Consider the following 115343-nt stretch of genomic DNA (forward strand, 5'->3'; position numbering starts at 1 on the left):
CACCACAATAATGGGATACCGCCAGCAAAAGCCGAAGATCGGCCTAACCAAGTGTCCGGATTTAGTTGACCACTACAGTTACAAGGTCGACAAAATAAGTGCGCATGGAATAGAAAGGCGCATAAAAGAGAGGGGGCACCTGCTGGTGCCCCCTCTCTATTTATTCCTCGTCATGCTTGAACCGCCTCTTTCCCCCTTACGCTCATCACACGCGCTCAACCCGGCTCTGCGCCACTGGCCGCCACACCGGATGAACTGGCGGGATCCTGATACTGCTGATAGATGGCATAAAACTCGGCCTTGTTGTGCAGGGCCGCAGCGACACAGGCGGGATCAAACTGGCTGCCGGCATGCTCCTCCAGATAGGCAAACGCCGTCTCGAACGGCCAGGCCTGCTTGTAGGGGCGCTCGCTGGTCAGGGCATCAAAAACATCAGCCACCGTCACGATACGCGCCGCCAGCGGGATCGCCTCCCCCGCCAGGCCCAGCGGATAACCGGTGCCATCAAAACGCTCATGATGGCCTGCGATGATGTTGGTCAGCATATCGGTGTGGTGAATGCCATCGAGGCCAAACTCATTGATCATCAGGCTGATCATCTCTCGCCCCTTGCTGGTGTGAACCTTCATGATCTCGAACTCTTCCGGGGTCAGCTTGCCCGGCTTGAGTAAAATGGCATCCGGCACCGCGATCTTGCCGATGTCGTGCAGCTCGGAGAAGAGGTAGACAAACTCCACCTCCTCGTCGCTCAGCCCGCAAGTCGGGGCCAGCGTCTTGGCGATCAGTCGGGAGTAGGCCGACATCCGATGCAGATGGTTGGCGGTCTCCTCATCCCGATAGCGACTGAACTCACGTGCCGTGGTCAGCGCGCCGCCGAGGGTCTGAATAGAGAAGAACTCCACCGCAATGATGGCGGACAACATCTGGGCATAGGCCGACAGCTCGCTTTGGATCGACTCATCGAAATAGCCCGGCTCCATGGCATCGCAAAACAGAAAACCAAACAGCTTGCTGTTGAACAACAGCGGCTCGGTATAGCTGGAGGCATAGCCCGCCTCCAGCAGCTTGCGGCTGTGTTCCGACGCGGAACCACGCAGGGCATCGAGATTGCCAAGCACCCGGGGGTGCTTGTGCTCCGCCAGATAGCGCAAGGATGGAACATCGCTCAGCTTCACCTCATACTGCACCAGCGGCGAGGGCCCCTCGGTGCTGTGGGCGAAGGTCTTGAGCTGATCGGTATGGGGATCGTAAATCGCAATGGCCACCCGACTCAGCTTGTCAAAACGCTCGCGCAGCGTAGCGTGCAGATTCTGCATTCTTTCGCCAAATGAACTTTCCATTGCCTTCTCCACCGGATCACCATGATGGGAGTATAGGGGTACCCGTGACAGGGTTCCCAGCCACAGACCGCGAAATTGACTAATAAGTCAGCAATGCATATTACCAGTCACAAACCTGTGCAGCAGGGACTGCGCGCCAGTCAGGGCTCCACCATCAGCCGCTATTCGCACGGCCCAATCCTGCCCACTCGGAGATATTGTTCAGTTCTGCCATGCTGGCTGTATAGTTTTTGGTTAACCATTCCGGTAAAATCCGCGCCCTTAAAGAAGAGCCACCTAAGAGTGATTGAGCGATGTCCAACACAAAACAGGCCCCCAAAGTAGGATTCGTCTCCTTGGGTTGCCCCAAAAACCTGGTCGATTCAGAACGCATCCTGACCCAGCTGCGTACCGAAGGGTACGATGTGGTGCCCAGCTATGACGATGCCGAGCTGGTCGTCGTCAACACCTGCGGCTTTATCGACAGCGCGGTGCAAGAGTCGCTGGAAGCGATCGGCGAAGCGCTGGCCGAGAACGGCAAGGTGATCGTCACCGGCTGCCTCGGCGCCAAAGAGAATCAGATCCGCGAGATCCACCCCAAGGTGCTCGAGATCACCGGCCCCCACGCCTATGAAGAGGTGCTGGGCCACGTCCACAAATATGTGGAGAAGCCGCAGCACAACCCCTTCACAAGTCTGGTACCGGCCCACGGCGTCAAGCTGACCCCGCGCCACTACGCCTATCTGAAGATTTCCGAGGGCTGCAACCACCGCTGCACCTTCTGCATCATCCCCTCCATGCGTGGTGATCTGGTGAGCCGCCCCATCGGCGACGTGCTGGCCGAAGCCAAGCGCCTGAAAGAGGCGGGCGTGAAGGAGCTGCTGGTGATCTCCCAGGACACCTCCGCCTACGGCGTCGATGTGAAGCACCGCACCGGTTTCTACGACGGCATGCCGGTCAAGACCAGCATGGTCGCCCTGTGCGAAGAGCTGGCCAAGCTCGACATCTGGGTGCGTCTGCACTACGTCTACCCCTACCCGCACGTGGATGACGTCATCCCGCTGATGCGCGATGGCAAGGTACTGCCCTACCTCGATATTCCGTTGCAGCACGCCAGCCCGCGCATCCTCAAACTGATGAAGCGCCCGGGTACGGTCGAGCGCACCCTGGAGCGGATCCAGAAGTGGCGCGAGATCTGCCCGCAGATCACCCTGCGCTCCACCTTTATCGTCGGCTTCCCGGGCGAGACCGAAGAAGATTTCCAGATGCTGCTGGACTTTATCAACAAGGCAGAGCTGGATCGGGTCGGCTGCTTCAAATACAGCCCGGTCGAAGGGGCGCTGGCCAACGAGCTGCCGGATCCGGTACCGGAAGCGATTCAGGAAGAGCGCTTCCAGCGCTTTATGGAGCTGCAACAGCAGGTCTCCATCCGCAAGCTGGCCCGCAAAGTGGGTCAGGAGATGACCGTCATCATCGACGAAGTGGATGAAGAGGGTGCCACTGGCCGCTCCTTCGCCGATGCACCGGAGATCGACGGTCTGGTCTACCTCAACGGCGAAACCGGCCTCAAGCCGGGGGACATGGTCAAGGTACGGATCGACGAATCCGACGAATATGACCTGTGGGCCAGCCTGATTAGCTAACCCTTGCTGACCACCGCTCAATGAAAAAGCGCCTTCGGGCGCTTTTTTATGCTTCCAGATTGCACTTCTACACCAGTAAGCCCCACTTTGCGGTACAAAACTGGCATATCCGTATGCAAGGGTGTGTAATAGTCGTTTCTGTTTGGCGACGACTCGAAATCCCATGCAACTCAAACCCCTTCTCAAGGGACGCTTTCAGCCCCACTGGCAGGCCAGTCATGATCTTATCGTGCAGGTAGTGCAATCCTGCATCACGGAGCAGCATCTGATCCCCGAGGGGGAGCCCCTGATGCGTCAGGGGGAGCTATTGCGGGATCTGGTGCTGGTACCGGGCGGCCGCATCGCCATGGGCCACACCGCCATGAATGGCCGCCGCTTTCAGCTCGGCACCCTTGAGTGCGACAACCAGCTGTTTGGCGAGATGGAGTTCTTCACCGGCTACCGCTGCCAGCTCGACATCATCGCCGAGGAGCCGCTGGAAGTGGCCCGCATCGATGGCGAGCAGCTGGAGCAGGCGCTGGTCGCCCACCCCAAGGTGGCGCTCTTCTTCGCTACCGCCATCGCCATCGACTATCAGGACACGGTGGATATCTTCACCTGCCGCATGCTCTACCCCATCAGCTACAACATCGCCCTCGACCTCTATCACAGCCACTGTCACCACAACCCGGTGAGCGGCTTTCGCAAGGGGTATCAGGAGGCAGAGCGCTTCGGTACCACCGACCGGGTTTACCGGCGGGCGGTGAAAGAGCTGATGGACAAGGGACTGGTGGAGCGCGGCGAAGAGGGGTTGCAGATCCGCGATCTAGCGGGGCTCAAGGCCTTTCTGGAACAGCCATAACTCGCGGGCATCAGTTGCCGACTGAACAGCAACAAGTGGAACAGCAACAAAAAAGAGGGGCGGTTTATACCGCCCCTCTTGCTGTTTACTCTCCCGCTCAGGCCAGACAAGGCTGGGGCCGGGCCATGCGCAGTGAAGCGACCAGCATGGCGAGGATCACGGCGTAGATAAGCGGGATGGCGTACATCACCGCCTGCAGGCCGATCACCTGCTCGAACATGGCGCTGATGGCCGGGCTGAACATGGCCCCCGCGCTGCCGCTGATGAGGATATAGGAGACGTTCTTGCTCGATGCCTGGCGCACAAACGACACCCCGTAGGCGATAAAGGCATTGTAGAGCGCGGCGCAGACAAAGCCGTAGCCATAGGTGAGGTAAGGCAGATGGCTCAGGCTGTCGGTGGTGACGATGAGCGCCGTCATCCCCATCGCCAAGGTGATGATCACCAGCAGGAAGGTGCGGATCGCAACGCGGGTCACAATGGCGGTGGAGACCAGCGCGCCGAGCAGGGCCGCCGTCCAGTACTGGGTGATGATGTTGCCCGCCTCCTCGAAGGGGATGCCGAACTTATTCTTCACGAACATGGGCGCCCAGGTGAGGAAGGTGTAGAGCGCCAGCATGCCGAGAAAGAGCCCCAGCCCGCCGCTGATGATGCCGAGGTTCCACTCCGAGTGCTCGTTGCCGGCGCTCTCGCCGCCCGCCTCGCAGCTGCGAAAGTTGGTCAACACCGCCACCAGCATGGTTGCCAGCGCCACCACACCCACCGCCAGATAGCTCCAGCTCCACGCCATGGCGTGAGTCAGGGTGTAGGTAGTGATAAGCGGGAAGACCACCCCGGCCACGTTGAAGGTGGCATCCTGCACCACCAGCATGGTGCTCTGCATCCGCGCCTGCCACACGCTCACCACCAGCGTCCCTGCAATGCAGAGCCCCACCCCGCCACACAGGCCAATCACCGTCATGGCCGCCATCACCACATAGAGCGAGCCGGTCAGATGGAGCGAAGCCGCCGCCAGCGCGATCAGGCCGTAGCAGAGCAGGGTCATCCGCTTGAGGCCCACCTTCTCGATGAGGAAGAAGGCGGCAATGGTGCCCGCCAGCGCCCCGCCGTTGAGCAGGGAGAAGATGGAGGCCACCTGATTGACGTCGGCGCCAAACTTGGCGGCGATGGGGTCGATCAGCATGCCGAACTGGGTCGCAAAACCGGCCATCACGAAGTTGGCCAGGAAGCTGATGGCAGTGAGGGAGAGCTTATTGTTCATATTGGATCTCTCATAAGGGTCAGGGTACGGGCAGGGTTGGGCGGGCCGCGGCGCTTACAGCGCGGTGTGCAGCGCCAGCTCGATCATCTGGTTGAAGGAGAGTTGCCGCTCCTCGGCTGTGGTCTCTTCACCGGTCAGGCAGTGGTCGGAGACGGTCAGGATGGCGAGCGCCTCGATCCCCTGCTGATGGGCCAGCCCGTAGAGACCGGCCACCTCCATGTCGATGCCGAGCACGCCGAACTTCTCCAGCGCCGGGATCAGGTTGTCGTCCGGATCGTAATAGAGGTCGCCGGTGAAGATATTGCCCACCTTGACCGGAATCGCCTTCTCCTGCGCCTTGGTAAAGGCCTTGTGCAGCAGGGCGAAGTCGGCCGAGGTGGCCATCTGGTAGCCGGCGCTGCGCTTGGCGTTGGTCGGGGAGTCGGTGCCCGCCGCCTGCGCCAGAATGACGTCACGCATCTGCACGTGGCGCTGGGTCGCCCCCAGACTGCCGATGCGGATGATGCGCTTGACGCCGAAGTCATTCACCAGCTCGTGGGCGTAGAGCACCATGGAGGGGATCCCCATGCCGTGGCCCATCACCGAGATGCGCTGGCCGTTGTAGTAGCCGGTGTAGCCCAGCATGTTGCGCACATTGGTCACCTCGCGCGCGTCGGTCAGAAAGGTCTCGGCGATATAGCGGGCCCGCAGCGGGTCTCCCGGCATGATGACGGTCTCGGCGAAATCGCCCGGGTTGGCATTGATATGAGCGGTCATTGTTGTTGTGCTCCAGTTTGACTCGTGTGGATGAGGGCATCCTAGCCCCCGCCCCCTCGCCCCTTGCAGGACAAAAGTCCTGTTGCCCCGATCGAGATCCCAGTTCCGGCAACTTGTTGTCGCTACATCGCATACCGCATGCTTTTCGACGTTGCTTGCCAAGGCTTGCCCATCACAGCCACCCGCCATTCCCGACCTACCGGCATAAAAAAGCGGGAGGGTAACGGCCCTCCCGCTCGATAGACCCTGCAACTGACGCTGCGGGCCGATGGCATTGTTCACTCTGCCGGTTGACACGCAATGCCAGCCATGGGCTGGCTAGCTCAAATCATGCAGTGCCTTGCCAAGGGGCGGCGTGAGGCGCAGATCCGAAAAACGCACCACCAACCCCTGCCGCTCGGGGGTGCAGCACATCACCCCGATAAAGCAGCGCTCGCCTGGCGGGAACGGAGCGAGCCGCAGCAGTGGCCACACCTCACCATCGGTGGAGTATTGCAGACGCAGACAATCGGCCAGCCGGGTCAGGCGCAGCCAGAAACGGCGCGGATTGCCGCTGAAAATACCGGTGGCCCAGTCAGATCGCTGATTGGTGAGCACGCTGCCGATCATCGGTTGGGCATCGTTGTACTCTATCCCCGCTTTGAGCCAGTGCGCCTCGTCTTGCAGCAACATCAGCCCCGCCTGATCGTAGAGGGTCGTGTACTCCCCTTCGACACAGACCTGAAAGGTAAATTCCCCCTCGACCTCACAGCCATAGAGATGCCCACTGTGGCGCTCGAAACCATACCAGGTGCTGCGCCAAAAATCGGTCTGCTTGTCCGTTACCACCAGCAAGCCGTCGCTTGTTTTGTGCCATTCGGCCGGTTCATTGAGCCAGAACCATTCAAGCCCTTCCCTCATCCTCTTTTGCTCCTGTTCTCGCCATGTTTCCCGTTGTCACCGGCCCATAACACTCGGGCGCGCTCATACTATCGCTGGCCATTCGGCCACGAGCCCCAGCTGCGAGCGGCCAACCAAAGGGACTCCATTGTGTCGCCATCATGACTGGCGAGCAAGCCGTTGGGGCCAACCTTGCAACCGATAGGCGATCGGGCAAGTAAAAGGGGGCCCCTATTGCACGACGATAAGACATCTCGATATGGGCTCGAGTCGACTAACAGGTGGTCGATAGAGGGGACGCTTCAAGCCCGCCAACATCAGATGGCATATCAGGCATCACACGAAACGAAAAAGCCCAAGCAATTTAATTGCTTGGGCTTGGTATGTGGCGGAGAGACAGGGATTCGAACCCTGGGTGGCATTGCTGCCACAATTGATTTCGAGTCAATCCCGTTCGGCCACTCCGGCATCTCTCCGTGGGATGAGATTTTTACCCGAGCTGGACCGAGGATGCAATAAAAATTTCTTAGATATCAAATGGCTGAATCAGCTATCTGGGAGCAGGTTCACAATGCTTCACGCACGGCCTGCGTTGCGAGGCCACTCTTGTATGGCCCTGTATCCACCCGCTCGCACACCTGGCCATTATCCACGTCGTGATATTCCCCCATTGCCATGAGGCGCCTCTTTTTTTTGCTTGGCACTCAAATTTATGGGTGATGCCGATTTTGGCTGGTTTCCTATGTATCCCCAAATCATTGCGGGTGCGCGGCAAGCTGGTAATCATGGGCTGATTGAGGAACAATCGCGCCATCCTGGCGGCTGTGTTGATGATGTTCCGCCCCGATTGAACTGATGGATCTCCTTATGCGATTGCCGAAACTCATGCCCCTCTCCATAACGCCCGCCCTTTCCCTGCTGCTGGCAGCGATCCTGCTCTGCGCCACGCCGGCAGAGGCCAAACGCTACCCGCTGCCACCTGCCGGGAGTCGCCTAATCGGTGAGCTGGAGGATTACATCATCCAGCAGAATGAACATCTGGAGCTGGTTGGCAAAAATACACAAATTGGATTTTTGGCGCTGCTTGAAGCAAATCCGGGTGTAGACCCCTATTTACCCAAGCCGGGCACCCGCTTGACGCTGCCCACCCAGATGCTGCTGCCTGATGTGCCTCGCGAGGGGATCGTCATCAATCTGCCCGAACTGCGCCTCTACTACTTCCCCAAAGGGAAGAACGAGGTCATCGTGCTGCCCATCGGGATTGGCGATATCGGCCGCGAAACACCCGAGATGACCACCACCGTCATCGAGAAGAATCCCAACCCGACCTGGGTTCCCGGCCCCATGGTGCGCAAATCCTGGCTGGAGCAAAAAGGGATCACCCTGCCCGCCGTGGTGCCCCCCGGCCCGGAGAATCCCCTCGGCAAGTTCGCCATGCGCCTTGGCTATGGCAAGCGCGACTACCTGATCCACGGCACCAACAAGGATTTTGGCGTTGGCCTGCGGGTAAGTGCAGGCTGCATCCGGCTGCGACCTGACGATATTGAGGCCCTGTTCAAGATTGTGCCGATCGGCACGCCGGTACGGGTCATCAATCAACCGGTCAAGGTCGCCATCGAACCGGATGGTCGGCGCTGGCTGGAGGTGCACTCCCCGCTCTCCCGCACCGAAGAGGAGCTTGAAAATGGCGCCCCGCTGGTGCTATCTCCGGCCATAGAGAGCTTTATCAGTGCACCTGACGTGATGCAGGATGAGGTGACGGCGGCGCTGGAGAGCAAAAATGGCCTGCCCCGCCCCATCAGCAGCCAACTTGTCAGTGGTTAAGTCACCAGCGCCCGAGTCGCACCGGAGTCACCTTACCTCATGAAATTCCTGCCCCTCCTGCTCCTGTTGGTCTGTCACTCCTTGTGGGCCAAGGACATTCTCTGGATGAACAATGGCGATCGTCTGACCGGCAACATCGAGGAGGTGACCAAACAGTCGGTGCGCATCGCCCTGCCCTACAGCGGCGCAGTCACCGTCCAGCGAGAGGCCATCAAACGCTGGCGTATCGATAAAGAGGACAAACCCAAGGCGACGGCAAAGGGTGGGCTCAAGCTGTTCGAGGATGACCAGGATGAACGCAACGCCTGGCTCTGGACCGGCAGCGGCGATCTCAATGTCAAACTCAAACAGAATGACAAGCAGACCAACAACGTCAACCTCAAGTGGAAAAGCGAGCTGGCCAATCTGGACTGGCGTTACAGCTTCTCCGGTGAATATACCTATGAGACCGCTGACAACGTCACCGACAGCCATGATTATCAGCTCAACCCTACGCTGGACTACTTCTTCAACCAGCAGTGGTTCTTGCGCACCTCACTCGATGCCGAATATGACATGCTGGATAAAGATCGCTATCTCTACATGGACTATGGCTCGGGGCCTGGCTATCGCTTTTGGAACGACAAGCGCCGCCGACTGGAGCTGATGGCCCAAGGGGGGCTAAGTCGGCTCTACTTCCGTGAAGATAGCAAGATCACCGGCGTTTTTCTGGGCGAACGGGTCATAGACTACCCCTTCGCTGGCCTGAACTGGGATTATCGCCAACCTTTCTCCCTCTGGCAGGAGAAAATGGAACTGTTCAGCCAGGGGCGCTATCTGAAATATCTGGCACAACCCTCCCCCTATGTCACCCGTAATCAGGACCTGAAAGGCAGCATAGGGTTGCGCTACTACTTCAATGACCATCTGCGCCTCTCCTGGTCGAGTGAGCTGAATTGGGAAGATGCTGACATCCTTGTCGACACAGGCAGCCCGGAACCCCGCGAGAGCGAATTAAGACACCTGCTCAGCCTTGGCGTCAGTTTCTAGCCCCGGCTCCCCAACACGCAAAGAGGAGCCAATTCGGCTCCTCTTTGCTTTAGGCAGACAGGCTCGCTAGATCAGCCCCCAGGCGGCAATCTGGTAGATCCATACCATCGCCAGCAGGGTGCCGACCAACCCCATGATGACGCCGATGCGCACCATCTGGTGACTCTCCACCAGACCGGTGGCGTGGGCCAGCGCATTGGGCGGGGTACTGATGGGCAGCGACATCCCGAGCGAAACCGAAATGGTGACCGCCAGGATCAGGGTGTGACTACCGCCCCACTCTGCCAGCTCCGGCATACTGACCGCCAGTGCCGCCACCAGTGGCAGCAACAGATTGGCGGTTGCGGTGTTGGACATGAAGTTGGCCATCACCACTGCCAGCAGACAGGCACCAATCAGCACCGCCAGCGTGGAGTATTCGTGGAACGGAATGTGGGTGATGAGCCGCTCGGCCAACCCGGAGTCCTCCAGCGCCAGCCCCAGCGCGATACCACCCGAGACCAGCCAGAGCACATCGAGGGAGATCTTGTGCAGATCGTCCTTGGTGATGATGCCGGTGGTCAGGAACACCGCTACCGGGATCATGGCGACCACGTAGGAGCTCATGCCATGCAGATCCCCCAGCAGCCAGAGCACTATGGTGGTGATAAAGGTGAGGTAGACCACCCAGGCGCGAGGGGTCTGCATAAAGCGCCCCTCAATCTTGAGATCCATCCGCTTGAGGGAACTCGGGAAGAAGCGCCCCAGCAGGAACCAGCCAAGCAGCAACAGCAACACCACAAAGGGCACCGCAAATCCCATCCACTGACCGAACGAGATGGCATGCTCGCCGGTCAGGTATTTGAGGGCCACTGCGTTGGGCGGAGTACCGATGGGAGTGCCGATCCCGCCGAGGTTGGCCGCCAGCGGAATGGCCAGCACAAAGCCGATTTTGGCCGGGTCCTTGTCGGGAAATGCCGCCAGCACAGGGGTAAGGATGGCCAGCATCATGGCGGTGGTGGCGGTATTGCTCATAAACATGGAGAAGGTGGCGGTGATCAACATCAGCCCCAGCATGACGATCCGGGGATCCTGACCAAACGGGCGCAGCAACACCCGCGCCAGATTGACGTCCAGATGGTATTTGGTCGCCGCAATGGCGAGGAAAAAACCGCCGAGAAACAGCATGATGACCGGCGAGGCAAAGGTCGCCATCACCTCGGTGGACTTGAGCAGCTCACCAAACCCCGGTTCGGCCTTGTCGGCAGTCATGAACCAGAGCCCCTTGTCGGAGAGCAGCAGCAGCTCCAGCACGATGATCAGCACCGAGGTGGCGAAGATAGGGATGGGCTCCAGGATCCAGCAGAGGGCGGCCAGCACGAAAATAGCCACGACCCGCTGCTCGATGACGGTGATCCCCTCCAGCGGGATCCAGTGGGTCGGGATCAGCAGGATGGTGAGGCTTAGCAGCAGTGGCAGAATAATCTTGTTATTGATGGGCACTATTGTCTCCAGGATCGGGAGTAAGAAGCCAATAGTGGCATAACATGCTATCGCCTCACGCGGCCAACTCGCCAAAATGAGAGCTGGCTAACTGCACGGCGCACCGTTTTGTGAGTCATATCAAGCTGGGGTCGGCGCGCAATGGCTGACGCCTCAGACCTTGCAACAAACAGGCAAAAAAACGGGCCCGCTGTTCGTTGCACACGACAGCGGGCCCGTTTCACCATTCATACCGATGAGGGGCTCAGAAGTAGATGCGGGTCACCGACTCGATGACGCAACCCGGGCGACGGATCCCTTCGATCTCCACCTTGATCTCTTTGAGCAGCTCCAGCCCACCCTTGATGGGGGTGACCCGGGCCAGCTTGGTGCGGGCGCGGATGTTGCTGTCCACCTTGATGGGGTACGGGAAACGTACCTGATCCAGCCCGAAGTTCACCACCATGCGGGCGGTCGGGAACTCGGGGGTGGCCTCATCGACCGAGCCGGTCAACTGCGGCAGCAGCGCCAGGGTCAGGAAGCCGTGGGCGATGGTGGTCTTGAAAGGCGACTCGGCGGCCGCGCGCTCCGGATCGGTGTGGATCCACTGATGATCCCCGGTCACGGCAGCAAACTGATCGATCATCTGCTGGCTGACGTGCAGCCACTCGCCCACATGGGTCTCTTCACCAATGCGAGCCTGCAGGGCGGCATAGAGCTCGGCAGCCTCGGCTCCCAGCTCCACAGCGGGTTCCTGAGCCACGGCAGGCTGACCGTTGGCCACCCGTGCCACGGTTGCTGCATCCTGTTGCTGCTCGCTCTGGGTCTCGGTTTGCAAGTCCAGTACACGACCCAGCAAAGGGTGAAGATGTGCCTTTTGCTGAAACTCACGCCAGTAGTCGCGGATCGCCGGTGAGAGCCAATCCTTGAGCTCAAAGGGGTGCTGCGCCAAAATTTCGCGCTTGCGCTTCAGAAAATCGACAACTTTCATGTTCCGATCCCTATGTGATTCATTGCCTGTAAAGAGGTCTAACCAGTCCTATTTTATTAAAGTTTCAGCTGTAAGTGCAAAAAAATCTCGGCGTACACCTGTACCAAGGCGGAAGTAACTACTTACACCATGTAAACCAGCACGATCTGCCAATGAGGAAATCGATTGCCAAAGATGCCGCCAGCAGGGGAAATTCGCGGGGCTCATCATGAAAAAGGCCCTCATCGGGCCTTGTGGTGGGGGTCAGCGCGCGCTCGACCAGCCGCTACGCAATCCCTCTTCATCCAGAAAGGACCAGGCGAGGATCCGGCTCACCTTGTTGCCCTGCGCCATGTCGATCACCCGTACCTGACGCGCCCCCACCCGGTTCAACGCCTTTTTCGCCCCCGGCAGATTCTCTTTTTTCGACACCAGCGAGCTGAACCAGAGGCACTGAGTGGCAAACTCCTTGCTCTGGGCGATCATGTTGGCCAGAAACGCCGCCTCGCCCCCTTCACACCAGAGCTCGGCCTTCTGGCCGCCGAAGTTGAGCACAGGGGCGCCTGTCACCTCCTTGCCCAGATTGCGCAGCTTGCGCTCCGTCCCCTTGTTCGCCTCTTCCAGCGACGCATGGAACGGCGGATTGCACAGCGTCAGGGCAAAGCGCTCCTTTGGCCCTATGATGCCGCGAAACACATGGTTGGGGTTTCCCTGCAGGCGACACTCAATCTGATTGCCGAGCCCGTTGCTCTTGGCCAGCAGGGTGGCCGCCTTGACCGAGACCGGATCGATATCCGATCCGACAAAACGCCAGCCATATTCGCGGCAGCCTAGCAGCGGATAGATGCAGTTTGCCCCCACCCCGATATCCAGCACTCTCACCCCCTTGCCGGTAGGGAGCTGGCCTGCGCTCTCGGCCAACAGATCGGCCGCCCAGTGCAGGTAGTCCACCCGTCCCGGGATAGGCGGGCAGAGGTAACCGGTAGGCAAGTCCCAGTGGGCAATCCCGTAGTGATGGGCCAGCAGGGCGCGATTGAGGGACTTCACTGCATCGGGATTGGCAAAATCGATGGTGCGGGTACCGTAGTCATTGATAAATACGTGGACGGCCAACTCGGGAGTTCGCAGGCAGAGCGCCTCAAAGTCGTAACCCGCCTGATGGCGATTACGGGAGTGAAGTCCGGATTTACGGTCGCCCGACTTGGGGCCACCAGCTGATGGGATGCGGGGTTTCATGCTGAGCCTGCCGAAGAAAACGGGCCCACACTATAGTGATTTGACTCGGGAAAGTCTAAACGAGGGCAATAAAAAACCGGGCTATCGAGCCCGGTTCAAGTGAGGTTGGAAAAACAGTCCGTACTGCGAGCCGTTTGTCCAGCCTGACTCAGATATCGATCCGGCGAGCTTGCCAGAACTTGCTGCGCCAGTATTGGCTGTCCAGCTTGGAGCGGGTCACACCGGCTCGAGTCGAGGCGTGAATGAATTCGCCATTCCCGACATAGATACCAACGTGGTTGAGACGACGATTGATTTTGAAGAAGACCAGATCACCTTCGACCAGATCCTGCTTGGAAACGCGCGTCCCTTCGTGAACTTGAGAGCGGGTATCGCGGGGAAGTTCAATACCGACCGCATTGCGAAACACTTCACGGGCGAAGGCGGAACAATCGATACCACGTTCGGTTGTACCACCGTAGCGGTAAGGGGTACCGCGCCACTCTTTGTATACTGTCAGGATTTCATTCACATCGGGTGTCTGGGAAGCTTCCGGTTCAATAACGGGTTCCATCATGGAAACTTCGATCTTGCTCGCGACCTCGGGTTGGGGTGCCGAAGCACAACCCGCCATTCCGAGCGCGACCAGCAGTAGCATCAGGTAGCGCAATCCTTTATCCCCGCAAAATAGTAAATCTTGTTAAAATACGGCCCCAAAGGGCAATTTATAAGGCAACAGCACCCGACTATATCCAAGAATTCTACCGAGGCAAGTGAAAATCCCTATCAAGCTCACATTTTTGCAAGGAAATGCACGATTTTTCATAATTAATGTGATCATGCCCAAACAATATACAATCGCAAAAAGGACCTTTGGCCTCATAGATAACTGGCTTTTATCCCTGCTTCAGCACCTTTTTAAAGTGAAAAATCATGATCGAAACCGATCTTTTTTTGTTAAAACCAGCCAGGGTATGCCAGGCACTGCTTGCTCAATTGCCTGAATGGCTGTCAACCGATGAGCTGCATATCTGGCAAACCATGACCCATCCTGAACGGCGTCAGGAATATCTGGTGAGCCGCGCCCTGCTGCGCCAGCTGTTGTCCGAGAGGCTGCAACGCCCTGCCGCCAGCCTGCAATTTTGCAACGGCCCCCACGGCAAGCCCCAACTGCATGATGATGCTTGGCAGTTCAATCTGAGCCACAGTGGCAGCTGGCTGGTGTTGGCGCTCTGCCCGCAGGGGCAGCTTGGGGTGGATATCGAACTGGGCAAACGGCGGCATCACCCCCTCCCCCTGGCCCGCCGGTTTTATGCACAGAGTGAATATGAGTGGCTCTGCGCGCTGCCTGCTCCAGAGCAGGAGAGTGCCTTCTACCGGCTCTGGTCACGCAAGGAGGCGGTACTGAAAGCCCACGGTGGCGGCATAGCAGCGGGACTGGAGAAGGTGCGGTTTCTCCCGGAGGAAGGGTGGCGACTCGACAACCGGCTCGATGACACCCCTTATCAGGTACAGGATTGGCCCTTTGCCAGCGGCTGGCTCAGTCTCGCGGCGGCAACCCCCGTGACCTTTTACCGGCTTGATGAGCGCTTGAATTGCCAGTCACTCAACCCCATGTTACTCAACACCCTTTCTGAAGAGTCCAACTCATGATCGTCGACATTACTCCCCAGAATTTTCACGCTGAACTGATCGATGCCTCCATGAAGAAGCCGGTCGTCATCTATTTCCATGCTCCGCAGATGCCGGAGTGTCATGGGATGACACCGCTGATCGAATCACTGGTTGGGCCCGCTAATGATCAGGTCACCCTGGCCAAGGTGGATATGAACGATCCCCAGTTGCAACCGCTCGCCAGCCAGCTCGGCCTGCGCGCCCTACCCGCATTGGTGCTGTTCCATCAGGGTCGCCCTGACGAACAGGGGATCATCGAAGGGCCGCAGGATGAAGCCACCCTGCGCCAGTATTTCGCCGCCTTCACCCCCAAAGAAGAGGAAGAGTTGCTGGCCAAGGGGCAACAGGCACTGGCTGACGAGCAGCCCAGCATCGCCTATGCCCATCTGACCAAGGCACACCAGCTGGCCCCTGAACGTCACGACATCAGCCTGTGGCTCATTCAGGCCGCGCTCGACCTCAACCTGCTGGATGAAGCGCAGGAGCGCCTCGGCACCATCCCGATGGTGGCACAGGAAAGTCACTTCCATACCCTGAGCTCACGACTGGCGCTGGCCCTGCAAGCGGCAGACAGCCCGGAACTGCGCGCGCTGGAAGCCCGTCATGCAGAACAGCCTGATGATTTTGGTCTGGCACAAGAACTTGCTGTGCAATACAACCAGGCCGGCCGTCAGGAAGAGGCATTGGAACTGCTGCTGGCGATCCTCAAACGGGACTTGGCATTCGGCGAAGCCAGAAAGACCTATCTCGATATTCTCGCCACTATGGGTAACACACCACAGGCGCAGAGCTACCGTCGCAAACTCTATAGTCTGCTCTACTGATCGGAATCGAACTGGCTGGTAATGATGGGGGAGTGCCGGGAGACCGGCATGACCTCATGGGTCAAGTACGAAGAAGGTACTGTGGGAATAAGGTGCTGTGGGAATAGTGGAGATACTGTGAATTTCAGGCAAAAAAAAATGGCGCAAAACTGCGCCATTTTTTTCGCATGGATTACTTCTTGTAGGAAGTAGCCATGTTGTCGATGCGCTGGTTAGCACGCATAGCTTCTTGCTTGGCTTCGGCAACATCAGCAGCGATTTTGGACTGATCAGCACGAACTGCGCTAACATCTTGAGCCAGTTGGTCAACTTTGTTAGACAGATTCTGAACGGAAGTTTCCAGTTCGCTGGTGTTTGCACAACCGCCCAGCAGAGCGGACAGACCAACAACACCTACCAACAACAATTTTTTCATTTTTAAAGCTCCCTTGAACTCGCCAGACGTTTAGCAAGCGGCGTGATTATGGCACAAAAAAATCCTACTTTGCATAGTCCCCACCACAGATAAATGCATTAAAACCCTCATTTTTTTTTGAATGAACAGTTTTTGTCCAGATTCGTCTAAAAAATGAGTGTCGTGTGGTGGGGGCACGGACAAAGGTTAACCAAATTTTTGCCTTATTACAATTTCGTATGAGGCTCAGGCTGTACGTTCTGACAACAATTGACGATATTGCACCAGATCCTCGATGGTCAGCACCGGCATTTGGTGCTTGCGACCGAACGCAACCAGGTCTGGCAGACGCGCCATCGAGCCATCTTCTTTGGTCAATTCACACAACACACCAAACGGTTTGAGGCCAGCCAGCTGCATCAGATCGACCGTCGCTTCGGTATGACCACGGCGGGTAAGCACCCCACCGGTTCGCGCCCGCAGCGGGAAAACATGACCCGGGCGATGCAGATCACCCGGTTTGGCGCCGTCAGCGATAGCCGCGCGGATGGTGGTGATGCGATCAGCCGCCGAGACACCGGTCGTGACCCCCTGCGCCGCTTCGATGGTCACGGTAAAGGCGGTCTGGTAGTGGCTGGAGTTGGCCTCCACCATCATCGGCAGTTCGAGCTGGCGAACCCGCTCGTCGGGCAGGCAGAGGCAGACGATGCCGGAGCACTCGCGGATCATCATCGCCATCTGTTCATTGGTCATGGATTCGGCGGCGAAAATGAGGTCGCCCTCGTTCTCCCGATCTTCATCGTCGGCCACCAGCACGCCGCCTCCGGCACGCAAGGCAGACAGAGCCGCTTCGACACGGGCAACGGGATCACCGAATTCACTGAGTAGAGACTGATTCATGGTAAAACTCCTAAACAAGACAAGGACCAGAATCAGGGCATGGAAAGGCAGACAGAGACGGGCATGCAGCGGCCAGCCCACAAGGGCCAACACGGCAAGGTCTGTCTTATCCTCTTTCATCCGGACTATGACCGTCGGCTCCGGCATCTCACCGGATCTGCTGACCCCGACCCGGCAATCAGCCAAGTCGGGCGCTCGCGGGCTCCCCGAGTCAATCGGGATACCGCCGGTGGGGAATTGCACCCCGCCCTGAGAATAAGCGCAGACAGCCTAAAGAAAAACGGTTGCAGATACCAGCCAAAATCCCCCGCAGGCTGAAAAGCGTTTCAACATTGCGCCCGGGATCCCGCTCTGCGGCCCGCTCGCCAGCACGAAAGACCATGACTGGCGAATTTCTTTATGGCGCGGATCGGTTTATGGCATAGTTCCCGAAACAAAAAAACAGGGCCCGAAAAGAGAGCCTGAACAACGCTGCCGGCGCAGACAGCAGCGCCAACACCACAAACGGAAAATGACAGAGATGGAAAAGAAAATACTGCTCACGGATTGCCCGGATGCCAAAGGGCTCATCGCCAAGATCACCAACATCTGCTACAAGCACCAGCTCAACATCATCAAGAACGATGAGTTTGTGGATCACGAGAATGGCCGCTTCTTTATGCGTACCGAGCTGGAGGGACGCTTCAACGACGAGACCCTGCTGGCCGACCTCGATGATGCCCTGCCCACCGGTGCCCAGCGCCGTCTGGTCAAGGCGGGCAAGAAGCGCATCGTCATCCTGGTGACCAAAGAGACCCACTGCCTCGGCGATATTCTGATGAAGAACTACGCGGGCGCGCTGGATATGGATATCGTCGCGGTGATCGGCAACTACGACACCCTGGCCGAGCTCACCGGCAAGTTCGATATCCCGTTCCACACCGTCAGTCACGAGGGTCTGAGCCGGACAGAGCATGAGGAGCAGGTTCGCGCCATCATCGACAGCTATGAGCCTGACTATGTGATCCTGGCCAAGTACATGCGGGTGCTGACCCCGAGCTTCGTCGAGGCCTACCCGCGCAAGATCCTCAACATCCACCACTCCTTCCTACCCGCCTTCATCGGTGCCCGCCCCTACCGGCAGGCGTTTGATCGCGGCGTCAAGCTGATCGGCGCCACCGCCCACTTCGTGACCGACGATCTGGATGAAGGCCCCATCGTCGAACAGGACGTGATCCACGTCGGTCATGCCTTCAGTGCGGACGACATGGCCAAGGCGGGTCGGGATGTGGAGAAATCGGTGCTGAGCCGCGCGCTGGAGCTGGTACTGAACGAGCGGGTGTTCGTCTACGGCAACAAGACGGTGGTCTTCAAGTAATTCGCCCACACGGCCCATATGCAAACGCCAGAAACAACAACGGCTCCCGCGGGAGCCGTTGTTGTTTCTGCGCCGAGTGTCAGAGCGGCAGATCGTTTACCGTCACCGCGCCCTTCTCCAGCTTCAGCTCGGAGGTCAGCGCTTGCTTGTCGGCCTTCAGATAACCCATCAGGGTCAGCTGATCGAGCATGGGGGCCAGTTGCGGCACCGCCTTGCCCAGCTTGTCGCTGAGGCTGGCATGCAGCACGCCGGAGAGGGCCTGCATTCCCGCGTCGCTGTTGAACAGCTGCTCCAGCGAAGTGGAGGCCAGCTTCACGTCCCCCTTCATGGTCACCGCCTCACCGTTGAGCTTGGCGCTGAGATCGGCCAGTTCAAGGGTCGCGCCACGTTTGAGCATCTTGTCCAGCGCCTGCTGGATAGCGGCATCTTCAACTCCCTTGCCACCGGCGGCCTGCAGCCCCTGATACCCTTCCAGATCCAGACCGTTGAGGTTGAGCGCCAACTTGCTGTCGGTCACCGCCAGGGTGTCAGTCTCGTTCTCCAGATCCAGCTTGGCAATTTTCATCTGATAGCTGCTGGAGAGGGTCTGGGCATCATCACCGGTCAGCTGAGTCTCGGTAATCATCCCCTGCAGGGCAACCTTGACGCTGTCAGGCAGTTGTACCGTGAGGGCCGAGAGGGTCATCTCGCTCTGGGGCGAGAGGAGCACACCGCTGATCTCGGCAATGTCGGCACTCCCTTTCAGATCGGCAAGCACCAAGTCCATCTTGCTCTGCTCTTCATGGACCGTCATCCCCTGCCAGGTCATGGTGAGGTGACCATTCCCCTCCAGATTGCCGTGGAACTCGCCGCTCAGGGGCAGGAAGCTGAACTCGTCCAGCCCCTGTTTTACCTTGAATTCATTGGCCCAGAAACGGCTGCTGTTACCCTGGGTCCAGAGACTGGTGACCGACTCCAGACCGAGTTCCCACTGCTCCATGCCCAGTGCGGTGAAAACCGGCGCTAGCGTGCCATTATGGGTATCGAGCAGGAGGTAGCTCTTGATGTAGAGCGGCAGGATCTGGCTCTTGACCACCAGTTGCAACTCGATGGACTGACTGCCCTCCAGCTCGCTGTCAATGGCAACCAGCTCCTCCGGCGTCACCACGACCTTCAGGACCCCGTCACGGGTGAAGAGGCTGCTGCTACTCGGCTGCCACTGCATATCGATACCGGTCTCTTGCTCTACCTTGGCGATCTGCTCCGCCATGATGTTGTCGAAGCTGTTGCCCGTGTACCAACACGCAGCCAGACCACCACCTACCAGTGCCGCACCCACGGCGAGGGCCACTATCTTTTTCATATATCCATGTGTCTCCAGGGAGTTGTCACTGCACTCTACGGGGCGGACTCGGGGCTAGGCAAGTCCAATCAGATGGCGAGTCCACTTTCTTGCGGCTCGCCACAACATCACAGCAAGGGGCTGAAGAGATAGAAGATGTTCTCCATCGCCTTCTTGTACCAGGGGCGGGCCTGCCATTGGGCCAGGGTCATCGGGGTGGCTTCCGCCATATAGCCCTGTACCAGCCGGGTCATCTGGGCCACGAACGAGGGGTTATCCACCAGCAGGGTCACCTCGAAGTTGAGCCAGAGGCTGCGCCGATCCAGATTGACCGTCCCCACCAGCGCGAAGTCATCATCCACCAGCACGCTCTTGGTATGGAGCAGACCGGCATCGTAGCGGTAGATCTCCACCCCGGCCGCCAGCAGCTCCTCCATAAAGGCGTTGCAGGCGTAATTGGCCATGATGGAGTCGTTGCGTGCCGGCAACACCAGCTGCACCTGCACCCCGCGCGCCGCCGCCGAACTGAGTGCGGCCGCCAGCGGATCGTCGGGCACAAAGTAAGGGGTCGTCAGCACCAGATGGCTGCGCGCCTGATAGATGGCCAGCAGCAGGCTCTGCTGGATGCAGTCGCCGCCGACGAAGGGGCCGGACGGGATCAGCTGGGCGCGGTAGTTGGTCTGGGGCCAGGCTTCCGGCTCATGCTGCAGACTGTCGAGCAGCCGCTCGCCGGTCTCCATCTCCCAGTCCCAGACAAAGATCGACCACATCAGCGGCACCATGGGCCCCTGCACCCGGATCATGATGTCGACCCACTGGCCGACCCCGGCATCCTGCTTGAAAAAACGGGGATCCACCATGTTCATGGAGCCGGTATAGCCGACCTTGTCATCGATCACCACCAACTTGCGGTGCATTCGCAAATCCTGCCGCTGGAACGGAATGCGCCAGGCGCCGACCGGCAGCACCTCCACCAGCTTGACCCCCGCCTTGCGCAGCTTTTTCGGCCACCCGGAGCGGAAGAAGTGCTTGCTGCCCACCGAATCGAGCAACAAACGACAATCCACGCCGCACAGCGCGACTTCCATCAGTGCTTCACACACCTCGTCGGCATCACCGCCGGGGTGCCAGATATAGAACTCCAGATAGCATGAGAGCGTCGAGCGGCGAATATCCTGAGCAATCTCATGCAGGATCTGGTCGGGTTGGCTGAGCAGAGTCATCCGGTTACCGGAGAGCATGGGCATGGCCAACCGCCCCTGGATCAGATCGTGCAATGGTTGGGCCTTTTCCCCCACCTCGCAGCAATGCTGGGGGAAAAGGCGGGCCAACTGACGAATCCAGATAGCGTAAGGGCGATACATGGCCTGTGCCCGCTCGGCGCGGCGGCGCCCCAACTTGATTTCACCAAACAGCAAGTAAAAGCCGACGCCGGCAAACGGAATGGCGTAGATCAGCGCCAGCCAGGCCAGCGACACCCCGATGGGGCGGCGTTTCATCACTACCCGAAACGACACACCCGCGACGATAACGGTATGAAAAAGCAGTAGCAGCCAGCCCAGAAAGCGGGAGAACAGCAGGTGGAGATCATGTTCCAGACCGTTTAGCAACGGTAACTCCTTTTCATCAACAAACAGTGGTCGGCAGATCCTGCCAGTCAGGAATGGTATGCTGTAAGGCAAATCCATTCTATCAGGTTGCCCCCATGATTCTGCAATCCATGCTGCTCAGCCTGGCCATGCTAGGTCAAGGCTCATATGACATCAATGAGCAGCAGATCAATCAGTACCTGCAATCCCAGGTGCAAGTCGACAAACAGCTGGAGCTGCCCGGCATCATAAAGGCCCATGTGAAGCTGGAGCAGAGCGATGTCCAGATTGGCCGTCAACAGCCAGACACCGCCCGAGTCTATGGCAAGGGCAAGCTCAAGATCGCCCTGCCCGACAATACCGAATATGACGCCCGCCTGCAGATGACCTATGAGGCAAGACCCCGCTATGACAAGAGCCAGAGCGCGCTGTTTCTCGACAACATGAAACTGGTGGAGTACAAGCTGGAACCGGAGGCGGCAGAGAGAAAGTTCGGCATGATGCTCGGTATGCTGCTGCAGAGCATGGAGAAGCGTCTTGAGAGCAAACCGGTTTACCGACTGGATGACAAGGATCCGCAACAAGCCTGGCTGAAAGAAAACCTGCTGGGGCTGGAGCTGTCACCGGGCAAAATCCACCTGCTGACCAGACCCCGCTAGCCCGCTCAATTCAGGAGGGGCTGGCTGGTATCCCGTACCAGCAGCTCCACCTGATAACCCTGCTGCTGCTGTTGCTCATAAAGGGAGAAGAGTGACCCGCTCAATTGGTTGAGGGAGATATCGGCAAAACCGGCCTTGAGATAGAAGGGTTTCTCGAAAGGCAGTACCTGACAGACTACCGGTTTGTCCTCCAGACCGTGACAGGCGTGCTGCAACAGCCGTGAACCCAATCCCAGCGACTGGTAGTGAGGCAACAGACGAAAGCCGCACAGATGATAAAACTCCTCCTCGTCCCGCAACCGAACCGCCCCCACCAGCCAGTGAGCATCACGTACGACAAAGACCCGCTCTGCCAGATCCGGCACATAGTGGGAAAAAGTCGTCTCGTAATAATCCTTGATGAGAGAGAGATCGGCGTCACAGTACTCCTCGAAGATGAGTTCCATCGCCAGCATTCCTGACACAAAAAATTCCTTTATAATCAGTAGATAAGATAGATTGAAACTAACTAGCCAGACCAGCTTACACCAGCAAGATAGCATGCCTTTTATTAACAAAAAAGCGAGCATGCTGGAGCACTTCCCTAAGACGCTTATGACCATTAGCTACCGGAAAATTCCACCTTTTGGCGCCTCTCCTGGCCATACTCCGGCATCCCCCCGTCCCTCGGTCAAATCCCCCCTCCACTTCACAACTCCCTGTTTGTACGCTTGTTCTGCACTCGCCATGGTGCTTTACTCAACATGATGATCCAGGGAAGGAGTGTGACGGTTGAAAGCATGGATGCTGGCAGGCCAGATGGTGTTGATCCCCTTGAGTGGATGGAGCCAGACGCCCCCTCCCGCGGAGGTGGTCTTCCTGACCGCAGCCCCCTCTCCCTTGCGCCCGGTCAATCATGCTGCGCCCGCCCCACAACCCGAAACCACTCAAACAGCGGCAACCGCCGCTGGCGGCAAGAAGCAGATCCAGGTCTATAAATCGGTGCAGCAAAACGGGGTAGTACGTTACTCCGATATGGCGCCCGAACAGGGCCATTACGAACTGCTGCTGTTCAACGACTGCTTCGCCTGCGACCCCATATCCAGCGTCAACTGGCAGACCACAGGACTGTTTCTCTATGACTATGCCAGCACCATCAAGGCAGCAGCAAAGACCTATCAGGTTGAGCCTGCGCTGATCCGAGCGCTCATTCACGCCGAATCGGCTTTCAATCCACTGGCGGTCTCCCGCAAGGGGGCGATGGGGCTGACCCAGCTAATGCCTGCTACGGCGCGGGAGCTGGGGGTCGGCAATGCCCTGCTGGCGGAGCAGAATATCTTCGGCGGGGTGAAATACCTAGCGGGACTGCTCAAGCAGTATGACGGCAACATTGCGCTGGCGACCGCGGCCTACAACGCCGGGGCGGGCGCAGTACAAAAACATGGCGGCATCCCACCCTATGCGGAAACGCGCGCTTATGTGGAGCGCGTCCAGTTGCTCCATCAGCGCTACAAAGAGATGCTGCAGGCCAAGGGACTCTGACGTTTGGCTTGGTGAGTTCTCTTATCTCACTCCTCCAGAAACAAAAAACACGCCCTCAGGCGTGTCGATACCACACTTTGTTTCGCAAATGATTACTTCTGCTCCGTCGCCACCAGGCGATAAGCCAGCGCACCCAGAATGGCACCGACAATCGGGGCAACCCAGAACAACCACAGCTGGCTGACCGCCCAGTCACCGACAAACAGCGCAACGCCGGTACTGCGGGCCGGGTTGACCGAGGTATTGGTCACCGGAATGCTCACCAGATGGATCAGGGTCAGGCACAGGCCGATGGCAACCGGAGCAAGCACAGCTGGCGCACGGCTGTCGGTAGCGCCCATGATGACGAACAGGAAGAAGCCGGTCATCACAGCTTCGCACACCAGTGCCGCCATCATGCTGTAGCCGCCCGGAGAGTGCTCACCGTAGCCGTTGGAGGCAAAGCCGGCGGAGAGATCAAAACCGGCCTGACCGCTGGCAATCACGTAAAGCACGGCAGCGGCGGCAATGCCACCCAGCACTTGCGCCACGATATAAGGCAGTACACCGGATGCCGGAAAACGACCACCCGCCCACAGACCGATGGTGACGGCCGGGTTGAGATGGCAACCGGAGATATGGCCGATGGCATAGGCCATGGTCAGCACGGTCAGGCCGAATGCCAGCGATACGCCCAAGAGGCCGATCCCCACATGGGGGAAGGCTGCAGCCAGCACGGCACTGCCACAACCTCCCAATACCAGCCAGAAGGTTCCCAAAAACTCTGCTGCAACAGGTTTCACTGTATGTCTCCCGATAAGATGAGATAAAAAGGCCCGCAAAGGGGCCATGCGTTAACACGCGCAGCATTATGGGAGCAGCAATAGCCGATGCGAACCCGGTTACCAGTCGCCAGAAAACGTGACTCAAGTCACAATTGGTTGATTAATAGAGATATTTATCAGTAGCAAGCCACACAGAGGCTGTTGCCAACAAGGAGCCTCATGCGACAACTTATGACTCCAAAGGCCTGTTCTGTCTATTTGTTGATCAACAATTCAGGGCCACACCAGCGGATCACTTGATCGGCGAAAAACGGCTGACCACCTGACCCTGATGCTCAATCCACTCCATGAACATGGCGACTGGACGGGCATAGACGGCGCCATCCTGTTCCGACTGATAGATCACCAGCTGCTCGCCTGTCTCGGTATGGCTGGCCAGGGTCAGCACCTGATAGTAGCCCCCCTTGAAGTGACGATAGCGACCGGGTGTGGGTGCATGCATGGGATACCTCTGCAGATAGAACAGGACGGGAAAGGGGAAATATGCGCTGGCCAGTGCCAGTTGTATCAGCTTTTTCTCGTCGGAAATGACGATGAAGAGGCTTTTTTACACAAGCCAATCGTGCCAGAGAGCGTGAAGATTTCAACACAGTAGAGTAGCTTTGTTAATCACTCCCCCATCTTTCACTGGTGAACCTTGCCAAGCACAAACGATCGTGCTGAATTTAACCTTTTAATAACTCTGTTTTGGGGCTAAAAATCAGGAATATCTACTAAAAAGAAGATTGTTCTAGCATTCAATTCTGTGAAGAATAGGGGAAAAGATATTTGATACTAAAAACCGCCTTTTTCGCCAACGCGTCCCTGTGGGGAAGGAATCACTGTCACCATGTTCACAATCGACAAGTCGCACAAGCTCGACGATGTCTGCTATGACATCCGCGGCCCGGTGCATAAAGAAGCTCGCCGCCTCGAAGACGAAGGCCACCGCATTCTCAAGCTCAACATCGGCAACCCGGCCCCGTTCGGCTTTGATGCGCCGGAAGAGATCATCAAAGATGTGATCCTCAACATGCCCCAGAGCCAGGGCTACTGCGACTCCAAGGGGCTCTTCTCCGCCCGCAAGGCGGTGATGCAGTACTACCAGCAAAAAGGGATGCGCAAGGTCGACATCGACGACATCTACATCGGCAACGGCGCCAGCGAGCTGATCGTGATGGCGATGCAGGCGCTGCTCAACAACGGCGACGAGATGCTGGTGCCCTCCCCTGACTATCCGCTCTGGACCGCCGCCGTCACCCTCTCCGGTGGCCATGCGGTGCACTATCGCTGCGACGAAGGGGCTGACTGGTACCCGGATCTCGACGACATCCGTGCCCGCATTACCCCTCGCACCCGCGGCCTGGTGCTGATCAACCCCAACAACCCGACCGGTGCCGTTTACGGCAGCGAGTTCCTGCTGGAGGTGATCGAGATCGCCCGCCAGCACAACCTCATCATCTTCGCCGACGAGATCTACGACAAGATCCTCTACGACGATATCTCCCACACCAGCGTCTGCACTCTATGCGACGACGTGATGGTGGTGACCTTCAACGGCCTCTCCAAGGCCTACCGTGCCTGCGGCTTCCGTCAGGGCTGGATGGTCATCACAGGTCCCAAAGGCCGTGCCCGCGGTTACATTGAAGGGCTGGAAATGCTGGCCTCCATGCGGCTGTGTGCCAACGTGCCGATGCAGCACGCCATCCAGACTGCGCTTGGCGGCTACCAGAGCATCAACGAGCTGATCCTGCCGGGCGGCCGCCTGCGCAAGCAGCGGGACAAGGCGTGGGAGCTCTTGAACGAGATCCCCGGGGTCTCCTGCGTCAAACCCAAGGGGGCGCTCTACATGTTCCCGCGCCTCGACCCCAAGGTGTATGACATCCGCGATGACCAGAAGATGGTGTTCGACCTGCTGCAGCAAGAGAAGCTGCTGCTGGTGCAGGGCACAGGTTTCAACTGGCCGGCACCGGATCACTTCCGGCTGGTGTTCCTGCCCCGCGAAGAGGAGCTGGAAGATGCCATCGGCCGCCTCGCCCGCTTCCTCAAGGGCTACAAGCAGTAAGCAAAGCTCATGAAAAAGGCTCCCGCGGGAGCCTTTTTGTTATCTGTGGTTTTATCCGTGCCATCAGCCGTGCAGCAGAGCTCCGGCCACCAGCACCGCCATTGTGATGAGGGCTACGCCGATGATAAAGGGCAGCACCCAACGCACGAAGCGATCGTAGGGGATCTTGGCGAGCGCCAGACCGGCCACCAGATGAGCGGCGGTGGGGGCAAACAGGTTGATCCAGCCGGAGGCGGACTGATAGGCCGTGATCACCAGATCCCGGGAGATACCGGAGAAGTCAGCCAGCGGCCCCATCAGCGGCATGGAGACGGTCGCCAGCCCCGAGGTGGAGGGGATGAAAAAACTCAGGATGATGTGCACCAGATAGGCCATCAGGATGAAGACCGATGAGGAGAGTCCGGTCACCAGCCCCTCGGCCCAGTGCAAAATGGTGTCGATGATGACGCCCTGCTCCATCACCACATAGATGCCGCGCGCCACCGCCACCACCAGCGCTACCCCGATGAGATCCCGAGCGCCGCTCAGGAAAGTCGCCACATAGTTGGACTCCGGCATCCGGTTGATCAGCGCAATCAGGATGGAGGCACTGAAGAACAGGGTCGAGAGCTCGTCAAACCACCAGCCAAAGGTGGGCAGCACGTCGATCCCCAAATCCGACCAGGGCACCACCGCGTAAATCATCAGCAGGAAGGTGCCGAAGAAGACCAGCATGGTGAGTTTCTGCTTGCCGGTGAAGGCGAGGTTGCCGCTCTTCATCTGGGAAAACTCGTCGTCATAGGCGATGTCGGCCAGCACGGAGCGGGACTTGTCCTGCTGCACCTGCTTGGCGTAGCGCATCACGAACCAGGAGGCGAAGATCACCAGCAGCAGCCACTGCACAACCCTAAGGCCAATCCCCTCACCGATGGGGATACCGGCAAAGCCCGAGGCGATACCGGTGGCAAACGGGTTGACGGTGGAGGCGAGCACCCCGACCCCGGAGCCGAGCAGGATAATCCCCGCCGCCACCATGCGATCGAAGCCCGCCGCCATCATCACCGGCACGATCAGCGCCCAGAAGGCTACCGTCTCCTCTGCCATGCCGAAGGTGGAGCCGCCGAGGGCAAACAGGGCGATCAACACAGGAATTAGCAACCGCTCACGCCCGGCAAAGCCACGCACAATGGCCCCAACCCCGGCATCCAGCGCACCGCTCTGCATGGTCACCGCGAGAAAACCGCCGATGATGAGCACGAACAGCGCCACATCGGCCGCCTTGTGAAAACCCTGGATGGGCGCCTTGAGCACCTCGAATACCCCTTGCGGGTGGGCGGGTAACTCGGTGTAGCTGCCGGGTACAGGCAACAGCCGCTCGTCGCCGCTGTAATCGGCCACGGCCGCTGCCGCAACCGGCTGCTGGGTCTTGGCGGTGACATAGTCATATTTGCCCGCTGGCAGCACCCAGGTCAGGGCGGCCATCAGCGCGATGATGATAAAAAGCAGGGTATAGACAGTGGGGAGTTGGCGCTTCTTGGGCGCCTCGTTTGGAGTGGTCATAGCTTCCGTTCCTCGGCAATGCCGTCTGTGATCCGATCAGCGCAAGACTAGCGGGTTTGATATGGGAAAAAGGTGATCGCTGATAATAAAATTCCGCAAATTAGCGGAATGTTTGCCAAAAAAACAGGGCCCCGCGGGGCCCTGTTTTCACTTGAGTCAGACTCAGAGCTCGACCACGTCGAATTTCACATCCGGATTTACATCCGCATCGTAATCGACCTCGTCCAGACCGAAACCGAACAGGCGCAGGAACTCCTGCTTGTAGCCGGTGTAATCAGTCAGCTCGGAAAGATTCTCGCTGGTGATGGATGGCCACAGGTCGCGGCAGGTCTGCTGCACATCTTCGCGCAGTTCCCAGTCATCCATACGGATGCGAGCCTGATCGTCCAGCGCCATGTCGGAGGCGTAGAGACGGGTGCGCATCATGCGATCCACCTGCTCCATGCACCCCTCGTGAATGCCCTTCTCCTTCATGATCTTGAAGGCCATTGAGATATAGAGCGGCATCACCGGAATGGCGGAAGAGGCCTGAGTCACCACGGATTTGAGCACGGCCACGTGAGCGGTGCCGCCCTTGGCAGCCAGATCGCCACGGATGGCGGCAGCGGCGCGGTCCAGATCTTCCTTGGCGCGGCCCAGAGTACCGTGCCAGTAGATTGGCCAGGTCAGATCGGTACCAATGTAGGAGTAGGCCACGGACTTGGCGCCGTCAGCCAGCACGCCGGCATCACGCAGGGCAGCCATCCACAGCTCCCAATCCTGACCGCCCATGACGGTGATGGTGTTCTGGATCTCTTCCTCGTTCGCCGGCTCGACGGTGGCGGTGATGATCTGATCCTTGTTGGTATCGATGGCGGTGGTGGTGTAGACCTCACCGATCGGTTTCAGGGCAGAGCGCACCACTTCGCCGGTTTCCGGCATCTTGCGCACCGGAGAGGCCAGGGAGTAGACCACCAGATCAATCTGACCCAGATCCTGCTTGATAAGCTCGATCACCTTGGCGCGGCACTCGTTGGAGAAGGCATCGCCGTTGACGCTCTTGGCGTAGAGGCCCGCCTCTTTGGCTGCCTTGTCGAAGGCGGCAGAGTTGTACCAGCCAGCGGTACCGGTCTTGGACTCGGTGCCCGCTTTTTCAAAGAAGACGCCGAGGGTGGCGGCGCCGCTACCGAAGGCAGCCGCAATCCGGGAGGCCAGGCCATAACCGGTGGAAGCGCCGATCACCAGCACCTTCTTGGGGCCATTCTCGATGGTGCCCTTAGCCTTGGTGTAAGCAATCTGGCGACGAACATTGGCTTCACAACCGACCGGATGAGTGGTGGTGCAGATAAAGCCGCGAACCTTGGGTTTGATGATCATATGGGGTCTCGGATCCGTTTAATGGATGAAATCGGGGCATAAGATACCTCATCTTGCCGCGATAAGGTGCTCTGATGTGTTGAACTGCGGCAAAAATGGGCATCCGAAGGTGGCCATCATGGTCCATGCCATGGTGCCACCTCACGGCAACTAGCAGGCAATGCGGGTAATGTGGCCATCCTGCAGCTTATAGAAGGCATCTTGCGGCAACTCCTGTGACCAGGTCGCCTCATAGCCGAGATCGGCATAGACGCCGCGCAACATGGCACCGAGCAGACCGTGGGAGATAACGATGGCACGCTCGGCGATCGCGGGATCCTGCAACCACAGGTGCGCCCGGCGCTGAATACTCTCGAAGCTCTCGGCCCCCGGTGCCTGCAGATACCAGTCCCCCTTGCCGATATCGAGCTCGGGATGAGCGAGCCGCAGCACCGGGATCTGGCAGCTCTCCCACTCTCCCATCCCCAGCTCCATCAACCGATCGTCCCAGATGATGCGATCAGCTGACAGTCCCAACTGCTCGCACACCAGCTGCGCAGTCTGACGAGCACGGCCGAGCGGGCTAGCATAGACGGTCCAGCGGGCAGGATCCGCCAGTTCGCCAGCAAGGCGCCGCCCCATGGCGATGGCTTGCGCCTCACCCTTGTCGGTCAGATCGGAGTTGCAACGCCCCTGCAGACGCTGCTCAGCATTGAAGCGGGTCTGGCCATGGCGCAGCAGATAGATGAGTCGAGACATGATTTCTCCAGCACGTTCAGAGAGATAGAAAAATAAAGGGGGAAAATGATAGCAGATGAGCCCGAAGGATGGCCCGAACAGAGAGGCTAAAGCGGGCGTAAAAAACGGGTCAAGACTGACCCGTTTGCTGCCAATTTGGCCAGAGTGTGTCGGCTCAGCCCTTCTTGATCTCCCGCAGATAGCGGTAGATGGAGTGGACCGAAATGCCGAGCTGGCGCGCCGCAATCTGGGCGCTGTCTTTTAACTCGAAGATCCCCATGTCGTGCAGCTGGTTGACGATAACCCGGGTCTTCTGGGACGGGGGCACCGCCTCGTTGCCTCGCACCTCGGCACTGACGGTGTCGATGGTGCTGTTGAGCGCTTCGTCGATGTTGCGGGCGAACACCTCCGGGGTGGCATGGCTCTCGTGGGGGTGCATGCACTCCGGCATCATGGTGCGCAGCACGGATTGCAGCGGGGCATCCATGTCGCTGTTGATACAGAGCAACCCGATGGCCCTGTGCTCCCCGTTGCGGATCACGGTAGTAATGGAGCGCAGCGTCTTGCCGGTGGCACACTTGGTCATGTAGGGGCTGGAGATATCCTGCCCGCTCTTGAGCTTCATCATCGCCAGGTTGGTGATGGGGGCGCCGACACTGCGGCCGGTGATATGGCCGTTGGCAATCTTGACGATCGAGGGATTGCGCGCATCCAGACTGTGGAGCAGCACTTCGGTGTGCTGACCATACATGGCGGCGATGCCGTCCACAATGTTCTCCATCGACTTGAGGATCTCAAAATCGCTCGGACTCAACTCTTGCAGCTTCACAATGGGACCTTCTTGCAAGGGTTGCTGCCGGACAATAGACGCCGGGCAGCAACCGACAGGGACATCAGGCGGACATGATATCAATAATGGTGCTGTCTGTGGCAGACATGCCCTCCTTCACCATCTGACCCACGTTACGGATGGTCTGATCCACGTCACCGGCGACGATCCCCTGCCCCGACACCGAGTGGCTGTTGAGGGCCATCAGGAAGCCGCGCACCGCCGCACCGGAGGAGGTACTCACCTTCATGGCGCAGGAGGCTTTCGCCCCGTCACATACCATACCGGCACTGTCGCTCAGCACGTTCTGGATGGCGAAGCAGGATTGCTCGAAGCTGCCGCCCGCCAAATAAACCATTGCCATGGAGGCGGCCGCGCTGGTCACGGTATTGCCACAGAAGGCCGACAGCGGCGGATAGTGGGACTTGATATAGATGGCGCCCAGATGGCTCATGATGAGGGCGCGAGCCAGCTGCTCTTCGCTGGCCGCAAAGCGCTCGGCAATCACCATCACCGGAATGGTGGCGGCAATGCCCTGGTTGCCGCTGCCAAAGTTGCTCATGGCTGGCAGGGTCGCCCCCCCCATGCGGGCATCAGAGGCAGCCGCCGTCATCATCACGATGCGGTTCATCACATCCTCACCGATAAGACCGGCATTGATGTTCTGCTGCATGGTGCGGCCGATCTCGAGGCCATAGGGGTTGTTCATCCCCTCGGCAGAAAGCTTGCCGTTAAGCTCGGAGGCTTTGAGGATGAACCTGATCTGCTCGAACTCCACCTGGGTGGCGAACTCGTAGATGGCGGCGATGCTGATATCGACGCCATCGCAGATGGAACCGGTGGCGCCGCCCTGGCTCTGATCGGCGGTGAAGGTCACCTCGCCATCGCGGCGCTGCTCGACGATGCGGGTATGACCGCCGCAGAGGGTCACTTCGGCGCTGTGTTCTTCACCCTTGTCATCAGAGCCATAAACGGTCACGCGGCAGAAGATAAACTCGGGGGCGGCGGTGCGGCTCACCTGCACCTTGCCGGCATCGATCAGCTGCTGGGCACGCTCCACCTGTGCTGGCTGGATCGCGGCCAGCACTTCCAGCCCGGCGTCGGCGTTACCGCCGATGGCACCGGCCGCGGCCGCAATGGCCAGACCGATCTTGCCGGTGCCCGGCACATAGACACCCATCGAGTTTTTATAGAGATTGTCCGACACCGCAACCTCAAGGCGACCGGGCTCACACCCCAGTTGCCGAGCGGCGACAGCCGCGGCATAAGCGGCGGCGATTGGCTCGGTACAACCCAGCGCTGGTTTGACAACCTGTTGAATAATCTGCAGATACTGCTGCCACGCTTGTTTCATCACTTGAACCTTTTTATCAGCATTAACGAGCGATATGGGCGATCGCTTCCACTTCAACCTTGACGCCCATCGGCAGATCCTTCACTGCGAAGCAGCTGCGCGCCGGACAATCTTTCTGGAAATAGGCTTTATAGACCTCGTTGAACGCGGCAAAATCGCTGATCTCGGCGAGGTAGCAGGTGGTTTTGAGCACGGTATCCAGCGAGCCGCCTGCGGCTTCCAGCACGGACTTCAGGTTTTCCAGTGACTGGCGGGTCTGGGCGGCAATCCCCCCTTCCACCACACCACCCTGCTGCTTGCAGACCGGCAACTGACCGGAGGTAAAGATAAGGTCGCCATAGGCAGTGCCGTGGCTGTAGGGACCGATAGCGTCAGGTGCCGCTGCTGCTGTGATGATGCGTTTCATATAGCCACTCCTGTTTGTGCAATTTTTTTTGCAATCGTGAATCTCATTCCGTTCAACATTATTTGCTTTTTATTTTATCCATTCAACAAAAAGATACAAAAATGGCGTTTAAAGGCACCTTTCGGCCTCAATATAAACCGTGATCATCATCCTGATTTGAACAAAAGTACTCTTATGGGCATTGTTTATGACGGTTTCATTCAACTATATTTGCGCCGCTTTCCCACATCCCTACAAAAAAGAAGGTTTTAATGGACGCGCATAGCACTACACTAGCCAGCCCCGCGATGGGCACGCTGGAATGGAAAGAAGCGGTTCGCTTCGACAGCACCGACTGGGGCTGGATCATCATGAGCATCGGCATGGCCATCGGCGCGGGGATCGTCTTCCTGCCGGTACAGGTGGGGCTGATGGGCTTGTGGGTCTTTCTGCTCTCGGCAGTGATCGGTTACCCCGCCATGTACATGTTCCAACGCCTCTTTATCAACACCCTGGCCACCTCGCCGGAGTGCAAGGATTACCCCAGCGTCATCACCGGCTACCTTGGCAAGAACTGGGGTGTGCTGCTCGGCGCCCTCTACTTCGTGATGCTGGTGATCTGGGTCTTCGTCTACTCCACCGCCATCACCAATGACAGCGCCTCCTTCCTGCAGAGCTTCGGCGTTACCGACGGTCTGCTCTCCGAAAACCCGCTCTACGGTCTGGTGCTGATCTGCGGTCTGGTGGCACTGGCCTCGCGCGGCGAAAACCTGCTGTTCAAGATCTCCACCTTTATGGTGCTGACCAAGATCAGCGTGGTGGCCGTGCTCGGCCTGATGATGGTGGACAAGTGGGATGCATCCAACATCACCGCCATGCCCGCTGCCGGTGACTGGATGAAGGATGCCATCATCATGCTGCCCTTTACCCTCACCTCCATCCTCTTTATCCAGAGCCTGAGCCCCATGGTGATCTCCTACCGCTCGCGGGAAAAGTCGCTGGAAGTGGCCCGCTTCAAGGCGATGCGCGCCATGAATATCGCCTTCGGCATCCTGTTCGTAGTTGTGTTCTTCTACGCGGTCTCCTTTACCCTTGCCATGGGACACGATCAGGCGGTCAAAGCCTCTGAAGAGAACATCTCCGCACTGGCCATGGTGGCCCAGGGGATGCCCGGCCAGACTCTCAAGCTGCTCAGCCTCACCCTCAACATCTTCGCGGTGATGACCGCCTACTTCGGCGTTTACCTCGGTTTCCGTGAAGCCTGTCAGGGTCTGGCGATGAACCTGCTGCGCCGGGTGCTGCCGGAAAACCGCATCAACAAAGGATTGGTCGGCAAAGGGATCATGGTGTTTACCGTCATGCTCTCCTGGGGTGCCATCGTGCTCAACGCCCCGGTACTGAGCTTCACCTCTATCTGCAGCCCCATCTTCGGCATGGTGGGTTGTCTCATCCCGGCCTATCTGGTCTATCAGGTACCGGCGCTGCACAAGTACAAGGGCACCTCCCTCTACATAATCATCGTCACCGGCCTGCTCCTTTGTGTCTCGCCCTTCCTGGCGTTCAACTGATCGATTGCAAACGCCCTCCTTATCGACTTCGGGCCACCTTCGGGTGGCCCGTTTTTTATTGGCGCAACCCGCCTCTCTGTCGCTGCGGCTGCCAAGTCACCCCGCGGGGCAAAAAGCCAAGGGGATCACAACTTGCAAGCTGACCTCCCCCAAGGGGTCTGGTGCGGAGTAATATTCAGGCATCACCGCATGCACCCGTCTTATCGGTTATCGAGGCCTCATATGAAATGGATTTTCAACCCGGCCATCAAGCTGGGCAATCAGCTCTCCTTCAAATACAAATTCCTGCTCTGGTCCTGCCTGATGCTGCTGCCACTGGCCTACAGCATGACCAATCTGCTGGGGCGGCTGCAGGATGACAACGCGCAGGCCAACCGCGAGCTGGCGGGAGTGGTCAATCTCGCCCCCGTACCCGCTATCGAGCAAGCCCTGCTAACCCATCGCAATCTGGTGACCCGTCACGCCTATGAGGTGGATCCGGTCGGTGACGATCAGGTCAAGGCGGCCGCACAAACAGTTGATCAGAGCCTGCAAGCCTTTGCCGACACCCGCCAGAACAACCCCTCCTTTGAGGTGATCCAGCAGGGCTGGGCCGCCCTGCAGGGCGAAGCGGGCAAGCTGGAAGTGGAGCAGAGCAACCTGCGCCACGACAAGCTGCTGACCGAGGTGCGCCATCTCTACAAGCACATTACTGCCAGTAGCAGCCTGATCCAGGATCCGTCGCTCGGTACCTACTACATGGTGATCCTCGCCAGCGAACGGTTGCCGCAGCTGCGCGACTTGCTGGCCCAGGTGCGGGATCGCGCTGCCACCATCGCCGATTTCGGCCTGTTTCAGGCAGAGGGCTACAGCGGCCTGCGTTTTCGTCTCGACCTTATCAGCGCCACCCTGCAGGAGCTGGAGGCCGATCTGACCCTGCTCTACCAGATCGAACCGGCATACCGCGCCGAGCTGGGTCAGCAAACTGATGCTCTGATACAGCTGGTGCGTCAGGGGGTCGAGACCATGGAAAACAAGATGATGAAGGATCAGCTGGTGCAGCTCTCCACCAAGGAGGTACAGGCACTGGGGGATAAGATGGACGAGGCTATCAGCGCGTTGGCAGGCCAGGTACGCCAGCGGCTGGAGGCCGACCTGCATCAGCGGCTGGCCGCCAACCAGCGCCACTTCTGGTGGGTCACAGCGCCGCTGACCGTCAGCTTGCTGCTCTACCTCTACCTGATGATCGGCGCCTATCTCTCCCTGCGCGAAACCGTAGGGCGGGTGCGTGATATTGCCGCCCGGGTCAACGCCCAAGATCTCAGCCAGCATATCGAGATCGTCGGTCAGGACGAACTGGCCGCCATCAGCCACGATTACAACGTGACGCTGGAGACCCTGCGCACCCTGATGCTGCGAGTGCGGGAAAATGGCGTCACAGTAGTGGAGAGCGCTACCGAGATCGAAGCGCGCACCTGCCGCTCACAGGAGGTGATTGCTGATCAGCAAGGAGAGACCCATCAGGTCGCCACCGCCATCAAGGAGCTGGCCGCCACCTCACAGGACATGGCGGGCAACGCCCTGCAAGCCGCCCGCATGACCCAGGAGGCGCAGAACGTGGTCGGTCAGGGCGAGGATGTGGTGGAGCGCACCATCAAGGCCATCGACCATATCAACCGCGAGGTGCTGCGCACCGCCGATACCATAGGCCAGCTGGAGCAGCAGTGCAGCCAGATTGGCGGCGTCATCAGCGTGATCCGCGGCATCGCCGAACAGACCAACCTGCTGGCCCTCAACGCGGCCATCGAAGCGGCCCGAGCCGGTGAGCAGGGTCGCGGCTTTGCGGTGGTGGCCGACGAGGTGCGGTCTCTTGCCAACCGCACCCAGGGGGCTACCGTCGAGATCCAGCAGATGATTGAACAGCTGCAATCCGGCGCACGCGCCTCGGTCACCGCCATGTCGGCGGCCAGCCATGAAGCGCAGGAGGGGGTCGGGCTGGCGCAGGAGGCAAAACAGGCCTTCGGTGCCATCACCGAGAAGGTGGATCGGATGGTCGATACCAACGCCATCATCGCCAGCGCCATCGAGCAGCAGGGTGCGGTGGTAAACGAGATCGAACGCAACGTGGTGCGCATCTCGGATGGCAGCGACGAGGCGCTGCAAGTAGCCAACGCTGCCCGCGATGCAGCCCGCCAGATCCACCAGCTCACCGAACAGCTGCGCGCCATGGTACAGAGCTTCGTGCTCTGAGCCAGCGCCCGCCCCCACTCCATCGCCAGCCCCTACCGGGGCTGGTTTTTTGCAAATTCAGACGATCAGGCAGCATTGTTTTTCTTGGCGAAAAAAGTATCGACTAACCATTGTGCGATGAGGATAAAGCGGAGTAATCTTCAGCCACAACAAGATTCGAACGTTACCTTTTTGCCAGCCACAGGCCCGGGGATCAGTTCGACGCCCGATAGGCAGTTCGACAAGAGTTCGGCGAGAGGAAGCTCGCATCACGACACAACCGTTCAGGCGAGGTATCGCACATGGCGAAGTACCAGTTTTTCTCTATCCCGGCCTCCAACCGGCAGCAGTACACTTTTATCGACATGGCCTCCCCCACCTTCCTGCCCGAGAAAGCGGCGCTGCTGACGCAGGGGTTCGAGGTGGAAGAGGATTTTATCGACGCAGCTAACCCGCGCGAGGCGGTGGAGAAGTATCGCTCCAACTTCCTCTATGTGGCCGATGAGATAGGCAAGTCCGATAGCACCTATGCCGCAGCCGTCGCCATGCTGGAGATTGGCAAGGGGCTATTAGGCAATAAAACCCGTCGAGATTAGGTACAACGGTAAAGAGTCGTGGCCATCGTGGCAACGCACCCGATGGCCATATGGCAAGACATCAATTCGGTAAGTCAGAAGCGCCCCAGCTGCTGGAGCATCTCGATCAGCTCCTCTTCGCTGCTCGGCTCATAGGCCAGCTGAAGGCTCGGCGCGGCGCCTCCCATCAGCATATAGACGTTGGTGCTGCAGTGGTCGTAGTGATACCACTTACCGTCGATACAGACGTCGGTATAGCATCTCGGGTCCCTTTTCAGTTCCATATGCACATCCTTTTGTTACATTCCATCAGCATCACTTCTGACCGTAAAATAACCACCGAGGTTCACGCTTGATGCAGATCAAGGGAAGCGGCTGAAAGGGACAGATATCAGCCAGATCTGTGGCCTGCGGATGCCCCGAGCCACCATAGGTTATCCGAATGAAGACGGGCCGAGTGCCCTGTCATATCGCCGGATGGCCCCCGGTAACAAAAACGGCGCCCGCAGGCGCCGTTTTTTCATTTTCCCTCAAAAGCGAGGGGCAAACAGAAGGCTTATTCGTCTTCCAGATAGGCGTAGCCTTGCAGGCCCAGCTCCAGCTCGTCGAGCAGGGCTTTGCGAGTGGCATCGTCCAGCGCCGGGTGAGCGGCGATCCGCTGGTAGTTTTCGCGGATCACGGACGGGTCGATGTTGACATAACGCAGCAGCTGGTCGACGGTGTCGCCGCGCACCACGTTGCGAATGTCCATCTTGCCCTCTTCGTCCAGCCACACTTCCGCGCAGTGGGTGTCACCAAACAGGTTGTGCAGATCGCCCAGGATCTCCTGATAGGCACCGACCAGGAAGAAGCCGACGTGGCACTCTTCGTTCTCGCCGTAGACCGGCATCGGCAGGGTGCTCTCGACCCCCAGACCGTCGACATAGTGCTCGACCTGACCGTCGGAGTCACAGGTGATATCCATCAGGATACCGCGACGGCTAAGCGGACGATCGAGACCGGCCAGCGGCATCACCGGGAATACCTGACCGATACCCCAGGCATCCGGCAGGGACTGGAACAGGGAGAAGTTGGCAAAGCACTTGTCCGCCAGCTTTTCACTCAGCTCGTCAGCCAGCGCACGGTGGTTGCGGTTGACCGGGTTGAGCATCTCTTTGAGTGCCAGACAGGTGTTCTGGTGCAGCATCTCGGCCCAGGCACGCTGTTCGAGGTTCAAGAGGCCCATGGTGTACTGGGTATTCACGTCACCCAGATCGGCTACCGAGTCATGGAAGATCTCCAGCAGGGAGGGATCTTCGCTGCGCAGATCCAGCCAGCCTTTCCACATGTTCTGCAGAATGGTCGGTGCATCTTCGTCCGGCGCGCTGATGTCGTTCATCTCCACCCCTTCGGCACCAATGATGTTGGTGACCAGCACGGCGTGGTGGGCGGTCAGAGCACGGCCGGACTCGCTGATGATGGTCGGGTGCGGCAGGTCGAACTCGCGGCAGACATCGCCGATGCCCCATACCACGTTGTTGGCGTACTCGGAGAGGCTGTAGTTGGCGGAGCAGTGGCTCTGGGAACGGGTTCCCTCGTAGTCCACCCCCAGGCCGCCGCCGACGTCCACGACTTCGATGTTGGCACCGAGGCGACGCAGTTCAGCGTAGAAACGGCCGCACTCGCGGATGCCGCCCTGAATGTCGCGGATATTGGCGATCTGGGAGCCCAGATGGAAGTGCAGCAGTTGCAGGCAATCCAGCTTGCCCAGCCCGCGCAGACGTTCGATCAGCGCCAGGATCTGGGAGGCAGAGAGACCGAATTTGGACATGGAGCCGCCGCTCGATTCCCACATGCCGGAGCCGGTGGAAGCGAGCTTGGCACGCACCCCGATGTTGGGCTTGATGTTGAGACGAGCTGACTCGTCCAGCACCATCTCCAGTTCGGAGGGCTTCTCCACCACGATGTAGACCTTGTGGCCCATCAGGTTGCCCAAGAGGGCGTGGCGGATATATTCGCGGTCTTTGTAACCGTTGCAGACGATCACCGAGCCTTGCTCATGGTGATGGGACAGCACGGCCAGCAGTTCCGGTTTGGAACCAGCTTCCAGGCCAAGCCGGGGCTTGTCGCTGTAGGACTGGCTGATGGTCTCGATGACACGACGCTGCTGGTTTACCTTGATCGGGTAAACGCAGAGGTAGTCCCCTTCATAGCCAGACTTTTCGATGGCCTGACCAAAGGCGTTGAACAGCGCATCGACCCGACTCTTGAGGATGTCAGGGAAGCGCAGCAACACGGGGGTGGTCAGCCCGGACTGACGCAACTGTTCGATGGCGTCAGAGAGCACAATATGCGCGTCAGGGCGTGATTTGTCGGGGGCGACGGTCACATGACCGGCGTCATTGATATTGAAAAAACCCGCACCCCAGTAGGGAACGTTGTAGACCTTCAAGGAGTCCTTGCTGGACCAGTTAGTCATGGGCTATGCCTCGCAAATGAGCGACCCAAAGTCGCCTTCGTTACCCTCAATCACATCCAGACCATCTAGTGCAGAGTACGGCGAGCGCTGCCATCACGAGACGCAGCCACCCAAACCAGCGCTTTGCACATCGCGGCAAGCCAGAGGCTGCCTGGTGGATCTTGGGGAAGTAACGAGTCTTGATGTGGGGCTGGTGGCTTTACATCAAGCTCAACGGTATGCGGTGCCACTATGCCGTGGCGCCGCGGTACTTTGATGACAGACGACATCAGCCACGCCGTCAGTTCATCATTCGGCAGCGATCCCGACAGAAGGAGAGGGTTCCAAGGAAGAGAAGCGAAGGCGCCAGCACGCATGCGTGTTGATAGACGACAACAACCACAGCCCACCTCATCGTCAGTGACCGCCCATGACAAGGGAAGATGATGAGCCGGTGGCCCACTCGGTCAAATGAAGGATGAGAGTCTGTTGTTCTCCCTGATACCGGAGCCTAACCGGTATTAAAGAAACCATTCCCCAGCAGTGTCTGTCGTTTCTGCGTGCCTCGCCCTATAGGCGTATGATCGGTCGGGTTTCTGGCGGCTCTGCCTGCTTCAGGGTTGCCCTTGGATCGGCGCGGAGTGTACACACTTACCGCGGGCAGTGACAATAAAAAATAGTGTTCAAAATCCCCTTTTAATAAGTCGATCAAATCTTGCTGGCGGGCAGGCGGGCTCTGGGATGGCGCAGGTTATGCGACAGCCCGGTTTCCCCTTGAAAAGTGTGTGAAAACGCCATGATTGGGCTGACGCCTTGCTGTGCGGTCGCTGAGGGGAATTTGGCCGCCACCGCCAGCGCCTAAATATCGCAATAAATGCCACATTTATGCGATCTCCCTCCCGGACGTTGCCCCGCGCGCCGCACATTCGCCGCTCTTCCCTTGCGTCAAAAAATGGGAAAAACCTGCGCTGACGCAATGAGTGCCCCGCACGGATTGGCCACAATGACCGCTCACAATCGGTTAGAGGCTGACTAATGGATACCCTGCTTGAGCGTTTTCTGCGTTACGTAACTTTTCATACCCGCTCCGATGAGACCAATCCAGCCTGCCCCAGCAGCGAAGGCCAGCTGATCTTTGCCCGTGCCCTGCAAGAAGAGATGAAGGCGCTGGGGCTGACCCAGGTCACTCTGGATGAGCACGGCTACCTCACCGGTTGCCTGCCAGGCAACCAGCCGGACGCCCCCGCCATCGGCCTGATTGCCCACATGGACACCGCCGACTACGAGGCGGAGCACGTAGTACCGCAAATCATCGAAAACTATCAGGGCGGCGACATCTGCCTTGGCAAGGGTGACGAGGTGCTCGCCATCCGTGACTACCGCTTCCTGAAAAACTATCTGGGTCAGGATCTCATCACCACCGACGGCACCACCCTGCTGGGCGCCGACGACAAGGCAGGCATTGCCGAAATCCTTACCGCCATCGACCACCTGCAGGCCCACCCCGAGATCCCACGTGGCGATATCTGGGTCGGCTTTACTCCGGATGAGGAGATCGGCCGCGGCGCCAACCTGTTCCCGCTGGAGAGATTCCCGGCCAAGTGGGCCTATACCGTGGATGGCGGCGAACTGGGCGAGCTGGAGTATGAAAACTTCAACGCTGCCAGCGCCACGGTGCGTTTTATCGGCAACAACGTCCACCCCGGCACCGCAAAGGGAAACATGATCAATAGCCAGACCCTGGCCGCCCGCTTCCACGCAGCCATGCCTGCCGAGCAGACCCCGGAGTGCACCGACGGGTATGAGGGCTTCTTCCATCTGGCCCAGATGAGCGGTACCGTGGAAGAGAGCACCCTGCACTACATCATCCGTGACTTCGACGACGAACATTTCGCCGCGCGCAAGGCCGAGATGCAGAGCCGGGTGGCCGCCCTGCAGGCCGAATATCCCAAGGCCCGCATCGAGCTGACCTTGACCGACAGCTATCACAACATGCGCAGCCAGATTGAGCCGCACATGCATATCGTCAAGCTGGCCAAGGCCGCCATGGAGGCCGCCGACGTGGTGCCGAAGATCAAGCCCATTCGCGGCGGTACCGATGGCGCCCGCCTCTCCTTTATGGGTCTGCCCTGCCCCAACCTCTTCACCGGTGGCCACAACTTCCACGGCAAGCACGAGTTCATCCCGCTGCAATCCATGGAGAAATCGGTCGCCACCCTGGTGGAGCTGGTGCGCCTCACCGCAGCCTGGCGCGGCTAATCAATTACCATGACAACCAAGGGGGGAGCCGGTTAACCGGCGCCCCCCTTGCTATCTGGCCATCACCCATCAAGAAAGGGAAACCGGGGAGGGTCGCTCAGGAGCAACTGGCCGCCGCTGCCATCAAACTGTCATCCCGCTGACATGTCGCGGGAACAGTGTCACATCATGCTGGGAGCAACGGATCGCCGGAGCCCCCCAGATGTTCACTATCGATACCCTGCTGACCCAGCACTTCCCCCGCCTGCTTGGCTATCCCCTGCTTACCCCGTTGTTCAAGCGGCTGCTGGGCTGGCTGCTCAACGAGCAGGCCTTTGCCGCCTTTGCCTCCCGCTACCCGCACCTGCGCGGCCTCGACTTTGTCGAGCAGGCGCTGACCCAGCTCGATTTCGACTATCGGGTCAGCGAGGCGCAACTGGAGCATATTCCCGCCAGCGGCCGGGTCATTCTTGTCGCCAACCACCCCATCGGCTCGCTGGACGGACTGGCGCTGCTACAACTGCTCGGTCGCATTCGCCCCGATGTGAAGATCGTCGCCAACCAGCTGCTGGCCCAACTCGCGCCGCTGCGCCCTCTGCTATTGCCGGTAGACAATATGGAGGGCAAGACCGATCGACAGGCCATCCTCGCCATGAACGAACACCTCGCCCATGAAGGGGCACTGGTGATCTTCCCCGCAGGCGAAGTCTCGCGGCTTGGCCTCAAGGGGGTGAAAGATGGCCCCTGGCAGGCAGGCTTTATCAAGCTGGCCCAGCGCACCCGCACCCCGCTGGTGCCCATCCATCTGGGAGGGCGCAACAGCCTCTGGTTCTATCTCGCCTCCTGGCTCAACAAGCCCGCCTCCGCCCTATTGCTGGTGCGCCAGCTGTTTCGCCAGCAGGGGCAGACCCTGCCGGTGACCATAGGAGCGCGCATTCCGCTCGGCAGTTTTCAGGAGCTGCCCGCCAAGACGGCGGCGCGGCTGGTGCGCAACCACCTCTACCGGATTGGCCGTGGCAAGGCGGGACGGCTGCAGACCGAGGCCCCCATCGCCCTGCCGGGGGATCGCCGCCAGCTCAAACAGGCCATCGAAAGCTGCGAACAGCTCGGCACCACCCCGGATGGTCAGGGGATCTACCTCTACCGCCGCCACGAACTGAGCCACTCGGTGATCCTGCGCGAGCTGGGGCGACTGCGGGAGATCGCCTTTCGCGCAGTGGGGGAAGGGTCTGGCAAGCGGCGGGATCTCGATGGTTTTGACAACGACTATCACCACCTGATCCTCTGGGATCCGGCCCGACTCGACATTATCGGCGCCTACCGCTTTGCCCCGGTGGCGGAGCTGCTGGCCAGCAAGGGGAAGGATGGCCTCTACAGCCACACCCTGTTCGGCTTTGAGGATAAGTTGCTGCCCCGGCTGGAGCAGGCTATCGAGCTTGGCCGCAGCTTTATCCAGCCCGCCTACTGGGGCAAGCGGGGGCTCGATTATCTCTGGTTCGGCATCGGTGCCTATCTGGCCCGCTATCCCCGCTACCGCTACCTGTTTGGCCCGGTGTCGCTCTCCGGCAGCCTGCCGCCGGCGGCCAAGGATCTGCTGGTGAGCTTCTACCGCCAGCACTTTGCCCCCGAGCTGGCGCTGGCCCCCTCCCGCCGTCCCTACCCCGAGACGCAGCCTCTGTTCGAAGGGGTGGATTACGGCGCCGATCTCAAAGCACTCAAGGCCCGTCTCGACAATCTGGGCTGCGCCATCCCCACCCTCTACAAGCAGTACTCCGAGCTGTGCGAGCCGGGCGGGGTGCAATTTATGGACTTTGGTATCGACCCCGACTTCAACCACTGCATCGATGGCCTGGTGTGGGTCGATGTGAGCCGCATCAAGCCCCACAAGCGGGCCCGCTATATCGGCAGTCATCTGGCCGAGCCGCGCTCATAGCCCTGTAGGCGCCAGGCAAACAGCCAAAGGCAAAAAAGGAGAGAGAGGCCATCGCCTCCCTCTCCTTTAGCTCTCATGCTCAGCACCTTTTCGAGGCGCTCGGCCCATCTGGCGTTACTCGGCAGCCTTGCGATCCGAGTGGCCGAGATCCCGCTCAGGGGCGATAACATCGCGCACCCGCTGCTTGATCTCCTTGGCCTCGGGGAAGCCGTCATCGACCACCCGATCCCACACCTGCACCCCGTTCACCAGAATGCGGAACTCCCCCTTGCTGGCCGGCACCAGCGCCACCTCCCCCAGATCGCTGTCAAAGGTGGAAAGCAGCTCCTGCGCCAGCCAGGCGGCGCGCAGCATCCAGCGACAGAGGGTGCAGTAGCGGATTTCGATGCGGGGTTTGCTGATCAGGGTTTCAGACTCGGTCATGAGTGACTCCATAAAAAAGCGGCCAATGGCGGGAAATGGCGTACCGCCACCCAATGGCCAATCCCGGTTCGGTCAAATCAGCGCTGATCAACCCCATGAAAATCGGCCAGCCAATGGCGGGCAATGGTACGCATCGCCGATTCTGGCAGCTCGAACAGGCCGGGAGCAAGAGGGCCTGCCGCCAGCATCCGGATCCCTTCCATGATCTCCGCCAGCACCAGATAGACATATTCGCCAATCACGGCGCCATGGACGAAGTTGACCGCCTCGCCCCGGTTGAGCAGGTAGATCTGGGTACCATCCGGCCGGTTGAGGGCCAGCACATGGGGGCACACCTCTTCGCTCGGCCACGGCAACTGGGCCAGCGAGAAGGCAAACTCGTCATCGGCCGAGGTGACCGAGGCGACCATGGTGCCGGGGCGCAGCGCCTGCAGATCCGCCAAATCCAGTGAGCCGTTGCCGGTAGAGCAGATCACCAGCTCGGCGCGGCTCAAGGCTTCAGCCTTGGTGATCAAGCGAAAACCGTGAGAGAGCGCTTCGACCTGTCGCAGCACATCGGTCTCCACCAGCCCGAGATGGAGGTTGCGACAGCGCAGGTCGCGGGCGATGCTGCGCCCCACCTTGCCATAGCCAAACAGCACGGCTTCGCAGACGTTGAAAGTACGGTTGAGGTTACGAGCCAGCGACTCCGCGGAGTAGACCACGCTCAAACCAATCTGGATATCCTCGGCCTGCTTGAGGGGGCTGCGCGCCACCGACACCACCGGAGTCGCCAGCACCTCCTGTTCATAGCGTTGATGGCCGTTCTCGGTCATCTCCACCACCCCGAGGAAACGGGGGCCGAAGTATTCACTCAAGATCACCTGGGTTTTGGCAAAGTAACCGCCTATATCGAGGATCAGCAACCGCTCGTGGGGGGCCACCAGCGGCGCAATCTGCTGGATGAGACTGTCGGGTTCATTGGTCCAGCGCCGGTTGAGGGGCAGCACCGGATAGTGCTGGGATACCCACTCCAGGGTCGGACGGTGTACCGATTTCGGTTTGGGCAAAATGGCGCCAATCCGTCCAATCTGACCGAGAGCGTCGATAAAACGGGGGCGATCGGGAAGCAGGTGAGTGACCAGCAGAATGCAGAGACCATCGATACGTCCCTGTCCGGTGAAATGGCGAAAAAACAGATGCTCAGATCCTTGACTGCGCAACTGTGGCCTCCTTATGTGCCGCAAAGCAGGCAAACAGAACCCGGCGCGGCCGGGTTCTGTGTGTGTCCAAATAAAATGAAAATCCTTTTTATCTGAAACACATAGGGGGCTCAATCATTATCTACCAAGAGTATGAGCGAGTATGCAAAAATGGCGCCATTTGACCATTTTCCACACAAGTATCAGTACAAAGAAGCAGCAGGCCAGACCCACCATAGGCTGAGCCCGGTTCCCGCGGCAGCGAGCAGGATCAGCCCACTCCAACGCACTGGCCAGGGTTTGTCACGTAACGCCCACTCCAGCAGCGGCAGCAACCAGACCGGCAGCAACACCACCAGCGGCACCTCCACATATTGCCAGGCCAGCATCTGGACGAAGGCGAGGGCCAGCGCCAGACCGGCTGGGGCTACCTTGATGCCAACAAAGGTGGCAAGCAGGGCGCGAAAACCGGCGAAAGCGGCCAGCGCACCGGCCAACTGGGCAATCAGCAGGCTACCATCGATGCCGATCACCAGCGCCAGCCAGATAAAGCCGAGGGCAAACCCGAGCCCCTCGCGGCTATCACAGCGCAAGGTGCTCCAGCCAAACCAGAGGATGGCGGGCAGTAGCGCCAGCCAGATCCCGGGTTCGCTCGCCAGTACCGAGGCCAATCCCTGCCACCACACCAGCGCACTGAACACCGCAAAGAGCAGCAGTGAACCGCGCAGATCGTTCACCTGAGCCGCAATGGCGGGCACCAGCAGGGTCAGCGGCAGCCACTGCCACGCCTTGGCCGGAATACCATAGAGACCGCCGAGCAATGAGCCCACCAGCCAGAGCGCCAGCGCGCCCCACAGATAACCCAGTCGCGGCCAGCGCCACGATAGCAAAGCGGCTCCCAGAGGAGCCGCCAGGGTTTGCAGCAGAAGTTCCGCGCCCATTACTTGCGCACGCCTTCGACAAACAGGTTGATGTTCATCTCGTCCGGAATGCCGGGCAGCATGTAGCTCACGCCAAAGTCACTGCGCTTGATGGTGGTGGAGGCGTTGAAGCCGCTGCGGTAGCCGCCCCAGGGATCCTTGCCCTCACCGATCTTGACCAGATCGAAGGCCACTTCCTTGGAGACACCGTGCAGAGTCAGGGTCCCTTTCAGCACGCCTTTATCCTTGGTGCCCTCGTAAGCGGAGCTGACGAAGGTCATCTTGGGATACTGCTTCACGTCGAGGAAGTCCGGACTGCGCAGGTGCTTGTCGCGGGCCTCGTGATTGGAGTCGACGCTGGCGGCATCCACTTCAAAGCTCGCCTTGGCGGCCGCCGGGTTGGCGTCATCCATGCTGAAGGTGCCGCTGAAGGTGTTGAAGCGACCCACCAGCTCGGAGAAGCCCAGGTGACCCACCTTGAACTGCACCGTGGTGTGCGCCGCATCCACATCGTAATCCGCCGCCATCAGAGGGGTAACCATAAACAGGCAGGAGGCCAGCAGAGCCTTGGTCATTTTCATCCGTTCGTTCCTTCATCTTGGGGTTCACATCAGTGGTTAAAATGCTAACCTCGTTCTGAAGATGAATAATCAGTGATTTATTAAATTCATTATTTACTGAGGATGGAAAATGGACCAGATCGCCGCCATGCGTACCTTTATCAAGGTGGTGGAGTGCCAGAGCTTTACCAAGGCCGCCAACCAGCTCGGCATCTCGGTCGCCATGGCCTCCAAGCTAATGCAGCAGCTGGAGGAGTCCCTCGCCACCCGGCTGCTGTCGCGCACCACCCGTCAGGTCAATCCCACCGAAGCGGGCCAGTTCTACTACCAGCGCTCCCTCGCCCTGCTGGCGGAGTTGGAAGAGACCCACAGCCAGCTGACCCACCACAACCAGCAGCCGAACGGTACCCTCAAGCTCTCGGTGCCGATGGATTTTGGCTATCTGCACCTCTCCCCCGCCCTGCCGCTGTTTCGCCAGCGCTTTCCCGATCTCAAGCTCGATATCGAGTACAGCGACCGGCGGGTCGCGCTGGTGGAAGAGGGGTTCGATCTGGCGCTGCGGATCGGCCACCTCAGCGACTCCTCGCTGGTGGCGCGCCAGCTTGCCACCATTCGGGTCGAGCTTTGCGCCAGCCCCGCCTATCTAGCGCGCAAGGGCAGACCGGAAAAACCCGAGGATCTCAAGCAGCACGACTGTCTGATCTACACCCTGACCCAGCCGGAGTGGCACTTCAAACGGGGAAACGAGCAGCAGAGCATCCGGCCACAGGGGCCGCTGCGGGCCAACAACGGGGTGGCGCTGACCCGCGCCGCTTGTGATGATCAGGGCATCATATTGCAGCCCACCTTTATCGTGGGGGAGGCCCTGCGGTCAGGACAGCTGGTCAGCCTGCTGCCGGAGTGGGACAAGGGAGAGGTGGGACTTTATGCGGTCTATCCGCACCGCCGCTTCGTCTCGGCCAAGGTGCGCTGCTTTATCGAGTTCGTGCAGGAGCGCTATCTCGCCCCGCAACAGTGGGATGCGACGACCTGATGGTCAACGCTGACGGTTTGCTCTGACTTTCCGGCCTGCTGGCCCGGCAGACAACCTAACGTTGGCTGGGGGCCGCTGCGGGGGCGAGCGTTGCCAGCAGACGCGCCTGCTCGAGGCTTAACTGCCAGCGTGGCAAACGGGTGCGTATCACCGACAACTGCTGTTCACTGAAGGCATAGGGGAGCGCCACTTCAATCTCGGGGCAGTCAAACATGGCGGCCAGCTGCAGGATCAAAATAAGGTTTGCCTCGTCGGTCTTGTGCTTGTTGACCCGTTTGCGGATCTCGTGGCGCAGCTGGGTTTCGGGGTCCTGGGTCATCGCCTGCCAGCCGAAACCAAACAACGGCACCAGCGCGCTGACAATCCCCAGCGCCGTCATCGGCTGCCTGGGGGGATGATAGAGTGCGTTGAGATCCAGCCGAACAGGATTCTGACGAACCTCACCCTCACCAAATAAAATCGTTTTCGTCATTGGATTACCCGTTATATTCCACTAGACTGCGCCGCATATTTTACCCAGATATGCCAACGAGGTGCTGATGCTAAGCGATATCGAGATCTCCCGCCAGTCCCCCCGTCTCTCAATCCACGCGCTGGCCGAACGCCTCGCCATCCCCCAGCACCTGCTCAGCCCTCATGGCCACTACAAAGGCAAGCTCAGCCTCGACCTGCTCACGTCTCAACCCACACAGCGCGGCAAGCTGGTACTGGTGAGCGCTATCACCCCGACCCCGCTCGGTGAAGGGAAAACGGTGACCACCCTTGGCCTCTCCATGGGGCTCAACCATATCGGCCAGCCCAGCATCGCAACCATCCGCCAACCGAGCCTCGGGCCGGTATTCGGGGTCAAGGGAGGGGCCGCTGGTGGCGGCCACGCCCAGGTGGTGCCGATGGAGGAGATGAACCTCCACCTCACCGGCGATTTTCACGCCCTGACGGCGGCCCACAATCTGGCGGCGGCAGCCCTCGATGCCCGCCTGTTCCATGAGCGTAAACTCGGCGACCAGTTCAGCGCCAAAACCGGCCTGCCGCGGCTCGATATCGATGCTGACAACATTCTCTGGCCACGCACCCTCGACATGAATGACCGCGCACTGCGCCACCTCACGATTGGACAGGGGGGCGCTGCCGATGGTGTGGAGCGCAGCGATCGCTTCGTCATCACCGCCGCCTCCGAACTGATGGCCATTCTGGCGCTGGCAAGCGATCTCAAGGAGCTGCGCGCTCGTATTGGCCGCATCCAGCTGGCCCGCGATATCCACGGCAAGCCCATCACCGCCGAACAGTTGGAAGTGGCGGGCGCCATGACGGTGCTGCTCAAAGATGCGCTGCAACCGACCCTGATGCAGACCACCGAGCAGACGCCGGTGCTGGTGCACGCCGGCCCCTTTGCCAACATCGCCCACGGCAACTCCTCGGTGATCGCCGATCGCATCGCCCTTGGCCTGACCGACTATGTGGTGACCGAAGCAGGTTTTGGCTCCGACATGGGGCTGGAGAAGTTCTTCAACATCAAGAGCCGCCAATCCGGTATTACCCCCGCCTGCGTGGTGCTGGTGGCCACGGTGCGCGGCCTCAAGGCCAACAGCGGCCTGCTCGATATCCGCCCGGGCCAGCCGCTGCCAGCCAGCCTGCAAGGGGAAGATCTGCCGACCCTCAAGCAGGGCTGCGCCAACCTCGCCTGGCATATCCGGAACGCCCGCCGCTACGGGGTGCCGGTGGTGGTCGCCATCAACCGCTTCCCCACCGACAGCGAGGCCGAACTGGCGCTGCTGGCCCATGAAGCGCAGCAAGCCGGTGCCTGTGGCGCGGCCATCTCCAACGCCTTCACTCAGGGTGGTGCCGGTGCCAGCGAGCTGGCCCGCGCCGTGGTGGCCGCCTGCGAGCAACCCGGCAAGGTGAAACTGCTCTACCCCGATGAGATGAGCCTCGACGGCAAGCTGGCGACCCTGGTGGAGTGCGGCTACGGCGGCCGCGGAGTGCAGCTCTCCGACAGAGCGCGCCAGCAGCTGGCGCAACTCTCCGCCGAAGGGTGGGATCACTTGCCCATCTGCGTAGCCAAGACGCCGCTCTCCATCAGCCACGACCCAGCCCTCAAAGGGGTACCGACCGATTTCGAGGTGCCCATCGACGAGGTGAAGCTCTGCGCCGGTGCCGGGTTCGTCTATGCGCTGGCGGGCCCCATCATGACCATGCCGGGGCTGGGCAGTCTGCCTGCCTATCGCCATATCGATATCGATGAGAACGGCGAGATAGTCGGCCTGAGCTGAGCCCTTCCACAACGCCAGAAACAACAAGGCCCCGCCAATTGGCGGGGCCTTCTGTTATCCATGCATCAACCCTTAGAGGGTGAAGCGCTGGGTCATATGGTGCAGGGTGTTGGCCAGCTTGCTCAGCTCGACGCAAGCCTGGGCGATCTGATGAGCGCCCTGGGCATTCTCGTCAGCGGCATTGTGAATGTTGACGATGCTGCGGTTGAGCTCTTCGGTCACCGCGTTCTGCTCTTCGGTGGCGGTGGCGATCAGGGTGTTCATGTCGGTGATGCGCACCACGGCACCGTTGATGGTCTCGATACTGGTACCAGCATCCCGTGCCAGACCGACACTCTCCTGCATCTGGTGACGACTCAGCTGCATGGCGTTGCCCGCCTCGGCGGCGCGGCTCTGCAACAGCTCGATCATCTTGCTGATCTCGGCGGTGGAGTCCTGGGTACGCTGGGCCAATGAACGCACTTCATCCGCAACGACCGCAAAACCACGACCCTGCTCACCGGCACGGGCCGCTTCGATGGCGGCGTTAAGGGCCAGCAGATTGGTCTGACCGGCGATATCGCGGATCACATCCAGCACCACGCTGATGTTGGCGCTGTCGGCCTCCAGCTGCTGCACCACTATGCCCGCCTGTTCAATCTTGACCGACACCTCTTCGATGCTGGTAATCGAGCTGCGCACCACTTCGCTGCCAGCAGCGGAGGTGCGGGAGGCATCCTTGGCGGCGCTCATGGCATCCGTGGTGTTGCGGGCTACTTCGTTGACGGTGGACTGCATCTCATTCATGGCAGTCGCCACCTGGGAGACTTCGTTCTGCTGGATGGCCATGCCGCTGGCAGACTGGCTGGAGATGGCGCTCACCTCCTCCACCGCACTGCTGAGTTGGCTCACGGAGCCAGCGATCTCGCTCACCAGATCGGAGAGGGAGCCCTGCATCCGGTTGATGGCGGAACCCAGCTGGCCCAGTTCGTCGCGGTTGAAGCGGCTGTCGCGGATCCACTGCTGCAGTTCGCCCTGACCCAGATCGCCATTGGCAATACGCTGGGCCTGACGGGCCAGCATGATCAGCGGGTCGCGGATCTGGCGAGTCAGTACCACTGAGAGCACCACCACAAGGATCAGACCAATCACCAGCGCGATGGTAACGCTCAGCTTGGCGGAGTCGTAGGAGGCAACCACAACCTTGCGCGACTCGGTCGCATAACCGTGGTTAATGCGAATAAGATCCGCCACCGACTTGTGCAGGTTGTTGTAGAGGGGGATCCCCTGCTCCATGAAGACGCTCTGGGGCTCGCTCATCAGGCCGCTATCCTGCAACTGCTTAACCTGCTGGTGCAGGGCCAGGTAGCTTGCCCAGTCGGACTTTACGATATCGAAAGTGCGACGCTCTTCAACATCCTGCGCCCAGATGGTCTTGTCATGGTCGATCATCTGCTGTTTGAGTCGTTCCACCAACTGCGCGGCCATGGTGCGGTACTCGGCACGCTTCTGGGGATCAGCGGCGACCAGAAACAGACCAAGCTCATAACGACGCAACTCGCTGATGCTGTCGCCAATGTCATTGGTGCGGTTGACGGCAGGCAGGATGCTGTCGGTAAAACCGATAGCCGCCCGGTTCATGTTGCTGAACTCCAGCAACGAGAAGCCGCCGATAAAGGCGACCATCAAACCGAGCACTGCAAAGCCGGCGGTGAGCTTTTTACCTATGGTCATGGAACTGGTATTCATGGGATATCCTGGTGGTCGTTAAATTCGTAGCACTCGTCCGGTTCACGCCCTCCTGGCATGAACTATCTGGCCACTTGTTCAGTGGCGCACCATCCAACCTTGATGAATATCTCTGAATTCCATGAGCGGCAGCGAGAGCCGTGAGGGGGCGCTAGAGTAACCGGATCGTGGCGGTTCGGAAAGAGTCTGTCCGGTTACTTTTTGTAAGGTGAAAGCGAAGTTTTTTTCGTGTTCGATTAAATATATCGCTCAGATGAATAAATCGAAAAAATGCATAACGTTTGCATAGGGCAAGCCACGCGGGCCAAGCAGTGGCAGACCGCCACTCTCATTCGGGACCAATGAAAAACGCCAGCAATGGCAGCTGGCGTCTCGTTTATTCAGCATGGCGGTTACAAAACAACCGCCATCTTATCCGCGCAGGCCACCGAGAAATTCGGCCCGGGTATCGGGCTGGGTCTTGAAGACACCGCCGAGGGAGGTGGTGGTGGTGTAGGAGGTGGAGTCCATCACCCCCCGCGCCTTGACGCAGTAGTGGGTCGCCTTGATGCTGATAGCCACGTCCTTGGTACCTAGCAGGGTCTGAAGCGCCAGCAGGATCTGCTGGGTCAGCCGCTCCTGCACCTGGGGACGACGGGCGAAGAACTGCACGATGCGGTTGATTTTCGACAAGCCAATCACCTTGCCGCGAGGGATATAGGCCACATGGGCCATGCCATCGATGGTGACGAAGTGGTGTTCGCAGGTGCTGGTGAGGCTGATGTCCCGCACCATGATCATCTCGTCCACCTGCATCTTGTTCTCGATCACCGTCACCTTGGGGAAGGTGGAATAATCGAGGCCGGAGAAGATCTCGTTGACGTACATCTTGGCGATGCGGTGCGGTGTCTCGGCCAGACTGTCATCGGCCAAATCCAGCCCCAGTGTCTCCATGATGGAGCGCATATGGCCTTCGATCTTCTCCCGCTTCTGCTGACTGTTCAGCTCGTTGGCAACCAGGGGGGTTTCCAGTCCCTGGGCTTCGAGGGCAGCCCTGACCAGCAAGGCTTCCGGACTTAAGGTTGTCATTGTCTTTTCTCCCACGCTCAGGGACTGTGAGGGCTGCTCAAGGAGCAACACCCTATGTTATGGCGGCGCACAGGGCCGACGGTATCGCTGTAATGGTCACCACACGGGATGTAACGGCCATCTGTTATGGCGGCATAGTAAACGGCCATTGCCGCCAAGATTCAAGTCAACTTGTGCGTCACCTCATACTTTATGGCCATCTACCCCCGTTTTTGCGCCGATTACCCCGAGATTCCCTTGAGATAACCTGCCCATCCCCGGGGATTTTTGTGATAATCCCGCCTTCAATCATAGAAAGAGGTCATGACGATGGGATTTGATACCAGCGGACTACTCCCCTTAAGCGATGCCCTGCAAGGGATGCTGGAACAACTCGCCTGCTGCTGCGACAGCGAGCAGCTGCCCCTGCCACAGGCCCTTGGCCGGGTACTGGCCTGTGATATCGCCTCTCCCCTCGCCGTGCCCCCATTCGACAACTCCGCCATGGATGGTTACGCCGTGCGCCTTGCGGATCTCGCCAGCGGAACCCCGCTCATCATGGCGGGCAAAGCCTTCGCCGGTCAGCCCTATCAGGGCGAATGGCCCGCTGGCCACTGCGTGCGGATCATGACCGGCGCCCCAATCCCCGCAGGCACAGATGCGGTGGTGATGCAGGAAGAAACGCAGGCCGACGGCGATCGGATCACTTTTCTGGCACAACCCGAACCGGGCCAGAATATCCGCCGCGCCGGCAGCGATATAGGCAAGGGCACCTGTGTGCTGCCAGCCGGTACTCGCCTCACCCCAAGAGAGATGCCGCTGCTGGCCTCCCTTGGCGTGGCCACCGTCGCGGTGCGCCGCCCACTGAAAGTGGCTATTTTCAGCACCGGCGATGAGCTCAAACCGGTCGGTACCCCGCTTGCCCACGGCGATATCTATGACTCCAACCGCTACGGCGTGCGGGCCATGCTGGCGCGCATGGGCTGCGACTGCCTCGACCTTGGCATCATCCCGGACGATCCCGCCCAGCTGCGCGCCGCCTTTATCCGCGCAGACGAAGAGGCCGATGTACTCATCACCACCGGCGGCGTCTCGGTGGGGGAAGCGGACTTCACCAAACAACTGCTGGACGAGCTCGGCGAGATTGGCTTCTGGAAGCTGGCCATCAAGCCGGGCAAGCCATTTGCCTTCGGCCGCCTGCCCCGCGCCTGGTTCTTCGGCCTGCCGGGCAACCCGGTCTCCGCCATGGTCACCTTCGATCAGCTGGTGCAACCGGCGCTGGCCAAGCTGGCGGGCCAACGCTTCGAGCGCCCGCTTCAGCTGCAAGCCATTGCGGCCGAACCACTCAAAAAGAGCCCCGGCCGACTCGACTTCCAGCGCGGCATCCTGAGCCAGGGGCCAAATGGCCTCGAGGTGCGCAGTACCGGCTCGCAGGACTCCGCCGTGTTCAGCTCCCTGTCGCGGGCCAACTGCTACATCGTCCTTGAGCGCGAGCGGGGCCGCGTCGCCGCGGGCGAGACGGTGACCGTCGAGCCATTCGGGGGATTGCTGCTGTGAGCGAGATCCTCAGCGACGCCGAGCTGCTGCGCTACAACCGCCAGATCATCCTCAAATCCTTCGACTTCGAGGGACAGGAGGCGCTCAAGCAGGCCAGGGTGCTGGTGATCGGCGCCGGTGGCCTTGGCTGCGCCGCCAGCCAGTATCTGGCGGTTGCCGGGGTCGGCCAGCTCACCCTGGTCGATTTCGACAAGGTGGAGCTCTCCAACCTGCAGCGTCAGGTGCTGCACAACGATGAGCGCATCGGTCACTACAAAGTAGACTCTGCCGCCCAGTCGCTGCGCGCGCTCAATCCCTGGCTCAAGGTGGAGACCCACGCTGCCGTGGCCGATGAAGCGCTGCTCGATACCCTGCTGCCACGGCATCAGCTGGTCTTGGATTGCACCGACAATCTGGCCATTCGCAACCTGCTGAATCAAAAGGCACGCCAGCACAGGGTGCCGCTGGTCAGCGGCGCCGCCATCCGGCTGGAGGGACAGCTGTGCAGCTTCACCTGGCAGGAAGATGAGCCCTGCTACGCCTGCCTCAGCGCCCTGTTTGGCGAGCAGGCCCTCACCTGCGTCGAGGCAGGTGTGCTCGCCCCCGTGGTGGGATTGGTGGGTAGCCTGCAAGCGCTGGAAGCTATCAAGCTCTTGGCAGGCATGGGCAAAAGCTACAGCGGCCGCCTGCTGATGATCGACGGCCTGAGCAGCACCTTCCGCGAGATGAAGCTGCCCAAGCGCCCCGACTGCCCGGTCTGCTCCCATCCATAAAGCAAACGGGATCAAAAAAGCCGAACCCTGTGGTTCGGCTTTTTGGTACCTGCACCTAACAACCCCTTCCTCAATGGGTCGTGAGGATCCGTTGCAACAGGTGATTAAAGCCCGAGGGGTCTTCCGCAGGCCAGGCGTGGTGGCCGTTGGGGGTGTGGATGGTGGCGTTGGGCAAGGCGGCAAACTGCTCTACCCGTTTGGCCAGCGGCAGGTAGTCGTGACTGGTGGAGATGATGGCCACCGGCTGCCAGATGGCGCCGAGCCGGGCGCGTACCGACCAGCCGGGTAACGCCTCCAGCAGCGCCTTGTAGGTTTTCTTTTTATTGCGCACGAAACGCAGCCGGAAGGTGTGGCGCACCTGTGCCAGATCCGGACCCGGGAAGAGCTCGCGTCCCAGCCACCAGGCGAGGGGGCGCATACCGAACCAGCGCAGCCACTTGAGGCGCTGGGCGTAACGCTCCTGCTCTTTGGGGCTCTCCAGCAGAAACTCGCTAAAACCGTTGACCAGCACCAGCCCCTGCACCTTGTGGGGCAGTTGCAGCGCCAGCTCCAGCGCTACCATGGCCCCCAGCGACAATCCCACGACCCAGGCGGGTTCTGGCTGTGCATCGAGCCAGTTCACCACATCGGCTGCCAGGGTCGCCACATCGAACGGCCCCTCCTGCATGCTCTGGCCGTGGCCGCGCAAGTCCAGCGCCACCACCCGGTAGTGTTCGGAAAACCGTTCGATCTGCGCCTGCCAGTCGAGGCTGGAGGAGCCCAGCCCATGCAGCAGCAACAGCAAGGGGCCCTCCCCCGCGCTGCGCAGGGAAAGACCGTTGAATTTCATCACCTGATTGCGGCGCATCAGTGTATTGCCTCTCGACTTATCACCTGAACCATCTCTTGTTGTTATGTCACCCGTGGTTATCCTGCCACGTTATCAGCACGGCGCCCAATCAGCCTTCGCTGACCAGACTCACCGCCTTGATATAAGCGTAGATCTGCTGCTCCGGCGCCAGCGCCAGCCGCCTGGCGGAGCGGCTGGTGATCCGGGCCAGCAGTATCTGCTCACCCAGCGCCAACTGCAACAGGGTCTGGCCGGGGCGCACCTCGCGCACCGCCAGCAGACGGGTGACGAGACAGTTGGAGAGACTGGAGTGCTCGATAGGTGCTGTAGCAATCACCACATCGCGCCCCGCCACCTTGATCTGCAATGGGCCGCTCTCATCCGGCACATGGGTCATGGTAACCCGCAGCTGCTGCTCGCCGAGTTGCAGGGTCGCCATCTGCTCGTCATCATCGTAGTGAGAGAGGGTCGCATCCAGCATCACCCCGGCATCGTCGCGAGTGGCGAGCGAGAGATCGGTGCGGGCGAAGATTTCGCTCGGCCTGCCTTGTGCCTCGACCCTGCCACTTTCCAGCAGCACCAGCTGATCGCAGAGCAGGCTCACCTCCTCCATGGCGTGACTGACGAAGATCATCTGGATGCCGCTCTCCTGCTGCAACCCCTTGAGCACATGGGCCTGATGGATGCGGCTGCGCCGATCCAGCGCCGAGAAAGGCTCATCGAGCAGCAGCAGATCAGGCTCGGCCAGCAGCGCCCGCCCCAATGCCACCCGCTGGCGTTGACCGCCAGAGAGGGCATGGGCAGGCTGCCCCAGCAGATCGGCAAAACCGAGCCGAGCCGCCAGCGCTTCGGGCTGCCAGCGCCCTCGCCCCTTGCGGGCCGCCAGTTGCAGATTGCCAAGCACCGTCAGATGGGGGAAGAGCCGCGAGTCCTGAAACACCAGTCCGATCCGGCGCGCTTCGGGCAGCAGTTGAGCATATTCCCGATCGCGCCACCGCAAGCGATCCCCGCTTCGGCGATCGAGTCCGGCGATGATGCGCAGCAGTGTGCTCTTGCCGCAGCCGGAGGGGCCAAACAGACCGAGGATCCCCCCCAGTTCGAGGGTCAGTGCGCAGTCGAGGGTAAAAGGGCCAAACTCGCGCCAGGCATGGAGGTTCAGGACATGGCGGTGCGGCACGTTCACTGACGGCATAGTGGCGGGCTGGTTCAACCAAACACTCTCCGCTGTCTACGCTGCAACACCCCGTAGACCAGCACCAGCATTACCAGCGAGAAGGCCATCAGGCCGCCCGCCAGAATATGGGCGTTCTGGTAGTCCATCGCCTCCACATGATCAAACAGGGCGATGGAGAGCACCTGGGTTTCGCCGGGGATATTGCCGCCAATCATCAACACCACGCCAAACTCCCCCAGGGTATGGGCAAAGCCCAGCGCCGCCGCCATCACAAAGCTCGGCAGGGTCATCGGCAAGATGATGTGGAAGAAGCGTTCCAGCGGGCCGAGCCCCAAAGTAGCGGCGGCCTCCAATTCCTTGTTGCCCATGTTGACGAAGGCGGAGGTGAGCGGCTGCACTACGAACGGCAGCGAATAGAGGATGGAGGCAAACAGCAGGCCGAGAAAGCTGAAGGCGAGCGGGGCACCAAAGGTGTCGCGCCACCAGGCGCCGAAGCCATATTCGGGGGAGAAGGCGAGCAGCAGATAAAAACCCAGCACTGTGGGGGGCAGCACCAGCGGCAGCGCCACCAGCGCCTCCACCAGCGGCCGCAGCCGATTCTGACTGCGCGACAACCACCAGGCCAGCGGCGGAGCCAGCAACAGCAAAATCGCTGTGGTACTGGCCGCAAGCTTCAGGGTGAGCCAGACCGCCAGCAGATCCCCTTCACTCATTGCCGACCTCCCGGTTGATAAATGCCTCCAACGGCATGGTCTCCATCCTCATTGCAAAGAGTGGCCGACCCGAAGGCCGACCACTCAAGGTATCGCATCAGGCCCATCCCCTTATTGGGGCAAGGCATAACCAGCTGCCTTGATCTGTGCCTGACCCGGCCCCTTGAGCCAGGCCACCAGAGCCTCGACCGCGGCGCCTTTTTTCAATACCAGCCCCTGCTGCTCGATGGGGGGATAGAAGCTCGCAGGCACCGCCCAGGCTTCGCCAGTCTTGCCCGCTTCCACCAGATTGGCCCAGGCGACAAAGCCCAGCTCGGCATTGCCGGTGTCGACAAATTGCCAAGTCTGGCCGATGTTGGCGCCGGTCAGCAACCGGTACTGCTTGGGATCGATTTTGAGATGGGTGAGGGTCGCCATGGCGGCAGCACCATAGGGGGCGGTACGGGCATTGGCGATGGCGAGGTTGCCTTTCCATCTGCGCAGGGTCGCCTCGTCAGGGGCCGGCCCCCCCTTCTTCCACAGCCCCAGCTGGCCGATGGCGTAGGTGAAGCGATCGCTCCCCTTGCCCTCTTTTTCCAGCTTCTCGGGGGTCGCCGCATCGGCGGAGAGGAAGAGATCGAATGGTGCGCCGTGACTGATCTGGGTGTAGAGCACCCCGGTGGCGGCAGACGAGATGGCCAGGGTGTGGCCGGTCTTGGCGGTGAACTCCTTACCGATACGCTCGATGGTTCCCTTGAAGTTGGCGGCCACGGCCACTTTCACTTCATCAGCCTGCACGGCACCGGTATGCAAGGTGGCGGCGCAGACACCGGCGATGACAACAGATAACAACGGTTTCATTCCCTTTCTCCTGATGGGGCCCGCACATCCGCGCCCCTTGGCGGGGCCGTGGTTCCCGTTGAACCTGCGCCCCTCGTGATGAACAGGTCAGGCTTGCCAGCGGGCAGCGGCGGCGTTGTCGCTCTCCTTGGCCTCGACCCAGCGTTGCACACCCTCGGCAGTCAGCTCTTTTTTCCAAAACGGCGCCCGGGTTTTCAAGAAATCCATGATGAAGTGACAGGCGTCAAAGGCGGCGTCGCGGTGGGCACTGCTCACCGCCACCAGCACGATCTGATCGCCAAGCCACAACTCGCCGATACGATGAATGAGGGTACACTCCTGCAACGGCCAGCGGCGACGGGCCTCCTGCACGATATCGGCCAGCGCCTTCTCGGTCATACCGGGGTAGTGCTCGAGGGCCAGCCCCTTCACCTCCTCCCCCTGATTGAAGTCGCGAACCTTGCCAACAAAAGTGACGATGGCGCCACTGTCGGCGCGGGTGGCGAGGCGGGCATATTCGTCCCCCAGCGAGAAATCCTCCCGCTGCACCACAATGCGATCGGTCATGATTGCCTCGCTCATCCTTAACCTCCGGTCACCGGCGGGAAAAAGGCCACCTCATCGCCATCGTTGATGGGGGTATCGAGGGGCACCAGGGTCTGGTTGACCGCCACCAGCAGCTTGCCTGCTTCCAGCGCCAGCGCCCATTTGTCGCCGCGCTCACAGAGCGCTGCGCGCAGTTGTTCGGCGGTGGCGTAGTCGCAGGGCAGGCTCAGCTCATCGCAGGCCACCAGCTCTCTTACTTGCGCAAAAAACAGTACCTTGATCATGCTTGCTCCCCGCTATTTGACCCCAGCTGAAAATGGCCGGACTTGCCGCCCTTTTTCTCTACCAGCCGCACCTGCTCGATCACCATGTCCTTTTGCACCGCCTTGCACATGTCGTAGATGGTCAGCGCCGCTACCGACGCGGCGGTCAGCGCCTCCATCTCCACCCCGGTCTTGCCGGAGAGCTTGCAGAGAGTGCGGATATGCACCCGATTCTGCTCGGCCAGCGGCACTATCTCCACCTCGACTTTGGTCAAGGCCAGCGGATGGCAGAGTGGGATGAGATCGGAGGTCTTCTTGGCGGCCATGATGCCGGCGATGCGGGCGGTGGCGAACACGTCACCCTTGTGGTGCTGGCCGCTCAGGATCAGCGCCAGCGTCTCGGGGGCCATGGCAACAAACGCCTCGGCGCGGGCTTCGCGCTCGGTCACCTGCTTGTCGGTCACATCCACCATATGGGCTTCGCCGCTCTGGTTCAGATGCGTCAGGTTGGGCTGGGTCTGCTTGGGATCGGTCTGGTTCATCGCTTGCTCTCAGAGGTGGGAGACAAAGTTGCATGGCTTGGTGCGGGCATCGAGCTGATCGCGGATCAGTTGCTCCCAACCCAGCTGGCAAGCGCCGGTGGAGCCGGGCAGACAGCAGATCAGGGTGCGATTGGCGAGTCCCGCCAGCGCACGGCTCTGCATGGCGGAGCCTTTAATCTCGGCAAAAGATAGCTGACGGAACATCTCGCCAAAACCCTGTACGGTGCGCTCGAACAGCACACCAACCGCTTCCGGCACCCGGTTCTGTTCGTTGAAGCCGGTACCGCCGTTAATCAGTACCACCTGCACCCCCTCATCGGCGATCCACTCGCTCACCCGCGCGCGGATGCGAAACAGGTTGTCCGGACAGAGCGCCCGATCGGCCAGCTGATGGCCCGCGTCGGTAAGGGCCGAGACCAGATAGTCGCCCGAGCTGTCATCGGCGGCAGTGCGGCTGTCGGAAACCGTCAGCACGGCGATCTTGAGGGGAATAAATGCGTTGTGTTTCTGTCCCATCGGGCAGCTCCTTGTGGCTATGGGCCGTCAACGAGGCAGGAAGAGAAGGGGTATGAGAGGCCAGCTGTCAGGGCGCAAAAACGGACGCAGACAGAGGTGACCAACTTGCTCAAGCGTGTGACGGCGGGCTGATTCTATCAAAGGTTTCACGAGATATGGGATTTAAAAGACACACAAATCTGATGCTTGTCCCATATATGAACAAAACGCAGGCCGGGTAAACCCGGCCTGTCGTCGCAGGATCAGAACCCTTTCACCCCGGTCATGTCGGGCAGCTGGTGAGCGATCCCCTTGTGACAGTCGATGCAGGTACTTTCACCACTGGCCAGATTGGTAGAGTGCATCTTGGCGGCACGCTGCCCCTGCAGGGAGAAGTCCATGTACTCGAAGTTGTGGCAGTTGCGGCACTCGCGCGAATCAGTCTCTTTCATCCGCTGCCACTCCCGCTCCGCCATCTCGCGCCGGTGCGACTCGAACTTCTCGCGGGTATCCACCTTGCCGGTGATCATGCCCCACAGCTCCTTGGAAGCCTGCACTTTGCGGATGATCTTGTAGGTCCACTCATGGGGTACGTGACAATCCGGGCAGCTGGCCCGCACACCAGAGCGGTTGGCGTAGTGGATGGTATCGCGGTACTCCTCGAACACGTTGTCCTTCATCTCGTGACAGCTGGTACAGAAGGCCTCGGTGTTGGATGCTTCCATGGCGGTGTTGAAACCACCCCAGAAAATCACGCCACCGAAGAAGCCCATCAGCAGGATGACCCAGAGAGCCGCCTTCGATGGTGACTTGAAGGTGGTCCACAGACGCTGGATAAAGCCGGGTAATTTCATCTATGGATTCCTCAGTTCAGCGCTTCAACCGGTTTAAAGGTATTTTCCACCAGCGGCTTGGCATCCGCTTGCGGTACATGGCACTGCAGGCAGAAGTAGCGACGCGGCGACACTTCACCCAGGGTCAGGCCGTCGCGGGTCTCGAAGTGAGTCGGGCTGATCTTGGGGGCCTTCATAGCGCTGGCATTCTTGAAGCTGTGGCAAGCCAGGCACTTGTTGACCTTGGTATCCACCTCATAGTTGCGAATGTCGTGGGGGATCAGCGGCGGCTGATGCATGTACTGGCGATCGTAGGGCGCGCCATCCTTGCGGAAGTTTTTCAGGGGAGCGGCAGTGGCATCGGTCACCAGATCGGTGGCGCCACGCTCGGACTTGAGGCCACCGGTACTGTTGGTGATCTCGGGGGCCGCTGCCATCAAGGATCCCGCCATCAGGCAGGCCAGCATTGCTCCAATCAGCTTTTTCATTATTTGTTCTCCGACGTTTTTTCTGCCTTGACGGCAAAACCTACAGTGATTTCAAAAACTTGTTCCGCGCAGACATCAATGCAGCGGCCACAGTTGGTACACTCCTGAGCCGCAATCAAGGGCCCGTGACCGCGCTTGGCACCGTGGACAGGCCCGCGCAGGATGGGACGCTCCGGGCAAACCGCATAACAATCCATGCAGTTGTTGCACCGCTCGCGCCCCTTGGCAGAAATCTTGATAAACCCGACCCGGTTGACCAGGGCATAGAAGGCCCCCACCGGACAGAGATGACCGCACCAACCCCGCTCAACCACGAAAAGATCGAACAGGAACATCGCCACCAGCAGGGCCCAGCCCGCCCCCATGCCAAACAGCAGACCGCGCATGGCGAGCGACACCGGATTGACCAACTCCCACGCCATCACCCCGACCACCGCTGGCACCACCAGCACCATGGCCAGCAGCCAGTAGCGGGTCGCACGGCTGAACTGGCCATTGCCCTTGAGGCCAAGTCGCCCCCTGAGCCAAGCTGCGGCATCCGTGATGAGGTTGACCGGACAGACCCAGGAGCAGAACACCCTCCCCCCGACCAGCCAGTAACCGGCCAGCACAATGGCAGCCCCCAGCCAGAGAGTGGTGATGGGCCAGTGACCCGCCGCCAGCGACTGCAACAGCGTGAGGGGATCGGTCAGCGGCACCGTCTCCAGCAACAGGGAGCTGGAGAGGTTGCCCTTGAGGATCCAGATGCCCGCCAGCGGCCCCAGCAAAAACAGCCCGAGCACGCTGAACTGACTGAGCCTGCGCAGCAGCAGGAAGCGGTGGGAACGCCACCACCCCAGCTTGATGCGAGCCTCTTCCCCCGGATAACGACTCATAACCCCTCCGGTTTGCGGGTGGGCAGGGTGAGCCTGTCGCCGATGAGCGACTTGTTCCCCGCCTTGGCCTTCTCTTCCCAGCCGAGCCGGTAGTGATGGCCCAGCTCACCTTTGGCGAGCTGGCGTGGCACCACCTTGATGGCGGCCTCCTCCAGCACGCAGGCATGCTCGCACTTGCCACAGCCGGTACAGACATCGCTGTGTACCGTGGGCAGGAACATGGCGTGTTTGCCGGTACGCTGGTTATGCTGCAGCTCCAGAGTGATCGCCTTGTCAATCAAGGGGCAAACCCGATAACAGACATCGCAGCGCAGCCCCAGATAGTTGAGGCAGGTCTCGTGATCGATGAGCACTGCCACCCCCATCCGGGCCTGATCGATGTCGGTCATCTGCTGATCCAGCGCCCCGCTCGGGCAGGCCACCACGCAAGGGATGTCATCACACATCTCGCAGGGCACGGCACGCGCCTTGAAATAGGGGGTGCCAGTGGTCACAGGGTCAAACAGCCGGGCGAGCTTGAGGGTGTCGTAGGGGCACGCCTCGACGCAGAGCCCGCAACGCACGCAAGCGCTGAGGAAGTCTGCTTCATCGAGGGCGGCGGGCGGACGCAGCGCCTGGGCAGGCACAGCTTGTGCCTGCTGGCGTGCCATGCCGCCGAGCCCCACGCCAAGCAGGCCCACACCGCAGGCCCCCTTGGCCATGTCGGCCAGAAACTGGCGACGACTACGACTCATCTCGCACTCCCCCGCCTTAAGCCTTCATCACCTTGACGGCGCACTTCTTGTAATCGGTCTCTTTCGAGAGCGGATCGGTGGCATCCAGGGTCAGCTTGTTGACCAGCTGGCTCGCATCAAAGAAGGGCATGAAGACCAGTCCTTTCGGCGGACGGTTGCGACCACGGGTCTCGACACGGGTCTTCACCTCGCCACGGCGGGAGGAGACAATCACCTCTTCACCACGGCGCACGCCGCGAGCCTTGGCATCGTCCGGGTGCATGAAGAGCACCGCATCCGGGAAGGCGCGATAGAGTTCGGGCACCCGACGGGTCATGGTGCCGGTGTGCCAATGCTCCAGCACGCGACCGGTGGAGAGCCACAGATCGTACTCTTTATCGGGCGACTCGGCGGCGGGCTCGAACGGCAGGGCGAAGATGACCGCCTTGCCATCGGGCTTGCCATAGAAGCGCACTCCCTCGCCCGCTTTCACATAGGGGTCGAACCCTTCGCGATAGCGCCACAGGGTCTCTTTGCCATCTACCACAGGCCAGCGCAGACCGCGCGCTTCGTGGTACTGATCGAACGGTGCCAGATCGTGACCGTGGCCACGACCGAAGGTGGCGTACTCCTCGAACAAGCCCTTCTGGACGTAGAACCCGAAGTGCTCGGCTTCGTCGTTCAGCATCCCCTTGCTCTGCTCTTTCGGGAACTGGTTGACCTGACCGTTGGCATAGAGCACATCAAACAGGGTTTTACCCTTCACTTCCGGCATCTTGGCAATCAGTTCAGCCGGCCACACTTCCTCGACTTTGAAGCGCTTGGAGAACTCCATCAGCTGCCACAAGTCGGACTTGGCCCCTTCCGGCGCTTTCACCTGCTGGTGCCAGAACTGGGTGCGGCGCTCGGCGTTGCCGTAGGCCCCCTCTTTCTCCACCCACATGGCTGTCGGCAGAATGAGGTCAGCAGCCTGGGCAGTGACGGTCGGGTACGGGTCGGAGACCACGATGAAGTTGCGCGGATCGCGATAGCCAGGCAGGCGATCGGTATTCATGTTGGGGCCGGCCTGCATGTTGTTGTTGCACATCACCCAGTAGGCGTTGAGCTTGCCATCTTTGAGCATGCGATCCTGCAGCACGGCGTGGAAACCCACCTTGTCGGGAATGGTCCCTTCCGGCAGTTTCCAGATCTTCTCGGCAATGGCGCGGTGCTTGGACTCGGTCACCACCATGTCGGCAGGCAGACGGTGGGCAAAGGTACCCACTTCACGCGCGGTGCCACAGGCAGAGGGCTGGCCGGTCAGTGAGAAAGGACCATTACCCGGCTCGGAGATCTTGCCGGTGAGCAGGTGGATGTTGTAGCAGAGGTTGTTGGCCCAGACACCGCGGGTATGCTGGTTGAACCCCATGGTCCAGTAAGAGACCACCTTCTTGCTCGGATCGGCATAGAGCTTGGCCAGCTTTTCCAGCTTCTCTTTGGAGACGCCGGAGAGCTTGGAGACAGACTCCACATCGTAGTCGGCCACAAACTTGGCAAACTCCTCGAAGGTCATCGGTGTGGCATCGCCGCTGTCCGGGTTCTTCGCTTTCTGCTGCAGCGGATCGGTCGGGCGCAGGCCGTAACCGATGTCGGTGACCCCCTTCTTGAACACGGTGTGCTTGTTGACGAAGTCCCAGTTCACCTTGTCGTTCTGGATGATGTAGTTGGCGACATAGTTGAGGATCGCCAGATCGGTCTGCGGGGTGAACACCATGCCGTTGTCCGCCAGCTCGAAGCTGCGGTGCTCGAAGGTCGAGAGCACGTGCACCTGCACATCCGGGTTGGAGAGACGGCGATCGGACATCCGCGACCAGAGGATGGGGTGCATCTCGGCCATGTTAGAGCCCCACAGCACGAACGCATCGGCCTGCTCGATATCGTCGTAACAGCCCATCGGCTCATCCATACCGAAGGTACGCATGAAGCCAACGACCGCAGAGGCCATGCAGTGACGGGCATTGGGGTCAATGTTGTTGGAGCGGAAACCGGCCTTCATCAGCTTGGCGGCAGCATAGCCTTCCCAGACGGTCCACTGGCCGGAGCCGAACATGCCGACGGCGGTCGGCCCCTTCTCTTTCAGGGTCGCCTTGAACTTCTCGGCCATGATGTCGAACGCCTGATCCCAGCTGATGGGGGCGAAGTCGCCATCCTTGTCGAACTGGCCGTTCTTCATCCGCAGCATCGGCTGGGTCAGGCGATCCTGGCCGTACATGATCTTGGAGAGGAAGTAGCCCTTGATGCAGTTGAGGCCACGGTTGACCGGCGCATCGGGGTCGCCCTGAGTCGCCACGACCCGACCATCCTGAGAGCCCACCAGCACGGAGCAGCCGGTACCGCAGAAGCGGCAGGGAGCCTTATCCCAATGGATGGCTGTCTTGTCGGTACTGGTGATGAGATTGGCTGCCAGCGTGGGGGCACTGACACCGGCCACGGCTGCGGCAGCTGCCACCGCGTTGGCCTTCATAAAGTCGCGTCGACTCAGCTTCATGGCATATCCTCACATTGCTTATCGCGTAATAGTTGTCGAATCTGTCGAACGGGAGCCAGCCATCAGCGGCAGAGGGCACGCCCGGCATCCCATCACTCTTTTCAGTGACCGCCCAGTTCATCGAACTGGTGGTAAATCAGGGCGGCTGAGAGCACACCCGGCATCGCCTGTATCGCATCAATGGCCGCCATGATCGGCCGCTGGCTCGGACCTTCCAGGGTCACGACCAGCTTGCCCTCGTCACTGACGGCGTGGATCTCGGCCCCTTCAAGGGCGCCAATCTGCTCGGCGAGCTGATGGCGCAAGGGGGGCTGGGTCAGCACCACCAGACTCGATACATGGAACTCCTGATCCATTGTGGCTTCTGTGTCACACGGCTTCTGACTCATTCTGACTCCTGCTTGAGGGTGGGTTGGCTCGCACCACCGGATGGGGCGGCTCGCCCGTCGACCTGGATGCTGCCAACCGGACAATCCTGCACACAGGCGCCGCAGCCATTACAGCGATCCGGCTCCACCGTCGGGGTGGGCACACGCCCCAGCACCGGAATAAAACGAATGGCATTGGGCTCACAGCTGTCCTGACAGCGCTGGCAGAACACCTGACCATTGGCCAGACAGTTGGCCTCGATATGGGCCTTGTAGTGCCAGGGGGACTCGCTGGTCGGGCGAAACACAGGCGCCTTGCAGACGGTGGCGCACTCGGTGCAGAAGGTGCATTCGCCACGCTGGAAATCGACCACCGGAAAACCGCCCTCGCCATTCACCAGGATCTGCTCCGGACAGGCGGCCAGACAATCCCCGCAGCGGGTGCAGTCGGCGACAAATGCCGACCAGTTGACTGACCAGGGCAACTGCACCGGCGGTTCGGCAGTTCTCAACCGCCCCCGGAACAGGCCGCGGCGGGCAAGATCGATCTCATCCGGCATGTTGACTCCTGTTCTGGTGAAAAAGGGGACAGTGCGAGTCCATGATTGGCATTCTTGATACCAATTATAAGAGTGGGTGTATATTGCGGCCCTGACAAGGTAAGGGATATACCACCAGGGAGATAAACAGGGGGGATTCTTGCGCCAGATCAAAGCCTTGCAGCGCAATAAAAATGGAGGTATCGGTTAAAATACCTCCATGTGAGGATTGCTATTTAATCGTTGGCGATTTTTTGCGGTTATCCGCCGATCGAGGCGAGATGAGGGGTGATGCCGGCATTGCCCTCATGGAGACGATGGGTGGCACTCTTGCCCGCCAGTGCCGCGCGAATGCGCTGTTGCAGCTCATCGGATTGTGCATCTGCGCCGAGCAGATCCCGCAGGTCGATGCCGTTGTCACCAAACAGGCACAGATGCAGCTTCCCCAGCGAGGAGACCCGCAGCCGGTTGCAACCGGCACAGAAATCCTTGCTGTAGGGCATGATGAGCCCCACCCCACCTTGCGAATCGGGGTGCATAAAGACCTGCGCCGGACCGTCATCCGTGCCCCGCAACTGCTGCACCCAACCGCTCTCCAGCAAGCGCTGTTTGATCTGTTCGCCGCTGACATGGTGGTCACGAAACAGGGTATCCATCTCGCCGGTCTGCATCAGCTCGATAAAGCGCAGCTCGATAGGCTTGTGCCTGATCCAGCCCAGAAAGGCATCGAGCTGGTAGTCGTTGAGCCCCTTGAGCAGCACCGCATTGATCTTCACCGATTTGAAACCGGCGGCCAGTGCTGCTTCGATCCCCTCCATCACTTCGGCCAGCTTGTTCTCGCCGGTGATCTGGTGAAACTGGCGCGGGTCGAGACTGTCGACACTGACATTCAGCGCATTGAGTCCGGCATCAAACCACTCCTGGGCCCGCTCCTTGAGGCGATAGCCGTTGGTGGTCATGGCGACCTTCTCGATACCCGGGGTGGTGGCAATCACCTTGACGATCTCGGTGAAATCGCGGCGCAGGGAGGGCTCGCCCCCCGTGATGCGCACCTTGCGGGTGCCCATGGCGGCAAAACCGCTGACCACGCGGCGGATCTCGTCAATCGAGAGAAAGGGTTGACGCCCCGCTTTGTGACCTTCCGGGGGGCGATAGCCGTCAGGCAGGCAATAGGTGCAACGGAAGTTGCACACATCGGTCACTGACAGACGCAAATAGTAAAAACGACGGGAAAAACCATCTTCAAGTGGCAACATAAACACCTTTCCAAATACGGGAGGCCAGGGCATTTCTTTCCTGACCCTTACAGCTCGAACGTCGGCTGACGGCTGGTTTCCCCCTATCGCTAGGACTTAGGCAAAACCGCTCGGAGTTCATCTAGTTTTTCGATGCTAACACAAGTTGGAGTACACTCCCACGCATCTTGCGGGGTCCTTATCACTATTCAGAGGTGCGCATCAGTATGGGAAAACGGTTCAGGGTCCACTCGGTCAGCAGTGCCATTGGCCGCGCCATGGTGTTGATCCTCTTCATGGCCAGCCTGATCGCGCTGGTCGCCATGGTCACCCTCTTCTACTCGGTACCCGATGCCAAGGCGATCAACCTCTCCGGTTCGCTGCGGATGCAGGCCTATCGGATGGCCTACGAAATCGAGCGGGGCGACAGCGTGCTGGGGCGCCTCTCCCAGTTTGAAGAGACCCTGCACGCCGAAGAGCTGCAGGAGACCCAGCGCTGGATCACTCCTGCCTCCCTGCGTCGCACCTATGGCGAGGTGCTCGGCCAGTGGCAGGTGATGCGCCAGCACATCGAGGATCGTACCCCCAGACGGTACACCGATAACACCGAGCAGTTTGTGGCGGCCATCGACAATTTCGTCAATCAGATGCAGTACCACGTGGAATTCAAGGTGCGGATGCTGGCGCTTGCGGAGGGGCTCGGCCTGCTGGCCATCATCACCATCGCCTGGTTCACGGTGCGCTTCACCCGTCAGCAGGTGGTCGCCCCCCTCAACCAGCTGGTCTACTGTGCCCGCCAGATCCAGCGGCAGGATTTCGATCTTAAGCTGCCCGCCCACGGCGAAAACGAACTGGGGGAGCTATCGCGCGCCTTCGTCACCATGGCCGATGAGCTGGGCAAACTCTATCGGGAGCTGGAAAACAAGGTGGAAGAGAAAACCGCCAAGCTGCAACATGCCAACGACACGCTCTCGTTTCTCTACTCGACCGCCCAGAAGCTGCACGCCGCCCCGCTCAGTACCCGTACCCTCATCAAACTGCTGGACCGCGCCGCCGCCCACCAGCATATCGACCATATCCGGCTGACCCGCTTCGAGCACAATGCCATGCCGGTCTATATCTCGGGGCGCACCGGCTGGCCCGGCGATCTCGATGCGGTGGCCAGCTTTTATCTGCAGATGGATGAGCAGGAGTTCGGCCGCCTCGACATCATCAGCCAACACCCCATCGATGAGCGGTTGATTAAAAACTTCACCATGCTGCTGGCTCAGGTGCTGCACAAAGACCAGACCCTGCTGCAGCAGCAGCGACTGCTGCTGATGGAGGAGCGGGCGGTGATCGCCCGCGAGCTGCACGACTCGCTGGCGCAGGCCCTCTCCTATCTCAAGATCCAGTCCACCCTGCTCAAGCGCTCTTACGCCAAGGGGCAACATGACAAGGCGCAGGAGGCGATGCAGCAGATCGACGAGGGGCTTAGCAATGCCTATACCCAGTTGCGCGAACTGCTCGGTACCTTCCGTCTCACCATTGGCGATGCCAATCTGGGGGAAGCGATCCGCGTCATGCTTGATCAACTGCAGCCTCAGACCCAGGCCGAAATCCGGTTCCATTACGGACTGGCCGACAACGACTTGGAGGCGGGCCAGCATATCCACATTTTGCAGTTGATCCGTGAGGCAGTGCTCAATGCCATCAAACATGCCAACGCGCAAGTGATTGATGTTAGCTGTGAGACCCTCGCCAGTGGTAACATTGAGGTTCAGATTTCAGATGACGGTGTCGGGATCGGACTCGCCAGCTCGGCGATCAACCATTACGGGTTGAGCATCATGAACGAGCGCGCCAGCAAACTGCACGGTCTGCTGACCATCAACGAGCAGCAACCACAAGGCACCTGCGTGCATCTGACCTTTCCCACCAGTCTAACGAGAGACGCCTGATGGACGAGATGAAATACACAGTTCTGGTCGTAGATGACCATCCCCTCATGCGCAAAGGGATTGTGCAGCTGCTGGCTCTGGAAGAGAACATGGAGGTGACCGGTGAAGCCTCCAACGGCACAGATGCCGTGGCGCTGGCCAAAGAGTCAGAGCCGGATCTGATCCTGCTCGATCTCAACATGAAGGGGCTCTCCGGCCTCGATACCCTCAAGGCGCTGCGCGCCGAGGAGATCACCTCCCGGGTAGTGATCCTCACCGTCTCCGATGCCCGTCAGGATGTGGTGGCTTTGCTCAAGGCCGGTGCCGACGGCTACCTGCTCAAGGATACCGAGCCTGATCTGCTGCTGGCCCAGCTGGCCGACGTGATGACCGGCAAGCAGATCCTGAGCGAACCGCTGCGCCCCTATCTCGAAAACATCTACGAGCTGGATCACCTGCAGCAGAAGCTGGAAAGCTTAACGCGTCGCGAAATGCAAATCCTGCGCGAAATTGCAAAAGGCCTCTCCAACAAACAGGTCGCCTCGGTACTCCATATCTCCGAGGGAACGGTCAAGGTTCACGTGAAGAGCCTGCTGAAGAAACTCGAGGCGCAAAGCCGCGTGGAAGCGGCTGTCATGTATCTGGAGCAGCGCAACTAAGCGCCCTCAACCGCCCGAAAAGCCACCCTCCGGTGGCTTTTTTCATTCTCTGGCACAGTCGCTGCATTGTCATATTCAGCAACTACTCAATGGAGGATGGAACATGAAACTACAACCTTTGGCACTGTTCCCCTTGCCTTCCCACATACTGCCGGGCGGCAAGCTTCCTCTGCGTCTGTTCGAGCCACGCCACCTGCAGATGCTCAAGGAGTCATTCATCAACGATCAGGGCTTTGGCATCGTGATGGAAGAGTCGACCACCTCGGGACAATCCGGCCGCATTCTGCCGGTGGGCACCCGGGTCAAGGTGACTGACTTCTACAGCCTTAATGATGGCCTGCTGGGAGTGACGGTGCTGGGACTGGAGCGCTTCTGCATCCACGAGATGGAAACAGACGAGATGGGCCTGCGCCGGGCCAAGGTGGAGATGCTGCCCAACTGGCCGAGCACCCACTCAGATTTCAACGACAAGCTGCTGGTCAATCGCCTGCGGGAAGTGTTCGAGCAGTATCCGGAGCTTGATGAGCTCTATCCGGACAAGCGCTTTGAAGATGCCGCCTGGCTCTGCCAGCGCTGGCTCGAGATATTGCCGATGCCGATTTATGAAAAGCAGATGCTGATTGCCAAACAAAACAGCGAAGCGGCCCGTAAATTTCTGCATCGCCTGATTTCACAATGACAAAAACAGCGTTGCAAAATGCAATTATTCCAACAATGAAAATGTGAAATTCGCATTTTGCGAGTAAGTAGGAACGCAAAACGCCATAACAAGAGAGAGCCGCTGCGCTAAACGGCCAAAATTGAACACAAAAGAGTCCTGAAAAAGTTGGCACAGATTTTTCATATAGATTGATACAACCCGATTTATCCCGTGCTCTCTTCAGTATTTGCTGAAGAACTGGTCAACCCACAAAGTTGACCATTTTTTTTATCCGCGCGTCGGCAACCGCTGACCAAAGTGACGCTGCAAACACTCTCTCAACCGTGACAAGGTGATAGGCTTGGCGAGAAAGTCATCCATCCCCTGCGCCAGACAGCACGCCTTGTCCTCCGCCATCGCATTGGCCGTCAGGGCGACGATAGGCATGGTGCATCCCAACTCACGCAAGCGTCGGGTCGCTTCCAGTCCATCCATCAGGGGCATCCGCATATCCATCAGGATCAGATCCGGGAGCTGCTCATCCACCTGCGCCAGCGCTTCCAGACCATTGGCAGCCAGCCGAACCTTGCCCACCAGTTTTTGCAGCATCAGCGACACCACCAGCTGATTCACCGGGCTGTCCTCCACCACCAGCACATCCAGTGGCAACAGTGCCGAAGCCCCCTCCTCCCGCTGCGGCTGGCTATGGCAGGGTAGCGCCATGCCGGGCAGTTCGAACCAGAAACAGCTTCCCTTGCCCGGCTCGCTCTTCAGGTGGATCTCTCCCCCCATAAGCGTCACCAGACGCTTGCTGATGGCAAGACCGAGGCCGGTACCGGAAAAACGCCGGGTGGCCGAGTTGTCGACCTGGGAGAAGGGTTCAAACAGCAGCGCCTGATCCGCATCAGAGATCCCGATCCCGGTGTCAGAGACCGAGATCAGCAGCTTCTCATCCTGCCAACCCAGATGGAGAGTGACCTCTCCCTGTTCGGTAAATTTGAGGGCGTTGTCCAGCAGATTGCCCATCACCTGGGTAAGACGCACCGGATCTCCCTGCAGCTCGGCAGGGACAGCTTCATCTACCCCATAGCTCAGTGTTATGCCCTTGCCGTCGGCACGGTTCTGCAACGGTTCGATCACGGATTGACACAACTGGATCGGTTGCAAGGTCTCGCAATGGAACACCAGGGTCTGGGACTCGATTTTAGAGAAATCGAGCACATCGTCGATGATGGTCTGCAGCAATCTGGCAGAGTGGGTGGCATGACGTAGCAACTGCTTCTGCTCGGGTGCCAGCTCGGCGTGTAGCACCAGGTCGAGCATCCCCAGCACCGCATTCATGGGGGAGCGGATCTCGTGGGTCATCATGGCAAGAAACTGGGATTTGGCACGGTTGGCCGCCTCCGCATCGTCCCGTGCCCGCGCCAGCTCCTCTTCACGATGGATCTGGTGGCTGATATCGCGTGCGGTACCGCGATATCCCGTAAAAGCCCCCCCATGATCAAAACAGGGTTCGGCACTCACCTCCATCCAGCGGGGGCCGTCGAGCATCGCAACCTGCATGCGTACAGCCCGAACCGGTTTACGCTGCTCCAATAGGTCGAGATATGCCTGTGACTCGGTACTCTGCTTGTTGCAGACATAGTCATAGAGGGTCGGCCGGGTTGCCAGCGGGGTCATCTCGTCAAGGTAACCGGGCTCGGAAGCATAGCTGAGCCGGTGTTCGGCATCGGTCTCCCAGAACCAGTCGGAGGCCATGGCGGCAAAACTGCGAAAACGGCGTTCACTGGCCTGCAGGGCCTGAGTTTTTAAATCGACCTGCTCCTGCAAGCGGGCCCGATAGGCAATGTTGACCAGCGCTTGTGAAATCAACGGACGGCAGCGCTGCATGGCCGCCTTGCTGGTCAGATCGAAGGAGCCGGCCAGCGAGTGCCGACAGAGGATAACGGCGGTAAAGCCGGGGGCCTGCAGCCCGGTCAGCATCAGGCTGGCCCAGCCCGGCTCGCTCGCCAGCGGTGCCAGCTCAGGCAACTGGAACGGGTCATAGATCACCAACGTCTCTCCGGCAATGGCACGAGCAAAGGCCGGGGTCATCAACCAGCTGCGACCGCACTGTTCCGGCTCGGTACTGAGGTGGGTGATGCCCTGTTCCCCACTCCAGGCCACCACATCCGCATGTTCAAATCCAATAAAGGGCTTGAGCACTTGAATGAGGCTCTCCAGCACCTGCTCCAGCGTTTTGGCATCAGCCAGTGTAGCCACCCCTTTCAGCAGGGTATGGGATTCATGACGATACTTGGCCTCGCGCTCACGACAGCGCATAAGATCGACCAGGGTCGCCTGCAGTTTGTCGCCAAGGGCTTCCAATTCACTGTTGCCAATCATCTTGTATCCTGCTCTGCTCAAGCGGTCAGAAAGATCACACTCGATACCATCAGGTTGCCGTGAGCCAGCTCGCCATTGGGCAGTCGCCCCTGCTCGCCGAAGGTAAAGGGGGTGATAAAAGGGATCTTGCCGAGGCGAGCCTGGCTCTGCTCGACAAATTGGCACAACATATCACCTAGCGCCAAACGACAACCAGCACAAAAGATGATGAGAGCGCCGATAGGCTGCAATTCCACATCGACCCCATACCCTGGCTCGACGCGCATGGCATTGAGGCTGCGCTGCAACAACCCTTCCTGACTGCTGTACATCAACAGCAGACGCTCCCCTTGCACCACATCGGTAAAGAGCCGCAGCCCGCCCTGTTCGGTCACAGCTTCGGGATGGGAGAGTTTGTAATAAGGAATGCCATCCAGTGCTCCCACCTGACGGGCCAGCGGGGTGAGCGTGGTCTCCCGCAAAATCGCGCCCACCGGCCAGGGCTGCTCGCGCCCGCACCAGCGGGCATAGACCTCGGCGGCAGGCTGATGATCGATGGTGAGTACCTCCCGCCCGTTGCAGGCGGTGATCTCGCCGCTGAATTCGGCAGGCACATAACCGGAGTGAAACTGAAAAGCGAGCTGGCAATCAGGATAGAGCACCGCCAGACCGATACCATCCTGAGCCACCGCCTCATCCCAACAGAGCTGCCAGTCACCGCTGACACTGCTATCAGCCGCGGATCCACCGACCACCGGCACCGAGGCACCGAGTTCGGCCTCGATACCGGCCAGCAGCCCCTCCTCCTTGCCGGGACTGGCATGAAACAGGATCAACTGGGGCAGCTCGCCCGGTCGACCACAGTCGCTCATGGCTCGGCGCAGCAACTGCCGCACATCCACCCCGTCACCGCTGGCACCGGCCACCCCGAAGGCCCCTTTCTCGTCGTACAGGGCAGCAACTGCCAGCCCATATCCGTCTCGGGCGTGGTGTCCCATCTCGGTCATGACGCCACCGCAAGAGCTGCACCCAAGCAGGCGGGTCGTCGGGAACTGGCGTTTGAGCGCGTCGCGCAGTATCTCCCCTTCATGGGCTTGGGTAAAATAGAGTAACAGCAGGGAGGGGGCCTGATCGGCATGGTGGCGCAGCTGCGCGCAGATATCTTGGGCAGCCAGCGATGAATTCTGGGCGAGGGAGTGAACGGTCAGAAATTTCAACACCATCTCCTTGTTTTATCGAATGTCAGCCTCAAGCAAAAATCATACCTTTATCAAACAATTATCTCGCTTCGCTTGCTAACATAGCGGTCAACTGAGACCAATAACAGGACGCCCATATGTGGCAAAAAAACATCAATGACTTCGATCGGGTCGTTGCCATCGGTGGTGGCCATGGCATGGGACGAGTGCTTTCGTCCCTCTCGTTTCTCGGTCAACGGCTCACCGGCATCGTCGCCACCACAGATGATGGTGGCTCGACCGGACGCCTGCGCAAGAGTCAGGAGTGCATCGCCTGGGGCGATCTGCGCAACTGCCTGAACCAGCTGGTGACCGATCCCAGCATCGGCAGCCTGTTGTTCGAGTACCGCTTCGCCGGCAAAGGCGAGCTGGCGGGCCACAACCTTGGCAACCTGATGCTGCTGGCGCTCGATAATCTCTGTGTCCGTCCTCTTGATGCTATCAAGCTGATCAGTGACATGCTCAAAATCGAGTCACAATTGCTACCCATGTCTGAATTTCCCACCGATCTCTGCGCCCATATGGAGTGTGGCACCCAGATCCTGGGAGAGGTATCCATCGATCAACTGGCAACACCGCCCCTATCCCTCGGCCTGATGCCGGAGGTGCAAGCGACCCGGGAAGCGGTGCTGGCATTGCAGCAGGCGGACATGATCATTCTGGGGCCGGGCAGTTTTCTCACCTCCATCATGCCGCCACTGCTGCTGGCCGAGATCGCCCAGGCCATCAACGAGAGCAGCGCCATGCTGGTTTTCGTCTGCAATCTGGTGGCAGAAAACGGCCCTGCCAGCCAGCTGGATCTGATGAGTCAGTGTCGCTGGCTGGAGTCCCGGGTCGGTCAGGGTCGGCTGGATGCCATCCTGGCCCCACAGGGCGCGAGTGATGCGGGGGACTGGCAAGGGCGTGTGATCGAAGCCGAGCTGGGCGAGCTTGAGCTGCCCCATCGGCACGATCGATTGAAGCTGAAACTGGCGCTGGACCGGATCATCCAGCAACTGCTCAACCAGCGTTAGGCAACGGTCACGGCGCCCCGGCCCCCCTGCATGGCGCCGTTACTGATAATCGGCAAGAAACGCGAGCACCTGAGGCAAGGAGGCCTCCAGCAGTTGCAACTGGCGCTCTGCCTCTGCCACATCGGCCTGCTTGCTGGCCATCTCAAGTGCCATCACCTGCTGATAACTCGGCATGGCGCCATAGCTGCCACAGGATGATTTCATGCTGTGCGCCACCCGAGCCAGCGCCTCCCACTCTCCCTGTTCATAGAGGGGTCTGAGCTGACTCAGCTGCTCGCCCACCTCTTCAATAAAGACTGCGATGACCACGGGCAGCATATCCGGACCGATATCCTCTGCCAGCTGCTGCAACACCTTGCGATCCACCCACTCCATGCGAGGCTCCTCCAGAACGGTATTCAAACAGACCATACTATAGATAGTTTTCGATGTCGTGGCTCACGACCAGGCAGTGATGAAGCACCCGATTGGATGGCTCAGGGAATAAAGTGGCAAAAAATGTGATCAGTATCGAAATAGCGATGCTCAAGCGCCCGTCAAGACAACAACTTGATTGCCACAAATTAACAATTGATCAACACTCAATGCCGTCAGAGTGATGATGCTCAGCAACACCTCTCATCCCTTTTGCCTTTTATGGCTGCTGCGAAGAACCAGGGTAGGTATCTACCCTGGTATTTTTTTATCTTGCCCAAGCGCAACCCGATTGGTCGCCACCCGCTCCCCAAGCCGGAACAGATTGAATTCGCCGGGGGCCATCTTGATCCAGTTCTCATTGCCGGTCAGCGGCCGCGTCGTGACCAGCGTCACCACATCGTTGGGTGTGGTCTCGCTCTGGAAATCGATCACCACCTCCTCATCCAGCAAACTCGCCTCGCCAAATGGCGCGCAGCGAGTCAGCCAGTGCAGGTTGTTGCTGCAGTAGCTCATCACATACTCCCCGTCCGAGAGCAGCATGTTGAACACCCCGAATGCTCTGAGCTCATCACACAAGGTGGCCATATAGCGAAACATGGCGGGAAAGTTTGCAGGACGCTTGGGGTACTTCTGCTCCAACCGGTCGAGCAGCCAGCAGAAGGCGTGTTCGCTGTCGGTATCCCCTACCGGACGGTGGCGACCGGTTGGCAGCTTCTTGTAACCGGTCAGCTGACCGTTGTGGGCGAAGGTCCAGTAACGGCCCCACAGCTCACGGGTAAAGGGGTGGGTATTTTCCAGTGACACGCAGCCACGATTGGCCTGCCGAATGTGGCTGACCACAGCGCAGCTCTTGATGGGCAGCGCCTGTACCAGTCTGGCGATGGGAGATTGGGCGCTGGGCTCGGGATCCTTGAAGGTGCGAAAGCCCTTCCCTTCGTAAAAGGTGATCCCCCAGCCATCCTTGTGGGGCCCGGTCTTGCCGCCGCGCAGCATCAACCCGGTAAAGCTGAAGCAGATATCGGTCGGCACATTGGCACTCATGCCGAGCAGTTCGCACATATCCGGCAGACTCCTTTCATGATTTGGCTTGTGTCATGTTCGACCAGCACGCTGGTTCGACAGACAGCAGGGGAAGGCGCAATCTCTTCCCCTGTGACTGGCAACAACCGGCCGATGGCGAACCATGCTACCGGCGTTGCCCTTGTCTGGTAGTGACAGCCTGATTACTTGGCCATCTCTTTTTCGACCAGCTGGATCAGGATGTGGATCACCTTGATGTGCACTTCCTGAATACGGTCGGCATAGCCAAAGTGCGGCACGCGGATCTCGACATCCGCCAGACCTGCCATCTTGCCGCCATCCTTGCCGGTCAAGGCGATCACTTTCATCCCTTTGGCGCGGGCCGCCTCGATGGCTTTCAGGATATTGCCGGAGTTGCCGCTGGTAGAGATGCCAAGCAACACGTCGCCACGGCGGCCGACCGCTTCTACGTAGCGGGAGAAGACATAGTCATAGCCAAAGTCGTTGGAGACGCAGGAGAGGTGGCTCGGATCGGAGATGGCGATACCGGCATAACCCGGGCGGTTCTCGCGGTAACGACCGGTCAGCTCTTCGGCGAAGTGCATGGCGTCACAGTGGGAGCCACCGTTGCCACAAGAGAGCACCTTGCCCTCTTCTTTGAAAGAGTCAGCCAGCAGTTTGGCGGCCGCTTCGATGTTTTTCAGGTTCTGCTCATCAGCCAGGAAGGCCTGCAGCACGCTGGCAGCTTCGGTCAGTTCATTGCGGATCAATTCTTGGTACATGATGTCTCTTCCACTGTTTTTAGTGTGCGTGTAGATCGCGGCTATTCTCGCACAAGCGAATCGCACAGTCGCCCCCCTGCGAGCCACAGCGCTGGCGGCGCGTGAGCGTTATGGGGATCACAGAGAGAAGGTAATGAAGATGTAAACAGCTTGATAACTTTGTGCGTATGAATTACAACAGGGGCCATATCCAACAGGTCAGACCTCTGGATGAGTTACACCAAGTTGGCACATTTATACACGCAAGGAGCAAGCAATGACGACGACCCTCACTCTGCTCGGGGTGATCCTGGTTATCGGAGCCCTGGCCTATCGCCGGGCATCCCTGTTCATCTCCACCCTGGTCACCGGCGCCGCCCTGGCGCTTGGCGCCATCTATGGTCATGTGCCCTTGCTGGTATGGGCGCTGTTCGCGGTGATCGCCATCCCGCTCAATCTGGTGGAATTTCGCCGCAATCAAATAACCAAGCCGCTGTTCAAGATCTACAAATCGATCATGCCGGAGATGTCCCGCACCGAGAAAGAAGCGATCGAAGCGGGCACAACCTGGTGGGAAGCCGATCTGTTCGCGGGCAACCCGGACTGGAAAAAACTGCACGCCATTCCGGTCAGCACCCTATCTGCCGAAGAACAGGCCTTTATGGATGGTCCGGTCGAGGAAGTGTGCCGCATGGTGAGCGACTGGGAAGTGACCCACGAGCGCGCGGATCTCTCCCCCGAGGTGTGGCAATACCTGAAGGACAACAAGTTCTTCGCCATGATCATCAAGAAGAAATATGGCGGTCTGGAGTTCTCGGCCTACGCCCAGTCCTGCGTCCTGCAAAAACTATGCGGAGCCAGCGCCGTGCTCGCCTCCACCGTCGGCGTGCCCAACTCGCTGGGCCCGGGCGAACTGCTGCAGCACTATGGCACCGACGAGCAGAAAGATTACTACCTGCCCCGCCTGGCGGTAGGTAAAGAGATCCCCTGCTTCGCCCTGACCAGCCCGGAAGCGGGCTCTGACGCCGGCTCCATCCCCGACTTCGGTATCGTCTGCAAGGGTGAGTGGGAAGGAAAAGAGGTGCTCGGTATGCGCCTCACCTGGAACAAGCGCTACATCACGCTCGCCCCCATTGCTACTGTGCTGGGTCTGGCCTTCAAACTGCGTGACCCGGAACACCTGCTGGGCGAAGAGGAAGAGCTCGGTATCACCTGCGCCCTCATTCCCACTCACATCAAGGGTGTCGGCATCGGCCGTCGCCACTTCCCGCTCAACGTGCCGTTCCAGAACGGCCCGACCCAGGGCAAGGATGTATTCGTCCCGCTCGATTTCATCATCGGTGGCCCGGCCATGGCTGGTCAGGGCTGGCGCATGCTGGTCGAGTGTCTGTCGGTTGGCCGCGGTATCACATTGCCCTCCAACAGCACAGGTGGCGTCAAGATGCTGGCCCTGGCAAGCGGCGCCTACAGCCGCATCCGTCGCCAGTTCAAGCTGCCCATCGGCAAGATGGAAGGGATTGAAGAGCCGCTGGCCCGCATCGGTGGCAACGCCTACATCATGGGCGCCGCAGCCAACCTGACCGTGACCGGTATCGACCTTGGCGAGAAACCCTCGGTCATCTCCGCCATCGTCAAATACCACCTCACCGACCGAGCCCAGAAGTGCATCATCGATGCCATGGACATCCACGGCGGCAAGGCCATCTGCATGGGCCCCAACAACTATCTGGCCCGTGGCTATCAGGGTGCGCCCATCGCCGTTACGGTAGAAGGGGCCAACATCCTGACCCGCAGCATGATCATCTATGGTCAGGGCGCTATCCGCTGCCACCCGTATGTACTGCCGGAGATGCTGGCCGCCAGCCACCCCGACAAGGAGCAGGCGCTGAAGGATTTCGACAAGGCGGTATTCAGCCACGTCGGCTTTGCCATCAGCAACCTGGTGCGCAGCTTCTGGCTGGGTGTGACCGGCGCCCGCTTTGCCGCGGCACCGTACAAGGATCAGACCAAGGGCTACTACCAGCAGCTCTCTCGCCTCTCGGCCAACCTGGCGTTCCTGTCAGACATGGCGATGGGCACCCTGGGTGGCGAGCTCAAACGCAAGGAGCGGGTCTCCGCCCGCCTTGGCGACGTGCTGAGCCAGCTCTATCTCGCCTCCAGCGCCCTCAAGCGCTATCAGGACGAGGGACGCCAGCAGGCCGACCTGCCGCTGCTGCACTGGGCACTGCAAGATGCCATGTTCAAGGCACAAGAGGCGATCGACGAGCTGCTGCGCAACTTCCCGAACCGGTGGATTGGCCTTGCCCTGCGTGCCGTAGTACTGCCGCTGGGTCGTGACCTGAACCGTCCGTGCGACAAGCTGGATCAACAGGTTGCCCGTCTGCTGCAAACCCCGAGCGAAACTCGCAGCCGCCTGGCCAAGGGCCAATACCTGACTCGCGAAGAGGGCAACCCCTTCGGCCTGCTGGAGCAGGCACTCGATGACGTGCTGGCCGCCGAGCCGCTGTTCGAGAAAGTCTGCAAGAGCGATGGCATCAAGCGCCCCTTCATGGCACTGGACAAGGTGGCCGACATTGGCCTGGCCGCTGGCGTACTGACCCAGAGCGAAGCCGAGCTGCTGCGCCGCGCCGAAGTAAGTCGCCTGCGCACCATCAACGTCGATGATTTTGACCCCATCGATCTGGTGGCCAACAAGAAGCTGTTTGAAGCTTCGGCTTACCATCGCGCCGCCTGATATCAAGGCAATCAGTCAACGCCTCCCTTGTGGAGGCGTTTTTTATCTTTTGTCACCACTATCAGCAGCCCCGCTGCCGCAACCCGCTATCACAGCTCACCCGACCAGCTGCCGGGCCCGTGTGGTCAGCCGGGAAAAAAGGCACAATAGCCGACAAATCGAATCACCAAGGAAGCCAAGATGACCCTTGAGCACCTGATCCTGTGGCGCCGCGACCTGCACCGCCTGCCGGAAGCCGCCTGGAAAGAGTTTCGCACCACCAGCCTGATTGCCCACCACCTGAGCGAGCTCGGTTATCGCATCGTGCTCGGCGACAAACTGCTGGCCAGCAATCTGATGATGGGGCGTGATGTGGATGTGGCGGCCGAAAAGGCTCGCGCCCGCCGTCAGGGAGCCCATCCCGACTGGCTGGAGCGGATTGGCGATGTCACTGGCCTGATGGGAGAGCTGGACACCGGCCGTCCCGGCCCGACCCTGGCCTTTCGCTTCGACATCGATGCGGTGGAGGTGGAAGAGTCCGACGCCGAACAACACCAGCCGCAACAGGAGGGCTTTGCCTCCCACAACAAGGGGTGGATGCACGCCTGCGCTCACGATGGCCACACCGCCATCGGCATGGGGCTGGCCAGTCAGCTGATGGCGATGAAGGAGCAGCTTTGCGGCCGCATCAAGCTCTTCTTCCAGCCCGCCGAAGAGGGGTGCCGCGGTGGCAAGGCGCTGGCTGCCGGTGGCGCACTCGATGACGTAGATGCCCTGCTCTCGCTCCATATCGGTATTCACGCTGGCAGCGGCGAGCTGGTGATCAATCCCACCGAGTTTCTCTGCTCCACCAAGTTCGACGTCCACTTTATGGGCACCGCCGCCCATGCAGGGCTCGAGCCCAATGCCGGCAGCAATGCGCTGGCAGCCGCCTGCATGGCCACCACCGCCATGCTAGGCATCCCCCGCCACCGCGACGGCATGACCCGCATCAACGTCGGCCAGCTTCACGCTGGCAGCGGCCGCAACGTCATTCCCGATCATGCCGAGCTGCGCGGTGAAACCCGCGGCGCCGACAGCACGCTCAACGACTACATGTTCAGTCAGGTACAGCGCATCGTCGAAGGTACCGCCCTCGCCCACGGCGTCACCTACCGCATCATCAAGCAGGGTGAGGCCATTGCCCTCGACAACAGCCCGGCGCTGCAAGCCGAGCTGGCGGCGCTGGCCCGCAAGCAGGGGCTCGCCACTATCCAGACTCGCCGCTTTGGCGCCAGCGAAGATGCCGGTTTTCTGATGGAGCGGGTGCAAAAACAGGGGGGCGAAGCGGCTTACCTCATTCTGGGGGCCGATCTGGCGGCACCACACCATCACAACGAATTCGATTTCGATGAGCGGGTGATGCAAAGCGGGGTAGAGCTACTGGCCGCCTGGGCCCGTGCCCGACTGGGTGTGGCAGAAGCAGCCCTCTCTTGATATCCCCTCGGCAAGCTCACCGGCTAACGGGATCAAAAAAAGGCGCCTCGGCGCCTTTTTTCTGCAAGAAAAACCTGAGAGCTACTCGCGGAGCTTGCGATGCACATCGGGGCGACCACCGGTCACGCTATCGGCTCTCCCCTCCTCTTTGGCCTTCTCGGCCCGCTTTTTGCGCATCTCGCGGGGATCGGCGATGAGCGGGCGGTAGATCTCGATACGATCGCCGTCGTGCAGCGGCTCGCTCCCTTTCACCGGGCGGCTGTAGATACCGAACTTGTTGACCGCCAGATCGATCTCGGGGTGTTTTTGTACGATGCCGGACTGCTCGATGGCTGCCAGCACGCAGGTCTCGGGCGCCACCCGCAGGGCAATCACCGTCTGCTGCTGCGGCAAGGCATAGACAACCTCGATGTTGAGCTGGTCAGACACCGTAGACCTCCTTCGCCCGGTTGGAGAAGGCGGAGACCATGGAGCTCACCAGATCGCGGAACACCTGACCAAATGCCACCTCGATAAGCTTGGAGGTAAACTCGAAATCGAGATCAAACTCCACCTTGCAGGCATCCACATCGAGCGGGGTAAAGGTCCACCAGCCCGCCAGCTTGCGGAACGGGCCATCCACCAGCTCCATCCTGATCTGGCGGTTCACATCCAGCTGATTGCGGGTGGTAAAGGTCTTGGCAATCCCCGCCTTGGCCACATCGACCGACGCCATCATGTAGTCATCGCCAGCCTCGTGGACACGGCTGCCAACACAGCCGGGCAAAAACTGCGGATAGGCATCCACATCGTTAACCAACTTGAACATCTGTTCTGCACTGAACATCACCAGGGCACTGCGCGTAATTCGGGGCATGGCTTTTCCTCATCCAATCGGCGCGATTTTATCACCATGTTTGGGGTTGTGGAGGTAAAACCTCAGCCAAACCGCTCAGAAAGCCACCACTTGACCTGCTGCGCGTTTTACAGCCGCCCCTGCCTACGTATAATACGAGCCTCCTAGTCATTGCCGGAAATCGCCCGTCATGAGCAAAAAAAACAGTAAAAACAAAGCCGGGTCCAGCACCATTGCACTCAACAGAACCGCGCGCCACGAATACTTCATCGAAGAGAAGATCGAAGCGGGTCTGTCCCTGCAAGGGTGGGAAGTCAAATCCCTGCGGGCGGGCAAGGCCAACATCAGCGAAGCCTATGTCATCTTCCGCGATGGCGAGGCCTATCTGTTCGGCTCCAGCTTCCTGCCACTGCAAGCGGCCTCCAGCCACGTGGTATGTGACCCGACCCGCACCCGCAAACTGCTGCTGAGCCGTCGTGAACTCGACAAGCTCGAAAGCCTGATTGCCCGTCAGGGCTACACCATAGTTCCCCTCGCCCTCTACTGGAAACAGTGCTGGGTCAAGGTCGAGATCGGCCTGGTGAAGGGCAAGAAAGAGCACGACAAGCGCGAAGATACCAAGGCCCGCGAGTGGGATCGGGAAAAAGCCCGCATCATGAAGAACAAGCATCGCGGCTAACCTGCTACTGGCAGGATCAGGACGTCAGTTCACCTTCCCCCAGCGCAGCTGGCTCTTCAGGTTCAGCTGCGTACAATAAATCGGCAAACAGACTGGCTGCCAGAGGGAATGGGTATCAACGCCTTGCTATGACAGCATTTTTGCGTACAATCGCAATTAACAACTTGGGGCTGATTCTGGATTCGACAAGATTCACGAAACCCAAGGTGCATGCCGAGGTGCGGTAGGCCTCGTTAATAAACCGCAAAAAAATAGTCGCAAACGACGAAAACTACGCACTAGCAGCTTAATAACCTGCATAGAGCCCTTCTACCCTAGCTTGCCTGTGTCCTAGGGAATCGGAAGGTCATCCTTCACAGGATCGTGTGGAAGTCCTGCTCGGGGCGGAAGCATTAAAACCAATCGAGCTAGTCAATTCGTGGCGTGTCTCTCCGCAGCGGGTTGGCGAATGTAAAGAGTGACTAAGCATGTAGTGCCAAGGATGTAGTAATTTTGGACGGGGGTTCAAATCCCCCCAGCTCCACCACCTGCTAAAGCCCTGATTCGTCAGGGCTTTTTCTTTATGGCTGGTCAGGGAGTGACACACTGAGGTGTCACATATGCTCTATCCCGGTCTCATCAAAAACCACTGTGGTGTCTACTGCTACCGCCTGATCTTCCCCCCGGCCCTCCGCCAGTACGGAGCTCCTCGTGAGACCCGTTTCTCACTCGGCACAAAAAATCGCGCTAAAACGGGAGAATTGTGGATCCATGCTTTCAAAATTGGCAGGCTCCTACTTGTAGTGGTCAACTAAATCCGGACACTTGGTTAGGCCATTCTTCGGCTTTTGCTGGCGGTATCCCGTCATTGTGGTGATGTGGACGCCGCCAGTTGTAGTAATCCATCAGGTAATAACTGATATCTCGTTTCGCCTCTCGCAAGCTCATATATCCCATAGCCGGGAGCCACTCTGACTTCAGGCTTCTGAACAGTCGCTCCATCGGGGCGTTATCCCAGCAGTTTCCACGACGACTCATGCTCTGGGTTATGCGATAACGCCACAGTCGTTGCCGAAATGCCCGGCTGCCATATTGGCTGCCCTGGTCGGAGTGAAATAGCACACCGGATGGGCAACCCCGCTACTGATAGGCCATCTCCAGTGCTTTGATTGCCAATTCTGCATCAGGTTTATCAGACATCGCCCAGCCCACGACCCGCCGGGTGTACAGGTCAAGCACCGCTGCCAGGTAATACCAACGACCACCTGCCCAGACGTAGGTGATATCACCACACCTGATTGGGTTGCTGGACATCAAATTCGCGGGCCAGCAGATTGGGAATGCCCGGTCGTTCAGACCGAGCGACCTGATAGCGATGAGCGCCCGGTTGCTTGGATACCAGACCGGCTTCCTTCATCAGGTTACGTACTTTGAATCGACCAATCTGATACCCCAACTCCCGCATCATCGACATCAAGGCACGGCTGCCTGCCGAGTTCCGGCTCACTTTGAACAAACGGCGCAACTCAGAGCGATGCTGCATGCGCTCACGGTTAATCGTCCGCCTGCGAGCCAGATAGTCGTAAAAACAGGATGTTGGAACATCGAAAGCGCAGCAGACCAGGGTGATGGGGGCTTGCTCCCTTAATCGGTCTATCAGCGCGTACGTGTGAAGTCGTCCGACATCAAGAGAGCAGTAGCTTTTTTAGAATGACCTTTTCACGTTCGAGTCGGTTGATACGGGCTTCCAGCTCCTGGATTTTCTGCTGCTCAGGAGTTAGCGCTTTGCTGATTGGGGTTGTGCCACTGCGTTCGGATTGAAGCTGCTGAACCCAGCGACGGAGCACGGTTTCACCGACGTCCAGTGAACGGCTGGCTTCGGGGACTGAATATCCCTGGTCGAGCACCAGGGATGCGGCTTCGAGTTTGAATGCGGCAGTAAATGAGCGACGTAATCTTGTCATTGAACACCTCAGGTCATGGTGGCGACTGTACCACCTAAAATGGTGTCCGGGATAATTAGACCACTACACCCTTATGCGCTCGATACTCCCACTATTCCTACTATGAAGCCGTGAAAGATGAAGTAATCCGGTGATAGAGAAGAGGTACTTTACCCCTCACGCCTCTCAAGACATGCAGCCCCCATCTGATTACTATCCCTATAGCCAGTATGCTCATGGGGTTGTATTGACTCTTGCAGAGGGGGCCATTTGTCATATTTTCTGTGAGATTTTTTCAAGCCTCATTGCATATATAAGAAGACCTCCCTTACCCCCCTGCTCCCCTCCATGCAATTTTCCCCCATAATCGAACAGACCTATCCTATCCCCCCTCGATTCTTTTATTTTCCTCTGGTGTTCTCTCTTGCGTACAAGACAAGTTAGCCGCCCGTCATGGGCAGCCTATACACTGTGAAGTGTTGGGCATGGTGTTGGGCAAATGCGCTAAAGAGCTAGCTTTACCAAGAAGCCAACCCTTTGTTTTATATGGTGCCGATAAGGGGAATCGAACTCCTGACCTTCGCATTACGAATGCGCTGCTCTACCAACTGAGCTATACCGGCTTGTTGCTCTCCACATTCATAAAAAATGACCGGCAAGTCAATTGAGCCAACTCGATTTTATGAGTTGGCTCATGGTGTTAGAGCCCGATTTACAGATCGGCAAACTCGGGGATATGGGCACGGCCGCGGCTTTCGAGAAATTCGAGCAGGGCGCGGGGGGAGCGCACCAGGATCCGCTCTTGCGGGAAGCCCGCTTCGGTCACCAGACGGTGGCAATGGTCAAAATCGCCGAGGCTGAAAGCGACATGGGAATCGGAGCCGAAGGTGAGGTAGGCCCCCAGATCTCGCGCGGCTTCAACGATTGCGCGGCAGTTGCCTTCGCTCCCCGGGCGCGAGTGAATGAAGGAGGAGTTGTTGATCTCCAGCGCCACCCGATAGTCCGCAGCCGCCTTGACCACCGCCTGAATGTCGATGGGAAATGCGGGGTTGCCCGGGTGGCTGATCATATCGACTCGGCCGCTCTTGATGGCGTTGATCATCGCCTGGGTGTGGGTTGCCTGATCGCAGGGAGGGAATACCTGCTCATGAAAACCCGCCATGATCATGTCGAGACGCGACTCATAGCGCTCTGGGAAATCGATCTCCCCGTCGAGGTTTTTGATGTTGGCCTCGATACCCCGCAAGATCCCTACCCCTTCCACCACTCTTGGCAATATCGGCAAGTTGGCAAAATGCCAGACATGAGGGGCATCGGCCATCTCGGGCCCGTGATCCGTGGTGGCAAACAGCTTGATCCCCTTGGCCCTAGCTATCGGCAGATAGTCGTGGATGGTGCTGTAGGCATGGGTGCTGGCAATGGTGTGAGTGTGGGTATCGACCGGGTACTTCATCTTCTCTCCCCTCATATTTTGAAGGGGCAGCATAGCAAAGAGCGGCAGCTTGGGCCACGCCAGTGCTTGCCACACTTTGTCACAAAAAACCGCGAAGCTGACATAGTCTGAGGGGCTCTGGCTGGCATACTGCCTCCGTCGATACATGCCTGAACTCGCATCGACAGTTTGCCGTCAGGATGACGCGAACTAACTTTCCCCACCGTCGCGCCCTGCGGCGGTTTTTTTTTGCCTGCAAACCGCAAACCGGTAACAAACGCGCAAAAAAAAAGCCCAACTAGCATGGTGCAGGTTGGGCGAGACTTAATGTTTAATTGCAGTGGCATAGATATAGAGTCCTGCTTTTTGACTAAGTTCCGCCCACTTTGCTTTTTTCATCGAAAAACATTCCGCTAACACTCATTCACATTCTCTTGACACTTCACGTTATGAAACGTACTTTTTAAACATTCGTTTAAGTGAGGTGTCCAGTGAGTAAAATCGATACCAAAAACCGTATTCTCGACGCCGCTGAAGTGCTGTTTGCCGAGCGGGGATTCGCCGATACCTCTTTGCGTCTGATCACCAGCGAGGCCGACGTTAATCTGGCGTCGGTGAACTATCACTTCGGCTCCAAGAAGGAGCTGATCCAGGCGGTGCTCGACCGCTATCTGAGCCTGTTTATGCCCGATCTTGATGCTCGCCTGCGGGTACTGATGGAGCAAGAGCAGCTGACCCTGCTGCAACTGTTTGAAAGTTTTGTAGAGCCACTGATGAAACTCTCGGCGGTGCGAGCCAACGGCCCGGCCATCTTTATGCAGCTGCTGGGGCGCGGCTATATCGACAGCCAGGGCCACCTGCGCCGCTTTATCACCGCCCACTATGGCCCCATTTTGCAGCGGATCACCCAGGCCATCTCCAAGGCCAATCCGGCCCTGTCGCCCGCGGATCTCTTCTGGCGCCTGCACTTCACCCTGGGCACCGTCGTATTCACCATGGCCTCTGCCGATGCCCTGCGCGACATCGCCCTGGCCGACTTTGGCCAGCAGCTCGATGTGGAAGGGCTGGTGCGCAACGTTATTCCTTATCTGGCGTCCGGAGTCGGGGCGCCCGTGGAGTCGACCAGGCTCTCCCTGGCCGTGTAACAACCAACAATAAATCAACGGAAACAGTGAAATAGAAGGAACTTCGGTATGATCACATTGCTTGTCCTGCTGGTGCTGGCGATAGCCGTTGTGCTCGGCGTACCCTCCATCCGTAAAAAGGTGGTAACCCGTCCGGTATTCGGCATCTTCAAAAAAATATTGCCGCCCTTGTCAGCTACCGAGCGGGAGGCCATGGAAGCCGGCTCCGTCTGGTGGGATGGCGAGTTGTTTCGCGGCAACCCCGACTGGAAAAAACTGCACGGTTACGGCAAGGCCGAGCTGACCGCAGAGGAGCAGGCCTTTATCGACAATCAGGTCGAAACCCTGCTCGCCATGGTCGATGACTTCAAGATCGTCAACGAAACCAAAGACCTGCCGGAACCGGTGTGGGACTATCTGAAGAAGGAAGGCTTCTTCTCCCTGATCATCCCGAAATCCTATGGCGGCCGCGAGTTCTCGGCGATAGCCAACTCCACCATCGTCACCCGCATTGCCACCAAGAGCCTGAGCGTGGCGGTCACCGTCATGGTGCCGAACTCCCTCGGCCCGGGTGAGCTGCTGATGCACTACGGCACCCAGGCCCAGAAAGATTTCTGGCTACCGGGGCTAGCCAACGGCAAGGAAGTGCCCTGCTTCGCCCTGACCGGGCCGGAGGCGGGCTCCGATGCAGGTGCCATTCCTGACAAGGGAATCGTCTGCAAAGGGATGCACAAGGGTGAAGAGGTGCTGGGTATTCGCCTCAACTGGAACAAGCGCTACATCACCCTGGCGCCGCGCGCTACCGTGCTGGGGCTGGCGTTCAAACTCTATGACCCGGAAAAACTGCTGGGTGACAAGGAAGAGCTCGGCATCACCTGCGCCCTAATCCCCACCAGCCACCCCGGCGTGCGCGTCGGCGATCGCCACTACCCTATGGGTCTGGCGTTCATGAACGGCCCGACCTTCGGCAAGGATGTGTTCATTCCGCTCGACTGGATCATCGGCGGCCCGGATTACGCCGGTCGCGGCTGGCGTATGCTGGTCGAATGCCTCTCCGCCGGTCGCGGCATCTCGCTGCCTGCTCTGGGCACCGCCTGTGGTCACATGGCGAGCCGCACCGTGGGCGCCTACTCCTATGTGCGCAAGCAGTTCGGCATGTCCATCGGCAAGTTTGAAGGGGTGCAAGAGGCGCTGGCCCGTATCGGCGGCCTCACCTATCAGCTGGAAGGAGCCCGTCGCATGACCGCCGGTTCCCTGGACCTGGGTCAGGCACCGGCCATCGTCACCGCGATCTCCAAGTACCACATGACCGAGATGGCACGCCAGATCATGGATGACTCCATGGACATCCACGCCGGTCGAGCCATCCAGCTGGGCCCGAAAAACTACACCGGCTACGCCTACATGGGTATTCCGGTCGCCATCACGGTGGAAGGGGCCAACATCCTGACCCGCAACCTGATGATCTTCGGGCAAGGGGCTACCCGCTGCCACCCGTACGTGTTTGCCGAGCTGGAAGCGGCAGCCGATACCGACGTGGAACGCGGTCTCGAGAAGTTTGACGCCCTGCTGATGAAGCACATCGCCTTCGGCGCCGGCAACTTCTTCGGCTCCCTGTTCCAGGGGCTGACTCTGGGCCAGTTCAACAGCGCGCCGGTAGCTGGCGAAACCGCCCGCTACTACAAGCAGCTCTCCCGCATGAGTAAAGGGCTGGCCCTGTGCGCCGACGTCTCCATGCTGATGCTGGGTGGCGATCTCAAGCGCAAGGAGATGATCTCCGCCCGTCTGGGGGACGTGCTGAGCCACCTCTATCTGGCCTCCGCCACCCTCAAGCATTACGAGGATCAGGGCCGCATGGTCTCCGATCTACCGTTCGTGCAGTACGCGGTGGAGCGCAACCTCTACCTGATTGGCAAGGCGTTCGAGGGCTTCTTCCAGAACTTCCCGAACAAGGTGGCGGGTGCCGTACTCAAGCGCGTGGTGTTCCCGTTCGGCGTCGGTTACAAGATGCCGGCCGACGATCGCTGCCACGCCATCTGTCTGGCCATGATGAAGCCGGGCGAGTTCCGCGACCGTCTGACGGCGCTGTGCTACGTCGGCAAAGACGAGGCGGATCCGGTCGGCCTGATGGAGCGCGCCTTCCAGGCCATGGTCGCTGTGCAGCCCTACGAGAAGAAGCTGGTGCAGGCCCAGAAAGAGGGCAAACTGCCCCGCAAACTGGCGCTGCCGGAGCTGGTTGCCGCTGCGCTGGCAGGCTCCATCCTGAGCAAGGACGAAGCGGACAAGCTGCTGGCCGCCGATGCCCTGCGCTACGAAGCGATCCAGGTAGACAACTTCGCTCCGGGCGAGCTGGAAGGCTTCTCCCAGCAACCAAGCAAGCAGCCAAACAAGGTCGAGCACGCCGCCTGATCCCTTGGCAAACCAGTACCAAACCGGCCCTCGTGGCCGGTTTTTTGTTTGTTAACCATGCATTTACAAGCTAGGAGAATTCCAGTTAAATGCTTGAGTCCCTGTTGCAGGGGCTTTGGAAGCAAGGCCAGCGGAATGGCCGATAACAACAACTCAGGAAGAGTGAATGAACCTCGCCAAAACGGCGATCGAACGCCCCATCTGGGTGGCGGTCTCGATCGTGCTTATTTTCCTGCTGGGCCTGCTCAGTATCCGGGGACTGCCGATCCAGCTGTTCCCCGACATCGACCGTCCACACCTCAACATCTCAGTGAGCTGGCGTTCAGCCTCGCCCCAGGAGATGGAGTCGGAGATCACCGACCCCATCGAACAGGAGATGCAGGGGGTGCAAGGGCTCAAGAGCCTTGTCAGCAACAGCTATCCCGGCTTTACCGAAATCGACATGGAGTTTGCCCTCGGCACAGACATGCAACGGGCCCAACTCGACGTGATTTCGCGACTGAACCGGGTCTCGGGATTGCCGGACAAGATCGGCGGCCCCTACGTCAACAACTATAGCAGCAACGATACCCTCACCTTCTTCTTCATCCAGCAACTGCCCGGCGCCAAAGGGGTGATCGATGATCATCAGGCGTTGATCGAGGCGCGGGTCAAACCCGAGCTGGAACGCATCGAAGGGGTCTCGACGGTCGCAGTCGAGGGGATCAATGAGCGTCAGATCCAGATCCGCTTCGACCCCTATCGCGCCGCCGAGCTGGGGGTGGAGATCCCGGTGCTGGCCAGCCGCGCCACCACCGGCTGGGACGTGTCGGCCGGTACCCTCGACATCGGTCGCTGGGAGTACAAGCTGCGCTTCGCCGGTCGTTACGATGTCGAGACGCTGGGGGACAAGGTGGTGGACTGGCGCAATGGCCTGCCCATCTATCTGCGGGATGTGGCGGAGGTAAGGGTGGCCAGGGAAGAGAACCCGGTGCTGCGGATCCAGAACGGCAATACCGCCATCGCCGCCCAGATCTTCAAGAAGAGCGGCGCCAATGCCCTGGCCTCCCTTGAGGCGATCAAGGCCCGGGTGAACGAGCTCAACCGCGAGGTGCTGGAGCCGGTCGGGCTGCACATGGAGCAGTCATTCGATGCCTCCCTCTACATTAATCGCGCCGTCAGCATGGTCACTGCCAACCTGGGGCTCGGGGTGCTGCTCTCCTGCACCATCCTCTGGCTCTTCCTGCGCCAGCTCAAGGCGACCCTGATGATTGCCCTCGCCATCCCCATCAGCATCATGCTCACCTTCTGCCTGCTCAAGGTGATGGATCGCACCCTCAACATCATCTCGCTGGCAGGCATCGCCTTTGCCGTCGGCATGGTGCTCGACGCCGCCATCGTGGTGCTGGAGAGTATCTACCGGCGCCACGAGCGGGGGGATTTGAGCAAGGCGGAGGCGGCGCTCGAAGGTACCCGTCAGGTGTGGACGGCGCTGGTGGCATCCACCCTCACCACGGTCGCCATCTTCCTGCCGGTGCTGCTGCTCAACGATGTGGAGGGCCAACTGTTTGCCGATCTGGCGCTGACCATCGCCTGCGCCGTAACGGTCTCCATGCTGGTCGCCGTCATCGTGCTGCCTGCGGTGGCGGCGCGCTGGATGGGACATGAAACACTGACCGACCCCTATGCGTCGCTGTGGCAGCGCACCACCCGTCATGTGATCCGCTGGACCTCGACCTCACGCCAACGCTGGACGGTCATCACCCTGATGATGAGTCTGCCGGCACTGGCCACCTGGGCGCTGCTGCCCAAGATGGACTATCTGCCGGACGTGAAACGGGACGCGGTGGATGTCTGGATGAACTTCACCCCCGGGGTCAACCTCAAGGCCCAGCGCGAAGAGGTGATCGATACCCTGATCGCCCGCCTCGCCCCCTACATGAAGGGGGAGAAAGAGCCTGCCCTCAAGAACTACTACATCTTGCGCTACCCGGGGGGCGCCCAGATTGGCGTGCGCCCCAAAGACGAAAACCGCATCAAGGAGCTGGAGAGCCTGTTGATGAAACAGCTGCTGGTGGGTATTCCCGACACACGGGTGTTCGGCGGTCAGGGGTCGCTGTTTGGCGGCTTTGACAGCGAGAACGGCGTCTCCCTGCTGCTGCAGGGGGGTAACCTGCCCGAGCTCTATCAGGCGGCCCGTGCCAGCATGGGGATCCTCAGCAAGGACCTGCCGGGAGCACAGATCCGGCCCGAACCGAGTCTCGACTTCACCGCCCCCGAGCTCAAACTGGTGCCGCAAGATCGGCGCCTCGCCGAAGTGGGCTGGGATCGCACACCCCTGCCCACCATCATCCAGACCTTTGGCGACGGCTTGCGGGTCGGCGAGTATTTCGATGGCGAGGATCGGCTCGACATCATGCTGATGGGGCAGAGCTCCGCCAATCCGGACGAGCTGAAGGCAGTGCCGCTGGCCACCCCCTCCGGGCGCATCGTTCCCCTTGGCGAGCTGTTGCGGGTGGAGCACGACATGGGCCCGGCCAGCATCTTCCGGGCCGATGGGCGGCGCAGCATCAGCCTGCAGATAGCGCCCCCGGCGGGCATGACCATGGAGCAGGTGATCGACACCCTGAAAAACCGCAGTTTTGCCGCCATCCGTCCCCTGCTGCCCGCCGGTGGCGAGCTGCGCATTGCCGGCAATGCCGACAGCCTGCAACAGGCGCTCGACAATCTGGGGACCATCTTCCTGTTTGCCGTGGTGATCCTGCTGGTGCTGCTGTGGGGAGTGTTTGCCTCCCTCAAGGATGCCCTGCTGGTGCTGCTCACCCTGCCCCTTGCCTCAGTTGGCGGCGTGCTGGCACTGCAACTGAGCGGGCTGCTGGTGCCGCTGCCGATGGATCTGCTCACCATCATCGGCTTTGTCATCCTGCTGGGACTGGTGGTCAACAACGCCATCCTGCTGGTGCATCAGACCCGCACCGCCGAGCGGGACGGCATGAGCCGCCAGCTGGCGGTGGCCGATGCCCTGCAAAGCCGGATGCGTCCCATCGCCATGACCAGTCTCACCAGCATCTTCGGCATGCTGCCGCTGATGCTGAGCCCGAGCGAGGGGAGCGAAATTTACCGCGGGCTCGCCACCGTCATTGTCGGCGGCATGAGCTGCAGCACCCTGTTTACCCTGATCCTGTTGCCTGCCTTCCTGCGTCTCGGGGAGCAGGTGGCGATCCCACAACCCCTGCGCCAGCGGGCCTGAGCAAGGAGCTCATCGATGACACATATGATTACCCGAATGTTGGCTGGCGCTGTGCTGATAGCAGGCAGCACGCTACCGGTATTGGCCGATCAGGGCAAGATGGTGACCCTGGCGGATGTGACCCAAGGGGATGCTGCCGCCAATATCTGGGTCAGCGGCACGGTGGCGAGTCGCCAGCAAGCGGCGCTCAGCGCCGAAGTGAGCGGCCGGGTGGAGTGGATCGCCGAATTTGGCAGCCGGGTCAAAAAAGGGGACGAGCTGCTGCGCCTCGACAGTACGGCGCTGCGCCTCTCGCTGGAGCAGGCTCGCGCCGAGCAGGCGAAATGGCAGAGCAACCTGCGCTTCGCCCGCGCCGAATCCCAGCGGATCACCCGGCTGCACCAGCAAAAGAGCGCCTCCCAGAGCCAGTACGACAAGGCCAGTTACGATGTGGAGCAGGCCGCGCTGGCCGAGCGACTGGCCGCCATACAGGTAAACCAGATTGAAGAACAGCTGCGCCGCAGCCACATCTATGCCCCGTTCGACGGGGTGGTGAACAACCACTTCATCCAGCCCGGCGAGCATGTGGACGCGGGCGAGCAGGCGCTGGAGCTGGTCAACCCGGATCAGCCGGATATCCGCCTGCAGGCCCCCATTCTCTGGGCCCAGCAGCTGGCGCCGCAAACCCGGCTGCGGGTGGAGGGGGAGCAGTTGAGCGGTCACGGCGTCTATTACCAGCGGGCCGCCAGCGCCGATCCCAAATCGCGCCTCATCGAGCTGCGCCTCAAACCGGAAGCGGGCAACTTCATCATCGGTTCGCCGGTACGGGTTGCCCTGCCACTGGGGGATCAGCAGAGCATGCTGCTGCCCCGGGACGCTCTGGTGCTCGGCACCGATGGCAGCGTGGTCTATCAGGTGGCGAGAAGCGGCAAATCGCTCAAAGTGAATCGGGTGCCGGTCACCGTGCTGTTTGGCGACAGCCAGCAGGTGGCGGTGAGCGGCGCCCTCAAGCAGGGGGATCGGGTGGTGGTGCGCGGCGCGGGCAGCCTGCAGGATGGCGACACCATAGCGCTGTTCAAGGGCTAACCACGCTCGACGCAGGCTGGCCAATCTTTGCCCGCTTGACCCGGGACATACAGCCAAACGGGCCACAGTTTGCTATCTTGGCGGCCATCACTCGCGTTTAGAGCAATCAACACCCATGAGCATTATTTTGGGCATCGATCCGGGATCGCGGATCACCGGATACGGGGTTATCCGGGTCGTGGGCGGCAAGGCCGAATACCTGGGCTCTGGCTGCATCCGCACCGATTGCGGCGAGCTGCCGGAGCGCCTCAAGCAGGTCTATGACGGGGTATGCGAGATCATCACCCAGTTCAAACCCACCGAGTTTGCCATCGAGCGGGTCTTTATGGCCCGCAACGCCGACTCGGCCCTGAAACTGGGGCAGGCCCGGGGCAGCGCCATCGTCGCCGCGGTCAACGCCTATCTGCCGGTGAGCGAATACTCTGCTACCCAGATCAAGCAGGCAGTGGTGGGCACTGGCGGTGCCGCCAAGGAGCAGGTGCAGCATATGGTGACCCATCTGCTGAAACTCTCCGCCACCCCGCAGGCGGATGCGGCGGATGCCCTCGGCGTCGCGCTCTGCCACCTGCACACCCGCCAGAGCCTGATCAAGATGGCCGGCCGTGCCAGCAGCTCGGTACGTGGCCGCTATCGCTGAGCCCTTGTGTCGTCCACGACTCATCTCGGTATCGCAAAATAAAAAACCGCCCCGTAAATCCGGGGCGGTTTTTTATATTTCCCCACATAACGGGGCCATCACTGATGGCCCCGTTATGTTTCTCATGTTGAATGGATTTGCTCTACCCCACCTCCTCCAGCGCGCCGATCAGGGCGTCGAGCCCCTGGTCAACCTTCGAGCGTGGGCAGCCGACGTTGAGGCGGATATAACCTGTACCTTCCGGGCCGTAGGTGTCGCCGCGCATGATGGCGACCCGGTATTTCTCCACCAGCAAGGCTTGCAGCGCATCCATCCGTTCGGTGGTGTCGATGCCAAGGCCCCGCAGGTCAATCCAGGCGAGATAGGTTCCCTCGGGCACCCGATAGTCGATGGCGGGGAAGGCTGCATTGAGCCGCGCCACCACCTGGGTCAGGTTGCCATGCAGATAGCTTTTCAGCGCATCGAGCCAGGCAGCGCCGTCCCGATAGGCGCTGATATGGGCCAGCACCCCGAGAATGGGGGGCGATGAGAGGCCATGGGCCGCCTTGAGCCGCTGCAGATAGGCGGCCCGCACCTCGGCGTTGGCGATAAAGGCATAGGCACCGCCAAGGGCGGGAATATTGAAGGATTTGGAGCCCGAGCTCACCAGTGCCCAGCTATCGTCCGGCGCCACCTCGCTCCACGGCAGATAGCGGGCAAAGCTCACATCCATATGGATGTCGTCCGAGATGACCTTGACCCCGTGGCGCTGGCAGATGGCGGCCATCCGGCCCAGTTCATCCCGCGTCCAGACCCGGCCGGTGGGGTTGTGGGGGCTGCAGAGCAGCAAAATCCGGCAATCGGGGCGGGCTGCTTGCTGCTCGAAGCAGCCCCAGTCGATCTGGTAACTCCCCTCTGCTTTTTTGAGCGGGCATGGCAGCAGCACCCTGTCGTTGGCGGCCAGCATATTGCCGAAGGCGTCGTAGGCGGGGGTATGCACCAGCACCCCCTCCCCCGGCGCCGACCAGAGGCTCACCAGCTGGGCAATCACATAGATGACCGAGGGACCGTAGACCAGCGTCTCGGGGTCGAGGCTCGCCCCGTAGCGGTGGGCAAACCAGTTGCTCACCGATCCCTTGAAGTCGTCGTGATTCCAGCGGCTGTAGCCAAAAACCCCGTGCTCAAGGCGGGTTGCCAGGGTCTGGCGAATGCAGGGGGCGGTCGCGAAATCCATGTCGGAGATGGTAAAGGGGAGCAGGTCGGCATGGCCAAAACGGTCGGCTACATAGTCCCACTGGGTGCAGTAGGTGCCGTGGCGGTCGACCACATGGTCGAAGTCATAAATATCGTGCATGAAGTTTCTCCCTCCATAAACAGGAGACATATTGGGAGAGGCAAACAAGGGGGGCTTGCGCCCCCCGTTCGGTTCTTATTGGCCGATTCAGGCCCCCATCAGGCTCTGCAGCTGGTTTTTCACCAGATGCACCTGCGGGCCGATCACCACCTGCAGGTTGTGCTCGTCGAGCTTGATCACCCCGATGGCGCCGTTGGCTTTCAATACCTTGTCATCGACCCGGCTCATGTCCTGCACCGACATCCGCAGGCGGGTGATGCAGTTATCGAGCGCCAGAATGTTATCGGCACCGCCCAGGGCGTTGAGGATGATTTCACCGTTGTAACCGCTGTTGCCGGCCTTCTTGCCTGCAGGCTGGGCAGCTTCGCTGGTTTCAATCTCGCGGCCAGGGGTTTTCAGGTTAAAGCGCACGATGGCGAAGCGGAACACGCTGTAGTAGATGGCAAACCAGATGGCAGCCGCGACCGGCACCAGATACCACTTGGTGGCGGTGCCTTGCAGCACGCCGAACACCAGAAAATCGATGAGGTTGCCGTCAGTGTTGCCGATGGTGACGCCAAGCAGCCCCATGGTCATAAAGCCCAGACCGGTCAGGATGGCGTGAATAACGTAGAGTACCGGCGCCACGAACAGGAACAGGAACTCCAGCGGCTCGGTGATACCGCCGATGACGCAGGCCACTACGCCGGAGACCAGCAGCGCCTTGATCTTGCCGCGATTTTCCGGACGGGCACAGTGATACATGGCGAGCGCCGCGCCCGGCAGGCCGCCGAGGAAGGCAGGCATCTTGCCCTGAGAGAGGAAGGAGGTGGCAGAGACCGAGAAGCCGCTGGTGTCGGCGCAGGAGAGCTCGGCGTAGAAGATATTGAGGGCGCCGCTCACCTCGTGACCGCATACCAGCTGGGTGCCGCCCGCTTCGGTAAAGCGGATCAGCGCCACCAGAATGTGGTGCAGGCCGAGCGGCAGCAGCAGACGCTCACCGGTACCGAACAGGAAGGGGCCGAAGGGACCGGCGTGGGAGATGAGCGCCCCGATGCCATTGATGCCGGCAGCAAACCAGGGCCAGACGAACGGCACGACCAGACCGACCACACCCAGCACCAGCGCGGTGATGATGGGCACGAAGCGGGCACCGCCAAAGAAGGCGAGCGCATCGGGCATCTTGTAGGTGTAGAAACGGGCGTGCAGTTTGGCGACGATCACCCCGACGATGATGGCCCCCAGAATCCCGGTGTCGATGGAGCTGATGCCGAGGATCGATTTCACCCCGTAGGCCTTTTCCGCCGCCGCGTCACCGATGACGTTGGCCACGGTCAGGTAGAAGTTGATGGAGAGGTTGAGCGCCGCATAGCCGACGAAACCGGCAAAGGCCGCGACCCCCTTCTCTTCCCGCGCCAGCCCCAGCGGAATGGCCACCGCAAACATCACCGGCAGGTAGATAAAGGCCACCAGCCCCACCTTGGTCATCCAGAGGAACAGCAGTTGCAGCACGGTATTGTCGAGGAAGGGCATGCTCTGCTTGACCGCATCGCTGGTGAGCGAGCTGCCGACACCGAGCAGGATGCCCGAGAAGGCCAGCAGGGCGACCGGCAACATAAAGGTCTTGCCGAGGCTCTGCAGGAACTCCCAGATGGTGGATTTGGCTTGAGGCTTGGCCATGAAACGGCTCCTTGTGAATAAACAGCAATATCTGCGGCTGCCCTCCCCCGCTCGAGGCAATCTCGAAGCAAGCTCGAAGTAAAGGCGCGGGTCAGCATCAGGTTTTGCTGGATGATAAATCGTTTTATCAAACTACAAGTGCCGACAAGATCACAGAATAAGGGGGCTGTCTGGCAGCAGGATCCAAATTTGTGAGCCGGATCGGCCCAATGGTGATGTAACGTTTCACTTGAGCATCTGAGCAGGTATGCTGGAGCCTCGCTTTCAACTGTCCGTCGTCCGTTCGCCCTATGTCGCCCAAATCCCTCTCTGCCAAAGCCACCAAGATCACCGATGTCGCCCAGCGGGCGGGTGTGTCGGTCACCACCGTCTCCATGGTGCTCAACGGCAAGGGGCGCATCTCGCCCGCCACCGCCGAGCGGGTGCAGCAGGCGATAAAAGAGCTCGACTATGTGCCCAACAGCGCCGCCGCCAACCTACGCAGCCAGCAATCCAATCTGGTGGGGCTGATCCTGCGCGACATCACCGACCCCTTCTATACCGAGGTGACCGCCGGGGTGAGCGAGGTGCTGGAGCAGCAGGGCTATCTGCTGTTTCTGACCCAGTGCGGCCACAGCCCGGAACGGCTGCAGCAGAGCATCCACTCCCTGTCACGGCAAGGGGTGGCGGGCATCATCTTCAATCCGGTGCGCGGCGCGGCGGCCAAAACCCTGGAGACTCTGCTCGACTCCGAACTGCCGGTGGTGTGCGCCGCCCGCTCCTACTATCGCGATGACGTGGACTTTATCGGCCCCGACAACACCCACGCCGCCAAGCAGGCCACCACCTACCTGATCGAGCAGGGCCACCGCCATATCGCCTATGTCGGCGGGCGGGCCGACTCCCTCACCCGCGCCGAGCGGATCGGCGGCTACTGCGCCAGCCTGCTGCAATATGGCCTGCCCTTCAAACCGGAGTGGGTACTGGAGTGCGAGCGCACCCAGCGCAGCGCCGCCGACACCATCGCCCAGTTGCTGCACCAGCACCCCAAGGTGACCGCCGTGCTCTGCCACTACCCCGAGGTGGCGCTCGGCGCCATCTATGGCGTCGAGGCGAGCGGCCGCACCGTGGGCAAGGACAACTACATCGGCCAGCAGGTGGCCCTGCTCGGCTTTGACGACGTGGCGGAGGCCGAACTCACCTCCCCCGCCCTCACCTTTGTCAGCTCACCGGCCCGCGAAATCGGCCGTCAGGCGGCAAAACGACTGCTGACCCGGATGCAGCAACCCGAGCTCGCCCCCAACCGCCATATCATCACCCCCAATCTGCAGAAGCGTGAGTCAGCCTGAGCGAGGAGGCTTACAGAGTAGTAAAGGGGGCCTGAACCACAAGCTGGATGAGTAAAGCGGCCTTATCTGCCGATGCCCACCCCATCACTCATGGCATCCCCATATATGACAAAACACCGCCAATTGGCGGTGTTTTGTCATTGCTATAAGAAGCCGTGCCATCTATTTACAGCAACGCCTCACCATAGCGGTTGGCTTCATCAGAACCTTTTTGCAATTTAATCAGCAGCAATAGCACAAATCCGATAATGGGGACAGCACCGAGCAGCAAATACCAACCAGTACGATTGGTATCATGTATCCGACGCACAGCCAGCGCCGCACAAGGAATAATGGTCAGCAAGCCATACACGCCAAGTTCATAATTTATATGATCCGGGGAGTTGAATAACTGCGTTAAAATCACAGCAATCACGGTATGGAACAGCAAGAACATAAAGTATTCCTGACGTGATGCACGCCCGTGGAAATTAAAGTAGTTTTTAAATGCCTTAAAATAAAAGTTCACCACACACCTCGATATAAGTACCTGAACAAAAATATTGTTGTGCCAATTTTAATGCGTTATGTCGCAATTGGCCGGAGCAGTTCAACAATAACCAGTAGCGTTAGCCGTACCAACACAATAAACATTATTAAAAGATATTAACGCGAAAATATAAAAAACGAGGATGGCGCAGCGTGTCCTGGCAGATGGCTCACTTGCCGCCAGCCTCCCCTTTCGCACTGGATGGGAGCCTCGCAGCTTGAGAGAGGTGGCTTGCTCACCGCATCAGCGAACGTGCTTGAAAATGGGCGTTTGGCCGCCCACACCACTCACTAACCTCATGATTTAATTTATTTTAATAGTTTTTAATAATTATTTTTGGTTGGTATCTCACTGGACTGGCCAGTTAGGCTTCAGGTCAGAAAGCAACGTTCCACATCACAAATGCCAAACAGGTGAGATATGAAAAAAAGTTTAGCCATCCTTGTTACCATGACCTTGCTGACCACAGGCTGCTCGAATATCAGTACCCGTGATGCCTTGATTGGTGCAACAGCATTGGGTGCAGCCGGTGCGATTGGCTATTATGCCGGGCATCATAAAAAATCAGGAAAAGAGAGCGGCTCAGCACAATTCGATCAGCAAGATTTGACCGGCATGCGTGAAAGCCAGGCCAGTGATCAATTGCAGCAACATGGATTTCATATGGTCGATGGCTGGCAAAATGATCACGGTAACCATGCCTCCTTTGCCATCTGGTATAACGACAACTCTCATCAATGTTTGCAGTTGAAAAGTGTTCATGGTGACGTAAAAAATGCCTCTGACACACGCAATGAAAATTGCCACGCCTAATTTAATTATCATTATTAACAGGAACATCCCCATGAAAATGAAATCTTCTAAATATATTGCTATCGCTGTTTTGCTGAGCACCTCTGGTTGTGCATTGCCGATAATGGCGGCCGACACGGCCGATCTTAATTATCAGGATATTGGTTGGGTCAAACAGGAACTGAGCGACCGCGGTTTTGTAAAAGGTTCTGCCCCCAGCAGTACCGTCGAATATTGGTGGAACCAACAAGATCAGCAGTGCATCCGCCTAGCCGTCAAACATGGCAAGGTCAATGACATCAGTGACGAGCAACGTGATGAGTGTGGCGCTGTCGTACAACGCTCTCACTCTTCAACCCCGAGTCATGACCACAAACAGCGACTTGCCGTCAACCAGATGCCCAGCTACTGCCTGAATTTTGCTGCCGAAGATCTGGGAAGATACAAGGATGATGTCAGCACCCTGCCCGCCGAAAAAAGCCATGGCAAATACGTGGTGCCGGGGCAGAGTGACGAGATTTTCTTCGAGTGCACCTTTAGCAAAGATGGCTCATTCCTCGGCATGAACCTCAAACGCTAACCCCCCTCTTCCTCTGCTCAGGGCGGGAGTCTGTTGTGACGGCTCCTGCCTTTACTCACGATCTGCAACAACAGAAGCCTGTCAGGCACATATGTCCCTTGACAAAAAAGAGCCTCCCCCGTCAGAGTTCACTATCAAGTTGACCTTCAGCATCATGACTCTCGAGACGCTCACCACGCCATGCTTCCGGATCAGGATTCCCATTTGCACTCTTTCGGCCGATTCGTGCTGGACACCAAACAACTTACGTTGACCCGACGCCAGGATGGCGAGCCATCGGTCATGCGTGTCTCTGCCGCTGAAGCGCGTCTCCTGCATTATTTTCTCACGCATGCTGGCACCTTGCTCAGCAAAGAAACGCTGCTGCAAACCGGCTGGCTGGGTCGACCGGTCAGCGCCAGTTCACTGCCAGTCGCCATCGCCAACCTGCGCCGCTATCTCGATACCCCGGAACAAGAGGCGGTGATCAGAACCTTGCCGCGGCAAGGCTATCTGTTCATGCTTGCCCCCGGCGCTGTCGCTGTGCAGGAGGCCGAGCTAGCCCAGCCGCAAGCAGCCCGTGAAGAAGAGGCTGCTGCCACGCCTGTCATGTCAACCGCGGATGACCCAACCCATCCGGTATCTGCAACGACAAGCAAAGAGCCAAAGCCGCTCCCGCTGTCCAGCTGGCAGCAAAATCTGATGCTGATCATGATGGGGGGATTTGTGCTCCTGCTACTACTGACAGGCATTTACTTGAGTACTACCTGGGTCACCGTCAAATGCGAGCCGGCCGGAGAAGGGATCCTTTGCCATACCCAGAAGCCAGCCAGCCAACTGCCGACCCCAAAACAGGGGGAGATCTGGTTGATGGTGGGTGACGAGCAGGCAAAATTTCAGGAGAAACAGCGATGAAACGTAGTTTATTGACTCGACTGCTCTATGTGTCGAGTTCGCTGGGGATGCTGCTGGTCTCGCTGATACTGCTAAATAGTCTGGGTTGTGACTATGAAATGCGTCTGTCGTCCAAAGAGGCTGATTATTATGCCGTTTGCCGAGCTGGCAAATTTACCGTCATCGAACGTGAACACGGCTCCAAAGCGACCTGGATGGTCACGGCATATCAGGCTGTGCTGGGTAGCCAGCTCATTTTCTTCGTCACTGAACGTTCTCAGGTTGAAGCCCCCCAGACCAAATCACCTTTGAGTGACCTTAACAAGATGCATGGCAGCTTCACCATGCCCCTTAACTATGGCTGGAAGAAGCTGACCCCCGACCATATCGCCATTTTTCAACAGTCGCCTCACCCGGAAATACTGCAGGGCCATTTTGAGGGTTCACTGGATTTCTACCACAGGTTCTGGCCTTCGGTACCGGTGAAAGCACAGTAAATTCCCGCTCCAGACCCAGCCCCCCAAGATAGAAGGTGAGCCTGATCACCTCTTTGCAGCGAGTGAATTGAGAGTCAAGTGGAGAGGCATATGATGGGAGCCCCTTCTCTTCACGAGCCCCTTTATGAGCAACCCGCACGACCAGAACCCGCCGAGTGAAATCCATCGCTGTGACAAATGCAGGGAGCGCACCCGCCATATCGTGGTATTGGTGCCACGGGATCACAGCCAGGACATCATGCCCAAGGATCCGCGCAAAGCCTTCTGGCAAGCCTTTACTTCCAGCAGCATCACCAACTGGGCGTTTGGTGAAACACTGGCCTACCAGACCCCCCATGTAAAACATCTTATCTGCGAACGCTGCGGGGAGAAGTTTCTGGAGTATTGATGGCTCCAGTCTGTCATCCGTCACACAACCAACCGAATAAACTCCCGCTATCAAGCAAGTAGTTTGTTGATCCTTGGCAGGTTTTTACCTGCTGCCGGTTTTGCATTGCCCCCACCTTGATTACCATGGCTCACTTGGCAACCGGGATTGGGAGGGACGTTGCCGAGATCGCTCTGGCCACCATAGCGCCATCCCCTCCCGCCACATCGCCGGTTAACAGCAGCAGAGTGGAGGCTGTCGTCCAGGGGCGGTAGCGTGCCAGCAAGAAATGGGATGTAGCGATAATTTCCTCGTGACCGTCCAATTACGCTTCGACAATCCGACCGACAAAACTGAACAATCAAAGCGGTAAAAAACATGATCGATCACAAGCGATTCCAGAGATTGGTACAACAGCTCTACTCGACAGTAGAGGAGCTTGAAGAAATGTTTCCGGGGCGACACTTTACGCCCGATGGCCATATGGTCGGCAGTATTGGCGAATGTCTGGTTGCTGATGCTTACGGGTTAGAATTGATGAATGCATCAAACAAGGGATATGACGCTTTATCTCCATCCGGGCTGCAAGTTGAAATCAAAGCCACGCAGGCAAAATCAGTCGCCTTCCGCAGCCAGCCAGAACACACCATCGCCATCAAAATTCTTCCCAACGGCACATTCGAAGAGATTTTTAATGGCCCGGGAAACTTTGTATGGCAGCAGTTTGACGGGAAGCCCCTGCCCTCAAATGGTCAATACCAAATCTCTCTTAACAAGCTCAAAGAATTAAACAAGCAGGTTGATAAATCGCAGCGGATCTTAAGAGTCACCCAATAGAACCCGTTCACAGGATGAGGTTCCCCTCTCCGGCAACAGAAAAGGATCCCCGCCGTTATGTTTGAGTACGTCGAAAAACTGCAAGCGCGCATCGCTACCATGGTCAGCCAGAACGAAGCCGGGATCCGGCAGGCGGCCCACTGGTTTAGCGAGGCCATCGTCCACAACAAGATGATCCATATGCTGGGCACCGGGCACTCCCATATGGTCGGGCTGGAGGGGTTTATCCGTGCCGGTGGCCTTGGCAATATCAACGCCGTGCTCGACTCCACCGTCACCACCGCCGATGGTGCCCTGCGCAGCTCGGCGCTGGAGAAGCTGCCGGGGCTTGCCGCCATCCTGTGGGAGGAGCAGCCGATTGCGCCGGGGGACCTGATGGTGGTCATCTCCAATTCGGGTCGCAACGCCCTGCCCATCGAGTGGGCCCAGCTTGCCAGAGCGCGCGGCCACAAGGTGATCGCTATTACCTCAGTGGCGCAATCGGCGCAAAACCCGAGTCGTCACCCTTCTGGCCAGAAACTGATGGAGCTGGCCGATCTGGTACTGGACAACTGCGTGCCGCCGGGCGATGGTCTGTGCGAAGTCAATGATCGGGTCACCGGCGCCTTCTCCTCCATCTCCGGCATGGTGCTGATCAATACGCTGGTAGTCGAAGCGCAGAAACTGGCGCTGGTACAAGGCGTCACCCCACTTATTTTCTCCAGCCAGAATGTGGATGGCTTTAATAACGATGATGTTTACCGCCATTTCCAAGGGCGATTGAAGTCGATGTAAATATCTATATAGGTTTTTTGAAATTAAACCATCAACAAAAATTGAGATCACATAGTGGCAGATTATATAAACAAGAACATCCTTAGCCAGGCTTATATTCATGTTGAGCCGAGAGGTATGGAAACCGATGAACAGTTAGAGTCATTCAAGGAAAATTTAAGAATATTTTCCTTGACTCGCACTGAGTTCTTTTTATCTGAAGGTCTTGAGATCAATGTTGAGTTTGAAGATGGTTCAATAAAAGCTCGTGTAACTGTAATTGGCACACTAATGCTTCTACTTCAAGGTATTAGTTCTTATAAAGACTTCAGAGAGGGCCTTCAACTTCTGTACTCTGATGCAAAATGGCTATCGGATGCCATCATATCGGAATCTTTATATCAAACTAAGGCAAAACATCATGATGTAATCAGAGTGGAGGCTAGAACTGGAATCATTGGCTCCATTCATAAAGTTTTTAATAAATTGGAAAGCATTAAACGTGGAGCAAAAGGAGCTATGCTCGCCACAGATATTGTGGATAAAATTGATGATGCGCAAAATGAAATACTAAAGTTAATGGATAATATCTGTGATTTAGCTGATAAGGATTTAGTAGCAAAAGAATGCATTGCTTTGGTTAAGGAGCTACCAGAAACACCTGTACCACCCAAAGATAAAGAAAATAAAATTTATGCTATCGACGAGTACAGACGCAAAAAATTAAATCTAATCGGCGAAATAGAAATCCATCTAATGGCTGATGAGTAACATAAAATTATCTATAACGCAGATGTGCGGTGATACCTAATTTGACCATAAATCCTGATGGCCCGTAGGTTCGAATAGCGAAGCGTATTCGGACATTCGCTTCATCACCTCTACTTTCCAGCCTCCAGCAATCTGTTCCAAAAAAGAGAGCTCATAGATGAAACGAATTCTGATTATTGGCAACTCGGGATCGGGCAAGAGCTGGTTGGCGGCTCGATTGGCTGAGGGGTTAACTATCCGCGAGGTCAATCTGGACCCCATTGTCTGGCAGCCGGGCGGCTTTAACCAAAAACGGCCCCAGCATGAGATTGACCATGCCATTCAAACTCTTGCTCAAGAGCCCTCATGGGTGGTCGAAGGGGTATTTGGTGCCCTGGCCGAGCAACTGCTTGATGCCGCCGATACCCTGCTTTTTCTGGATCTCGACTGGTCTGTATGCCGTGATTCACTGCTATCGCGCGGATCACAAAGTGCCAGGCAACGGGATGCAGTGGCCGCCGAAGAGAGCTTTCAACAACTGCTGGTGTGGGCATCTGAATATGGGCAGCGAGCCGGTAAAAGCTCTCGCCAATTCCATCGCGAGCTGTTTGATCGATTCCCAAACGACAAGCACCGTTTCACGACTCGCACAGAGGTAAATAGCTATCTCACACAACTGATCACTCATAGCTAACGGGGTAGAGGATGACGCAACAGGAGCTGGCGAAAATGGGGGGCGCTTCAGTCAATATCCAGCTGCTGGATGGCAAGCCCTGTATCAGAAAAAGCGGCGCATCGCCTGTCGAGCGCCATTTCTACCAACGCGCCGCACTGCATTTGAGCGGGCTCAACACACCTGCCCTGCTCAAGGTCGAAGGGGACACCCTGTTCCTTGAGCAGATCCCTCATCCGGTCACACTCACGCAGCTGCACCGCAACGAACAGACCTTTGCTCAGCTGGCCTGCCTGCATAACGCCAACTATCAACCCGACTTTGCGGTGAAAAATCACGGCTGGTCGCTCGCCGACACCGACGAGGCGCTCTCTGTACTCTTCCTGCCGGAAGCGGTAAACGAGAAGATCCGCCATATCCAGCAACTTGGTCACGAACTATTCGAGGAGTCATGCCTGATTTCGGGAGACAGCAATGAGGGCAACTGGGGCACCCGCAACAATGGTGAGCTGGTGTTGTTTGACTGGGAGCGATTTGGTTATGGCAGTCCGGCCATCGATCTGGCCCCGCTGGTGCCGCGGATGGGTTCGCTGGCTGAATATGAAACCATCATTGAACGCTATCTGTGCCACAGTTCGCTGCTCTCTGGCGAGCGGTTGCTGCGCCATCTCGTCATGGCCAAGTGCTGGCTGATTATTGAAGTCACCAATCTGCTGACCAGAAGGGAGAAGCCGCAGGCACAGCAATATCTGGAGTGGTATCGGCAACAAGTGCCCCGCTGGTTAGAGTCGGTGGCGCATATGTTGTAATCCGCAGGTTCGAATAGCACAGCGTATTCGGACGTTCGCGTTATCACCTCTCTCTTTTCAGCCATCCCTCTCTTGCCACCACACTTTCTTCCCAAACAACGCCCCTCTGCGCTCGCCCAGCCAATGCGATTGGCCTCCGCCATCAGGCGCATAAAAATCCTAATCCGCCCGACGAAATGGTGACTTTTTGTGAGAAGGGTCACATCTGATAACGCCTTAAAACCACATATAAATCCAGACCCCGCTGGTGATTAATTTATTGGCATGACGCATTACAAACCTGGCTTCGAGGCCAACCATAATCCATTTGTCTGTTTTTAAAGAAAAAATCAGCAATGACCTGAAAATGGTGAGTCCTGCCTGAAAACGGGATCTTCATCACATCGCGTTTTACTGCGCACAAAAATCCAGTGATTAGCACATTTGTCCGATAGGGAGGGGGCGAGCGAGCCACGATAATGAACAGGTCATTTTTATCCAGTACGTCGATACGTACTCACGCATAGCTTCCGTCACCGGAAGCGGGGAGAGCGCCATGATCACCACCTTGATCAATGAACATCTGATCAACCTCGATTTGAAAGCGACGCGTAAGGAAGAGGTCTTCACCGAAATGGCCCGCCTGCTGGCGTCGCAAGGCAAAGTCAGCGACGAGCAGGCCTTTATCAAGGATCTGTGGGCCCGCGAAGAGCTGGGTAACACCGGCTTTGAAGAGGGCGTGGCCCTGCCCCACGCCAAGAGTGCGGCGGTGTGCAATCCGGCGGTCGCCATCGGCATCAGCCGCAATGGCATCGAGTACGGCGCCGAAGATGGCAAGCCGTCCCACATTTTCTTTATGATCGCCTCCCCCGATGGCGGCGCCAACCACCATATCGAAGTGCTGGCCGAGCTCTCCGGCAAGCTGATCGAAGAGGGCTTTATCGCCAAACTGCTGGCGGCCAACACCCCGGCCGCTGCGCTGGCGCTGCTGCTGACCAAGAAAGAGGAGCAGAGCGCGGCCCCGACCACCAGCAAGGGCTTTATCATCGGTGTCACCGGCTGCCCGGCCGGTATCGCCCACACCTATCTGGCGGCCGAGTCGCTGGAGCGCGCCGCCAAGGAGCTGGGTTATGAGGTGAAGGTGGAGACCAACGGCTCCATCGGCGTCAAGAACAGCCCGACCGCAGACGAGATTGCCCGCGCCAGCGCCATCGTGGTCGCCTGTGACAAGCAGGTGGACATGGCCCGCTTCGCTGGCAAGCCGCTCATCAAGACCGGCGTGAAAGCCCCCATCAAGGATGGCAAGGGTCTGATCGAGCAAGCACTGAAAGCCCCCGCCTATGTGGCTGGCAAAGAAGATAAAAAAGGTGAAGAGAAGAGCGCGGGTGGCAGTTCCGATCTCTATCGCTACCTGATGAACGGCGTATCGCACATGATCCCGTTCGTGGTGACCGGCGGTCTGTTGATTGCGCTGGCACTCGCCATCGGCGGCAACCCGACCCCGAGCGGCATGCAGATCCCGGAAGGGAGCATGTGGAACCAGATCCTCAACGTGGGCGTGGCCGCCTTCACCCTGATGATCCCCATTCTGGCGGGCTATATCGCCTACGCCATCGGTGATCGTCCGGCGCTGGCACCGGGCTTTATCGGCGGCTGGATCGCCAACAACGGCAGCTTCTACGGCGCTGACGCCGGTACCGGCTTTATCGGTGCCATCATTGCGGGCCTGCTGGTCGGCTATCTGGTGCGCTGGATTGCCACCCGTCAGTACCACAAGATGGTGCAACCGCTGGTGCCAATCCTGATCGCCCCCATCGTCGGCTCCCTGTTTATCGCTGCGGTCTTTATCTTCATCATCGGCGCCCCGATTGCCGACATGATGACTGGCCTGAACGCCATGCTGCTCTCCATGAGCGGTGGCAGTCTGGTGCTGCTGGGTATCGTGCTGGGTGGTATGGCCGGCTTTGATATGGGTGGCCCGGTCAACAAGGTGGCCTTCCTCTTCTCGGTGGGCATGATTGCCTCCGGCCAGACCCAGTTTATGGGCGCCATGGCCTGCGCCATCCCGGCTGCGCCCCTTGGCATGTCGCTGGCTACCGTACTCGGTCGCAAGCTCGGTATCTTCGATGCCTCTGAAATCGAAGCGGGCAAAGCCGCCGGTGCCATGGGTCTGGTGGGTATCTCCGAAGGGGCGATTCCGTTCGCCGCCCGTGACCCGCTGGCCGTTATCCCGGCCAACATTCTGGGCAGCATGACCGCCGCCGTGATGGCCTTCCTGTTCGGCATCACCAACAGCGTTGCCCACGGTGGCCCCATCGTGGCCCTGCTGGGCGCCGTCAACAAGCCGCTGCTGGCCCTGCTCTGCATGATCTGCGGTGCCATCGTCACCGGCGTGGTGGCGGTTGCCCTGAAAAAACTGCGGGTCAAGAAGAGTGACGAGGTGACCCTGGCCAAGGCGGCCTGAGTGCCCCCTCGCCATCGCGGCTCGTAAAACATGACAAGAGGCCACCCCACGGGGTGGCCTCTTGTTTTTGGGATGGCTGGCGGGCCTTTCCCCAATATCGCCACCTGAGAATTGGTGGTCAATCAGCCCTCTCCCTTCACTTTTCCCTTAACTTCTCCCCTTACCTTTCCCTGGCTCCCTTCTGGCCAATCCATCCCACCTCCCCAGCCCAGACCAGCACTCGTACAGAGCGCCAAACTGGCTGAAATGGCAGCAATCCGGCATCAGCGGTGTGATGTTTCTCACGCTTTGTCCGCGAAAGCGCAAAAACTAGGAAAATTTCCTAGCCCCACTAGGGATGGCTCTCAAGCCATTTTTTGCCCCTCTTATTAGAGTCACCTCACCTGATGTCGTGACCCGCACCGCGACGGGCAATGTGCCCCGTCATCCCGTGCCGGGCCCGGGTTTATATGGATGGAGCGTCGAGCGCTGCAACGGCTGACAGCCCCGATGTTCCGTTCCCCCTTCCGTGGCGTGACCTCAAACAACCTATCCACAAATGAGGGGCGCGGCGGAAATACCGTCTATCTCGCAGAGGATGAACGAAGATGTTGAAATTGCTCCAACAGGTCCGGGTCCCCACCCTCGACCTGCCGGTCGAAGCCCGGCGCAAGCTCTGGTTCAAGCCGTTTATGCAATCTTATCTGGTTGTATTTATTGGCTATTTGACCATGTATCTGATCCGCAAGAACTTCAACATTGCGCAGAATGACATGATCCAGGAGTACGGTCTCTCCATGACCGAGCTTGGCATGATCGGCCTTGGCTTCTCCATCACCTACGGGGTGGGCAAGACCATCGTCTCCTACTACGCCGATGGCAAGAACACCAAGCAGTTCCTGCCGCTGATGCTGATCCTCTCCGCGCTCTGCATGCTGGGCTTCAGTGCCAGCATGGGCGGCACCGGTTTCAGCCTCTACTTCATGATCTTCTTCTATGCCCTGAGCGGTTTCTTCCAGAGCTGTGGCGGTTCGTGCAGCTACTCCACCATCACCAAGTGGACCCCTCGCAACAAGCGCGGCACCTATCTGGGCATGTGGAACCTCTCCCACAACGTGGGCGGTGCCGGTGCGGCCGGTGTGGCGCTGTTCGGTGCCAACTACCTGTTTGATGGCAACGTGCTCGGCATGTTTATCTTCCCCTCCATCATCGCGCTGATCGTCGGCTTTATCGGCCTGCGCTTTGGTAGCGATTCGCCGGAAGCCTACGGCCTTGGCAAGGTGGAAGAGCTGTTTGACGAAGTGGCGAGCGAAGAGGATATCGCCACCGAGGAGCAGAAGCTGACCAAGTGGCAGATCTTCGTGAAGTACGTGCTGCTGAACAAGGTGATCTGGCTGCTCTGCTTTGCCAACATCTTCCTCTACGTGGTGCGTATCGGTATCGACCAGTGGTCTACCGTCTATGCCCACCAGGAGCTGGGCTTCTCCAAAGACGTGGCTATTCAGGGCTTTACCTTCTTCGAAGTGGGCGCTCTGGTCGGCACCCTGATGTGGGGTTACCTCTCCGATCTGGCCAATGGCCGTCGTGGTCTGGTTGCCTGCGTGGCGCTGGCGCTGATCATCGCCACCCTGGGTCTCTACCAGCATGCGACTACCCAGTTTATGTTCCTGGGCTCCCTGTTCACCCTGGGCTTCCTGGTGTTTGGTCCGCAACTGCTGATCGGCGTCGCCGCCGTGGGCTTCGTCCCCAAGCAGGGCATCAGCGTGGCCGATGGCGTCAAGGGGACCTTCGCTTACCTCATCGGTGACAGCTTCGCCAAACTGGGTCTGGGCATGATCGCCGATGGCACCCCCATCTTCGGTCTGACCGGCTGGACCGGCACCTTCGCGGCGCTGGATATCGCAGCCGCCGCCTGTCTGGTACTGATGGGTTGTGTCGCGGTCGCCGAAGAGCGCAAGATCCGCCGCATCAAGCGCGAACTGAAAGCCGCCGAACTGGCCGCCCAGACCGCCTGATAGCCATAACAACAGACGCAGATTGTTCAGGGCCACCCACCGGGGTGGCCCTTGTTGTTTGGAGCAACCAGCCACCCGACTGGCCCGGAATGAGCCTGCACTGCCGTTCAAGGGGCAGGCATATCCCCATCAAGATCCCACTTTTCATATGCGCTTTTGGTAAAAGCCCCCCGCTGGCGCTATCTTGTTGCTCCCCCTTGTCAGCATCACAGAGAGCAGATGAAGATCGTCGCCGTCACCGCTTGCCCGACCGGTATTGCCCATACCTATATGGCTGCCGATGCCCTGCAAAAAGCCGCCACTGGGCTGGGACTCAAGATCAAGGTCGAGACACAGGGCGCCATGGGCATGGAGAACATGCTGACCGCCCGCGATATTGCCAGCGCCGACCTGGTGCTGATTGCTTCCGATATCGAGATTGAGCAGAAAGAGCGCTTCCTCGGTTGCACCATCCATCAGGTGAGACTGGAAACTGTGCTGCTGGATGCCAACGCCGTACTCAAGGCCCTGCCGATCCCGGTCTGATGCTGACCCGCGAAATTACCTTCTACTGCCAGCAGGGGTTGAGCATCACCCAGGCCAAGCAGTTGAACCGGCTGGCGGGGATGTTCAAATCCACCATCCGCTGTGCCAACCTCACCCGGCGCCAGACCGTTGCCGCCAGCAACCAGCTCTCCCTGTTGACCCTCGCTACCCAGCCCGGCGATCTCTGCCAGTTGCAAATTGAAGGGTGCGATGCCGAACTGGCCCACATGGCCTTTACCTGCTGGTGCGGGGAGCTGGGTCAACCGCTGGTGCGCCCGCGCACCGCCGCGCTGGCGGAGTTGCGACTGGCAAATGCCCTGCCCGACTACCATTTTGCCCTGCGCCAGCTGGCCTACAGCCCAGTGCCGCTAACTAAGGCCGAGGCGCTCGAGCATCTGATCGATCTGCTGCCCGCCGAGCTGATCACCGACCGCGCCACACTGACCGCCGCGGTGGAGCGGCGCGAGCAGGTCTCGGCCACCATCATCCGCCCCGGCCTTGCCATGCCCCATGTATTGAGCGAAGGGATCAGCCAGCCAGCGCTGACCCTGCTCAATTGCAAGGCGCCCATCGAGTGGGGCTCTCAAATCGGGCCGGTGCAGACCATTATTCTGCTGGCGGTGCCGGTTGGCAGCGGACGGGAGACCCTGCGCCCCCTCACCCGACTGGCGCAGGCGATGATCGATGATGTGGTCAGCCACGCCCTGCTGTTGGCGGGCTCGGCCCCCGCCCGTCAGGCTATCGTCATCGAGAGCCTGCTGAGCTAGGCGAATTGGCTCTGGGCGCTGCTTGCTGTAACGCCAGCCATTCATCCTGCCCTCAGCACCCTGTGGTACACTCGCTGCCATCGTCTGTCTGAAGTGTGTATCCGATGAAATCTCCCCGCTCCCGTCTCTCTGTCAGCCGCGCGCCGCGCGATAACGCCCCACGCTCGGCAGCCAAACCAGCCGCCCCCCGCCATGCATCCCCCCGCAAACCGGAGCTGGCCCCAGAGGATCGCAAATTGCTCCTGCTGAACAAGCCCTACATGGTGCTCTGCCAGTTCACCGACGAGGCGGGCCGCGAGACCCTCAAGGATTACATCAAAGAGCCCGGCATCTACGCCGCAGGGCGGCTCGATCGCGACAGCGAGGGGCTGCTGCTGCTCACCAACGATGGCAAGCTGCAGGCGCGCCTCACCCAGCCGGGGGAGAAGACCCCCAAGACCTACTGGGTGCAGGTGGAAGGGATCCCCAGCGAAGAAAAACTGGCCGCCCTGCGCGCCGGGGTGGAACTCAATGACGGCATGACCCTGCCCGCCGGGGCCCGCATCATGGATGAACCTGCGGTGTGGCCGCGCAATCCGCCCATTCGCGAGCGCAAGGAGATCCCCACCAGCTGGCTGGAGATCAAGATAGTGGAGGGGCGCAACCGGCAGGTGCGGCGGATGACCGCCCATATCGGCCACCCCACCCTGCGCCTTATTCGCTACGCCATCGGTGACTGGACCCTGGATGGTCTGGCCCCCGGCGAGAGCCGTGCCCTGCCCGCCCCCGAGCTGGCGCCGAGCTCCAACAGCCGCCCGCGTCCCTCCTCATCCCGTTCAGGCGCTCATACCGCCAAACCGGCCAAACCGGCCAAACCGGCCAAACCGGCCAAACCGGCAGGGGAGGCGCCACGGCGGGCCAGCCAGCCGGGACGGGACGAACGCCCCCGCAGTACTCACCCAACCGAGCGTTCAACTTCAAACCCGACCAGCGGCAAACCCCGCAGCAGCGGGCGAGGAACGGCACGCAGACCCGCCCGTACGGGCAATCCCAATAGCAGCGACAAGGAGTCATGATGAGCAATCAGGCAGAGCAATCGGCCACCAGCCACGCCCGCATGGAGGCGCGCCTGACGGTCGCCGCCTTGGTGCAGTGGCAGGGGCGCTTTCTGGTGGTGGAAGAGGAGATAAAAGGCCTGCGCCGTTTCAACCAACCCGCCGGCCATGTGGAGCAGGGGGAAAACCTGCTTGAAGCGGCCTGTCGTGAGCTGAAAGAGGAGACGGGGCTGACCGCCATGCCGACCGCCTGGCTTGGTACCTATCTGTTCAAACCGGCCGACAGCGATGCCACCTATGTGCGCACCGCCATCATCTTCGACCTTGAAAAAGCGCCGGGTCAGCACCATCCAGAGGATCCTGACGGCGATGTGCTGGCTTGCCACTGGCTTACGCTGGAAGAAATAGCGGAATGCAAACCGGCCCTGCGCAGCCCCTTGGTGTGGCAGTGCATTCAGGATTATCTGGCGGGGACACGGCTGCCGCTCTCGGCCCTCAAAGCCTTTATCTGAGGCCATTTGACACTCTTTTTCGGTGACAAAGGCCAACAACAGAAAAACGATTTCCTGCTATCAGGCTCCTGATGGGAACTGCGGCATGGATATGTGACCGGGGGCGCAAAACTCTGGTAGAATACGCCCCGTTTAAACGAACTGGTAACTTCGACTAATGACAGACAACAGCCAAATCAAGGTGATCGTCGGCATGTCCGGCGGCGTGGATTCTTCCGTCTCGGCCTACCTGCTCCAGCAGCAGGGCTATCAGGTCGAAGGCTTGTTCATGAAGAACTGGGAAGAAGACGACACGGACGAGTACTGCTCTGCCGCCCAGGATTTGGCTGATGCCAAGGCCGTCTGCGACAAGCTGGGGATGAAACTCCACACTATCAACTTCGCGGCCGAGTACTGGGACAACGTGTTCGAGCACTTCCTCGAAGAGTACAAGGCTGGCCGCACGCCAAACCCCGATATCCTTTGCAACAAGGAGATCAAGTTCAAGGCGTTCCTCGAATTTGCCGCCGAAGAGCTGGGTGCCACCTATATCGCCACCGGCCACTATGTGCGCCGTGACGACAGCACCGGCCGCCCGCGCCTGCTGCGCGGTCTCGATACCAACAAGGATCAGAGCTACTTCCTCTATACCCTGAGCGAAAAGCAAGTGGGTCAGAGCCTGTTCCCGGTTGGCGATCTGGAAAAGCCCGAGGTGCGCCGCATCGCCGAGCAGCTCGATCTCATCACCGCCAAGAAGAAAGACTCCACAGGTATCTGCTTTATCGGCGAGCGCAAGTTCAAGGACTTCCTGGCCAAGTTTCTGCCCGCCCAGCCCGGCAAAATCGAGACCGTGGATGGCAAGGTAATCGGCGAGCATCAGGGT

At 59.3% G+C, this 115343-nt stretch carries 106 protein-coding genes, 2 tRNA genes, 1 other RNA gene, 1 pseudogene and 2 riboswitches (1 of these 112 running past the window's edge); of the genes and pseudogenes, 50 read left to right on the forward strand and 60 right to left on the reverse strand.

Going from position 1 to position 115343, the window contains the following annotated elements; translation table 11 throughout:
* Nucleotides 1–215 precede the first annotated feature (215 nt).
* Nucleotides 216–1340 (reverse strand): HD domain-containing phosphohydrolase, encoded by a 1125-nt coding sequence (locus tag G5137_RS04405; protein ID WP_227340941.1) that lies wholly within the window; start codon nt 1338–1340, stop codon nt 216–218.
* A gap of 293 nt (nt 1341–1633) precedes the next feature.
* Here G5137_RS04405 and rimO point away from each other — a divergent pair, with 293 nt between their 5' ends.
* Nucleotides 1634–2962: a 30S ribosomal protein S12 methylthiotransferase RimO gene (gene rimO, locus G5137_RS04410; protein ID WP_421254997.1), complete on the forward strand. Its 1329-nt coding sequence runs from the start codon at nt 1634–1636 to the stop codon at nt 2960–2962.
* A gap of 163 nt (nt 2963–3125) precedes the next feature.
* Nucleotides 3126–3803: a Crp/Fnr family transcriptional regulator gene (locus G5137_RS04415; RefSeq protein ID WP_421254998.1), complete on the forward strand. Its 678-nt coding sequence runs from the start codon at nt 3126–3128 to the stop codon at nt 3801–3803.
* Between the two features lie 97 nt (nt 3804–3900).
* Here the strand turns inward: G5137_RS04415 and tsgA are convergent, their stop codons facing one another.
* The 4 genes from tsgA to G5137_RS04435 all read right to left on the reverse strand — a co-directional run bounded on the left by tsgA (nt 3901) and on the right by G5137_RS04435 (nt 7175).
* The gene (gene tsgA / locus G5137_RS04420; RefSeq protein ID WP_421254999.1) at nt 3901–5064 is read right to left on the reverse strand and encodes an MFS transporter TsgA; all 1164 of its coding nucleotides are present in this window, start codon (nt 5062–5064) and stop codon (nt 3901–3903) included.
* A gap of 54 nt (nt 5065–5118) precedes the next feature.
* Nucleotides 5119–5820, reverse strand: a complete 702-nt coding sequence (gene deoD / locus G5137_RS04425) for a purine-nucleoside phosphorylase (RefSeq protein WP_017780915.1) — start codon at nt 5818–5820, stop codon at nt 5119–5121.
* Nucleotides 5821–6138: 318 nt separating this feature from the next.
* Nucleotides 6139–6720 (reverse strand): DUF1349 domain-containing protein, encoded by a 582-nt coding sequence (locus G5137_RS04430; protein WP_421255000.1) that lies wholly within the window; start codon nt 6718–6720, stop codon nt 6139–6141.
* 365 nt (nt 6721–7085) lie between these two features.
* Nucleotides 7086–7175 (reverse strand) — tRNA-Ser (locus G5137_RS04435).
* Between the two features lie 391 nt (nt 7176–7566).
* Here G5137_RS04435 and G5137_RS04440 point away from each other — a divergent pair.
* Complete coding sequence (locus G5137_RS04440; RefSeq protein ID WP_346213374.1) at nt 7567–8523, forward strand: L,D-transpeptidase family protein; 957 nt, start codon at nt 7567–7569, stop codon at nt 8521–8523.
* A gap of 39 nt (nt 8524–8562) precedes the next feature.
* Nucleotides 8563–9552: a DUF481 domain-containing protein gene (locus G5137_RS04445; protein WP_421172008.1), complete on the forward strand. Its 990-nt coding sequence runs from the start codon at nt 8563–8565 to the stop codon at nt 9550–9552.
* Between the two features lie 66 nt (nt 9553–9618).
* Here the strand turns inward: G5137_RS04445 and G5137_RS04450 are convergent, their stop codons facing one another.
* From G5137_RS04450 to G5137_RS04465, 4 genes are all read right to left on the reverse strand, one after another.
* Nucleotides 9619–11034: an SLC13 family permease gene (locus G5137_RS04450; protein ID WP_204481267.1), complete on the reverse strand. Its 1416-nt coding sequence runs from the start codon at nt 11032–11034 to the stop codon at nt 9619–9621.
* A 244-nt stretch (nt 11035–11278) separates the two neighbouring features.
* Complete coding sequence (locus tag G5137_RS04455; RefSeq protein WP_204483864.1) at nt 11279–12004, reverse strand: MaoC family dehydratase; 726 nt, start codon at nt 12002–12004, stop codon at nt 11279–11281.
* A 243-nt stretch (nt 12005–12247) separates the two neighbouring features.
* Nucleotides 12248–13219, reverse strand: a complete 972-nt coding sequence (rlmF, locus tag G5137_RS04460; protein ID WP_421255001.1) for a 23S rRNA (adenine(1618)-N(6))-methyltransferase RlmF — start codon at nt 13217–13219, stop codon at nt 12248–12250.
* A 148-nt stretch (nt 13220–13367) separates the two neighbouring features.
* Nucleotides 13368–13856 (reverse strand): C40 family peptidase, encoded by a 489-nt coding sequence (locus tag G5137_RS04465; RefSeq protein WP_421172010.1) that lies wholly within the window; start codon nt 13854–13856, stop codon nt 13368–13370.
* Between the two features lie 275 nt (nt 13857–14131).
* Between G5137_RS04465 and G5137_RS04470 the strand changes: the two genes are divergently transcribed.
* Entirely contained in the window at nt 14132–14851 is a 720-nt protein-coding gene (locus G5137_RS04470; protein WP_158112381.1) for a 4'-phosphopantetheinyl transferase family protein, read from the forward strand.
* On the forward strand, nt 14848–15696 hold the full coding sequence (locus tag G5137_RS04475; protein ID WP_421255002.1) for a tetratricopeptide repeat protein: 849 nt from the start codon (nt 14848–14850) through the stop codon (nt 15694–15696). The genes G5137_RS04470 and G5137_RS04475 overlap by 4 nt, the downstream gene beginning before the upstream one ends.
* 172 nt (nt 15697–15868) lie before the next feature.
* Here the strand turns inward: G5137_RS04475 and G5137_RS04480 are convergent, their stop codons facing one another.
* Both G5137_RS04480 and ribB read right to left on the reverse strand, forming a co-directional pair.
* Nucleotides 15869–16111 (reverse strand): Lpp/OprI family alanine-zipper lipoprotein, encoded by a 243-nt coding sequence (locus tag G5137_RS04480; RefSeq protein WP_005334342.1) that lies wholly within the window; start codon nt 16109–16111, stop codon nt 15869–15871.
* Nucleotides 16112–16336: 225 nt separating this feature from the next.
* A complete protein-coding gene (gene ribB / locus G5137_RS04485; protein ID WP_100654777.1) occupies nt 16337–16990 on the reverse strand; it encodes a 3,4-dihydroxy-2-butanone-4-phosphate synthase in 654 nt (217 codons plus the stop codon).
* Nucleotides 16991–17094: 104 nt separating this feature from the next.
* Nucleotides 17095–17251: riboswitch (FMN riboswitch) on the reverse strand.
* A gap of 259 nt (nt 17252–17510) precedes the next feature.
* Here ribB and purU point away from each other — a divergent pair.
* On the forward strand, nt 17511–18347 hold the full coding sequence (purU, locus tag G5137_RS04490; protein ID WP_005344188.1) for a formyltetrahydrofolate deformylase: 837 nt from the start codon (nt 17511–17513) through the stop codon (nt 18345–18347).
* Nucleotides 18348–18426: 79 nt separating this feature from the next.
* Here the strand turns inward: purU and G5137_RS04495 are convergent, their stop codons facing one another.
* Complete coding sequence (locus tag G5137_RS04495; RefSeq protein WP_421255003.1) at nt 18427–19689, reverse strand: DUF945 family protein; 1263 nt, start codon at nt 19687–19689, stop codon at nt 18427–18429.
* Nucleotides 19690–19796: 107 nt separating this feature from the next.
* Nucleotides 19797–21278: a cardiolipin synthase gene (cls, locus tag G5137_RS04500; protein WP_421205839.1), complete on the reverse strand. Its 1482-nt coding sequence runs from the start codon at nt 21276–21278 to the stop codon at nt 19797–19799.
* A 95-nt stretch (nt 21279–21373) separates the two neighbouring features.
* On the opposite strand from cls, the gene G5137_RS04505 reads away from it, so the two are divergent.
* The gene (locus tag G5137_RS04505; RefSeq protein WP_005344183.1) at nt 21374–21916 is read left to right on the forward strand and encodes a DUF1439 domain-containing protein; all 543 of its coding nucleotides are present in this window, start codon (nt 21374–21376) and stop codon (nt 21914–21916) included.
* Nucleotides 21917–21921: 5 nt separating this feature from the next.
* On the opposite strand, the gene G5137_RS04510 is transcribed toward G5137_RS04505, so the two are convergent.
* A complete protein-coding gene (locus G5137_RS04510) occupies nt 21922–22362 on the reverse strand; it encodes a GNAT family N-acetyltransferase (RefSeq protein ID WP_266134531.1) in 441 nt (146 codons plus the stop codon).
* A gap of 325 nt (nt 22363–22687) precedes the next feature.
* Here G5137_RS04510 and G5137_RS04515 point away from each other — a divergent pair, with 325 nt between their 5' ends.
* Nucleotides 22688–23437: a lytic transglycosylase domain-containing protein gene (locus tag G5137_RS04515; RefSeq protein ID WP_421255004.1), complete on the forward strand. Its 750-nt coding sequence runs from the start codon at nt 22688–22690 to the stop codon at nt 23435–23437.
* A 92-nt stretch (nt 23438–23529) separates the two neighbouring features.
* Here the strand turns inward: G5137_RS04515 and aqpZ are convergent, their stop codons facing one another.
* Both aqpZ and G5137_RS04525 read right to left on the reverse strand, forming a co-directional pair.
* The gene (gene aqpZ / locus G5137_RS04520; RefSeq protein ID WP_421205840.1) at nt 23530–24219 is read right to left on the reverse strand and encodes an aquaporin Z; all 690 of its coding nucleotides are present in this window, start codon (nt 24217–24219) and stop codon (nt 23530–23532) included.
* 274 nt (nt 24220–24493) lie between these two features.
* Nucleotides 24494–24703 (reverse strand): DUF1653 domain-containing protein, encoded by a 210-nt coding sequence (locus tag G5137_RS04525; RefSeq protein ID WP_043851261.1) that lies wholly within the window; start codon nt 24701–24703, stop codon nt 24494–24496.
* 387 nt (nt 24704–25090) lie between these two features.
* On the opposite strand from G5137_RS04525, the gene G5137_RS04530 reads away from it, so the two are divergent.
* The gene (locus tag G5137_RS04530) at nt 25091–26305 is read left to right on the forward strand and encodes a pyridoxal phosphate-dependent aminotransferase (RefSeq protein ID WP_043851260.1); all 1215 of its coding nucleotides are present in this window, start codon (nt 25091–25093) and stop codon (nt 26303–26305) included.
* Between the two features lie 63 nt (nt 26306–26368).
* Here G5137_RS04530 and G5137_RS04535 read toward each other — a convergent pair whose 3' ends face one another.
* The 6 genes from G5137_RS04535 to G5137_RS04560 all read right to left on the reverse strand — a co-directional run bounded on the left by G5137_RS04535 (nt 26369) and on the right by G5137_RS04560 (nt 32506).
* Nucleotides 26369–27844 carry a YfcC family protein gene (locus tag G5137_RS04535; RefSeq protein WP_164537218.1) on the reverse strand — a complete coding sequence of 492 codons (1476 nt, stop codon included), beginning with the start codon at nt 27842–27844 and terminating at the stop codon, nt 26369–26371.
* A gap of 162 nt (nt 27845–28006) precedes the next feature.
* Nucleotides 28007–29200, reverse strand: a complete 1194-nt coding sequence (gene fabV, locus G5137_RS04540; RefSeq protein WP_005361765.1) for an enoyl-ACP reductase FabV — start codon at nt 29198–29200, stop codon at nt 28007–28009.
* A 150-nt stretch (nt 29201–29350) separates the two neighbouring features.
* Nucleotides 29351–29938 carry a histidine phosphatase family protein gene (locus G5137_RS04545; protein WP_159157263.1) on the reverse strand — a complete coding sequence of 196 codons (588 nt, stop codon included), beginning with the start codon at nt 29936–29938 and terminating at the stop codon, nt 29351–29353.
* 154 nt (nt 29939–30092) lie between these two features.
* Nucleotides 30093–30746 (reverse strand): helix-turn-helix transcriptional regulator, encoded by a 654-nt coding sequence (locus G5137_RS04550; protein WP_005334376.1) that lies wholly within the window; start codon nt 30744–30746, stop codon nt 30093–30095.
* Between the two features lie 64 nt (nt 30747–30810).
* The gene (locus G5137_RS04555; RefSeq protein WP_201991871.1) at nt 30811–32100 is read right to left on the reverse strand and encodes a serine dehydratase subunit alpha family protein; all 1290 of its coding nucleotides are present in this window, start codon (nt 32098–32100) and stop codon (nt 30811–30813) included.
* A gap of 22 nt (nt 32101–32122) precedes the next feature.
* Complete coding sequence (locus tag G5137_RS04560) at nt 32123–32506, reverse strand: Rid family detoxifying hydrolase (protein ID WP_005344164.1); 384 nt, start codon at nt 32504–32506, stop codon at nt 32123–32125.
* A gap of 251 nt (nt 32507–32757) precedes the next feature.
* Between G5137_RS04560 and G5137_RS04565 the strand changes: the two genes are divergently transcribed.
* The 3 genes from G5137_RS04565 to G5137_RS04575 all read left to right on the forward strand — a co-directional run bounded on the left by G5137_RS04565 (nt 32758) and on the right by G5137_RS04575 (nt 36857).
* A complete protein-coding gene (locus G5137_RS04565) occupies nt 32758–34053 on the forward strand; it encodes an amino acid permease (protein WP_159157265.1) in 1296 nt (431 codons plus the stop codon).
* Between the two features lie 222 nt (nt 34054–34275).
* Nucleotides 34276–36282 (forward strand): methyl-accepting chemotaxis protein, encoded by a 2007-nt coding sequence (locus G5137_RS04570; protein WP_421255005.1) that lies wholly within the window; start codon nt 34276–34278, stop codon nt 36280–36282.
* A gap of 281 nt (nt 36283–36563) precedes the next feature.
* Nucleotides 36564–36857: a hypothetical protein gene (locus G5137_RS04575; protein WP_421255006.1), complete on the forward strand. Its 294-nt coding sequence runs from the start codon at nt 36564–36566 to the stop codon at nt 36855–36857.
* Between the two features lie 74 nt (nt 36858–36931).
* Here G5137_RS04575 and G5137_RS04580 read toward each other — a convergent pair whose 3' ends face one another.
* Together G5137_RS04580 and speA are read right to left on the reverse strand one after the other, a co-directional pair.
* Nucleotides 36932–37120, reverse strand: coding sequence for a hypothetical protein (locus G5137_RS04580; RefSeq protein ID WP_005334402.1), 189 nt, complete (start codon nt 37118–37120; stop codon nt 36932–36934).
* A 272-nt stretch (nt 37121–37392) separates the two neighbouring features.
* Nucleotides 37393–39294: a biosynthetic arginine decarboxylase gene (speA, locus tag G5137_RS04585; RefSeq protein WP_005344160.1), complete on the reverse strand. Its 1902-nt coding sequence runs from the start codon at nt 39292–39294 to the stop codon at nt 37393–37395.
* 1014 nt (nt 39295–40308) lie between these two features.
* Here speA and pepT point away from each other — a divergent pair.
* Both pepT and G5137_RS04595 read left to right on the forward strand, forming a co-directional pair.
* Nucleotides 40309–41532, forward strand: coding sequence for a peptidase T (pepT, locus tag G5137_RS04590; RefSeq protein WP_421255007.1), 1224 nt, complete (start codon nt 40309–40311; stop codon nt 41530–41532).
* A 202-nt stretch (nt 41533–41734) separates the two neighbouring features.
* Nucleotides 41735–43444, forward strand: coding sequence for a lysophospholipid acyltransferase family protein (locus tag G5137_RS04595; RefSeq protein ID WP_421235763.1), 1710 nt, complete (start codon nt 41735–41737; stop codon nt 43442–43444).
* Between the two features lie 114 nt (nt 43445–43558).
* On the opposite strand, the gene G5137_RS04600 is transcribed toward G5137_RS04595, so the two are convergent.
* The 4 genes from G5137_RS04600 to G5137_RS04615 form a co-directional block, all read right to left on the reverse strand.
* Nucleotides 43559–43867, reverse strand: a complete 309-nt coding sequence (locus G5137_RS04600) for a SelT/SelW/SelH family protein (RefSeq protein WP_005344153.1) — start codon at nt 43865–43867, stop codon at nt 43559–43561.
* Nucleotides 43868–43944: 77 nt separating this feature from the next.
* Nucleotides 43945–45069, reverse strand: coding sequence for an adenosylhomocysteinase (locus G5137_RS04605; protein ID WP_421255008.1), 1125 nt, complete (start codon nt 45067–45069; stop codon nt 43945–43947).
* A gap of 182 nt (nt 45070–45251) precedes the next feature.
* On the reverse strand, nt 45252–45989 hold the full coding sequence (locus tag G5137_RS04610) for a hypothetical protein (RefSeq protein ID WP_216951724.1): 738 nt from the start codon (nt 45987–45989) through the stop codon (nt 45252–45254).
* Nucleotides 45989–46549: a YceI family protein gene (locus G5137_RS04615; RefSeq protein ID WP_216951725.1), complete on the reverse strand. Its 561-nt coding sequence runs from the start codon at nt 46547–46549 to the stop codon at nt 45989–45991. Before G5137_RS04615 ends, G5137_RS04610 begins: the two co-directional genes overlap by 1 nt.
* Nucleotides 46550–46658: 109 nt before the next feature.
* Here G5137_RS04615 and G5137_RS04620 point away from each other — a divergent pair, with 109 nt between their 5' ends.
* Nucleotides 46659–47561, forward strand: a complete 903-nt coding sequence (locus G5137_RS04620) for a LysR family transcriptional regulator (protein WP_421205844.1) — start codon at nt 46659–46661, stop codon at nt 47559–47561.
* A gap of 55 nt (nt 47562–47616) precedes the next feature.
* On the opposite strand, the gene G5137_RS04625 is transcribed toward G5137_RS04620, so the two are convergent.
* A complete protein-coding gene (locus tag G5137_RS04625; RefSeq protein ID WP_421205845.1) occupies nt 47617–48033 on the reverse strand; it encodes a hypothetical protein in 417 nt (138 codons plus the stop codon).
* Between the two features lie 67 nt (nt 48034–48100).
* Here G5137_RS04625 and G5137_RS04630 point away from each other — a divergent pair, with 67 nt between their 5' ends.
* On the forward strand, nt 48101–49831 hold the full coding sequence (locus G5137_RS04630; RefSeq protein ID WP_421205846.1) for a formate--tetrahydrofolate ligase: 1731 nt from the start codon (nt 48101–48103) through the stop codon (nt 49829–49831).
* 72 nt (nt 49832–49903) lie between these two features.
* Here G5137_RS04630 and G5137_RS04635 read toward each other — a convergent pair whose 3' ends face one another.
* Nucleotides 49904–51559: a methyl-accepting chemotaxis protein gene (locus G5137_RS04635; RefSeq protein ID WP_421255009.1), complete on the reverse strand. Its 1656-nt coding sequence runs from the start codon at nt 51557–51559 to the stop codon at nt 49904–49906.
* A gap of 411 nt (nt 51560–51970) precedes the next feature.
* Complete coding sequence (gene folE / locus G5137_RS04640; protein ID WP_005344140.1) at nt 51971–52627, reverse strand: GTP cyclohydrolase I FolE; 657 nt, start codon at nt 52625–52627, stop codon at nt 51971–51973.
* A gap of 309 nt (nt 52628–52936) precedes the next feature.
* Here folE and moeA point away from each other — a divergent pair, with 309 nt between their 5' ends.
* Together moeA and moeB are read left to right on the forward strand one after the other, a co-directional pair.
* Entirely contained in the window at nt 52937–54163 is a 1227-nt protein-coding gene (moeA, locus tag G5137_RS04645) for a molybdopterin molybdotransferase MoeA (protein ID WP_421255044.1), read from the forward strand.
* Nucleotides 54160–54915 carry a molybdopterin-synthase adenylyltransferase MoeB gene (moeB, locus tag G5137_RS04650; RefSeq protein ID WP_421255010.1) on the forward strand — a complete coding sequence of 252 codons (756 nt, stop codon included), beginning with the start codon at nt 54160–54162 and terminating at the stop codon, nt 54913–54915. The genes moeA and moeB overlap by 4 nt, the downstream gene beginning before the upstream one ends.
* Nucleotides 54916–54985: 70 nt before the next feature.
* Here the strand turns inward: moeB and G5137_RS04655 are convergent, their stop codons facing one another.
* From G5137_RS04655 to moaA, 16 genes are all read right to left on the reverse strand, one after another.
* Complete coding sequence (locus G5137_RS04655; RefSeq protein ID WP_270905112.1) at nt 54986–55762, reverse strand: alpha/beta fold hydrolase; 777 nt, start codon at nt 55760–55762, stop codon at nt 54986–54988.
* A 91-nt stretch (nt 55763–55853) separates the two neighbouring features.
* Nucleotides 55854–56936, reverse strand: a complete 1083-nt coding sequence (gene modC, locus G5137_RS04660; RefSeq protein WP_421255045.1) for a molybdenum ABC transporter ATP-binding protein — start codon at nt 56934–56936, stop codon at nt 55854–55856.
* Between the two features lie 14 nt (nt 56937–56950).
* On the reverse strand, nt 56951–57631 hold the full coding sequence (modB, locus tag G5137_RS04665) for a molybdate ABC transporter permease subunit (RefSeq protein WP_005353447.1): 681 nt from the start codon (nt 57629–57631) through the stop codon (nt 56951–56953).
* A gap of 111 nt (nt 57632–57742) precedes the next feature.
* Nucleotides 57743–58471: a molybdate ABC transporter substrate-binding protein gene (gene modA / locus G5137_RS04670; protein WP_421255011.1), complete on the reverse strand. Its 729-nt coding sequence runs from the start codon at nt 58469–58471 to the stop codon at nt 57743–57745.
* An 87-nt stretch (nt 58472–58558) separates the two neighbouring features.
* The gene (gene moaE, locus G5137_RS04675; RefSeq protein WP_368208776.1) at nt 58559–59032 is read right to left on the reverse strand and encodes a molybdopterin synthase catalytic subunit MoaE; all 474 of its coding nucleotides are present in this window, start codon (nt 59030–59032) and stop codon (nt 58559–58561) included.
* 2 nt (nt 59033–59034) lie between these two features.
* The gene (gene moaD, locus G5137_RS04680; RefSeq protein WP_005353453.1) at nt 59035–59280 is read right to left on the reverse strand and encodes a molybdopterin synthase sulfur carrier subunit; all 246 of its coding nucleotides are present in this window, start codon (nt 59278–59280) and stop codon (nt 59035–59037) included.
* Nucleotides 59277–59801: a cyclic pyranopterin monophosphate synthase MoaC gene (gene moaC, locus G5137_RS04685; RefSeq protein ID WP_110302479.1), complete on the reverse strand. Its 525-nt coding sequence runs from the start codon at nt 59799–59801 to the stop codon at nt 59277–59279. Before moaC ends, moaD begins: the two co-directional genes overlap by 4 nt.
* A gap of 9 nt (nt 59802–59810) precedes the next feature.
* Complete coding sequence (moaB, locus tag G5137_RS04690) at nt 59811–60317, reverse strand: molybdenum cofactor biosynthesis protein B (RefSeq protein WP_005344126.1); 507 nt, start codon at nt 60315–60317, stop codon at nt 59811–59813.
* A gap of 242 nt (nt 60318–60559) precedes the next feature.
* On the reverse strand, nt 60560–61150 hold the full coding sequence (locus G5137_RS04695) for a cytochrome c3 family protein (RefSeq protein WP_005353459.1): 591 nt from the start codon (nt 61148–61150) through the stop codon (nt 60560–60562).
* Between the two features lie 11 nt (nt 61151–61161).
* Nucleotides 61162–61617 (reverse strand): nitrate reductase cytochrome c-type subunit, encoded by a 456-nt coding sequence (locus G5137_RS04700; RefSeq protein WP_005334452.1) that lies wholly within the window; start codon nt 61615–61617, stop codon nt 61162–61164.
* Nucleotides 61617–62492, reverse strand: coding sequence for a quinol dehydrogenase ferredoxin subunit NapH (gene napH, locus G5137_RS04705; RefSeq protein ID WP_335833839.1), 876 nt, complete (start codon nt 62490–62492; stop codon nt 61617–61619). Before napH ends, G5137_RS04700 begins: the two co-directional genes overlap by 1 nt.
* Nucleotides 62489–63226 carry a ferredoxin-type protein NapG gene (napG, locus tag G5137_RS04710; protein ID WP_042082164.1) on the reverse strand — a complete coding sequence of 246 codons (738 nt, stop codon included), beginning with the start codon at nt 63224–63226 and terminating at the stop codon, nt 62489–62491. Before napG ends, napH begins: the two co-directional genes overlap by 4 nt.
* A gap of 16 nt (nt 63227–63242) precedes the next feature.
* The gene (gene napA / locus G5137_RS04715) at nt 63243–65732 is read right to left on the reverse strand and encodes a nitrate reductase catalytic subunit NapA (RefSeq protein WP_266134517.1); all 2490 of its coding nucleotides are present in this window, start codon (nt 65730–65732) and stop codon (nt 63243–63245) included.
* Nucleotides 65733–65833: 101 nt separating this feature from the next.
* A complete protein-coding gene (locus G5137_RS04720; protein ID WP_031227438.1) occupies nt 65834–66088 on the reverse strand; it encodes a chaperone NapD in 255 nt (84 codons plus the stop codon).
* 29 nt (nt 66089–66117) lie between these two features.
* A complete protein-coding gene (gene napF / locus G5137_RS04725) occupies nt 66118–66660 on the reverse strand; it encodes a ferredoxin-type protein NapF (protein WP_151287296.1) in 543 nt (180 codons plus the stop codon).
* A 239-nt stretch (nt 66661–66899) separates the two neighbouring features.
* On the reverse strand, nt 66900–67895 hold the full coding sequence (gene moaA, locus G5137_RS04730) for a GTP 3',8-cyclase MoaA (protein ID WP_041202018.1): 996 nt from the start codon (nt 67893–67895) through the stop codon (nt 66900–66902).
* Nucleotides 67883–68023, reverse strand: a riboswitch (molybdenum cofactor riboswitch). Its footprint overlaps the gene before it by 13 nt.
* Nucleotides 68024–68101: 78 nt before the next feature.
* Here moaA and narQ point away from each other — a divergent pair.
* The 3 genes from narQ to G5137_RS04745 all read left to right on the forward strand — a co-directional run bounded on the left by narQ (nt 68102) and on the right by G5137_RS04745 (nt 71131).
* Entirely contained in the window at nt 68102–69814 is a 1713-nt protein-coding gene (gene narQ / locus G5137_RS04735; protein ID WP_421255012.1) for a nitrate/nitrite two-component system sensor histidine kinase NarQ, read from the forward strand.
* Complete coding sequence (gene narL, locus G5137_RS04740) at nt 69814–70452, forward strand: two-component system response regulator NarL (protein WP_005334471.1); 639 nt, start codon at nt 69814–69816, stop codon at nt 70450–70452. The genes narQ and narL overlap by 1 nt, the downstream gene beginning before the upstream one ends.
* Before the next feature lie 103 nt (nt 70453–70555).
* On the forward strand, nt 70556–71131 hold the full coding sequence (locus G5137_RS04745) for an LON peptidase substrate-binding domain-containing protein (protein ID WP_201937094.1): 576 nt from the start codon (nt 70556–70558) through the stop codon (nt 71129–71131).
* Nucleotides 71132–71380: 249 nt separating this feature from the next.
* On the opposite strand, the gene G5137_RS04750 is transcribed toward G5137_RS04745, so the two are convergent.
* Nucleotides 71381–73477: an ATP-binding protein gene (locus G5137_RS04750; RefSeq protein WP_421255013.1), complete on the reverse strand. Its 2097-nt coding sequence runs from the start codon at nt 73475–73477 to the stop codon at nt 71381–71383.
* A gap of 17 nt (nt 73478–73494) precedes the next feature.
* A complete protein-coding gene (locus G5137_RS04755) occupies nt 73495–74679 on the reverse strand; it encodes an FIST signal transduction protein (RefSeq protein ID WP_421255014.1) in 1185 nt (394 codons plus the stop codon).
* 113 nt (nt 74680–74792) lie between these two features.
* Here G5137_RS04755 and G5137_RS04760 point away from each other — a divergent pair, with 113 nt between their 5' ends.
* Nucleotides 74793–75707, forward strand: a complete 915-nt coding sequence (locus G5137_RS04760) for a gluconeogenesis factor YvcK family protein (RefSeq protein WP_040065206.1) — start codon at nt 74793–74795, stop codon at nt 75705–75707.
* A gap of 39 nt (nt 75708–75746) precedes the next feature.
* On the opposite strand, the gene G5137_RS04765 is transcribed toward G5137_RS04760, so the two are convergent.
* From G5137_RS04765 to lpcA, 3 genes are all read right to left on the reverse strand, one after another.
* Nucleotides 75747–76082 (reverse strand): Hpt domain-containing protein, encoded by a 336-nt coding sequence (locus G5137_RS04765; RefSeq protein ID WP_005353511.1) that lies wholly within the window; start codon nt 76080–76082, stop codon nt 75747–75749.
* Between the two features lie 291 nt (nt 76083–76373).
* Complete coding sequence (locus G5137_RS04770; protein WP_421172031.1) at nt 76374–77183, reverse strand: class II glutamine amidotransferase; 810 nt, start codon at nt 77181–77183, stop codon at nt 76374–76376.
* Between the two features lie 164 nt (nt 77184–77347).
* Nucleotides 77348–77926, reverse strand: coding sequence for a D-sedoheptulose 7-phosphate isomerase (gene lpcA / locus G5137_RS04775; protein WP_005334485.1), 579 nt, complete (start codon nt 77924–77926; stop codon nt 77348–77350).
* A gap of 256 nt (nt 77927–78182) precedes the next feature.
* On the opposite strand from lpcA, the gene fadE reads away from it, so the two are divergent.
* Together fadE and G5137_RS04785 are read left to right on the forward strand one after the other, a co-directional pair.
* A complete protein-coding gene (fadE, locus tag G5137_RS04780) occupies nt 78183–80639 on the forward strand; it encodes an acyl-CoA dehydrogenase FadE (protein ID WP_421255015.1) in 2457 nt (818 codons plus the stop codon).
* A 180-nt stretch (nt 80640–80819) separates the two neighbouring features.
* Nucleotides 80820–82094 (forward strand): amidohydrolase, encoded by a 1275-nt coding sequence (locus G5137_RS04785; protein ID WP_108588368.1) that lies wholly within the window; start codon nt 80820–80822, stop codon nt 82092–82094.
* Between the two features lie 81 nt (nt 82095–82175).
* Here the strand turns inward: G5137_RS04785 and G5137_RS04790 are convergent, their stop codons facing one another.
* Nucleotides 82176–82523, reverse strand: a complete 348-nt coding sequence (locus G5137_RS04790) for an RnfH family protein (protein ID WP_042054648.1) — start codon at nt 82521–82523, stop codon at nt 82176–82178.
* Complete coding sequence (locus tag G5137_RS04795) at nt 82516–82950, reverse strand: SRPBCC family protein (protein ID WP_005334496.1); 435 nt, start codon at nt 82948–82950, stop codon at nt 82516–82518. The genes G5137_RS04790 and G5137_RS04795 overlap by 8 nt, the downstream gene beginning before the upstream one ends.
* 169 nt (nt 82951–83119) lie before the next feature.
* On the opposite strand from G5137_RS04795, the gene smpB reads away from it, so the two are divergent.
* Both smpB and ssrA read left to right on the forward strand, forming a co-directional pair.
* Complete coding sequence (gene smpB, locus G5137_RS04800; RefSeq protein ID WP_005334498.1) at nt 83120–83608, forward strand: SsrA-binding protein SmpB; 489 nt, start codon at nt 83120–83122, stop codon at nt 83606–83608.
* A gap of 166 nt (nt 83609–83774) precedes the next feature.
* Nucleotides 83775–84134, forward strand: a transfer-messenger RNA (tmRNA) gene (ssrA, locus tag G5137_RS04805).
* A 260-nt stretch (nt 84135–84394) separates the two neighbouring features.
* Here the strand turns inward: ssrA and G5137_RS04810 are convergent.
* The 3 genes and pseudogenes from G5137_RS04810 to G5137_RS04820 all read right to left on the reverse strand — a co-directional run bounded on the left by G5137_RS04810 (nt 84395) and on the right by G5137_RS04820 (nt 86983).
* Nucleotides 84395–85551: pseudogene (locus G5137_RS04810) on the reverse strand (IS3 family transposase).
* A gap of 526 nt (nt 85552–86077) precedes the next feature.
* Nucleotides 86078–86153: transfer RNA gene (locus G5137_RS04815), tRNA-Thr, on the reverse strand.
* A gap of 89 nt (nt 86154–86242) precedes the next feature.
* On the reverse strand, nt 86243–86983 hold the full coding sequence (locus tag G5137_RS04820) for a phosphatase (RefSeq protein ID WP_338455320.1): 741 nt from the start codon (nt 86981–86983) through the stop codon (nt 86243–86245).
* A 470-nt stretch (nt 86984–87453) separates the two neighbouring features.
* On the opposite strand from G5137_RS04820, the gene G5137_RS04825 reads away from it, so the two are divergent.
* From G5137_RS04825 to ruvC, 5 genes are all read left to right on the forward strand, one after another.
* The gene (locus tag G5137_RS04825; RefSeq protein WP_005334507.1) at nt 87454–88107 is read left to right on the forward strand and encodes a TetR/AcrR family transcriptional regulator; all 654 of its coding nucleotides are present in this window, start codon (nt 87454–87456) and stop codon (nt 88105–88107) included.
* A gap of 48 nt (nt 88108–88155) precedes the next feature.
* Nucleotides 88156–90495 (forward strand): acyl-CoA dehydrogenase, encoded by a 2340-nt coding sequence (locus G5137_RS04830; protein WP_266134031.1) that lies wholly within the window; start codon nt 88156–88158, stop codon nt 90493–90495.
* Between the two features lie 166 nt (nt 90496–90661).
* On the forward strand, nt 90662–93724 hold the full coding sequence (locus G5137_RS04835; RefSeq protein ID WP_266134032.1) for an efflux RND transporter permease subunit: 3063 nt from the start codon (nt 90662–90664) through the stop codon (nt 93722–93724).
* A 15-nt stretch (nt 93725–93739) separates the two neighbouring features.
* Entirely contained in the window at nt 93740–94789 is a 1050-nt protein-coding gene (locus G5137_RS04840) for an efflux RND transporter periplasmic adaptor subunit (RefSeq protein WP_266134033.1), read from the forward strand.
* Between the two features lie 115 nt (nt 94790–94904).
* Nucleotides 94905–95426 carry a crossover junction endodeoxyribonuclease RuvC gene (gene ruvC, locus G5137_RS04845; RefSeq protein ID WP_005334512.1) on the forward strand — a complete coding sequence of 174 codons (522 nt, stop codon included), beginning with the start codon at nt 94905–94907 and terminating at the stop codon, nt 95424–95426.
* A 142-nt stretch (nt 95427–95568) separates the two neighbouring features.
* Here the strand turns inward: ruvC and G5137_RS04850 are convergent, their stop codons facing one another.
* Nucleotides 95569–96759, reverse strand: a complete 1191-nt coding sequence (locus tag G5137_RS04850; RefSeq protein ID WP_266134034.1) for a MalY/PatB family protein — start codon at nt 96757–96759, stop codon at nt 95569–95571.
* A gap of 87 nt (nt 96760–96846) precedes the next feature.
* A complete protein-coding gene (malX, locus tag G5137_RS04855; protein WP_115522584.1) occupies nt 96847–98418 on the reverse strand; it encodes a maltose/glucose-specific PTS transporter subunit IIBC in 1572 nt (523 codons plus the stop codon).
* 290 nt (nt 98419–98708) lie between these two features.
* On the opposite strand from malX, the gene G5137_RS04860 reads away from it, so the two are divergent.
* Nucleotides 98709–99746, forward strand: coding sequence for a Mal regulon transcriptional regulator MalI (locus tag G5137_RS04860; protein WP_103252222.1), 1038 nt, complete (start codon nt 98709–98711; stop codon nt 99744–99746).
* A gap of 166 nt (nt 99747–99912) precedes the next feature.
* On the opposite strand, the gene G5137_RS04865 is transcribed toward G5137_RS04860, so the two are convergent.
* Complete coding sequence (locus G5137_RS04865; protein WP_323137613.1) at nt 99913–100257, reverse strand: DUF805 domain-containing protein; 345 nt, start codon at nt 100255–100257, stop codon at nt 99913–99915.
* Nucleotides 100258–100695: 438 nt separating this feature from the next.
* Here G5137_RS04865 and G5137_RS04870 point away from each other — a divergent pair, with 438 nt between their 5' ends.
* From G5137_RS04870 to mnmA, 17 genes are all read left to right on the forward strand, one after another.
* Nucleotides 100696–101088, forward strand: a complete 393-nt coding sequence (locus G5137_RS04870) for a hypothetical protein (RefSeq protein ID WP_143233440.1) — start codon at nt 100696–100698, stop codon at nt 101086–101088.
* 31 nt (nt 101089–101119) lie between these two features.
* Complete coding sequence (locus G5137_RS04875) at nt 101120–101647, forward strand: hypothetical protein (RefSeq protein WP_266134035.1); 528 nt, start codon at nt 101120–101122, stop codon at nt 101645–101647.
* A gap of 180 nt (nt 101648–101827) precedes the next feature.
* Nucleotides 101828–102541, forward strand: a complete 714-nt coding sequence (locus G5137_RS04880; protein WP_266134036.1) for a winged helix-turn-helix domain-containing protein — start codon at nt 101828–101830, stop codon at nt 102539–102541.
* Nucleotides 102538–103017 (forward strand): hypothetical protein, encoded by a 480-nt coding sequence (locus tag G5137_RS04885; RefSeq protein WP_076491456.1) that lies wholly within the window; start codon nt 102538–102540, stop codon nt 103015–103017. The genes G5137_RS04880 and G5137_RS04885 overlap by 4 nt, the downstream gene beginning before the upstream one ends.
* Before the next feature lie 124 nt (nt 103018–103141).
* Nucleotides 103142–103405, forward strand: coding sequence for a hypothetical protein (locus tag G5137_RS04890; protein ID WP_421255016.1), 264 nt, complete (start codon nt 103142–103144; stop codon nt 103403–103405).
* A gap of 357 nt (nt 103406–103762) precedes the next feature.
* Entirely contained in the window at nt 103763–104221 is a 459-nt protein-coding gene (locus G5137_RS04895) for a DUF6998 domain-containing protein (RefSeq protein ID WP_421255017.1), read from the forward strand.
* Between the two features lie 57 nt (nt 104222–104278).
* On the forward strand, nt 104279–104995 hold the full coding sequence (locus G5137_RS04900) for a sugar isomerase domain-containing protein (RefSeq protein WP_421255018.1): 717 nt from the start codon (nt 104279–104281) through the stop codon (nt 104993–104995).
* Nucleotides 104996–105049: 54 nt separating this feature from the next.
* Nucleotides 105050–105745 carry a hypothetical protein gene (locus G5137_RS04905; protein WP_421255019.1) on the forward strand — a complete coding sequence of 232 codons (696 nt, stop codon included), beginning with the start codon at nt 105050–105052 and terminating at the stop codon, nt 105743–105745.
* Between the two features lie 157 nt (nt 105746–105902).
* Complete coding sequence (locus G5137_RS04910) at nt 105903–106418, forward strand: AAA family ATPase (protein ID WP_421255020.1); 516 nt, start codon at nt 105903–105905, stop codon at nt 106416–106418.
* Nucleotides 106419–106429: 11 nt separating this feature from the next.
* Nucleotides 106430–107206: a phosphotransferase family protein gene (locus G5137_RS04915; protein ID WP_421255021.1), complete on the forward strand. Its 777-nt coding sequence runs from the start codon at nt 106430–106432 to the stop codon at nt 107204–107206.
* A gap of 535 nt (nt 107207–107741) precedes the next feature.
* A complete protein-coding gene (locus tag G5137_RS04920) occupies nt 107742–109649 on the forward strand; it encodes a fructose-specific PTS transporter subunit EIIC (RefSeq protein WP_421255022.1) in 1908 nt (635 codons plus the stop codon).
* Between the two features lie 587 nt (nt 109650–110236).
* Nucleotides 110237–111643 carry a hexose-6-phosphate:phosphate antiporter gene (gene uhpT / locus G5137_RS04925; protein WP_005334609.1) on the forward strand — a complete coding sequence of 469 codons (1407 nt, stop codon included), beginning with the start codon at nt 110237–110239 and terminating at the stop codon, nt 111641–111643.
* Between the two features lie 219 nt (nt 111644–111862).
* Nucleotides 111863–112168, forward strand: a complete 306-nt coding sequence (locus G5137_RS04930; protein WP_042082449.1) for a PTS fructose transporter subunit IIB — start codon at nt 111863–111865, stop codon at nt 112166–112168.
* Nucleotides 112168–112935 carry a PTS sugar transporter subunit IIA gene (locus G5137_RS04935; RefSeq protein ID WP_159157324.1) on the forward strand — a complete coding sequence of 256 codons (768 nt, stop codon included), beginning with the start codon at nt 112168–112170 and terminating at the stop codon, nt 112933–112935. The genes G5137_RS04930 and G5137_RS04935 overlap by 1 nt, the downstream gene beginning before the upstream one ends.
* A gap of 104 nt (nt 112936–113039) precedes the next feature.
* Complete coding sequence (rluE, locus tag G5137_RS04940; protein WP_421255023.1) at nt 113040–113990, forward strand: 23S rRNA pseudouridine(2457) synthase RluE; 951 nt, start codon at nt 113040–113042, stop codon at nt 113988–113990.
* Nucleotides 113990–114481: an NUDIX hydrolase gene (locus G5137_RS04945; RefSeq protein WP_201298755.1), complete on the forward strand. Its 492-nt coding sequence runs from the start codon at nt 113990–113992 to the stop codon at nt 114479–114481. The genes rluE and G5137_RS04945 overlap by 1 nt, the downstream gene beginning before the upstream one ends.
* Nucleotides 114482–114638: 157 nt before the next feature.
* Nucleotides 114639–115343: the 5' portion of a tRNA 2-thiouridine(34) synthase MnmA gene (mnmA, locus tag G5137_RS04950; RefSeq protein WP_005353619.1), read on the forward strand. 402 nt of this gene lie beyond the right edge of the window; the window shows 705 of its 1107 coding nt (coding positions 1–705); it begins with the start codon at nt 114639–114641; its stop codon lies off the right edge, out of view.

The organism is Aeromonas sp. 600282 (genome assembly GCF_049175755.1).
GTDB classification, from domain to species: Bacteria; Pseudomonadota; Gammaproteobacteria; order Enterobacterales; family Aeromonadaceae; genus Aeromonas; species Aeromonas veronii_A.

Coding starts and splice junctions, on each gene's coding strand:
- G5137_RS04930 (WP_042082449.1), top strand. CDS start 111,863: ATGAAGATCGTCGCCGTCACCGCTTGCCCGACCGGTATTGCCCATACC.
- fadE (WP_421255015.1), top strand. CDS start 78,183: ATGACGACGACCCTCACTCTGCTCGGGGTGATCCTGGTTATCGGAGCC.
- G5137_RS04895 (WP_421255017.1), top strand. CDS start 103,763: ATGATCGATCACAAGCGATTCCAGAGATTGGTACAACAGCTCTACTCG.
- rlmF (WP_421255001.1), bottom strand. CDS start 13,219: ATGAAACCCCGCATCCCATCAGCTGGTGGCCCCAAGTCGGGCGACCGT.
- G5137_RS04475 (WP_421255002.1), top strand. CDS start 14,848: ATGATCGTCGACATTACTCCCCAGAATTTTCACGCTGAACTGATCGAT.
- malX (WP_115522584.1), bottom strand. CDS start 98,418: ATGGCCAAGCCTCAAGCCAAATCCACCATCTGGGAGTTCCTGCAGAGC.
- G5137_RS04570 (WP_421255005.1), top strand. CDS start 34,276: ATGAAATGGATTTTCAACCCGGCCATCAAGCTGGGCAATCAGCTCTCC.
- G5137_RS04505 (WP_005344183.1), top strand. CDS start 21,374: ATGATTCTGCAATCCATGCTGCTCAGCCTGGCCATGCTAGGTCAAGGC.
- G5137_RS04720 (WP_031227438.1), bottom strand. CDS start 66,088: ATGGATCAGGAGTTCCATGTATCGAGTCTGGTGGTGCTGACCCAGCCC.
- G5137_RS04885 (WP_076491456.1), top strand. CDS start 102,538: ATGAAACGTAGTTTATTGACTCGACTGCTCTATGTGTCGAGTTCGCTG.
- napF (WP_151287296.1), bottom strand. CDS start 66,660: ATGCCGGATGAGATCGATCTTGCCCGCCGCGGCCTGTTCCGGGGGCGG.
- G5137_RS04470 (WP_158112381.1), top strand. CDS start 14,132: ATGATCGAAACCGATCTTTTTTTGTTAAAACCAGCCAGGGTATGCCAG.
- G5137_RS04545 (WP_159157263.1), bottom strand. CDS start 29,938: ATGTCTCGACTCATCTATCTGCTGCGCCATGGCCAGACCCGCTTCAAT.
- purU (WP_005344188.1), top strand. CDS start 17,511: ATGGAAAAGAAAATACTGCTCACGGATTGCCCGGATGCCAAAGGGCTC.
- G5137_RS04820 (WP_338455320.1), bottom strand. CDS start 86,983: ATGAAGTACCCGGTCGATACCCACACTCACACCATTGCCAGCACCCAT.
- G5137_RS04445 (WP_421172008.1), top strand. CDS start 8,563: ATGAAATTCCTGCCCCTCCTGCTCCTGTTGGTCTGTCACTCCTTGTGG.
- G5137_RS04700 (WP_005334452.1), bottom strand. CDS start 61,617: ATGAAAAAGCTGATTGGAGCAATGCTGGCCTGCCTGATGGCGGGATCC.
- G5137_RS04580 (WP_005334402.1), bottom strand. CDS start 37,120: ATGGAACTGAAAAGGGACCCGAGATGCTATACCGACGTCTGTATCGAC.
- modC (WP_421255045.1), bottom strand. CDS start 56,936: ATGCCGTCAGTGAACGTGCCGCACCGCCATGTCCTGAACCTCCATGCC.
- folE (WP_005344140.1), bottom strand. CDS start 52,627: ATGACAACCTTAAGTCCGGAAGCCTTGCTGGTCAGGGCTGCCCTCGAA.
- G5137_RS04555 (WP_201991871.1), bottom strand. CDS start 32,100: ATGAAACAAGCGTGGCAGCAGTATCTGCAGATTATTCAACAGGTTGTC.
- G5137_RS04630 (WP_421205846.1), top strand. CDS start 48,101: ATGCTAAGCGATATCGAGATCTCCCGCCAGTCCCCCCGTCTCTCAATC.
- G5137_RS04870 (WP_143233440.1), top strand. CDS start 100,696: ATGAAAAAAAGTTTAGCCATCCTTGTTACCATGACCTTGCTGACCACA.
- G5137_RS04635 (WP_421255009.1), bottom strand. CDS start 51,559: ATGAATACCAGTTCCATGACCATAGGTAAAAAGCTCACCGCCGGCTTT.
- G5137_RS04695 (WP_005353459.1), bottom strand. CDS start 61,150: ATGAAATTACCCGGCTTTATCCAGCGTCTGTGGACCACCTTCAAGTCA.
- G5137_RS04770 (WP_421172031.1), bottom strand. CDS start 77,183: ATGTGCGAACTGCTCGGCATGAGTGCCAATGTGCCGACCGATATCTGC.
- modA (WP_421255011.1), bottom strand. CDS start 58,471: ATGAAACCGTTGTTATCTGTTGTCATCGCCGGTGTCTGCGCCGCCACC.
- G5137_RS04575 (WP_421255006.1), top strand. CDS start 36,564: ATGGCGAAGTACCAGTTTTTCTCTATCCCGGCCTCCAACCGGCAGCAG.
- moaC (WP_110302479.1), bottom strand. CDS start 59,801: ATGAACCAGACCGATCCCAAGCAGACCCAGCCCAACCTGACGCATCTG.
- G5137_RS04620 (WP_421205844.1), top strand. CDS start 46,659: ATGGACCAGATCGCCGCCATGCGTACCTTTATCAAGGTGGTGGAGTGC.
- napA (WP_266134517.1), bottom strand. CDS start 65,732: ATGAAGCTGAGTCGACGCGACTTTATGAAGGCCAACGCGGTGGCAGCT.
- G5137_RS04615 (WP_216951725.1), bottom strand. CDS start 46,549: ATGAAAATGACCAAGGCTCTGCTGGCCTCCTGCCTGTTTATGGTTACC.
- ribB (WP_100654777.1), bottom strand. CDS start 16,990: ATGAATCAGTCTCTACTCAGTGAATTCGGTGATCCCGTTGCCCGTGTC.
- G5137_RS04760 (WP_040065206.1), top strand. CDS start 74,793: ATGTGGCAAAAAAACATCAATGACTTCGATCGGGTCGTTGCCATCGGT.
- G5137_RS04915 (WP_421255021.1), top strand. CDS start 106,430: ATGACGCAACAGGAGCTGGCGAAAATGGGGGGCGCTTCAGTCAATATC.
- G5137_RS04405 (WP_227340941.1), bottom strand. CDS start 1,340: ATGGAAAGTTCATTTGGCGAAAGAATGCAGAATCTGCACGCTACGCTG.
- pepT (WP_421255007.1), top strand. CDS start 40,309: ATGGATACCCTGCTTGAGCGTTTTCTGCGTTACGTAACTTTTCATACC.
- G5137_RS04750 (WP_421255013.1), bottom strand. CDS start 73,477: ATGATTGGCAACAGTGAATTGGAAGCCCTTGGCGACAAACTGCAGGCG.
- moaD (WP_005353453.1), bottom strand. CDS start 59,280: ATGATCAAGGTACTGTTTTTTGCGCAAGTAAGAGAGCTGGTGGCCTGC.
- G5137_RS04755 (WP_421255014.1), bottom strand. CDS start 74,679: ATGGTGTTGAAATTTCTGACCGTTCACTCCCTCGCCCAGAATTCATCG.
- moaB (WP_005344126.1), bottom strand. CDS start 60,317: ATGGGACAGAAACACAACGCATTTATTCCCCTCAAGATCGCCGTGCTG.
- G5137_RS04480 (WP_005334342.1), bottom strand. CDS start 16,111: ATGAAAAAATTGTTGTTGGTAGGTGTTGTTGGTCTGTCCGCTCTGCTG.
- narQ (WP_421255012.1), top strand. CDS start 68,102: ATGGGAAAACGGTTCAGGGTCCACTCGGTCAGCAGTGCCATTGGCCGC.
- G5137_RS04900 (WP_421255018.1), top strand. CDS start 104,279: ATGTTTGAGTACGTCGAAAAACTGCAAGCGCGCATCGCTACCATGGTC.
- G5137_RS04595 (WP_421235763.1), top strand. CDS start 41,735: ATGTTCACTATCGATACCCTGCTGACCCAGCACTTCCCCCGCCTGCTT.
- G5137_RS04495 (WP_421255003.1), bottom strand. CDS start 19,689: ATGAAAAAGATAGTGGCCCTCGCCGTGGGTGCGGCACTGGTAGGTGGT.
- G5137_RS04785 (WP_108588368.1), top strand. CDS start 80,820: ATGACCCTTGAGCACCTGATCCTGTGGCGCCGCGACCTGCACCGCCTG.
- moaA (WP_041202018.1), bottom strand. CDS start 67,895: ATGTTGCCACTTGAAGATGGTTTTTCCCGTCGTTTTTACTATTTGCGT.
- modB (WP_005353447.1), bottom strand. CDS start 57,631: ATGAGTGAAGGGGATCTGCTGGCGGTCTGGCTCACCCTGAAGCTTGCG.
- G5137_RS04415 (WP_421254998.1), top strand. CDS start 3,126: ATGCAACTCAAACCCCTTCTCAAGGGACGCTTTCAGCCCCACTGGCAG.
- G5137_RS04830 (WP_266134031.1), top strand. CDS start 88,156: ATGATCACATTGCTTGTCCTGCTGGTGCTGGCGATAGCCGTTGTGCTC.
- moeA (WP_421255044.1), top strand. CDS start 52,937: ATGGGATTTGATACCAGCGGACTACTCCCCTTAAGCGATGCCCTGCAA.
- rluE (WP_421255023.1), top strand. CDS start 113,040: ATGAAATCTCCCCGCTCCCGTCTCTCTGTCAGCCGCGCGCCGCGCGAT.
- smpB (WP_005334498.1), top strand. CDS start 83,120: ATGAGCAAAAAAAACAGTAAAAACAAAGCCGGGTCCAGCACCATTGCA.
- napH (WP_335833839.1), bottom strand. CDS start 62,492: ATGAGTCGTTATCCGGGGGAAGAGGCTCGCATCAAGCTGGGGTGGTGG.
- G5137_RS04860 (WP_103252222.1), top strand. CDS start 98,709: ATGTCGCCCAAATCCCTCTCTGCCAAAGCCACCAAGATCACCGATGTC.
- G5137_RS04945 (WP_201298755.1), top strand. CDS start 113,990: ATGAGCAATCAGGCAGAGCAATCGGCCACCAGCCACGCCCGCATGGAG.
- uhpT (WP_005334609.1), top strand. CDS start 110,237: ATGTTGAAATTGCTCCAACAGGTCCGGGTCCCCACCCTCGACCTGCCG.
- G5137_RS04625 (WP_421205845.1), bottom strand. CDS start 48,033: ATGACGAAAACGATTTTATTTGGTGAGGGTGAGGTTCGTCAGAATCCT.
- G5137_RS04465 (WP_421172010.1), bottom strand. CDS start 13,856: ATGCTACTGCTGGTCGCGCTCGGAATGGCGGGTTGTGCTTCGGCACCC.
- G5137_RS04565 (WP_159157265.1), top strand. CDS start 32,758: ATGGACGCGCATAGCACTACACTAGCCAGCCCCGCGATGGGCACGCTG.
- G5137_RS04745 (WP_201937094.1), top strand. CDS start 70,556: ATGAAACTACAACCTTTGGCACTGTTCCCCTTGCCTTCCCACATACTG.
- G5137_RS04455 (WP_204483864.1), bottom strand. CDS start 12,004: ATGAAAGTTGTCGATTTTCTGAAGCGCAAGCGCGAAATTTTGGCGCAG.
- G5137_RS04535 (WP_164537218.1), bottom strand. CDS start 27,844: ATGACCACTCCAAACGAGGCGCCCAAGAAGCGCCAACTCCCCACTGTC.
- speA (WP_005344160.1), bottom strand. CDS start 39,294: ATGACTAACTGGTCCAGCAAGGACTCCTTGAAGGTCTACAACGTTCCC.
- G5137_RS04510 (WP_266134531.1), bottom strand. CDS start 22,362: ATGGAACTCATCTTCGAGGAGTACTGTGACGCCGATCTCTCTCTCATC.
- moaE (WP_368208776.1), bottom strand. CDS start 59,032: ATGAGCGAGGCAATCATGACCGATCGCATTGTGGTGCAGCGGGAGGAT.
- rimO (WP_421254997.1), top strand. CDS start 1,634: ATGTCCAACACAAAACAGGCCCCCAAAGTAGGATTCGTCTCCTTGGGT.
- tsgA (WP_421254999.1), bottom strand. CDS start 5,064: ATGAACAATAAGCTCTCCCTCACTGCCATCAGCTTCCTGGCCAACTTC.
- G5137_RS04440 (WP_346213374.1), top strand. CDS start 7,567: ATGCGATTGCCGAAACTCATGCCCCTCTCCATAACGCCCGCCCTTTCC.
- G5137_RS04875 (WP_266134035.1), top strand. CDS start 101,120: ATGAAAATGAAATCTTCTAAATATATTGCTATCGCTGTTTTGCTGAGC.
- G5137_RS04835 (WP_266134032.1), top strand. CDS start 90,662: ATGAACCTCGCCAAAACGGCGATCGAACGCCCCATCTGGGTGGCGGTC.
- G5137_RS04795 (WP_005334496.1), bottom strand. CDS start 82,950: ATGCCCCGAATTACGCGCAGTGCCCTGGTGATGTTCAGTGCAGAACAG.
- napG (WP_042082164.1), bottom strand. CDS start 63,226: ATGAGTCGTAGTCGTCGCCAGTTTCTGGCCGACATGGCCAAGGGGGCC.
- G5137_RS04560 (WP_005344164.1), bottom strand. CDS start 32,506: ATGAAACGCATCATCACAGCAGCAGCGGCACCTGACGCTATCGGTCCC.
- G5137_RS04910 (WP_421255020.1), top strand. CDS start 105,903: ATGAAACGAATTCTGATTATTGGCAACTCGGGATCGGGCAAGAGCTGG.
- lpcA (WP_005334485.1), bottom strand. CDS start 77,926: ATGTACCAAGAATTGATCCGCAATGAACTGACCGAAGCTGCCAGCGTG.
- G5137_RS04840 (WP_266134033.1), top strand. CDS start 93,740: ATGACACATATGATTACCCGAATGTTGGCTGGCGCTGTGCTGATAGCA.
- G5137_RS04655 (WP_270905112.1), bottom strand. CDS start 55,762: ATGCGCCGCAATCAGGTGATGAAATTCAACGGTCTTTCCCTGCGCAGC.
- G5137_RS04850 (WP_266134034.1), bottom strand. CDS start 96,759: ATGCACGATATTTATGACTTCGACCATGTGGTCGACCGCCACGGCACC.
- G5137_RS04920 (WP_421255022.1), top strand. CDS start 107,742: ATGATCACCACCTTGATCAATGAACATCTGATCAACCTCGATTTGAAA.
- fabV (WP_005361765.1), bottom strand. CDS start 29,200: ATGATCATCAAACCCAAGGTTCGCGGCTTTATCTGCACCACCACTCAT.
- G5137_RS04880 (WP_266134036.1), top strand. CDS start 101,828: ATGCTTCCGGATCAGGATTCCCATTTGCACTCTTTCGGCCGATTCGTG.
- G5137_RS04430 (WP_421255000.1), bottom strand. CDS start 6,720: ATGAGGGAAGGGCTTGAATGGTTCTGGCTCAATGAACCGGCCGAATGG.
- G5137_RS04600 (WP_005344153.1), bottom strand. CDS start 43,867: ATGACCGAGTCTGAAACCCTGATCAGCAAACCCCGCATCGAAATCCGC.
- ruvC (WP_005334512.1), top strand. CDS start 94,905: ATGAGCATTATTTTGGGCATCGATCCGGGATCGCGGATCACCGGATAC.
- G5137_RS04890 (WP_421255016.1), top strand. CDS start 103,142: ATGAGCAACCCGCACGACCAGAACCCGCCGAGTGAAATCCATCGCTGT.
- G5137_RS04765 (WP_005353511.1), bottom strand. CDS start 76,082: ATGGAGTGGGTGGATCGCAAGGTGTTGCAGCAGCTGGCAGAGGATATC.
- narL (WP_005334471.1), top strand. CDS start 69,814: ATGGACGAGATGAAATACACAGTTCTGGTCGTAGATGACCATCCCCTC.
- G5137_RS04525 (WP_043851261.1), bottom strand. CDS start 24,703: ATGCATGCACCCACACCCGGTCGCTATCGTCACTTCAAGGGGGGCTAC.
- G5137_RS04610 (WP_216951724.1), bottom strand. CDS start 45,989: ATGGGCGCGGAACTTCTGCTGCAAACCCTGGCGGCTCCTCTGGGAGCC.
- G5137_RS04935 (WP_159157324.1), top strand. CDS start 112,168: ATGCTGACCCGCGAAATTACCTTCTACTGCCAGCAGGGGTTGAGCATC.
- G5137_RS04530 (WP_043851260.1), top strand. CDS start 25,091: ATGTTCACAATCGACAAGTCGCACAAGCTCGACGATGTCTGCTATGAC.
- deoD (WP_017780915.1), bottom strand. CDS start 5,820: ATGACCGCTCATATCAATGCCAACCCGGGCGATTTCGCCGAGACCGTC.